Raw genomic sequence first — 115343 nt, forward strand, 5'->3', positions numbered from 1 at the left:
CGTTATCCAGCCATGCATGTTCCAGATCATTGAAAATAAGATCTACGTTGTTACCACTTATATAAGTTCCCTGGAAGCTATATGAAGAAGTACCGACAAGAACCTCAAAGAGGTGATCTTCTGCAAGAGCAAAATTGTAAGTCAGTAAATTATCCCATAATAGTGAATATCCTTTACTCTGATTTTGGTAAACCCTGTCCCGGTTTCTAAAAGAATATACAGAAAGTTCGTAAATAGGCTCATAAGAATGCCCTTCGGAAGCAAAATAATCGAGTCCCAGACTTGTTCTGAATTTAAGGTTGTCCACAAGCTCAAATTCTGCATAAACATTTCCCAGTAACTTCTGGGTGTTATTTTCATTCTGGTTATTATAAACCATAGAAGCGTATGGGTTTGCCCAACCACTTAGCCATGGCTCGGTATCACCGGTGGTATTATAGAAATCACCGTCGTTATCATAAAAGTAAACTGTTGGTGGCGTTCCAAAAGCACCACGCAAGCTATTGCTGTATTGATTACCAACACTAATCCCGTTACTGTTAATATAGGAGAACGTAAGATTTTCACCAAATGTGACGAAACCATCATAAAGTTCGTGTTCTGAATTTAATCTGAAATTGATACGCTCATAATTAGAAAGGTCTTCTCCGCCTACGATGCCTTCATCCTGGGTAAAGGATAACGAAGAGGAAAAGGTAGATGTCTCACTACCGCCGGAAAATCCCAAATTATGATTTTGAGTAATGGCATTTTCAACAAACATCTCTTCTATCCAGTCTGATCCTTCACCAAGCTCAGCAATTTGTTCATTAGAAAAAACAGGAGAACTGCCGGAGTTTAATGCGGCCTCATTAGTAATAATAGCATATTCAGTAGAATTTAGCATATCTATTTTATTGGGCACACTTTGAAAGCCGTAATAAGAATCAAAGGTGATTCGCGAGCTATTTTTTCTTCCACCTCTTGTGGTGACCAAAACTACCCCGTTGGAAGCCTGGGAACCATAAATTGCTGCAGAAGCAGCATCTTTTAAAATGGAAATGGATTCAATATCTGCGTTGTTAAGATAAGAGATATCTCCGGTCAATACCCCGTCAACCACATAAAGAGGAGAGTTGTTTCCGGTAGACCCAATCCCCCTTATCCTAACGTTAAGGCCCGATCCCGGCTGTCCTGAAGTGGATGTAATCTGCACTCCCGGAGTTTGTCCCTGCATTGCCTGCAATGCGTTTGTAGTACTTCGGTTCTGTAGATCTTCCCCATCTACCTGAACGCTGGCGCCGGTAACCAGAGCTTTTCTTTGCGTACCATAACCTACCACCACAATTTCATCTAAAGCATTGGTGTCTTCCTGGAGGGCAATATTAATGGTATTCCTGTTGTTTACACCTACTACATGTGTTTCAAAGCCCACGAAGCTAAACTGCAGTTGGGAATCTGCTGCTGCAGTAATGGTGTAATTACCGTCAAAATCAGTTACAGCTCCGGTTTGCTGTCCCACAATAGAAACACTTGCTCCCGGAAGAGGAAGGTTATCATCTGCAGAAGTAACTGTTCCAGAAATCTCAATCGTTTGCGCAAACGAGAAAGAGAAACAGAAGAAACTAATCAGAAGCAACAGGTACTTGCTGCACCTACTTAAAGAAAAGAGGTAAAATTTTAACATGTTGATGAGTTGTTTTAGTTAATTATAAAAGTGATTAAGAGAGTGTACTTCATTATTATGAAATTTGAAGAGGTAATATTTTCCTGAAGATCACTACAGTTTTTTGCGAACTGTCTAATATTTTCATGAAACATTAAGAAAAACATAATTATACTCAAATATAAAGACAGCTTAGTCCCTGTACTAAGTGTTTTTTTGCAGATAACAATACTTTTTTTGCCCATATCTCATAAACGGGGATTTAATAGCACACTTAATATCACAAGAGGTAGTTAAAGCAGTCCATGAGTGCTTGTAGATCTCCTTTTAAGGGGGTGTTTTACTCCGCGGAAAGGTGGTTGTACTTAAGAAATTTGCAAATGAATAGAAAGCTCATCCTTACAGCTACTGGAAGTCGAAAATTGACGTTTTGGAGCCCACTCTTTGAAAGAGCTATACTACAATTGATTTCCTTGAAGTAACGCATTTCCCTTTCCCCTGTAAAAAACTTTTTCTGTAAATTCTGATGTGTCTTCCGGAAGCCAGGAGCACATAAAAATGGCATCAAATAGTGAGCTGAATCATTTAATCTTCCATTTTAAAGGTTATTCAAGAGATGAAATTTTTCCAACTGAAGTTAAGAAGCTTATGTTCGTTTGTTTTAAATTTAAATAAAGCATACATTGAAACATATTCTCTTATTCTTTTAACTTGAAGTTTAGGTATTCCATAGTAACCCGTTTTGCCCTCTTTTTTACTGCACTCATTATTTTTTCGATCCTTTTATCGGGATACCTGGTTTTTAGGAAAGCATCAGGAGTAATTGTAGAATATTCTCAGGATCGTATAAACCACTCGTCTGAAATGGCAGAGCAGGCTTTTTATGCATTGCTAAACGAAGTGTCGAATGATATAGCGGTAATCGCCAACAGTCCAACTCTTCAGGAATATGTAGATAATCCATCCCATGAAAACACTTCCGACATAGATCAGCTATTTCAAATTTTACTTCAGAAAAAACCTTCCTACTTTCAAATAAGGTGGATAGGGGTCCAGGGTAACGGAAAGGAGATCATTCGCTTTGATAAAAGAAATAATGAAGTTTTTAAATCAGATACCTTACAGGAAAAAGGAGATCGGGAATATTATAGGAAAAGCCTTGAAATAGGACAGGGCGAATTCTATTTTTCTGAAATTAACCTCAACGAGGAATATGGGGTTATAAGCGAACCCTTAACACCTACCTTACGAGCGGCTAGCCAAATCTTTAACTCTGCGGGTGAACCTATGGGGATTCTGGTGATCAACGTTAATATGAATAAATTATATGAAACTCTTGACCGTATTGCAGGCAGCGATTACCAAGTGTATTTAATTGATTCAAAAGGAGAGTATCTATATTCTCCGGTCGAAGAAGATCGGTTTGCAAGTCAGAGAGATAAAAATCATAATTTTTATACGGATTTTAATATTGACCCGGTAGAGAAACTCGGTAGCGAAGAGAATTTTGATTTATTGAAGACTGAAAATCAAATCTATCTTTCCTCTATTAAGGAACTGGAATATTTTAAAGGGAGAAGGAAGGTTTATCTAATTTCATCCATAGAACAGCAGATTTTACTCGAGAGTGCCCGTGCAGTACGCCGATACAGCTTAAAAACACTTTTTATTGTATGCCTGTTGTCTATTTTGGTTTCCTTGATTTTTACCAGTTTTCTTTCCAGTAAAATAAAGCAGATTACCCGGGCGATTAGTAATTATGAAGAAGGATTGAGTAATAATATTAGTTTACCGGTTAATAGGAAAGATGAGATAGGAATTCTTGCAAGTTCCTTTACAAAAATGAAAACTCGTATAGATGAAAATGTAGAGGCATTGAATCAATCTCTGGAAAAAGAAAAACATGCAAAAAAACAGCGGGATGAATTTTTGCAAAATATGAGCCATGAGATGAGAACACCCCTCAATTCGATTCTTGGACTTACTCAAATTCTTTATAAGCATTCACCTTCTGAAGCTCAGCTTCCAATCATTAGTTCCCTCGAAAAAAGTGCGAATAACCTGGCCGGGTTGGTCTATGATGTTTTAGATCATCAAAAACTGGTGGAAGGAAAATTACAAATCAGCCATCAATCAACAAATATTGCTAAACTTTTAAAAGATATTCATTCCAGTTATCAATTTGAAGCAGTTCAAAAAGGACTGATCTTTACTTTAAGCGTGGATAAAAAACTTGAGGAAAACAGATTTAAAACAGATCCTCTCCGTTTGTCACAAATAGTGACTAATCTGGTTGTAAATGCACTAAAGTACACACGGGAAGGTAAAGTAGTTCTGACCGCCAAAATTGTAAGCTTTAAGACTGAAACTCCGGTTTTGGAAATTGAGGTGAAGGACACAGGAATAGGGATAGAATCTGAAAATATTGATCGTATTAACGACAGGTTTTTTAGGGAAAAAGAAGATTTATCGGGTAGATATAGCGGCTACGGGCTGGGGCTTTCTATAGTAAAACAATTAACAGAACTCTTTGGTGGCGAATTACTGGCAAAATCTACAAAGGGGAGTGGTTCCGAATTTTGTGTAAAAATTCCTGTAGCCATTTCCGGGCAGGAAAAAAGAAACAAAGATCAAGGTGCGGGACAAACTATTGCTCCCAGATTAGATAATACATATCATGTTTTATTAATTGAAGACGACATTTCCACAGTAGAACTAATGAAACATATACTGGATGACAATAAGATTACTTTACAACAGGTAGACCATCTAAATGCAGCCTTGGAAATCCTGAATACCGGTTTTCCAGATTTGATTATTAGCGATTTAATGCTGGAAGACAGGAATCTACAATCCGTATTAGTAGATTGGGTAAACTTAAAAAAAATTAAGTGTCCTCTTATTGTTGCTTCCGCTCTTGAACCTGGCGATCTGAAGAAAGTGAGTCCATTTTATTTTCAAAAACCGTATAATCCAAAAGATTTGAAGGATCGTATATACCAACTTTTAGGAAAAAATGAATTTCCAACTCCTGATTTTTCTAATATTTACAGTAACTATGATAACGATCCCGGTAAAGTTTCAAGGGTATTAAAGCTGCTTCACGAAGAGTTTCATACTTATTTGGAGCGTATCTATAAGGCTGCAGAAAAAGGAGATCAAAAGGAGTGGGAAGCGATTTTGCATAAGCTTATTACCCACATAAATAACCTGGCACTTTACAAGCTTGAAGAAATATTACCTGAAAAAGTAGCTTCAGTAAATAGAGCTAAGCTGGAGATCATTCATAATCATTTTGCCTACTACCTATGTTGTATTAGAACCGAGAGATATTTCAATTTAAAAGATCGATCTTCTTAAGCAATTCTTTTTCGTAACTGGTGCTGACTGGTATATGTTCTTTTTCAATCTGAATGGCATTATTATCAATACATTCTATCTTGTTAAGATTGACAATATAAGAACGGTGGACTTTTTGAAAGAAATCCGGTAGTTTAAGTTCAAGTTCTTTTAAGGTCATCAAGGTCAGGATTTTTCTTTTTTCCATGAAAATGGAAATATAATTTCCTTCAGATTTAAAAAATTTAATTTCAGATAAATTAATTTTAATGAGTTTACTCCCTTCCTTAACAAAAATCCGTTCTTCTTGTTCCTTGTGTCGGGTAGGGAATGACTGAGCTTTTTGAAAACCCTTATAAAATCGGGAGTAATTAATAGGTTTTAAAAGGAAATCAACTATTTGATCATAATTATAAGATTCTGAAGCAAAGTCTTTATGCGAAGTAACCATTATCACCGGGATAGTGGAATCAAGAATATTGAGGATATCTTTACCAGTAATATCAGGCAGGTCAAAATCTAAAAATATCAGATCAAAACGAGAACTATTAATAAGATTAATAGTTTCAAAACCTGAGGCTGCCATGCTAACACCTTCTATTCCTTTTGTCTTGCTACAAAAGTGCTGCAGTAAATCGCAAATTAAAGGATCATCATCAACAATTAGACACTTCATAGACTTATCAAATAAATGAATGGTTTCATCAACGAATATACCTAATTCATATAATAATAATTATTTGAAGGCTATGATTTCATATTATTGAGTTGCTAAAAACATCATCAAATGAAGTTTAAACTACTTTTTTCTTCCATTGTATTTTTATTACTATTTGTTTCTGAGGGAAATTCTACTGAATTAAATGGTAAGGTCAACGAAACAGAGCCTAAAGGAGCCGATAATGTCGCCTATCAATGGGCATATCTGGCGCTTATGGCAACCGCTCATGATACTGATGTAAATAAACCACGGCCTACTGTTACATCAAGGTATCTCGGACTAATTTTTACTTCTATTTTCGATGCCTGGACTCGCTACGATGAAAAAGCCAGCCCTCTATATTTACAAGATGTGGAAAGGCGTCCTGAAACAGAAAGAAGACTTAGGAACAAGGAAATTGCTATAAGTTACGCTGCATATAGAGCTTTAGATACATATTATCCTTTTGATGGACAGGTGTTTCGGGACAAAATGCTGGAGTTAGGTTTGGATCCTGATAACACTTCCTTAGATCCAAATACTCCCGCGGGCATAGGAAATCTGGCTGCCAGGACTGTTATGGAAAGAAGGATGAGTGACGGATCAAATCAATTTGGCGAAGTGGAGGGATCAGATGGAACTCCCTATTCAGACTATACAGGCTATATGCCGGTGAATGACATTGATAACAACATTGATCTTAAAAGATGGCAGCCCAAATATTTTATAAATGAAGAAGGTGAGAAATATAACCCCGGTTGTTTAACTCCATACTGGCAAAATGTTGAACCCCTTTTAATGAAAAAAGCAGATCAGTTTCGTCCGGGACCTCCTCCGGCTATAGGTTCTAAGGAACTTGAAATGGAAGTGCAGGAAGTAGTTGATTTGCAGGCAAATTTAACTCCTGAAAATAAAGCACTTGTTGAATTTATGCGTGATGGTCCTCTTTCAGCCCAACAAGCCGGACATTGGCTCGTGTTTTCTCAGGATGTTTCGGTAAGGGATCAGCACACGCTTGATGAAGATGTTAAAATGTATTTTTATGTAGAATCTGTGGCATTGGATGGTTTCATTGCCTGTTGGGATGCAAAAATGTTTTATGATTATGCGCGTCCTTATGCTCTTGTACATGCCTATCTTAAAGATAAAACGATACGTGGTTGGGCAGGACCCGATAAAGGTATGGTTACTATGAAAGGACAGGAGTGGAGACCTTATTCTCCCGACTCTTTTTTATGTCCTTCCTTCCCAAGCTATGTTTCAGGTCATAGCACCATAAGTGGTGGCTGTGCCGAAGCGCTAAGGCTCTTTACGGGCAGTGATGAGTTTGGGGTTGAGGTAGAGCTCATTCCGGGAGAACTTACAGAGCCTGATAATTTAGGTGAGCCGGTAGTTCTTCAGTTTCCGACATTCACTAAAGCCGGGGAAATGGCAGGTATATCAAGAGTAATGGGGGGATATCATATTCAGTCTGATAATATTGAAGGTTTAAAGCTGGGCCGGAATATTGCACAATATAACTACCGGAAATATCTTGAACTTATAGGGGAAGATGTTAGTGGTCAAGCCGGTCAATAGGATAGCCTTTTTGACTGTATATTAAATCTGCTGCCTGAGACGATCCGGATATAACAATTCTTATTGTCTCTGTGTTTACAGTGCCACTTGTACTTCTGCTATAAATTGGTTGAGGACAATAATCTTATACTGCTTGCTAAGCTGAGAATCTAAATGCGCTTCTAAATTACAAGAACAGTTTCAGAAGCATTGTTTACAAAAAAAGGGGTCGTAAAATCACGTACAGTTCGGCTGTGGAGAACTTTTTTGGTGTTACAGACCTCATGCTTATCCACCACTTAGCTTTAAAGGTTCTTCAAAGTAAAGTGATAAGATGAAGCAAACTTTGCTCTGCCTGGTAAAGAATCTCTCTCTTCTTCTTCAAAGTTCCCAGATCATGGATCTGCTTAACATCTATTTTAAAGTTGTTTTGGTTTCAAAATACTCTTCATCCTGAATGGTTCCTGTAACTTTAATGGAAAAGTCCACTTTAAAGTCATCTCGAAGCCTGTGCAATTCTTTTCGGAATAAATTTTTCTGAAGTAAGGAGAAATATGCTCTTTATGTCTTCTGAAGTGAAAAAGAGAGGGATTAAAAAAAGTAAAGCCTTTCGATTTCTCAAAAGGCTTCTTTTGCTCCTCCTCTTGGGCTCGAACCAAGGACCCTCTGATTAACAGTCAGATGCTCTAACCAACTGAGCTAAGGAGGACTTTCAATAAGTCAGAATTTTTGAAAAGCTTTCTGTTGCTTTTTGCTCCCCCTCTTGGGCTCGAACCAAGGACCCTCTGATTAACAGTCAGATGCTCTAACCAACTGAGCTAAGGAGGAATTTCGCAATCATTTTTGCGGATGCAAATATAATGTATTTTTTGTTTCTCGCTAAATATTATTAAAAAAATATCAGTAAAGTTTAAGTTGGAAGGTATGTCTAAAAAGCAATCCTCTCTTCGGTTAAAACAAAAGGAAAGTAAACAAAATCATAATTTGAGATATAGAAAAATTAGAATATGATTTTTTATACCGCGGTAATATGCTAAATTCATAAAAAATATTTTATAGAGCTTATGCATAAAAAAGTTAAATTATTGGCTGTCAAGGGTGGAATTACGCAACAACCAGACGTAATGGCCATAGTAAATGCGGCCAATGCCCACCTGACAACAGGGGGTGGCGTGGCAGGTGCAATTCATCATGCAGCAGGTAATGACCTTTATAGAGAATGCCAGGAATTGGCGCCTATAAGGCCGGGTAATGCTGTGATCACTAAAGCTTACAATTTACCTAATGATTATATTATCCATTGTCTTGGACCCGTTTACGGCAAAAACAAACCGGAAGACGTTATATTAGCCAAATGCTATAAAAATGCGCTGCGGCTTGCAGAAGAATATAAGATCACCTCTATAGCTTTTCCTGCAATTGCCACCGGCGTTTTCGGATATCCAATAGAAGAAGCAACCGAAGTCGCAATAAAGACAATTTTAGCAGAACTTCCCTCTCTTAAGCATTTGGAAAAGATTAAATTTGTCCTATTCTCAGAGGCAGATCTGGTGATTTACCAGAAAAAGCTTGCAGAAGTTCAATAGGTTAATAACGAAGGCAAATTTTGTATGTTCGATTTTACTGCTACTTATACAGATCAGTACCAGCTTGCTATGGCCCAGGTTTATTTTGAAAATGGCCATAAGGATCACCGCTCTGTTTTTGATTATTTCTTTCGAAAATTGCCATTTGAAGGAGGTTATGCAGTTTTTTCGGGACTGGAGGATTTATTGGAGATTATTGAAAACCTAAGCTTTGATAAAAAGGATATCGCTTATCTGGAACAAACGGGATTTAGTGAGAAATTCCTGAATTACCTTAGGGATTTCAAATTTCAGGGCTCTGTATATTCAGTAAAGGAAGGTGATGTGGTATTTCCAACAAGGCCTGTGCTGCAAATAGAAGCAAACATTATAGAAGCCCAGATCGTTGAAACCCTGCTCCTTAATTTGTTAAATTTTCAAACGCTTATTGCTACTAAGGCCAGCAGGATGAGGCTGGTGTCGGGAGACCGTCACTTATTGGATTTCGGACTTAGAAGAGCACAGGGTCCCGGAGGTTATTATGCCACCAGGGCAGCCATTACAGGTGGATTCGACGGTACAAGTAACGTTGTAGCTGCCAGAAATTTTGATATTCCGGTTTCCGGTACTATGGCGCATTCTTTTGTGCAGAGTTATGATAACGAAATTGATGCTTTCCGCAGTTTCGCCAAAGGTCGTCCCGAAAATTGCGTTTTACTGGTCGATACTTATAACACTTTAAACAGCGGAGTTCCGAATGCAATCAAGATTGCTAAAGAAATGGAAGAGCGGGGGCAGAAGCTTCTGGCTATTCGGTTGGATAGCGGCGATTTGGCATACTTTGCTAAAGAAAGCAGAAAACTTCTTGACAAAGCTGGACTGGAATATGTGAAAATTGCCGCTTCTAATCAGCTGGACGAGTATGTGATCAAAAGTCTGCTGGAGCAGCAGGCTCCAATAGACATATTTGGTGTAGGTACAAACCTTGTTACGGGAAATCCCGATTCTGCTTTGGACGGAGTTTATAAACTGGCCGAGTCTAATGGGAAGCCACGAATAAAGCTTTCAGAGAGTCTGGCGAAAGTGACGCTTCCGCATAAAAAGCAGGTTTTCAGAATTAAAAATAGTAGTGGGCAATGTGTTGGAGCAGACGCGATAGGTTTAAGATCTGAATCCAGAATCGAGGAAATGTTTCATCCTTTTGAACCTTATAAATCGATGAAACTCCAGAATTTTGAACAGGAACCACTGCTTCATGAGGTGATGAAGAATGGGAAATCCCTTGTAGAGAAGCAATCACTTAAAGATATAGCAGATTACAGCCTTTCCAGGTTGGCCGAACTGCCTATAGAATATAAGCGTTTTAATAATCCACATATTTATAAGGTTGGGATTAGCAGCGCATTAAGAGAGGATCGTGATAAATTAATTAAAGAATATAAACAACTGTCATGAAAGCGCTTTTAATTATTGATGTTCAGAATGATTTTATGCCGGGAGGTGCTTTAGCGGTTCCTGAAGGGGATAAGATCGTTTCGATTGTGAACAGGCTTCAGGATAAGTTTGAGCTTGTAATTGCCACCCAGGACTGGCATCCTCAAAATCATGCGAGTTTTGCTGAAAACCATTCCGAAAAAACTGAATTTGAAACGATTGATCTGAATGGAATTCAGCAAATTCTATGGCCCGTGCATTGTGTACAAAATTCTGGAGGAGCTGAATTTCATCCTGAGCTGAAAATTGCCAAAATTGAAGCCATCTTCAGAAAAGGAACAAACTCTGAAATTGACAGTTACAGCGGTTTTTATGATAATGCTCATCTAAAATCTACGGGACTTGCAGGTTACCTTCGGGAAAAGGGTGTAAAGGAGATCTATTTCTGTGGTCTTGCTGCAGAATTTTGTGTTTCTTTTTCAGTTAAAGATGCATTACAGGAAGGTTTTTCAGCAACATTAATAGAAGATGCTACGAGGGCTTTGGATAATGCGGAATTTAAAAGGACAAAGGAAGAAATCTTAAAAAAAGGGGGAAAAATTATAACTTCTGAAGAGCTCTTCGACTAAAAATTGATTTGATAAACATATCCAAAACCTACCCAGAAAACCCAATCATCAGCTTTGTTTTGGGGGGCGTCAATATTTAGTCCGTCAATCCAGTCGCTGCCATAATAATGCCATTTTCCCTCTATCATGATATCCCCGCTGCGGTGCACTTTATAACGGACTCCCATACTACCGATTGCGGCAAAGGTATTATTCGCATCGAGATCAATACCGTCCTTAAAAGTCGGAAAGACATTATTGCGATCCTCCAAAGGTCCAAGGTCTGAATATGCATCTGGTCTAAAGTGCACATAATGCACTCCCAGGCTTACGTAAGGAGAAAAGAGGTATCCAAAATTGGCAAAATCTTTAATGTTTAGAGGGTGGTATTCCAAATGCATTCCCACTTCATAAGTTTCTGAGAAACCATGCATCGCTCTTAAAAGCTTACCGCCAGTGGTATTTTCAGAAGCTACGGGCCCATGGTGTTCCAGGTTAGAACGTAAATAATCAAACTCACTTCGTATTCTGAAATGGTTATTGAAAAACCGATTTCTGGTGTAACAATTACATTCTGCATCAAAAGCAAAGTTAATGTAGTGAACAATCCCTATCCCTATTCCTGAATTACTTATGTTGTTTTCAACATTCCATCGCTCTCCATAATCAGTAAAGAAAGAAGATGGACCAACTAAGACTCCAATTTCATGCGAGAATCCAAATTGAGAATAGCTTTTGCCATAGAAAGAAAGGAAAAAGAATAGTAATAAGAATGCAGTGCGGAGCATTATGACTGGTATAGTTAGAAACAAATATATGAAAAGAACCTTAACAAGGTTAGAAAAGGTATATTTCCCCCCGGATTCACATTTTTTCTCATGTTAATATTATATCAAAACATAAAATTGAACAGCTATGGCTTGCAGAAATCTTATATTTGCAGGGCATAAAAGCAATATTTTTTAATAATCCTCATTATATATCTTTAGTATGGAACAAAACGTGAAAGATTTTCTGGATAAAATATCAAAAAGAAACCAAAATGAACCTGAATTTATGCAAGCGGTTCATGAAGTTGCAGAAACAATAATTCCTTTTATAGAAAAAAATAAAAAATATCAGAACGCTAAACTTCTAGAGCGCATGGTTGAACCGGAAAGGGTAATCATGTTTAGAGTGCCATGGCTGGATGACGAAGGTGAAATTCAGGTAAATCGTGGATTTAGAATTCAGATGAATTCTGCCATTGGGCCTTACAAAGGAGGGCTGAGGTTTCACCCATCAGTTAACCTGAGTATTCTAAAGTTTCTTGCTTTTGAGCAGGTATTCAAAAATAGTTTAACCACTCTGCCCATGGGCGGTGGGAAAGGAGGTTCAGATTTTGATCCAAAAGGAAAGTCTGATAATGAAGTAATGCGATTTTGCCAGAGCTTTATGACCGAGCTTTCTAAACATATTGGAGCAAATACAGATGTGCCGGCAGGTGATATTGGAGTTGGCGGCCGTGAAATAGGCTATCTTTTTGGACAATATAAAAGGTTGCAAAATGAATTTACCGGAATCTTAACCGGGAAGGCTATTTCTTACGGTGGTTCGTTAATACGTCCGGAAGCTACAGGTTATGGTAATGTTTACTTTACAGCAAATATGCTCTCCAGAAAAGGAGATAAAATAGAGGGCAAAACCTTAATTATTTCCGGGTCTGGAAATGTGGCGCAATTCGCTGCAGAAAAGGCCCTGCAATTAGGAGGTAAAGTGGTTACCATGTCAGATTCCGGAGGATACATCTACGATGAAGAAGGAATAGACCAGGACAAACTTAAATTTATAATGAACCTCAAAAATGTGGAGCGCGGCAGGATAAGTGAATATGTCGAGGAATATCCAAAAGCAAAATATTACGAAGGACAAACTCCATGGACAGTTAATTGTGATATTGCGATGCCTTGTGCCACTCAAAATGAGTTGCAGAAGGAAGATGCCGAAGCTTTAGTAAATAACAATTGTATTTGCGTGGGAGAAGGTGCGAATATGCCTTGTACCCCGGAAGCCGTGGAAGTTTTTCAGAAAGCTAAAATTTTATTCTCTCCGGGGAAAGCATCAAACGCAGGTGGCGTGGCCACTTCAGGACTCGAGATGTCACAGAATTCTATGCGCTATTCATGGACTTCAGAAGAAGTAGATAAAAAACTTCACGAAATAATGAACGATATACATGCAAAATGTGTTGAATTTGGAACAGATGAAGATGGATATGTAGATTATGTGAAAGGAGCCAATATTGCCGGCTTTGTAAAAGTAGCCGACGCAATGCTTGCCCAGGGAGTCGTTTAAATTCTATTTTCATACAATTTTAAGAGGTCGTCTGAAATTGCCAATTTTCGTCCTTCTGATTATTTTCAGTTGAAGAAAAAAGCATTTTGGACGACCTCTTTTTAATATCTTTGGTTTCAAACTTACCCAATGCACGTAAACACCGAAGCTATAGTTATTAGTGCGCTAAAATATGGAGAGGCAGATCTTATTGTGAAAGCCTACACCCTGGAAAGCGGACTAAAAACATACATGCTACGGGGAATATTGAAGTCGAAAAAGGGCAAATTAAAGGCATCGCTGTTTCAGCTGCTCACCCAGCTTGATCTTGTCGCCAGTCACAAAAATAAAGGTACGTTAGAGTACCTTAAGGAGGCAAAAGTGCTGCATACTTACCAGACTTTGCATACAAACGTGGTAAAAGCATCTATAGTGATGTTTTTGGCTGAAGTTTTAAAGAATGCGATCAGGGAGGAAGAGGCAAATAAGCCGCTTTATGAATACTTAACAGCTGGTTTAAACTGGCTGGACCTTCACGACTCCATAGCAAACTTCCATTTGTTATTTTTGCTGAAATTAACCCGATATTTGGGGTTTCAGCCTGATCACTCTAATAGAGATTTTCCGTATTTCAATATGCTCGACGGTGTTTTTCAGGAATATAAAAGTAATGAGTACTGTATTGAAGGTGAAAATGTGCAAATTTTGCGGCAACTCTTGGGCATAAATTTTGATAGTCTCACAAGTGTGAAACTAACCCAGGTAAGCCGGACGAATTTCTTAAATATGCTCATTTTGTATTATGAATTGCATATCGAAGGATTTAGAAAGCCAAAGTCTCTTGCCGTGCTGAACGAAATTTTTAGCTAATGCGATTTTTGCCAGGCATCATTGCCTTTTTTTTATGTCTTTCAGTTTATGCACAGGAAATCCAGGTTTTCGATAAAGAAACTAATGAGCCTCTTCCCAATGTAGCAATTTACAATCCCGAGAAAACCAAAAGTACCCTTACCAATTTTGATGGTTTTGCAGATATTTCCAAATTTAGTACAAATGAAATTCTCATTTTCAAACATGTTTCCCACGATGAGGTGAGACTTCGGAAATTTGATGTAACCAGGGAGAATCATTCTGTTTATTTAACAGGAAATGAAAATGAACTCGAGCAGGTTATTCTGTCTATTTCAAAATTTGAAATGAGCAAGGAAGATATTCCACAAAAGATTGTGAGCATTACTCCTGAAGATATTAAGTTTTATTCACCGCAAACTGCAGCAGATCTTCTGGAAAACACAGGACAGGTTTATGTGCAAAAGAGTCAGTTGGGAGGAGGAAGCCCCATGATTCGGGGTTTTGCGACAAATCGGCTGTTGATCACGGTGGATGGCGTAAGGATGAATACGGCAATTTTTAGGAGTGGAAACCTTCAGAATATTATTTCCATTGATCCGCTTGCCGTGGAGAGCAGCGAAGTGATTATTGGTCCCGGCTCCGTGGTTTATGGTAGCGACGCTATTGGTGGCGTTATGAATTTTTATACGCTGAGCCCCAATTTTTCTTTCAATGGAAAAACTTCGATTTCCGGAAATGCTTACTCCCGCTATGCTACGGCAAATAATGAAAAAACTGTACATGCAGATGTGAATATTGGGCAGCAAAAATGGGCCTCCCAAACTTCTGTCACCTATTCCGACTTTGGAGATCTAATAATGGGAAAATACGGTCCCGAAGAATATTTAAGAACCGACTATGCTATTCGTCGTGATGGTGAGGATATCCAGGTAGAAAATCCAGATCCGCGGGTACAGAAACCTACAGGATATAATCAGATCAACCTCCTGGAAAAGATAAAATTTATGCCCGACGGAAACTGGGATTTTAACCTGGGGCTTATCTATTCCACAACTTCAGGTTATCCGCGGTATGACAGGTTGTATCGGAAAAGGGAAGGGGTTTTGCGATCTGCAGAATGGTATTACGGTCCGCAAACCTGGTTTCTGGGGAATTTAAAGATAAACAAGACCGGAGTTGGAAAGTTCTACGATAAAGCCCAGTTTACAGCGGCTTATCAATATTTTGCTGAGAGCCGAAACGACCGGAATTTTGGAGAGGAAATACTTTTTACCACGGAAGAAAATGTAGGTGCTTACTCTTTTAACCTGGATTTTGAAAAGCGGTTTCAGGAAAGCAGGATTTTCTACGGACTCGAATATGTGCTTAATAATGTCAATTCTGAAGGTGAAAGTATAAACATAAGTTCTGAAGAAACTAATCCAACTGCTTCCCGTTATCCCGATAATTCTTCCTGGCAATCTCTTGCCGCCTACGGAAGTTATCAATGGAAAATCCGGGAAAACCTGGCTTTTCAATCTGGGTTAAGGTATAACCGGGTAATTTTAAATGCAGATTTTGATGCCGGTTTTTATGATTTTCCTTTTGAAAAAGCAGATATTGAGACCGGTGCGTTAACCGGAAGTGCCGGGGTAAACTGGCAGCAAAACAGCAGTCTTGGCTGGAGGCTGAATTTTTCCACGGCCTTTCGCGCTCCGAATATTGACGATATTGGAAAAATTTTCGACTCCGAGCCCGGTGCAGTCGTAGTTCCCAATCCCGATCTTGAACCCGAATATGCTTATAACGGCGAACTTGGACTGGACTGGACTCCTGCAGAAAATATCCGTTTTGAATTTGCAGGATTTTATACTTATCTGGATAACGCAATGGTAAGGCGGGATTTTGACCTAAACGGGGAAACGATCATAGATTACCAGGGAGAGCCAAGTCGTGTACAGGCGATCCAGAATTCGGCAAGTGCTTATGTCTACGGGTTTGAAGGAGGAATGAAAATTGACTTTTCTGTGGCTTTCCGACTAACCTCACAGCTTACCATTACTGAAGGGAAGGAAAAAGAAGGCAACGAGTATGTGCCTTTACGACATGCCGCGCCCGTTTTTGGAAATACACACCTTCTATGGCATAAAAAAAGACTGAAACTTGATCTTTACGGAGAATACAACGGTGAATTTGAGTTTGAAGACCTGGCACCTTCAGAACAGGGCAAGGAATATTTATACGCTATGGATGAAAACGGAAATCCATATTCCCCCGCCTGGTACACGATCAATTTGGCTGCCCAATACACGTTAAGTGAGCATTGGAAAGCTACAGCTTCACTGGAAAATATCACCAATCAGCTTTACAGAACATATTCTTCAGGAATTTCAGCAGCCGGAAGAAATTTTATTTTGGCGTTGAATTATAGTTTCTAGCTGTCACTGCTAGGTAGCAAAGCAGTCTGCATCTTACAGCTACAAGTATTCTTCTTGTTCCTGAAAATGTCAATTTTCGGCATGTAGGGATTTCTGTGGCTGAAGGTAAAAATGATATCAGATCGATAATTGCCATTTTTGAAGGTCGGTCTTGTAGGACATTACTTTTTCAGTAAATCTTATTCAGCATTAATGTGAGGATCAACTTTCCGGATGTTTTGAAGTCAGATTTTACTCATTTTAGCTTCAGTAATACTATTATTTTTCAGTTTTAATATTTAAATCCGACTTTCTCCGCTTAAAAACCCTTGTGGTCTTTCAGGTATCGATTCACGGGATAGGATTTTCTTTTTATGCCTCGCTCTTTTGTCAAAATTGATTAATTTCGCACATCATTAGAAATTTCGACAAAATGAGCAATAAGTTCCCTGAATATAAAGGACTTGACTTACCAAAAGTTGCAGAAGAAACCTTATCCTGGTGGAAAGAGAACAAGATATTTGAAAAAAGTATTACCTCGCGGGAAGGTGAAGAGCAATTCATTTTCTTTGAAGGCCCGCCGTCTGCCAACGGACTGCCGGGGATCCACCACGTTATGGCCCGGGCTATAAAAGATATTTTTTGTCGGTACAAAACCCAGAAAGGTTATCAGGTTAAACGTAAAGCCGGTTGGGATACCCACGGTCTGCCGGTAGAACTTGGTGTTGAAAAAGAACTTGGGATTACCAAAGAAGACATTGGTACAAAAATAAGTGTTGAAAAATACAATGACGCCTGTAAAAATGCAGTAATGCGTTACACCGATGTGTGGAATGACCTTACTGAAAAAATGGGCTATTGGGTAGATATGGACGAACCGTATATTACCTATAAATCCAAATACATGGAAACAGTGTGGTGGCTGCTTTCCGAAATTTATAAGAAGGGATTAATATATAAAGGTTATACCATTCAGCCCTACTCACCAAAAGCGGGTACCGGTTTGAGTTCCCACGAGCTTAACCAGCCGGGAACTTATCAGGATGTTACCGACACCACGGTGACAGCTCAATTTAAGGTGATTCAAAATGAAATTTTTAAAGCCTCACCTCTTGGGACGGATTTGGAAGGGGCCTGGGGGGATCTTTTCTTCATCGCCTGGACCACAACTCCGTGGACTTTGCCGTCTAACACCGCGCTCACTGTTGGGCCAAAGATCCAGTATGTAACAGTAAAAACTTATAATCAATACACTTTTAAGCCAACCACTATTGTGGTGGCAAAAGATCTTGCTGAAAAGCAATTCGATAAAAAATTTAAAAAGGTTGAAACCGAAGAAGCCCTTCAGGATTATAAAGAAGGAGATAAGATCCCTTATTTTATAGGGAAGAGTTATTCGGGGAAAGATCTTGTAGGGATAAAATATGAGCAGTTATTACCTTATGCCCAGCCATATAACAATCCTGAAAATGCTTTTAGAGTAATTTCAGGAGACTTTGTAACTACCGAAGATGGTACGGGGATCGTACATACCTCGCCAACATTTGGTGCAGATGATGCGCTGGTAGCGAAGCAGGCAACTCCGGAAGTTCCGCCGTTACTGGTTAAGGATGAAAACGATAATCTTGTTCCGCTGGTGGATTTGCAGGGAAAATTCAGAAAAGAACTTGGAGAGTTTGCCGGAAAATATGTAAAGAATGAATATTATGACGACGGAGAAGCTCCGGAGAAATCTGTAGATGTTGAAATCGCGATAAAATTAAAAGAAGAAAACCGCGCTTTTAAAGTTGAAAAATATGTGCATAGTTATCCGAATTGCTGGAGAACAGATCGCCCTATTCTTTATTACCCATTAGATTCCTGGTTTATAAAAGTAACAGATGTTAAGGACCGGATGCATGAATTGAATCTCGGAATTAACTGGAAACCAAAAGCTACGGGAGAAGGACGTTTTGGGAACTGGCTGGCAAATGCGAACGACTGGAATCTGTCCAGGAGCAGGTATTGGGGAATTCCGTTGCCAATCTGGAGGACAGAAGATGGCCGGGAAGAAAAAATTATTGGCTCTATTGCAGAGCTAAAGGAAGAAATGGCTAAGGCTGTAGCGGCCGGAGTGATGGACAACGATATTTTTGCTGGTTTTGAACCCGGCAATATGAGTGATGAGAACTATGAGCAGGTAGACCTTCATAAGAACGTGGTAGATGGGATTACGCTTATTTCTGAAAGTGGTAAGCCTATGAAAAGGGAAGCAGATCTTATAGATGTGTGGTTTGATTCCGGTTCTATGCCATATGCGCAGTGGCATTATCCGTTCGAAATGCCCCCTGTATCCCCCAAAGGGGGACAAAGCACCCCTAAATATCAAACCGCCAGGAAATCTTCTTATCGTCTTTTAAAGGATAAAGCTGAAGAAAGGAAAAACAACCCCACCGATGCTGAGAAAATCTTATGGGAAGGTTTAAAAGGGAAAAAACTGAATGGCTATAAATTTAGAAGGGAACATATAATTGATGAATATATTGCTGATTTTGTTTGTTTAGCTAAAGGTTTAATTATAGAAGTTGATGGCGGGTATCACAATGATCCTGAGATTAGAGAAAATGATGATTTCCGGAGTAAATATTTAAAGGACAATTTTAATTATTCCGTAATTCGTTTTACTAACGAGGAAGTAATCGGAAATCTTGAAGGAGTTCTCGATCAAATTGAAGAAGCACTGGTCAAAACTCCCCTTAGGGGCCAGGGGGCTTTTAAGGCAGATTTTATTGCTGAAGGTGTAGATCAAACAAGGGGCTGGTTCTATACTTTGCATGCCATTGCAACAATGATTTTTGATGATGTTGCTTATAAAAACGTAGTTTCTAACGGACTTGTTTTAGACAAAAACGGACAAAAAATGTCCAAACGTTTAGGCAATGCGGTAGATCCTTTCGAAACTTTGGCGGCTTTTGGTCCCGATGCGACCAGGTGGTACATGATCTCCAATGCCAATCCATGGGATAATTTAAAGTTTGATATTGAAGGAATTGGTGAAGTGCAACGTAAATTCTTCGGAACGCTTTATAACACCTATTCTTTCTTTACGCTATATGCCAACATCGATAATTTCACTTATGCTGAAGATGAACTTGCGCTGGAAGAAAAGCCGGAAATAGATCGCTGGATACTTTCAGAATTGCATACGCTTATTCAAAATGTTGATAAATTCTATGCTGATTATGAGCCGACAAGGGCTACCCGTGCAATTTCAGAATTTGTTCAGGAAAACCTGAGTAACTGGTTTGTACGCCTAAGCAGGAGAAGGTTCTGGAAAGGAGATTATGAGCAGGATAAGATTTCAGCTTATCAAACTCTTTATACCTGTCTTGAAACAGTGGCAAAATTAGGTGCTCCGGTTGCTCCATTCTATATGGATAAACTTTACAAAGATTTAAACCAAGCGACCAATAAGGAAACATTCGAATCTGTACATTTGGCGAAGTTTCCCGAGTTTGAGGAAAAGTTTGTTGATAAGTCTTTAGAACGAAAAATGGAGAAGGCGCAAACTATTTCTTCTCTGGTACTTTCGCTGCGAAAAAAAGAAATGATAAAAGTTAGACAGCCTTTGCAAAGAGTAATGATTCCGGTACTGGACGAGCGACAGAAGGAAGAAATTCTGGCCGTTCAGGATTTGATTAAATCTGAAGTTAATGTAAAGGAACTGGAGCTAATAGATGATGCTTCAGGCATACTGGTGAAGCAGGTAAAACCAAATTTCCGTGTACTTGGGCCCAGATTTGGTAAAGATATTAAACTGATTGTTAGTAAAATAAATCAGTTTACTCCTGAAGATATAGCACAAGTTGAGCGTGAGGGAAGTATTGATATTGAAGTTAATAAAAAAATGATTAATTTGGCAGCAGATGAACTGGAAGTTACTTCCCAGGATATAGAGGGATGGACAGTAGCCAGTAGCGGAAATATTACAGTAGCCCTGGATGTAAGTATCTCTCCCGAGTTGAAAAAGGAAGGAGTTGCCCGGGAGTTAATTAATCGTATTCAGAATATGCGAAAAGATTCTGGTTTTGAAGTAACAGATATTATTAACGTGACCCTACAAAAGGACGGCATGATCGAGGATGCCGTCAATGAAAACCTAACTTATATTAAAAATGAAACATTAACTGCAAATCTCGAATTTGCAGATGTGGTGGAAGAAGGTTCTCTGGTAGAATTTGATGAAATTACCACAAAAATGTTTATTAAAAAACATTAACCTATGTCTACAACAGATGTTAAAGAAAGATACAGCGATGCTGATTTGGCAGAGTTTAAGGCCTTAATCCAGAAAAAGATTGCCAAAGCCCAGGAGCAACTTGAAATCTATCAGAATGCTTATAAGAATGATGGGAACAACGGTACTGATGATACCTCTCCTACATTTAAAGCTTTTGAGGAAGGAAGTGAAACCATGAGTAAAGAAGCTAATTCCCAGCTTGCCATTCGTCAGGAGAAATTTATAAGGGATCTAAAAAATGCTTTAACGCGTATCGAGAACAAAACTTATGGGATATGCCGTGTCACTGGAAAACTTATTGCCAAGGAACGACTTCTGCTTGTACCACATGCAACGCTGAGCATAGAGGCTAAAAATCTTCAGCGGTAAAACACATTTTTAAATAAAGTAAAAAACGCTCCTGTTGAATTCAGCAAGGAGCGTTTTTGATTATTGTAATGAGGACATTTAGTTTCGGAATTTTTCTGCTTTTCGGAATTCTTTTGAGTAATGCTCAGAAAGATACCCGGGAAATTTTTGATGCCAGCGACATTAGTGAAATAGAAATTAATGCTGATGAGGTCTATAAGATCAACCTCTGTACTTCCAAAACAGGGAAAATTAAAATTTCAGCACATTCTGAAGGCGAGTACTTTAATAATATTTCCCTTATTTCAGGAGTAGAAAAAGACAAGATGAAAGTCCATACGAGGTATCCTGAGGTCCTGACGGGAGGCTATGATAAACTCAGTGCACACAAAAATTTTTCTATGGTAATACATATGGAGGTTCCGGAAAATATGAACATTTTCATTCGCTCCAATCTGGCTTCTGTAGTGGCAAAAGGAAATTATAATGGTTTTTATGCTGATCTTCGGGAAGGCTACTGTAATCTTCTGGATTTTAGCGGGAATGCAACTGTAAATACATATAAGGGGAATATTTACGTGGAGGCGATGTCTGGAAACGTAAAAGCAGAATCCCGAAACGGAGTCGTGCATATTCCAAAAGAGATATATGGATCCAATCTTCTTAAACTCACCTCTATTAATGGTGATATTAGTGTCCTCAAAACTAAATAATATTAGTATTTTTGGTTCGTTTTTAACTTAAAGTATTCATGTCTCTAAAGAAAGCCGGCTTTATCATTTTCCTGGTCCTGTTAATAGATCAGATTTCCAAAATATACATTAAAACTAATTTCACTTTAGGAGAAGAGGTTCCTGTCTTTGACTGGTTTCGTATTCTTTTTGTTGAAAATGAAGGTATGGCCTGGGGAACCAAAATTCCTGGCACATACGGGAAGCTTATTTTGACTTTATTCCGGCTTGTGGCTATTGTAGGAATTGGGTATTGGTTGTGGGATTCTGTGCGTAAAAATGCATCTAAAATTCTTATCACCTCCATTGCACTTATTTTCGCAGGCGCAATGGGAAACATAATAGATTCTGTTTTCTACGGAATTATTTTCAGTGATAGTTATGGACAGGTGGCAGAATTTATGCCGGAAGCAGGAGGCTACAGTACACTCTTTCATGGTAAAGTTGTGGACATGCTATACTTTCCCTTATACGAAGGGTATTTACCGGCATGGATCCCTATTTGGGGAGGAGAATATTTCACCTTTTTTGAGCCTGTTTTTAATATCGCCGATAGCGCAATAAGTGTAGGTGTGATTCTTCTGCTTATTTTTAATAAAAGAGCCTTTCCAAAACACGAGGAAGAGAACTAGGCAGCGGGTATTGCTCTTTCAAAGATTTTTTCGAATTTCTTAAGCTCTATGGGCTTAATAAGATAATCTGTTACCATATTTATGGATTTAGCCCTCTCCAAATCTCTTGGATCTATTGAAGAGCTCACTACGTAGAGTGTAATTTTCTTATTGAAGTTGTTTTTTATTTTAACAAATTCGTTTAAAAATTCCCAGCCGTCCATTACCGGCATGTTTAAATCAAGAAATATAATTTCCGGAAGCCTTTCTTCAGACATGTTGCCCAGGATATACTTAAAGTGGTCCATGGCTTCCTTTCCGTTCTTATATATTAAAAGATTTTCCGAAAGTTGCTTAATTTCGATTATTTTCTTTACCAGGTTCACGTATATCTTGTCATCATCGATGATACACGCCAGTTCTATTTTTTGCCCCATAACAGATCTAAAAAGTTATTTTAAAAGTGGTCCCGATTTTAACTGTGCTGGTAATAGAAATTGAACCTCCAAGTGCTTCCACCTGATTTTTGGTGATAAACAGCCCAATTCCTTTTGCATCAGGATTATGATGAAAGGTCTTGTACATTCCAAACATCTTATCTCCATGTTGATCGAGATCTATTCCTAATCCATTGTCGCTAATCTCCAGAAACCTCTTTCCGTTGGAAATATAGGACTGTATATAAATAACCGGTTTTCTGCCAGGTTGCTTATATTTTATTGCATTAGTAATTAAATTTAGTAAAATACTTTCAAGATACTCAGGGATATACGATATTTCTTTCAGAGAGTGAAATTCAGCGACGATTTTTGCATTTTCCCGATTAATGAGAGGAGCAATAGAGGCGAGAACGGTATTAAGAGCATCGTTAAACTTGATTTTCACACTCTTTTTAGCTAGTGTTGTTTCCACGTTAACCAAGTCATTAAGTTGTGCAATAGCGGTATCGAGGTTTTCAGAAATATAACTTATATTGTCAAATAAGTCCAATTTATCCCTATCTGTTTTAGCTTCCTTTAGTAATTCAACCACCAGGCTAAGGTTACTGCTATGGGATCTTAAGTTATGGGATACAATGTGAGCAAAACTAAAAAGGCGGGAGTTTTGGGTGGCAATAATGTCCAATGAGTTCTGGAGATTAATTTCGTTGGTTTTGTTCTCATTTATATCCTGAAAGACTCCTCTTATCCCTATTATTTGTTCCTCCTGATTGTATACAGGCTTTCCAGTCGCCCGTACCCAGAATTCACTGTTATAGAGCGTCAGCATTTTAAGCTCAATTTTAAATGGAATACCGTAAAGCTCACATTTTTTAAATGCGGCATTCATTATATGATGATGTTCCGGGGCATAGAACCTCAATTTTTCTTCGTAATCCAGGTGAAAGTCCTGGGGGCAATCCATTATTTTTTTAGTAACGTTATCCCAGTAGATATTTTTGTCTATAATGTCTACGTACCAACCGCCAGTACAAGTCATTTCTGCTGTTTCCCTGTAGTAGAAAAAATTTTCTTCAATAGTATATTGATCGCGTTTGCTCTGGTGGATATTCACAAATAGGAGCACAGCCGTTTCTCTTAAGCTCTTGTCTTTATTTCTAAGATTTTTGCACTCAAACCATCGATATTTGCCGTTTTCAAGGCGCATCCTTATTTCGAAGCTGAAGGTTTCGTTTTCTGTTAATAGTTTTTCGAAATTCACCCTGAAGTCGTAACGATAATCTGGGTGGAGGATTTCCTGAAGAAAGTATTCGTAAGGATTACTTGCTGTATCAGGATTAAAGACCAAAGTAGTAAAATGATCAGACCAATCAATTTCCTTGCTGAAGAGATTGATTTTCCAATAAGCTATATCAAAATCCTCAAGGATACTATTTAGCTGAAGGTCATTAAGCATTAACCGGGGATATTTAGCTAAAAATAGGTTAATGTAAATAGTCCTACAAATAAATTTAACTTTTTTTAAAGCTGTAGGTATTTTCAGGTGTTACGCAGTAGTCCAGAGGGATATCTGATTGATAAATATCCTCAATTTCTTTTTCAGCTTCAAAAAACGAGAGGCCGACTTTTATAACGTCTTCTTTGCACGCTGCCAGAAATTTATCATAGAAGCCTTTGCCATAGCCAACGCGGTGTCCGGACTTGTCAAAGGCGAGAAGAGGAATAAAAACAGCATCGATTTTATTTGCATTTAATTCTATTCCATCCTGTGGTTCGGGTATATTCCAACGGTTTGTTTTAATTACCGTGGTATCCGTTAAAAGGTAATTTATGAGTTCATTTGTAGGAGCATCAGTTTTAGGAAGTACCACATTTTTATCTTTTCCCTGTAAAATATGGAGTATAGGTTCTGTATCTACTTCTTTCTGTTCTGCGATACTTAAAAATAGATGATAAAACTGGTAATCCCAGATGGGCAGTGTTAATAACTGGTTAGCGATTTGGAGACTGAGATCCTCTATTGTTTCTTTAGACAAGCCCAGTCTTAGCTCCTTATATTTCGCTCTCAGAAATTTCTTCTTCATTGCTCCTTTTTGGTAGTGAAATATGAAAAACAGCATCCCCCTGATAAACTATGGGAGATTCATTTACGTTAATTATATAACCTTCATTGGCAGCTTTGATCTTATGTCGAAATTTGCCGTAAGGGTCAGTAATCGTGGCAATAAATTCTCCTTTTTCCACGTGCTTCCCGCAAGGAATCTTTACGTGTAAAAGTCCACTGTACTTTGCCCGCATCCAAAACGTATTTTCAATTATAACCGTTTCTGTAATAGCATCTGGATAATCAAATCTGGGTTTTAGCATGTCCAGATGGCTTAGGATACGTGTTGCTCCATCTACGCCATGTCTTGCAATTTCTTTGTTGCTGTTGGCAGATTTACCGCCTTCAAAAAGAAGAACCGGAATTCCCAGTTTTGCACAAGTCTCTCTATAAGATTTTGTTATTGTTTTAGAATTGATGGTAAATGGTGCGTTGAAGATATGGGCGTATTTAAGGCTTTCTTCATTACCTTTTTTTATCCTGATCTGCGGTGCGTTAAATCTACTTGCTCCTCCAGTATGAAAGTCCATACAGAAATCGGCTATCGGAAGTATCTTTTTCACAAATTGGAAAGCGAATCTACTGGCAAGAGAACCGTGCTTGGTTCCCGGGAAAACCCGGTTTAGATCCCGGCCATCCGGAAATTCCCGCGTCAACGTGAGAAAACCGAAGATATTCACCACCGGAATGCAGATTATGGTACCTTTTTGAGGTTTGTTAATTCCCTTAGAGATAATCTGTCGTACAATTTCTACACCATTTATTTCGTCCCCGTGTATTCCTGCCGTTAACAATACAACCGGTCCTGGCTTTTTTGCACGTTCAATAATTACCGGCACCTCTACAGATGTGGTGGTGTAGAGTTTGGCCATATTAAAATTAATTGTAGCACTCTTTCCGGCTGGTATTCTTTTTCCTAATATTTCCAGGACATTGTCCTTATCTATTTGTGGCATAAATTAAACATTTCGCTCAATGTACCTAATAATTGTTTTTGCTATGTCTTTTCCGGTGGCAGCTTCTATTCCTTCAAGACCGGGAGAAGAATTCACTTCCAGGATAAGAGGTCCTCTGGCACTTTGCAACATATCTACACCGGCCACCCCAAGGCTCATGGCTTTTGCGGCTTTTATGGCTGCATTTTCTTCTTCGTCTGAAAGTTCAATGATTTCAGCAGATCCACCACGGTGGAGGTTAGAACGGAATTCCCCTTCTTTTCCCTGCCGCTTCATGGCGCCTACCACATGTCCATCTACAACAAAAGCTCTAATGTCGGCACCGCCGGCTTCTTTAATAAATTCCTGTACAATAACCCTTGCCTGCAAGCCGTTAAAGGCTTCAATAACAGATTCGGCTGCATTGTTTGTCTCTGCAAGTACAACCCCAAGGCCCTGTGTACCTTCTAGTAATTTAATAATGAGAGGCGCTCCCCCAACATGATCTATCACTTCCTTAACATCTTTGGAGTAATTAGTGAAAACTGTTTTTGGCAATCCAAGTCTGGCACGGGAAAGGATTTGCAAACTCCTTAGTTTATCCCGGCTTCTCACAAGTGCCTGTGATTCTGTAGTAGTAAAAACACCCATCATTTCAAATTGTCTTACAACGGCGGTTCCAAAGAAAGTAACCGATGCTCCAATTCTGGGAATTACAGCGTCTGCTCCTTCAATAGCTTTTCCTTTGTAAAAAATCGATGGTTTCTTCTTTTCTATAACGAGATCACATTTAACAGGATCTATTACTTCGACTTCATGGTCACGTTTTTTAGCGGCTTCCACGAGTCGTTTGGTTGAATAGAGATTGCTATTTCTGGATAGAATTTTTAGCTTCATTTTCTTGCTGATTATTAGAGACGTTTGTAAGTTCTGTATCGACTATAAATTTTTTGGTGAGAAATTTTCTCCCGATAAGAACCGGAAATCGCATTTCCTGACGCGAAGACAAAGAAAGGGAAATTTTGAAAATCTTATCAAAAAGTTTGATGTTGGATTGTACCTGATATCTCTTTTGAATCATACCGTTACTACTGCGTACAAATACAACATCAAAATCTTCGAAAACAATTTCTCTGCCGTTGTATAAAGGATGTTCTTCATCCAGAAAAGTACAATAAAGCTTGTCCTCTTTCTCTTCGATATTTTCGCAATGTATGGAAGAGGTATATGCTCCAGTATCTATTTTTATTGCGATGTCGTATAATTTAAGGGCCGGAAAATCTGCTTTGTCAAATCTGCCTATCACTCTTTTCTCCATATTGCAAGATAATAAAATAGACATCCTTTCTTCTTAATGTCTTCTGAAAATAGTTTTTTGTAAAAGTTTATAAGGAATCAGCGTCATAACTCCCGGTTATTTTTTTGAAGTTCAAATATTAGTTCGAAATTTTTTATGCAGCTATTTTTACTTCGGAAAAAGTTCTGTTAGAAGAATATCAGTATAGGCTGAAGTTTAATTTCCGGCTGGTACGGTTTGTGTATAAAGTAAATTGAAAATTGCAGAACACTACTTCAGAAATTATAATTGTTAATGTCGTGGCAATTAACTGAAGAAGCCTTTAAAGTTTTATTTTTGCACTTACGGTTTGAACTTTAACTTTATCTTCACAACCTGTTGAAGGCTTAAAGGAGACAGCGTTTAAGCATCAATGAATTATCATACGCTTAATTTTCTAACACCAGAAATTTTACTAAAAAAGTACGACTTATACCTTATAAATAACAAAAATGAAGAGAAGAGATCTCATTAAAACCCTTGGAATATCTGCAGTAGGACTGGCAACAGTGCCTTTTTGGATTGATTCCTGGACAGCGGAGGAACTACCCGAAGCAAACGGCGATGTAAACGACGATCAAAAGCTGATGTTGGCAGGAATGGTAGATACCATTATCCCTGCTACAGATACACCCGGAGCCAAAGAACTTGAAGTAGATCGCTTTGTGCTTGTGATGGTTAATGACTGTTTTGAGAAAGAAGTTCAAAAGGAATTTGCGGCGGGTTTTAATAGTGTAGACGAGGCTAGTAAAGACCAATATGGAAAATCTTTTGTAGAACTTTCGGGTGCAGAAAGACACGAAATTTTAAACAAGATGCTGGCAACAGAGAAATCATCAGATAAAAAAATCAATTTTGTTCCTTTTGTAAAAGATCTAACCATAGCAGGTTATACTACCTCTAAATATGTTTTGGAAAATATCCTGGATTATGAGCAGGTACCTTCAAGGTGGGATGGAAGTTTTCCGGTTAATCAAGAAAAATATCACAACGCATAATTATGGCATACTTTAATATAGACGGAGTAGAAGAAAGAACTTATGATGCAATTGTTATTGGCTCTGGCATTAGTGGGGGATGGGCAGCTAAGGAATTAACTGAAAAAGGGCTGCGCACCTTGGTCCTGGACCGCGGGAAAGACGTAAAACATGTGGTAGATTATCCTACTACCAGCCTGCACCCGTGGCAAATGGATCACAGGGGAACGCTGCCACTCGAAGTAAAAAAAGAAAACCCTATTGTAAGCAAATGCTACGCCTTTAAAGAAGATGCATCCCATTTTTTCTCTAAGGACGATGAACATCCTTATGTACAGGAAAAACCTTTCGACTGGATAAAAGGATACCAGGTTGGTGGAAAATCATTACTGTGGGCAAGACAGGTACAGCGCTGGAGCGATTTCGATTTTGAAGGACCTGCAAGGGACGGCTTTGCTGTAGACTGGCCAATACGTTATAAAGATTTGGCTCCCTGGTACAGCTACGTTGAAAAATTTGCCGGAATATCCGGGAATAAAGATGGCCTAGCCGAATTACCTGATGGTGAATTTTTACCACCGTACGAACTGACCAAAGTAGAAAAGTACTTTAAGGAAAAGGTAGCGGAAAAATATGGTGATCGTCACGTGATTGTTGCACGCTGCGCACATCTTTCAGAACAAAAAGATATACATAAACAACAGGGACGGGTACAATGCCAGAACAGGGTATTGTGCCAGAGGGGTTGTCCTTACGGAGGCTACTTCAGTAGTAATTCATCAACTTTACCATGGGCCGAGAAAACAGGAAACCTCACCTTAAAACCTGATTCTGTTGTAGAATCGCTTATCTACGATGAAGAAAAAGAAAAGGTTACAGGTGTACGCGTAATTGATGCTCACACCAAGGAAGTTACAGAGTATTTTTCAAAAATTGTTTTTGTAAATGCTGCGGCTGCAAACACGAACCTGATTTTGCTAAATTCTAAATCAAAACGTTTTCCCAATGGTCTTGGTAATGACAACGGACTTCTTGGTAAGTATTTTGCTTTTCATAATTACAGGGCCCGGGCAACTGCAGAATACGATGGTTTTACAGATTTTACTACAGATGGAAAAAGGCCTACCAGTGGATACATTCCAAGGTTCAGAAATATTCATAAGCAGGAAACCAACTTCTTAAGGGGGTATGCTGCGGGTGTTAGTACCTACCGTAGTGAATATACCAGCGAGGATGGACTAGGAGTAGCTTTAAAAGAAAAACTTGCTAAACCAAAGCTGGGGCCATGGAGGATTGGAAGCCATATGATGGGCGAGACGATTCCCAAAGAGAGCAACCTTATTAGCCTTAACAATAGTAAGAAGGATGAATGGGGAATCCCGCTGCTCAATTTTGATGTAGCTTATGATGATAATGATGAAAAGATGATCGAGGATTATTTTGAACAGATCACCGAAATGTTTGAAAGCGCCGGATTTACAAATATCAGGACCAGCGATTCTAAACAGGCTCCCGGACTGGACATACATGAAATGGGAGGCGTTCGTATGGGTAAAGACCCAAAAACCTCTTTGTTAAATGAGTGGAACCAGTTGCACACCTCTAAAAATGTTTTTGTGACAGATGGTGCCTGTATGACTTCAACAGGTACTCAAAACCCATCTTTAACTTATATGGCGCTTACCGCCAGGGCAGTGGATTATGCTGTTAAAGAATTGAAGAACGGAAATATTTCGTAGGCTGAAAGGACGATTTATTAAGAGAAAAACCATCGGTAGTAGCTGCAAACCGGTGGTTTTTCTGTTTTAAATTTTAAAATTCACGGCGGCATTAAGCGCAATAAATTTTATCTTTGAAGTAATGGAAAAGCCTGCATTGGAAGTACAACTGCAAACTCTGCCCGACAGTCCCGGGGTGTACCAGTATTACGATAAGAACGGGAAAATCCTGTATGTAGGGAAGGCGAAAAACCTTAAGAAAAGGGTCACTTCCTACTTTACCAAACGTCACGACTCTCACAGGATAGGCGTAATGGTGAAGAAGATTAAGGAAATTAAGCATATTGTGGTTGCTTCGGAAACCGATGCGCTGCTGCTTGAAAATAACCTTATTAAAAAGCATCAGCCGCGGTTTAATGTGATGCTAAAGGATGATAAAACCTATCCCTGGATCTGCATTAAAAACGAACGATTTCCCAGGGTTTTCCCAACCCGCAGGCTAATTAAGGATGGCAGCGAATACTACGGCCCCTTCACCAGTTTTAAAACTGTAAATACACTTTTGGACCTTATTAAAGGCTTGTACAAACTCAGGACTTGTAATTATGATTTAGCTGAAGATAAGATCGAAAATGGCAAATACAAGGTGTGCCTTGAGTATCATTTGGGAAATTGTGAAGGTCCTTGTGAAGCTAAGCAGGCAGAAGAAGATTACAACCGGAATATTGAAGCCATAAGGCAGATCGTAAAAGGAAATTTTAAGGATTCCCTGCAGCAGTTTAGAAATCAGATGAAAGTGCATGCTGAAAATATGGAATTTGAAGATGCGCAGCGAATCAAGGAAAAAATTAATGTACTTGAGAATTATCAGTCAAAATCTACAATCGTAAATCCCAAAATTACTAATGTAGATGTTTTTTCCATTACCAGTGACGAGGGTTATGGCTATGTAAATTTCCTTCAGATTTCTCACGGCGCCATTATCAGGTCGCATACTATTGAAATGAAGAAAAAGCTGGACGAAAGTGATCAGGAACTGCTGGAATTGGCAATTACCGAGATAAGGCAGCGCTTCAATTCAAATTCAAAAGAAATTTATCTTCCGTTTAATATTGAATTTGCTGAAGATGTAAAGGTTACCGTTCCGCAGTTGGGCGATAAGAAGAAAATTGTAGAGCTATCCCTCAGAAATGCCAAATATTACCGCCAGGAGCGGTTTAAACAGATGAAAATTATAGATCCGGACCGCCATGTGAACCGTATTATGGCCCAGATGAAGGAGGATTTACGTTTAAACGAAGAACCGCGGCATATAGAATGCTTTGACAATTCAAATATACAGGGAACCAACCCGGTAGCTGCCTGTGTGGTCTTTAAAAACGGAAAACCGAGTAAAAAAGACTATAGAAAGTTCAATATAAAGACAGTAGAAGGCCCAAATGACTTCGCTTCTATGGAAGAAGTGGTTTTTAGAAGGTATAGGAGATTGCTAAATGAAGGTGAAGACCTGCCGCAGTTAATTATAGTGGATGGTGGAAAAGGGCAATTATCGTCCGGTGTTAAAGCTTTGGAGACTTTGGGTCTACGTGGAAAAATTGCAATTATCGGCATTGCGAAACGGCTGGAAGAAATTTTCTATCCAGATGACAATATTCCGCTTTATCTGGACAAGAAAACAGAGAGTTTAAAAATCATTCAGCAGTTAAGAAACGAGGCGCATAGATTCGGAATTACTTTTCATCGTAACAAAAGGAGTAAAGTTGCGTTAAATACAGAGTTGGAATCTATTGCGGGAATTGGAGAAAAGACAGTTATTGAATTATTAAAACAATTTAGATCTGTTAAAAGAATAAAAGAGGCTTCTCTGGAAAATCTGAGTGAAGTAGTAGGAGCTTCAAAAGCACGTATTCTATATGAGCACTATCATAAGAAATAAATGAAAAACATACTGGTCATTTTTTTGTGTTTAATAAGTGTCAGGGGATTTTCCCAGCAAAAAGATGATCCTAAGGTTGGTCTTGTTTTAAGTGGTGGTGGTGCAAAAGGCCTGGCACATATTGGTGCTTTGAAAATTATTGAAGAAGCCGGGGTACGTATAGATTACATTGGAGGAAGTAGTATGGGCGCTATAATTGGCGGTTTATATGCTTCGGGTTATACTGCCAATGATCTTGATTCTATATTTCATGAAACTAATTTTAATATCCTTATCCAGGACGATCTTCCGCGAAGCGCAAAAACTTTTTACGAAAAAGAGGACACCGAGAAGTACGCCATAAGTCTTCCTTTTGATAATTTTAGATTAGGCCTGCCATCGGGACTTTCCAAAGGCCAGAATATTTATAACCTCATGTCGCGTTTGACGATGCATGTGAGCGAAATTGATGACTTTAATGAGCTTCCCATTCCGTTTTTTTGTACTGCTGCAGATATTGAAACCGGGGAAGAGGTGATTTTGGATAGCGGTTCTCTTGCCAAAGCAGTATCGGCCAGTGGTGCAATCCCTTCAATATTTAGTCCGGTGAAAATCGATGGTCGTTTACTTACAGATGGCGGGGTGGCAAATAATTATCCTATAGAGGAATTAAAAAGGAGAGGTGCAGAAATTATTATTGGGGTAGATGTTCAGGATACGCTTATCGATAAGGATAATCTCCGGAGTGTGCTTGATATTTTAACACAAATTGGCAATTTCAGGACGATTAGCGAGATGAAGGATAAGATCCCGCAGACCGATATTTACATTAATCCTGATATTTCGAAATTTTCTGTGATTTCGTTTAGCGAAGGGGAGGCTATAATTGATTCCGGAAGGGTCGCGGCAAAGGAAAAATACCAGCAGTTGGAACAACTTGCGGCAAGGCAGAAAGATTTTAAGAGAGAGCTAAAGAAGCAAGGACAGGACAGCATTTATGTGACTAATCTTGAAATAAATGGTAATAACACTTATCCGCAGTCCTACATTTTAGGAAAACTGAAACTGGATCCTGAAAAAAAATTGACGTTTAATGATCTTAATGTAGGGGTGAATAACCTTTCGGCTACCGGAAATTTTGATAAAATTAGTTACAACCTGATTCCCGGTAAAGACGGCGAGGAGTACACCCTGAATATGGATATTGAGGAAAGTGAGAATAAATCCTATCTCCGGTTAGCATTGCATTATGATGACCTTTATGAAAGCGGCGTTTTGCTGAACCTTACCCGCAAAAGTTTGCTTTTAACCAATGATGTTGCTTCCGTGGATGTGGTTGTTGGGGATCATTTCAGGTATTACTTCGATTATTATATAGATAAGGGTTATTACTGGAGTATAGGGCTTAAATCAAGATTTAATAATTTTAATAAAGACATTTCTTTTGATTTTGCCAATCAGAATGGGGATTTGCAAAATATTGGCGTGGAGAATATAGGTATAGATTACAAAGACATTACCAACCAGTTTTACGTGGAAACACTTTTCCAGCAAGTATTCTCTTTTGGGATGGGTGCCGAACATAAATATTTGGATATCACTTCTGAAGCTTTTCAGGATGAAAATGGCGAAAGCGGAAATACTGTATTTGAGGATAACAATTATTACAGCGCGTTTGGTTACTTAAAATTTGATTCGTACGACAATAAATATTTTCCTAGCCAGGGAGTTTATTTTGATGGCGACTTCCATGTTTATCTGTTTTCTTCAAATAATGATTTTGCTGAATTTTCTATTGCAAAGGGAAAAGTAGGTTACGCTGCCACACCTTTTGAAAAATTCACCACCCGTATTTCTGCAGAAACGGGATTTAAAATTGGAAACGACAATATAAACACGCTCGATTTCTTCTTGGGCGGTTATGGTAATTACCCAATCAATAACTTTATTTCTTTCTATGGTTATGATTTTATAAGTCTGTCGGGGGACAGCTATATAAAAGCTTTACTTGACCTCGATTATGAATTATTTCGAAAACATCACCTGATCGCCAGTGTAAACATCGCCAACGTGGAGAATAAATTATACTCTAGCGGAAACTGGCTTTCCATGCCAGATTATACCGGCTACGCACTTGGTTATGGACTGGAAACTTTCCTTGGCCCCCTGGAAGTGAAGTATAGTTATTCCCCCGAAATCAAGGAGAGTCATTGGTTTTTTAGTTTAGGCTTTTGGTTCTAAGTTTAGTTCTTTCACCCAAAATATTTTTATTCGCTTCGGAAATTTCTACGGAAGCATTGAGAAGATAGAAGGTCGAAAATTGCAGTTTTCGGGCAATGGCTTTGCCGGTCACAGGTTCTTCCGAAGATCTTGTAAAACAACTTTTTAAAGCAGGATCAGGGCAAAGAAAAATTCCGAAGGAGCTATTATATTTAGCCTTGTTTTAAGAATATTTTAGCATATAATAGCGATATTTGGTTTCATCGGAATTTCAGCTTTAAAAAATGCGTTATTTTACATTTATTTCTGCGGAATCTCCTTTAAATCTTCAGAATTATGCCTTTTTATCATCAACTTGGGAAAATACCTCATAAAAGACATACGGTTTTTAAGAAGCCGGATGGTAGCCTGTATTATGAACAATTATTTGGCACCATAGGTTTTGATGGAATGTATTCTAATTCTTACCATGAGCACAGGCCCACACAGGTAAAGGAAATGAGTGCAGGCAATAGTGTAAAACCTAAAATAGCGGTAGCAAATAATTTAAAGTCCTATAAATTTAAAGGTTTTAAGGTGGTGCCTGCGCCAGATTATCTGGAAAGCAGGAGAATTGTGTTGACCAATAGCGATGTGAACATTGCACTTGCTTCCCCGCAGGCTTCCACAAAAGATTATTTCTATAAAAATTCTGATGCAGATGAGCTGCTCTTCATCCATAAAGGTAGTGGGAAGCTTAGAACGCATTTGGGAAATCTGGATTTTAAGTATGGAGATTATTTGTTAATTCCCAGGGGAACCATCTATAAGCTGGATTTTGATGATGAGAATAACCGCTTATTTATTGTAGAATCCCGCCGTCCTGTTTACACTCCAAAAAAATACAGAAACTGGTTTGGGCAATTACTGGAGCAATCTCCTTTTTGTGAGAGGGATTTGCGCAGACCTTACGAGCTGGAAACCAATGATGAAGAAGGAGAATTTTTGATTAAAATAAAAAAACAAGGGGAGATCTTTGATGCTGTTTACGCGACACACCCTTTTGATGTGGTAGGTTACGACGGCTATAATTATCCATATGCATTTTCAATACACGATTTTGAGCCGATAACCGGAAGAATTCACCAGCCACCCCCGGTACACCAGACTTTTGAAACGGACGCTTTTGTGGTTTGTAGTTTTTGTCCGCGCAAATACGATTATCACCCGGAGAGTATTCCGGCTCCTTACAGCCACAGTAATATAGATAGTGATGAGGTACTCTACTATGTTGATGGTGATTTTATGAGCCGGAATGATATTGAAGCAGGACATATTTCACTTCATCCTGCCGGAATTCCGCACGGGCCACACCCGGGAGCGGTAGAAAGGAGTATAGGGCAAATAGAAACTGAAGAATTAGCGGTTATGGTGGACACTTTTAAACCTCTTATGATTACTGAAGAGGCTCTGGAAATTGCAGATGAAACTTATTACAAATCGTGGTTGGAAGGAAATCATTAAGCTGAAGAATTTCTTCAAATATTATAGTTTTAAAAAGGTAAAGGATCTATAAAAATAAACGGAATGGCTACAGATAAAACATCTTTAAATTTGAAAAAGGAAGTACCGGAAGCAGAAGATTTCCTGCCGATCCTGGGAACAGACTTCGTGGAGTTGTATGTGGGGAATGCAAAGCAGTCCGCTTATTATTATCAGCATGCCTGGGGATTCCAGCCTTTGGCATATTCAGGATTGGAAACCGGAAAAAAGGATAGTGTTTCGTATGTTCTTCAGCAAGGAAAAATAAGGCTCGTATTAACTTCTCCCTTACAACCAAAAGGTGAAATTAATGCGCATATAGATAAACATGGAGACGGTGTAAAGATGGTAGCACTATGGGTGGACGATGCCAGGAAGAGCTATGAAGAAACTACAAAAAGAGGGGCTAAATCCTACAGGGAACCTTACGTGATGCAGGATGAGCATGGATCTGTTGTTATTTCAGGAATTCATACCTATGGAGAAACCATTCATCTTTTTATAGAAAGGAAAAACTATTCCGGCTCTTTCCTGCCGGGATACAAAGCATATTCTCCTCTGGCAAAATCTAAAGAAGTCGGTCTCAAATATATAGATCACATGGTCGGAAATGTTGGCTGGAATGAAATGAACAAATGGTGTGAATTTTATGCTAAAGTCATGGGTTTTGCTCAGATGGTTTCTTTTGATGATAAAGATATTTCTACAGAATATACTGCTTTAATGAGCAAAGTTATGAGTAATGGTAACGGCAGGATCAAGTTTCCCATTAACGAACCGGCTAAAGGAAAGAAGAAATCTCAAATTGAAGAATATATTGACTTTTACAATGGTGCAGGAGTACAGCATATTGCTCTTGCGACAGATAATATTATAGAAACTGTTACGCTTTTACGGGACAACGGAGTGGAATTTCTTCATGTTCCCGCAACTTATTACGAAACGGTTTTGGAAAGGGTGGGAAAAATAGATGAAGATTTAGAGCCTCTTAAAGAATTAGGAGTGCTTATAGATAGAGATGACGAAGGTTATCTGCTTCAGATTTTTACAAAACCTGTTTTGGACCGTCCAACAATGTTTTTTGAAATTATCCAGAGGAAAGGAGCACAATCTTTTGGAAAGGGAAACTTTAAGGCACTATTTGAGGCCATAGAAAGGGAACAGGATTTACGTGGAACGCTAAATTAGATATAAAAAATTGCTTACCCGTAACTGTTTGGCTTTGTTTTTTAAAGAGATATAATCCTTTTGGTTAAAGTCTATTTTATTGTTGTTCTGAAATTTGAATATATAGACTTTTGCGCCCGCATTTTTTTGGATTCATTACAAAAGTGTTTTCATAATTTAAGTTAGTTGGTTTGTTAAGACAAAAAGCCCTGTCATTTAATTTGACGGGGCTTTTGGTTTTAATACATTTGGAATAGTAATTGTAAATATTTTCTTAAACTTACAAATCAGCCCCGTTTTTCGGAAAATAAAAAAATATTATGAAAAGATTTATTGCGGTTGCACTTCTTATCTTTTTTGGCTTTTCTCCCTTCCGGGGAAATTCTCAAGAGGCATTTCAGAAAGGGGAATGGCTCAAATTCCGCATTCATTATGGCATGTTCACTGCAAGTTTTGCTACACTCGAGGTAGATGAAACGGTGGTAAATGGCAAGCCAGTATATCATGTCGAAGGTATTGGAAAATCCACAGCACCTTTAAGTTGGTTTTTCAAGGTAGATGATAATTATCAAACCTTTATAGATAAAAAAGATGGGAAGCCATACAGGTTTATTAGGAAAATCAACGAGGGAGGACATACTAAAGATCTTGAGGTTCATTTTAATCATAAGGATAATCAGGCGCTGGTCTACAATAAAAAATATAATACCAACAAGACTTACACTACAAAAGAAAATGTGCATGATATGTTATCTGCATTTTATTATATTCGCAACGAAATCAGCAGCGACGGTTTAAGACCGGGAGAGGAAATGAATTTGAACCTTTTTATCGATGATGAAAATATGGATTTCAAATTGCAATTTATTGGTCGTGAGGTTATTAAAACGAAATTTGGAAAAGTAGCCACTCTTAAATTTCGTCCCTTTGTAATGGCGGGTAGGGTATTTAAAGAGAAGGAAAGTCTCACTTTTTGGGTAACCGATGATGAAAATAAAATACCGGTGAAGATAGAGGCAGATCTCGCTGTTGGTTCACTGGATGCCGATTTGGATGCTTACAAAGGACTAAGGAATCCGTTTAGGATAATTATGGATTAAGGATGGAAATAAAACCGGAAATAGCTGATCGTATTTCTAAACTTGAAGAAAAGTTTAAAAATTCCGGTCAGGATATGGGCTCCTATTTGGATGGATTGCTCTATGACCGATACCTGTCTTATTGGGATTATGTGAGTCTGGATACCTTGTTAAGCCTGCAAAAGACAAATACTCATTTTCCGGACGAAACAATTTTTATTACCTACCATCAAATTACTGAATTATACTTTAAGCTCATTATCCATGAGCAAAAGCAGATTATTGAAAACGAAAGCCTTACGGCTTCTTTTTTTACTGAAAAACTATTACGACTAAATCGGTACTTCCGGATTCTTATAAATTCTTTTGATGTGATGATCAAGGGAATGGAGAGAGAGCAGTTTTTGAAATTCCGGATGGCCCTATTACCGGCAAGCGGATTCCAATCTGCTCAATTTAGGATGATCGAAATCTATGCTACTCCCCTTGAACATATTGTTCTTCATGATAACAGAAAAAACTTCTCTCAGGAAAATTCTATTGAGGAATTATATGAACAAGTGTACTGGAAAAGAGGAGGAATAGATTTAAAGACGGGAGAAAAGACTTTAACCCTTAAACAGTTCGAAAAGAGATACACGCCCCGTTTCTTGAGAATTGCAAAAGAAGTTAAAGGCTCTACGATGTTCCATAAGTACAAACAACTTCGGCCAGAAGAAAAGCAGGATACTAAACTTATCCTGGCTATGAAGGAATTTGACATAAATGTGAATATCAACTGGCTGCTTATGCATATGGGCGCCGCGCATCGTTACCTTAGTAGAGATAAGGAAACGATTGCTGCTACGGGAGGAACAAACTGGAAAAAGTTTTTGCCGCCGGGATTTCAAAAAATATCCTTTTTCCCCAATCTGTGGAATGAAGAAGAGTTTAACGACTGGGGCAAACAATGGGTTAACCACATGTTTAACAGCGAAAACCGAAATAATTAAATTGAAAAAATTAAGCACCCTCATTCTTATCATTTTTGCATTTATAGCTTGTAATGATGATAATGTTGTAGAAGAAAAGCAGGAAGAGGTAGCAGTTTTAAAAACTCCTCCTCAGGTTAAGAAGTATGGATTTGTTATAAATGATTATGAGGTAGTAGAAGATACCATCCGGCCCGGTGATAGTTTTGGGAATATAATGGGTGAGCAGGGCGTGAGCCTTGCAAAAGTTTATGAAATTTCAGAAAAAGTAAACGATACTTTTAATCCCGCACGAATAGTTGCCGGAAAAAAGTATATGATCCTAAAGGCTAAAGACTCTGCACAAACACCACAATTTTTTATTTACGAAGAAAATAAAATTGATTTTACGGTGGTGGGGCTTGGAGATGAAATTAAGGCTTATAAAAAGCAACGACCTGTTTCTGTAAAGAAAAGGGAAGTTTCCGGCGTAATCACCTCTTCACTTTCTGAAGCAATGCAGGACCAGGGATTAAGTAATCTCCTGGTGTATGAGCTTTCTAACATCTACCAGTGGAGTATCGACTTCTTTAGACTTCAGAAGGGCGACCAGTTTAAAATGGTATATCATGAAAAATACATAGATGATACTATTTTTGCCGGAATAGATAGAGTGGAAGCAGCGGTTTTCAGGCATTCAGATAAGCCATTCTATGCTTTTGAATATGAAACCGACAGCATTACTAACAAATCCAGTTACTATGATGATGAGGCCAAGGCTTTACAAAGCTTTTTCTTGAAGGCGCCCCTTGACTATAGCAGAATTTCTTCCCGTTACAGCAAAAGAAGATATCATCCGGTGCAGAAGCGCTGGAAAGCACATTTAGGAACAGATTATGCTGCAGCTCATGGTACGCCCATTGTTAGTACAGCAGATGGTACCGTTATTGCGGCAAGTTATACCTCAGGGAATGGGAACTATGTAAAAATAAGGCATAACAATAAATATACTACCCAGTACTTGCACATGACCAAAAGAAATGTGAGAAATGGACAGGCTGTTAAGCAGGGTGATGTGATTGGATTTGTAGGCAGCACCGGTCTCGCAACAGGGCCTCATGTGTGTTATCGATTTTGGGTGAATGGAAAGCAGGTGGATCCTTACCGTCAAAACCTCCCAACAGCTAAACATATAGAAGATGCTCATAAAGATGAGTATTATGCTTATATTGAACCTCTTAAGGAACAGTTGGATAAAATTCCTTATAAGAACATTTGAGAATAATTAAATTAAAAACATTGAGATGAAAAATATAAATCCTACACAGACTGATAGCTGGAGAAAACTCGGAGAGCACTTTAAAGAAATTGGAAAACTTCAGATGAAGGATCTTTTCAAAAAAGATGGAAATCGCGGAGCGGACTTCAGCATTCACTGGGAGGATTTCTATTTGGATTATAGTAAAAACAGAATTACCGATGAGACGAGAAGCCTTCTTCTTGAGTTAGCCAGAGAATGTAAATTAGAAGAAGCGATCAGTTCTTATTTTGGAGGTGAAGTGATTAACAAGACAGAAGGTCGGCCTGTACTGCATACAGCTTTAAGGGCTGAGGAAGATCAAAATGTCACTGTAGAGGGAGACAACGTTCTGCCTGAAGTTCAGGAAGTAAAAGCAAAAATTAAAGCTTTTTCAAATGAGGTTATTGAAGGTAGCCGAAAAGGATATACCGGTAAAAAATTCACAGATATTGTGAATATCGGGATTGGAGGATCAGATCTGGGGCCCGTGATGGTAACAGAATCACTTCAATATTATCAGAATCATTTAAAGGTGCATTATGTTTCTAACGTAGATGGAGACCATGTGCATCAGGCAATTCAGGATTTAAACCCTGAGACGACCTTGTTTATAATTGTTTCCAAATCTTTTACCACCCAGGAAACGTTATCCAATTCAATTACTATTAGAAGTTGGTTTAAGAAAACAGCTCCAGAAGAGGCTGTCTCAAAACATTTTGTTGCCGTTTCCAGTAATGTGGAGAAGGTAAAGGAGTTTGGTATTGCTTCAGAAAACATTTTCCCGATGTGGGACTGGGTTGGTGGCAGGTTCTCTCTATGGAGTGCTGTTGGGCTTTCTATCAGCCTTGCTGTGGGTTATTCTAATTTTAACGCAATGCTGCAGGGCGCTCAGAAGATGGACGCGCATTTTAAGGATACAGATTTTAGTGAAAATATTCCCGTGCAGCTTGCGTTAATAAGCATTTGGTATAATAACTTTTTTAAAGCCGAAAGTGAGGCTGTAATTCCATATTCTCAGTACCTCCACAGGCTGCCAGCTTACCTGCAACAAGCAATCATGGAAAGCAATGGTAAGAGTGTAGATAGAAACGGAGATAAAGTAGATTACCAGACTGGAACAATAATCTGGGGGGAACCTGGAACAAACTCCCAGCACGCCTTTTTTCAGCTAATCCACCAGGGCACAAAACTTATTCCTGCAGATTTCATAGGTTTTAAAAATTCTCTTTTCCAGGATAAGGGCCATCACGACAAATTAATGGCCAATTATTTTGCGCAGACAGAAGCCTTGCTTCAGGGAAAACCTGAAGAGGAAGTACGCTCAGAACTGGAAAAGAAATCGATGAGTGCAGACGCTATAGAGACACTGTTGCCTTTTAAAGTTTTTGATGGTAATAAGCCCACGAATTCAATTTTAATTGAAAAACTTACACCAGAAAGCCTTGGGAAATTAGTGGCTATGTATGAGCATAAAATATTTGTTCAGGGTGTAATCTGGAATATTTTTAGTTATGATCAATGGGGTGTGGAATTAGGTAAGCAATTAGCTTCAAAAATTCTTGCGGAAATAGAAAATAATTCTGTTGAAAATCATGATTCTTCTACTAAAAACCTGTTAAAATTCTTTTTAAAATAATTCTTTCGCTTTGTTGAAATCCTGTAAGTAACAATACTTCAGAGAATTAAAAAATAGCAGTAGTTTTGCACCGCGGTTGATGTTAAAGTTAAGAACCTTAACATTTGGATAAAGTATAGTCTTTAGGTTTTAGCTTCTTTTGCCGTGAATTTTTTAACTCAAAACAAACAAAGCGAAAAAATGAGGAAATTACTAGCATTAGCGTTGTTTCTAACATCTGCTACAATTTTTGCTCAAGGAACTATTACTGGTACCGTAATAGATTCTGAAATGGATGGTCCCCTGCCGGGTGCAACTGTGATGGTTGAGGGAACAAACAATGGAACTACAACAGATTTCGACGGTAACTTCTCTCTGAGAGTAAATTCAGATTCGGGACAAATAAAAATTAGTTTCGTAGGCTATACCACAAAAACTTTAGATTATAACCTTGCCAACGGGTCTCAGAATTTTGGTGGGATAGTACTAAATGCTGATGCCGGGGCTTTGGAAGAAATTGTTATTACAAGTTTCTCTTTGGCAATAGACCGTAAAACTCCCGTGGCTGTTTCCACAATTAGATCTGAAGAAATTGAATTAAGATTAAGTAATAAAGAATTTCCGGAAATTCTTCAATCTACTCCCAGTATCTACGTGCATAAACAAGGAGGAGGATATGGAGATGCCGAAGTTCGAATAAGAGGTTTTGATGATGAAAACGTTGCGGTAATGATCAACGGGGTTCCTGTAAACGATATGGAGAATGGAAACGTTTACTGGAGTAACTGGGCGGGACTTTCAGATGTTACCCAAACAATGCAGGTGCAAAGGGGTCTTGGAGCTTCTAAAGTAGCTGTGCCTTCTATAGGAGGAACTATTAACATTGTTACAAAATCTACAGATGCCGAAGAAGGTGGTAGTGTTTTTGCAACCACAGGTAATGACGGATATCAAAAGTATGGCGGGACAGTTTCTACAGGATTGTTAGATAATGGTTTTGCTGCTACAGTTTCTGTATCTAAAACAACAGGTAACGGATTTGTAGACGGAACTGAATTTGAAGGTTATTCTTACTTTGTAAACCTTGCAAAGAAATTTAATGAAGACCATGAGCTTTCTTTTACAGCTTTTGGGGCGCCGCAAAGACACGGTCAAAGAGAAACTTCACATTTAATACAAACTTTTCGTGCAAGCGAAAGGGGTATTAAATTCAATGGGGACTGGGGTTTTTTAAATGGTGAAGTAAAACATGTACAGGATAACTTCTACCACAAACCTCAAATGTCTTTAAACCATTATTGGAATATTTCTGATAAAATGGAATTATCTACAGCACTTTACGCTTCCTTTGGTACAGGTGGAGGTGGTGGTTACGAAGGTGAAGCCAATTTAAGAAGTATAGATTCTCCTTATAGAAACGGGTATTTACAGCCACTAAATTTAGACCTTGTAGTAGCAGATAATATTGAAAACGGAGCACTTGGTTCTGAAACCATTTTATATAATTCAAGAAACGACCATAGTTGGTATGGTGCACTTTCGACTTTAACCACAGAGATTACTGAAGATATTGATTTACTTGCCGGGATTGATCTCAGGTATTACGAAGGAAGACATTTTCAGGAAGTAAGAGATCTTTTAGGTGGTACTTACTGGTTAGACGAGGGTAGTAATGAGAATAACTTGATAAATGTAGCAAGAGTTGGTGATAAGATTAATTATCACAATGATGGTTTGGTACATTGGGAAGGTGGATTCCTTCAGGCAGAATATTCTAGAAATGATCTTTCTGCATTTATATCTCTTGCGGCTTCTAACACTTCTTATAAAAGGATAGATTATTTTAACTATCTTGATTCTGATCCCGAGCAGAAAACAGATTGGATTAGCTTCTTTGCTTCCAGTGTAAAAGGGGGGGCAAACTATAACCTTAATGATAACCATAATATTTTTGCCAATATTGGTTATTTTGAAAGGGCACCTTTCTTTGACCAGGTTTTTCAAAATTTCGAAAATGATATTAATGAAGATGCTGAAAATCAAAAGATTTTTAGTGCAGAAGTTGGCTACGGTATTAGAAGTTCAAAGTTAAGAGCAAATTTGAACGTCTATAGAACGCATTGGCAGGACAAACCTTTTACGCAATCTTTCTTTGATGATGAAACTGGGGAGTCTTACTTCGCCAATATACTTGGGGTGAATGCGCTGCACCAGGGTATTGAATTTGATTTTAGTTACAAGCCTTTAGATAATCTTACTATTAATGGTATGGCTTCTATTGGAGATTGGAAATGGGATAGTAATGTTGAGGATGTAATGATCTTTGATGAAGAACAAAATCCTGTTTTAGACGAGGGTATTGATCTTTTTCTTGAAGACATTCCGGTAGGGGGTAGTGCCCAGAACACCTTCGCACTTGGTGGTGATTATGAACCACTTCCTGGAACAACAATTCGTGCAAACTGGACCTATGTAGACGAGTTGTACAGTCAATTTGATATACTTGGGGTTAGTTCCGGAGCAGATTACAGCCCATGGGAAATTCCATCTTATGGTTTGCTAGATGTTGGTCTTACCCACAAATTTGAGTTTGGAGGATTTGAAGCTATTCTAAACAGTAACGTGAATAATATTCTGGATACAGAATATGTGAGTTTTGGTTTTGACGGTTCAGCTTCTAATGCAGAAACTGCATCTGTATGGTACGGGTTTGGACGTACATATACTGTAGGAATGAAAATAAACTTTTAAAAAAAAATAGAGATGAAAAATACATTTTTTATTTTAATGCTTTTCATAGGTGTCGCCATAACAGGTTGTGAGCCAATGGATGACATTAATGAGGAAATCGATGAGAATATCAGCAATGTTGAGGGATCATTAGATTACACATTAGAAGAGGAAGATTATGGATTTTTAGATCTGCCTGAGGAGCAGTATGAGTTTGATACAGAAGAGGATGCAAGGGCATTAATTCCTGTTTTGTTGTCAAATCGTCTTCCCGCTTTAGGTGGAAACTCTTCGGTAAATGTTAGTTATAACGTCTTTGCTCCTATTGATCCGCAGGTTTATACTGTAAGCGCGGAAGATTATGAGGCTGCTGGATTGTCAGACGGTTACCTTGGGAATATTTCTCAAATTCAGAGCTTTTTACAGTATCAATTTCCGCGAGCAGAGGCAGGTGATCATGTCGAGTTGACTTACGATGCCGTTGCAAATGAAATTTCGTATACCCTAAATGCAGACGATTTTGATTTTATTGAAGATGAATTGGGTGCCGATTATCCTGAACCAACTTCAAGTGCTGCGCAATTTGGCAATTTTGACCGAAGAGAAGGGAATGAAGCCTATTGGAGTAATGAAATGATCCTTGAAGCTATTGATGCCGTATTGCTTGAAAATCTCGAAGGTATTGAGGGGCAGACTTACAATGTTAGCTATGACATATATGATGGATCAGCAGGTACTGAGAGTATGAGCGTAAGGTTTGATGGGAATTCTTATGTGCAGTCTGGAGCTTCTGCTTATGAACTGGTAAATGCAGATTATGCACTGGTTGCTGAAGAATTAGCGGAAGAATATCCCGGTCCTGCCGAAAATACCGGGAACTTTAACAGTTTTACTGTAGATTCTGGTAGTAGTAATTTCTGGACTGAGGAAATGCTACTTGAAGCAATAAATATAGTCTTAATGGATGAATTTCCTTCTGCAGAAGAAGGAGCTCAATTCGCAGTGACTTATGCAGCTTATGACGGTTCTGGTGTTTCTTCGCAAGGGATGGCTGTTGTCCTTCAGGATGGACAATATGTAATTGACCTGGAAGGTTCTGTTTCCACAGTAGAAACCACAGATGTTTTTGCTTATACTAATGGAACCTGGAGTATGCCGTTAACATTAGATAGTGAAGATTACACTACGATGGGGCAAACCTATCCTAATTTTGATGATGAAGGGGAAGCTTATCAAATGATCTCTGTATTTCTTGGCCTTGAATATCCTTATGCAAGAGAAGGGGAGATGAGATCTGTTGCTTATGACTTTTATTCTGGTAGTACTTCAACAAGATATACGTTGTTTGTATTTGAAGATGGTGAGTGGAATGCAATACCTAGAACTTTGGAACAAACCCTTCAGTTTAGTCACAATGGATCTGAGTGGGAACCAGATAACACCATAAGATATACCTTAGTCGCATCAGATTATGAATACATCGCAGCGGAATTTGCAGCTGTTAGTGGTTACGAGGCTGCGGCCAGCAATCTAGCACAGTACGGGAATTTCAACCTAAATAACTGGGATGACGAAATGATCCTGGAAGCATTAAAGGTCTTTTTAAATGACTTCGACCCTTCTGCTGAAGTAGGTCAAAAATATATCCTTTCTTATGAAGTTTATCCTGGTTATATTATGACACAAATGAGACTGATTAAAGATGAGTCTGGCGCCTGGGTTATTAATGAATAAATTTCAAACTAAATAAAAGTACAAGCCTCTTATCGGTCTTTCCCGGTAAGGGGCTTTTGTTTAGTAGACAAAGACGAGTTCCAAATGTTAATTTCTAAAATTTATAAATGAAAAAGTTTTTCTTTCTTGCTTGTATTATTCTAATTTTTGCAGGATGTAGCAGCGATGACGATAATGTAAATTCGGGCGAAAGACCTGAAGCAGGTGATCCTGTTGCCGTAGATGATGCGGTAACAGCCTCAGAAAATGAAGAGTTAAATATTGAAAAAGATTTTCTGCTGGAAAATGATGAGCTGGTGGATAGTTCCAGGATAAGTTCTTTTGATACAGAAACTACCGAAGGTGGGGAAGTAGTCGACAACCGCGATGGAACCTTATCCTATTTTCCTCCTGAAGATTTTCAGGGTGAAGACAATTTTTCTTACCAACTATGTGTGCCGGGTAGTGAAGGTAGCCGTTGCGCTACCGCAACTGTAATCATCACGGTAGGAGATGCCGGTGCCCCTGTAGCTCAGGATGATACCTATGAAACAGAGGAGGGAGACGAACTTAGCATTATAAATCATCTTTCTAACGATACCCTGCTGGACAATGCAGATATAACAGCGATAAACACTGAAGATACAAATGGTACAGCTGTGCTGGAAGAGGATGGTAGCATTATATACACTCCGGCAGAAGGTTTTTCTGGAGAAGATAGTTTTACCTATACTGTTTGTGATAACGATCAAGAACCCGAATGCGCTACTGCAACTATTACGGTAAATGTTATAGACGAAGGGTCTCCTGTTGCAAACGATGATACGGTTGTGGTCGATGCGGGAAATTCCGGTTTTGCCATAAACAACCTTTTAAACAACGATGATCCTATTGATGGAGCTGTACTTTCTTCAATAGATGCTTCCTCTAGCCAGGGAAATGTTACTTTAAATGATGATGGTATCATAACCTACGAGCCGGTGGCAGGTTTTACGGGAGAAGATAGCTTTACTTATACTATCTGTGATGATGATCAGGAACCTACATGTGCAACTGCTACAGTTAATATTACGGTAATAGAGCCAGTAGGTTTTGATATTCCTTCAGAACTTGAAGACTATTATGAGCAAGTTGTTTTTTCTCAGAATGAGGACTTAAACTATCATGTAGCTTCTGAAATAACAGTAGGGCAGCACACAACTATTTTAAGTTATGGAGAGCGTCATAATTATTTATATGATGCAGATGAAGATCCAGACAACCCAGAAAATGTGATTTTAATGTACTCTGGGGAAAGCAGGTACTGGGAAGAATATACTTCAGGAAATAATTCTTATACCCCGCAAACCTTCAATACAGAACATATTTATCCTCAATCCAGGCTAGATGCAGCAAACGCGGTTACAGACCTGCACCACCTTCGTTCTGCAGATGCGAGTATAAATTCACTTAGACTAAATTACCCTTATAGCGAAGGAAGCGGAGAATATGGGCTGGTTGGTGAAAGTGCGTGGTACCCCGGGGATGAATGGATTGGTGACGTAGCAAGAATGGTTATGTACCTTAATATTCGTTACGGAGAAGAATTTGATGAGGTAGGTGGTTTGGACCTTCTACTGAAATGGAACAGGATGGATCCGGTATCAGAACTGGAAATTCAACGTAACAATGTAATAGCTTCGGCACAGGGAAACAGGAATCCGTTTATAGATAACCCATACCTCGCTACTTTAATTTGGGGCGGAGACGCTGCTGAAAACCGATGGGAATAAACGTTGGAAATAACAAGTTTATGAAATGATTAGAATTTGAAATGCAAGTATAGCTTTCAGATTTTAAGTAAATACCTTCAGACATCTAAAAAACGTCCCATATTATGGGGCGTTTTTTTGTGTTTGAGTATCTTTATCAAAATTTTAAACCTCATGTACACTACTGTTCAGTTTATCCATTCTTATTGGGCCTATTTGGTACTTATTGTTTTGCTTATAGCATCTTTTAACGCTATAATAGGCTTTGCCAGTAACAAGGAATACAGTGCAACCAATTTCAGGATTGCCTTATTTACCTTAATTGTTTCCCATATTCAGCTTTTAATTGGAATTGTTCTTTATCTAACTCCTGGAAACCTTGCCAGATTCGATGGCGGTATGGGTGAAGTTATGAGTAACGATAGCCTTAGACTGTATTTGGTGGAGCATCCTTTGATGATGATTATTGCGCTGGCTTTAATTACCATTGGTTATTCCAGGCACAAAAAGAAACTGACTTCCAGGCCAAAGTTCAAGGTTCTGGCTATATTTTATACACTTGGTCTACTGGTGATCCTTACCAGGATTCCCTGGAATGCCTGGTTTTAATGTCTAATCCGGCATTTGCCGAAGAGAAAGGAGTTTTGACACACAACATTTTTATGTGTAGGTTTTAATCGAAAGAATTAAATTATCCTCCCCCTCCGGGGGAGCTAGAGGGGGATTGAGATTTTATGAGGTATATATACACCGGAAAGTGATCACTATAACCACCCGTATATCCACCATAACCATAACTTCTATAGGGATATCCTTTATATTGTCCGCCAGGCGTGACCAGGTAAGCCTTATTAAAAATACCCGCCCGGTAAAATTGATAACCACTAAAATCAGTTCCTGTTAATGCCTGAGTCATATATATTTGATCAAATAAATTCCAGCTATCACGATAGGCCAGTGTTCCGTGTCCTTCTTTCAGCATTTTCTCCATAGGATTATAGAGCTCCTGAAACTTTAGGTTTTCTTTTGAAGCTCTTGTGTTGAGGATTTTTTTAAAAGATTTGTTTGTAGGATCATCATTAAAATCCCCCATACTAATTATTTTGGAGTACGGATTTATCTGGTACAGGGAATCAATAATCTGTTTATTCAGAAATGCAGCTTTTTCTCTCCGATAGCTGCTTTTCGCTTCCCCGCCGCTTCGGGATGGCCAGTGATTAACAATAAAATGCATCTCATCACCATCTAGAACTCCGCTCACCACCAATTGATCCCGGGTGTAAACCCGCTTTGAGGGATCTTCTGTTTCGTAGAAAAGCAGACGACGGGACACCGAATTCACGGGAGTAAAAATCCCTTTTTTGTACAAAAGTCCAACGTCGACGCCTCTGCTGTCCGGTGAGTCAAAATGAATTATTCCGTAGTTATAAGCAGCCAGATTGGGATGGCTTATTAAATCCTCCAGTACTTCCCGGTTTTCCAATTCGCATAAACCAATAACGGTAGGTGCAGTTCCGGCAACTTCAGTTCCAATTTCCGAAAGTACCCTGCTTATTTTGGCAATTTTGTCCCTGTACTTTTCTTGGGTCCAAACATCTTTGCCGGTAGGCGTCCGGTCATCATCAAATGTCAACGGATTGTCTTCAGTATCGAACAAATTTTCGACATTATAGAAGACGACACTTAAAATATTATAGGAATTTTGCTCCTGGCTCCTCAAATTATGTGAACAGAAAAGTGTGAGCCAGATTGCAAGCGCACGTAAATAGTAAAGTTTCGGATTGTTCATGAGATGCTTCAAATATAATTTTCAAGTTATTGAAAGTATGAAAGTTATATGAAATAAATCATTATCTTTTCCGACTTTTTGAGGCAAAAATGGGGAACAAATTTCTTCTGATTTTGCTGTGGATATGGTTTCCCTACACCTCATTTTCACAAGCAACCTCCATAAGGGGAAGTGTCGTAGACGGTTATTCTCTGGAGGAAATCAGTTCAGTTAAAATGATAATAGAAGGCACCTTCATCGAAACAGAGACGGATGCCAACGGTGTCTTTTTATTTTCTTCTGAAGATCTTCCGGAAGGGAATCAGGTTTTAGTATTTACAAAGTCCGGTTACGCACGGCAACGGATTCCGGTAGTTATTATTAGAGGCCAACAAAAGGACCTGGGCCAGATCCTTCTTACTCCGGATATTTCCGAAGAACAAAGGCAAATTGGCACTATAAGTCTTTCCGATAACGAGCTAAATGAAGAAGAAGGTAGTTTCGATAATCTATCCGGACTTTTACAAGCTTCCAGAGATGTTTTCTTAAATGCCGCGGCCTTTGACTTCAGTGCCACGTTTTTCCGTCCCAGGGGTTTTGACAGCGATCAGGGAAAATTGCTCATTAACGGCATAGAGATGAACAAAATTTTCAACGGGAGACCACAGTGGAGTAATTGGGGTGGACTTAATGATGTGCAGCGAACACAAATCTTTTCCATGGGTATTTCTCCTTCCGAAGTAAGTTTTGGCGGTCTGGCAGGGACTACAAATATCATCATGCGTGCGTCAGAATATGGGGAAGGAGGCAGGATTTCCTACGCCGCTTCCAATCGCAGTTATACGGGACGGGTAATGGCTACTTACAATTCGGGGGAGTTGCCCGCCGGTTGGGCTTATTCCCTTTCTATTTCCAGAAGGTTTGCTAAAGAAGGCTATGTAGACGGGACATTATATGACGCAAATTCCGTTTTTCTGGCGGTAGAGAAAGATCTTTCGGAAGATCATTCCCTCAATTTCACCGTATTTTATACGCCAAACATCCGCGGAAAATCCTCAGCAAATACCCAGGAAGTTTTCGAGCTTAAAGGGCGCAGGTATAATTCCTTTTGGGGTTATCAGGATAATCAAATCCGAAATTCCCGACTCAGGGAGATTAAAGAACCCGTCTTTATGCTAAACCATTTTTGGCAAATTTCAGAAAAAATTCAGCTTAATAACAATATATCTTACCAGTTTGGGAGTGTTGGGAACTCAAGAATTGATTTTGGCGGGACAAACCGGGTGACGTTTAATGGTCAGGAAAGTTTTGTTGGTGGCGGTGCAAATCCAGATCCGGCTTATTATCAGAAGTTGCCGGGCTATTTTTTAAGGTTTGAAGATAATGCCAATTATGAAGCTGCTTATCGTGCGCAACAACAGTTTGCCGATAATGGCCAAATTGACTGGTCCTCTTTGTACAGTGCAAATTTAAATGAAGCTGCCACAGGTGGCAATTCCATATATGTTATTGCTGAAGATCGGAATGATGATCAAAATTTTACTACAAATTCCATTCTCACTGCACGACTGAAGGAAAACATTGAGTTGAACGCGAAAATCAGTTATACAAGCTTAAAAAGTGAAAATTTTGCCTCGGTAAAAGATCTTTTAGGGGGAACGGGTTATCTGGATATCGATTTTTTCGCTGAAGGAACCGCTGAAATGACCGAAGCTGATGCCGCGCAGAGTGATCTTCGAAACAGAAACAGAATTGTGACTGAAGGTGACAGATTCAAGTACAATTATGAACTTTTTGCAGATGTAGCTGAAGCATTTGCCCAAATTCAGTACAAATTTAGCGGAATCGATTTCTTTGTTGCCGGAAATATTTCCCAAACTTCCTATCAGCGCAACGGACTCTTTCAAAATGGCACTTATGCTGAAAATTCCTTCGGAAAAAGTGAGGAACTGTATTTTACAAATTTCGGCATAAAGTCCGGTGCTACATATAAACTTTCCGGCAGGCATCTTATTACCACGAATCTTGCCTTTTATACTAAAGCGCCTAATCTGCGGAATTCCTTCTCCAATTCGCGGCAAAACAATGAAACAGTGGCTGGCCTGGAGAGTGAAACATTACGGTTTGGAGATTTGTCTTACCGCTTCCGTTCTCCAAAACTGAATCTTCGCTTAACCGGTTATTATGCTGAAATACTGGATGCAACTGAAATCTCCTTTTATTATGCCGACGGACTTTCGGGATTGGGAAGAACAGGAACAACAGCGTTTGTTCAGGAGGTTCTAACGGGAATAAGCAAGGAGCATCTTGGAATAGAGTTAGGAGCCGAAAGTCAGATAACTTCAACTATAAAACTAAAAGCAGCCGCAGCTTTGGGACAATATATTTATGCGAACAATCCCAATCTATATCTCACTTCCAGTAGTTTTGATGACGCTGTGAATTACGGAACTTCCTACTTGAAGAATTACCATATCCCCGGCGGTCCGCAACGGGCGGCGCAGCTCGGCTTCGAATATCGCGATCCTGATTATTGGTGGTTTGGAACTACAGTAAACTTTTTTTCTCACGGTTTTGCAGATGTGAGCCCGCTTACCAGAACAGCAAATTTCAGAACAGATGCCGATGGTTTGCCAATTTTAAGCTATGATGAAGATATTGCGAGAAGATTGCTGAAACAGGAACAGTTTGACGATTATGTTCTCGTAAATGCCATTGGAGGCAAATCCTGGCGGATTAAAGACTATTATCTGGGATTTTTCTGTAGTCTCAACAATATTTTTGATGTTTTATACAAGACAGGCGGCTATGAACAGTCCAGAAACGCCAATTTTTTAAGTTTAAAGGAAGACCGGGAGCGCGATCAGCCCCTTTTTGCTTCACGGTATTGGTATGGGAATGGTACAACATATTATATTAATTTTTATCTGAGGTTTTAAGGTCGAAAATTGCCATTTTTAAAGATGAACATTATGAAGAGGAATATTTATTTACTGCTGAAAATTGCAATTTTCAGCCTTCTGCTTAATTCCTGTGTAAAGACAGATGATTATGATCTTCCGGAAATTGAAGATATTCTTGTGGATTTCGACGGAAGTCTTACCAGTATTTCTGCAGTGAAAGGGAGTTACGATCCTATTGCAGATGAAATTTATACATTTCAAAATACAAATACTTATTTTGAAGGTTATGTAGTTTCCAGCGATGAAGGCGGCAATTTTTATAAGGAACTTGTGCTTCAGGATAAACCGGAAAATCCCTTAGATGGAATTGTTATTCTGGTGGACGAAAATTCCCTGCACGAAACTTTTAACTTCGGAAGAAAAGTTTATGTAAAACTGGATGGTCTTAGCCTGGGCTACAATAACGGATTGCTTCAGGTGGGCATTCAAAACAGGGGAGACGTGGTGGCAATTCCAAACGCCATGATCGATGAACATTTGATAAGGTCTGAACAAACAGCAGAAATTGTTCCGCTTAAACTGAAGATTACCGACTTTAGGGATGAATATAAAAGTCTCTTTGTACAGGTGGAAAATGTGCAGTTTAACCGGAATTTAGTCAGGGACGAGCATATATATTCCTTCGCTTCAGAAACTATAGATCAATATGACGGGGAGCGGCAATTGGAAAGCTGCGAATCTGGCGCTACGGCCGTTTTAAGTACCAGCTCATTTTCTGATTTTAAGTCACTGTTACTTCCGCAGCAATCAGGAAGTATTAAAGCGGTTTTAAGCCGAAACTTTTATGATGATTTTTACGTATTGGTGCTGAATAATCCGCAAGATCTGAATTTTTCAGGGGAAAGATGTGATCCGGTTTTTATGAATTGTGGAGAAAATCCTACTCCGGGATCCGAAGTGCTTTTTAATGAAGATTTTACTGATGTTAATACACTTACTGCTTTAAATAGCCGTGGATGGAAAAACCTGAATGTTAGTGGCGGTAGCGAAAAATTTAAACCCGGCACAAGAAACGGAAACAGATATTTCAGGATTTCAGCTTACAATACTACCGAGAATCCGTTGGAAGCATGGCTGGTCACTCCCGGCATAAACCTGGACCAAACTTCTCAAGAAGTTTTTTCCGCAGATATCCTTGCTTCTTTCGATAACGCCACAATCCTTGAAATTTATGTTACTACAAGTTTTACCGGAAATCCCAAAACAACAGAATGGCAGTTGCTAGATGGCAAAATTCCGGTAGGGCCATCGAGCCAGAATGGAACCGTTTTTAGGAATACAAAAATTGATATTTCCTGTCTGGATGGAACTGTAAATTTTGGTTTCCGTTATCTTGGAGCAGCTCCCGACAAAACCACTACTTATGATGTGGACAATGTGAGAGTGACAGGGTATTAAAATCGAATTTGTTATTAATAAATTTTAAAATAGTAACTTTTAAGTTACATTTGTAGATGAAGATCAGGAGGGTAATAGCATATAAACATTATTTCAGAGCTTTTTGATTCTTCAGCCGCAAAAAGTTCAGGATAAGATTTTTAGAGTAATAGAGGCAATTGAAACCTTAGAAAGAATCCCCTCCAATTATTTAAAGGCTATAAAAGGAGCAAAAGGATTGTATGAAGCCAGAATAAAACTGGGTTCAAATATATGGCGTGTATTTTGTTTTTTTGACGAGGGAAAACTCGTAATTCTACTAAATGGTTTTACGAAAAAAACACAGAAAACTCCGAAAACAGAAATTGACAAGGCTTTGAAACTAAAGGAAACTTATTACATTGAAAAAACCAAGGAATAATGGATACAAAAGACTGGAAAGACATAAAGGATGAAGTTTATGGCAAAAAAGGGACGGAGCGTAGAGATGGACTTGAAAGAGATTTTGAATCTTTTAAAATAGGACTACTTTTGAAAAAAGCCAGAGAAGAAAAAAATCTGACTCAGGAGGAATTAGCTATTTTGGTGGATAAAAAGAGGACATATATTTCCAGAATTGAAAGTAATGGAAGCAATCTCACCTTAAAAACTCTTTATGATATTGTAGAAAAAGGTTTAGGTGGAAAGGTGAAGATCTCAATTGATATTTAGGAAATCATTCTAATCAGTCACCACATGTATCTGGTAAACCTCGTAAATGTCATCGTAGGAATATTTCATATTTTTCTTTAAATGCTGAATAATTCCATCTTTTAATTCCTCAGAGGAAATAATTGTATCGGTTTTTAGAATTGTCGCTTCAAAATTAGCAATAGATTTATTGTTCCTTTTGACATTGGTGAAGGTTACATCTTTGTTCAGGACCTTAATATTGGGAATTTTATTTAGTTCGCTGCCCAAAACTTCCGCAAGTTCTGTGTTCATACTGGCTTTTCTAAGGAATGGAGGTTGGCGAAACTGCCAGTACATCATTGCACCAATACCTAAAACCACAACCATAGTAGTTATTAAGCCTGTTTTCTTGCCTCCTCTTAAAAATCTGACCCCGTTGGGAGTTACTTTTCCGTAGAAATAGAAAACCAGCGTAGCGGCAAGGTGAATGCCCAGCAATTGAAGTAAAATTCGATACAGGCTGCTAAAAACTACCTGCCAGTCCATCATATAAAGTCCGGCGCCAATTAAACCTACCGGAGGTGCCAAAGAAGCTGCTACTAAAATACCCACAGCTGCGCCCGAAACGAGGCTATCTCGCTCTGACTGGCAAATATTAATTGCACCCGCAAATCCTGAAACCAGTGGCAGAAAAAGGGCAAATTTCGATACCTGGCTTACCTCTTCCATAAGCGGAGTAAGTGTTTTTAAAGGGAAAAGAAGGGTTAGGAGAAAACTTGCTATTATACCGGTCACAATAGCTACCGCATATCGCATCAGGCTACTTTTTAGGAGTGAACCTTTTCCCGCAGCAGTGGCCAAAGCGGCGTTCATGGCCGGGCCCGCAAAAGGAGCTACTAACATGGCTGCCACAAGTAAATAAGATGTAGTCGTGAAAAGCCCGATCCAAACGATTATTCCTGCCACAAAAGAATAGCCAATAAGTCCAAACATTGAACCTACACTCTGGATGCCACCAAGATAAATTTCCAACGAACTTTTAGGTTTTACATCTGCAACCTGATCTGGAGATTCTGAAGCCGGAGGGTACAGGGTAATCACTCCTCTGGGAATAAGAGTGATCTCGGGTTCTTCAAATTCGTCAATCTCTTTAAGAAAATTATTTACTTCCTGATTAGGAAGATAAACCATGAAAACATCTTCGCTTTCAGAAGAAATATCTATTGTGTTTTTTCCTTTAAATTTTTCAATGGCATCCTGAACCTTCTTTTTATTTCCTTTGGGAATCTTTATGGTAAGTTGGCGCATGGTGTAATGTTCTTCCGATAAAAGACTTATGATCTTCTAAAAGATAGACATTCGCCCTGAAAGAAATAAAGACCTTAAGGGAATTTTAGCGTTTTAATGGAGAAGGATGTCTGGAAATACGCTTTGTCAGTTCGAGCACAGTCAGTTGTTTCCTCGAATTAGTTTTTTAAGTCTTTTACCGGCTCTGCCTGGGTGGAGCATGCTCTTTTTACCCTGCTTAGTTAGCTCTTATAAAAGATGTTTTAAGCTTCTATATCTTCCTCTTTTTTCACCCTTGAATCCAAAGGCTCCATCACTTTTAAAGCTTTTTCTACGGAAGTAATTTTTTCGAAAGTGAGTAACAACCGCAGGCCTGCCCGGGTTTTCTTCTCTTTCATCTTACATTTTTGAGGATGCGATTGTACATATTGAAGAACCTTGGTAAATGAGCTGGTTTGATAAAATCTCGATTGTTGGTCTGCAATAAAATAGCCGATCAGCTTATTTTGTTTCAGTATCACTTTCTCCAGGCCAATATTAGCTGCAATCCATTTAAGGCGAACGCTGTTTAATAAATCCAGAGCCTGTACCGGTAGTTCACCAAAACGGTCTACCAGTTCTGCTTCAAATTTCTGCAGTTCTTCTTCTGTGGCAATATCATTTAGCTTTGTGTATAGGCTTAGTCTCTCTGTAATACTATTAACATAATCGTCTGGGAAAAGAATTTCAAAGTCGGTATCAATTTGTACCTCTTTTACAAAGGTCTTTTCTTCAATATCCTCATTTTCATTGTAAAGATCCTTGAATTCGTTTTCCTTCAGTTCCTGTATGGCTTCATTCAGGATTTTCTGATAAGTATCAAAACCGATTTCATTTATAAATCCGCTTTGTTCACCACCAAGTAAATCTCCTGCTCCACGTATTTCTAAATCCTTCATTGCAATATTAAAGCCGCTGCCCAGTTCTGAAAATTGTTCCAGGGCAGTCATCCGCTTTCTTGCTTCATCTGTCATTGCAGAGTACGGCGGAGTAATAAAATAACAGAAAGCTTTTTTGTTACTTCGGCCTACCCTTCCACGCATCTGGTGAAGATCAGAAAGTCCAAAGTTATTCGCATTATTAATAAAAATAGTATTGGCATTTGGAACATCAAGTCCGCTTTCCACAATGGTGGTGGAGACAAGTACATCAAAATCACCATGTATAAAGCTATACATTAACTTCTCCAGTTTCTTTCCTTCCATTTTTCCGTGGCCAATTCCTATACGGGCATCAGGCACGAGGCGCTGGATCATTCCGGCGACTTCTTTAATGTTTTCAACGCGATTATGAATAAAGAAAATCTGTCCGCCTCGTTGGATTTCATAAGAAACTGCATCGCGAATGGTCTCTTCAGAAAAACGTATTACATGGCTCTCTATAGGATAACGGTTTGGCGGAGGTGTAGTTATAGTAGACAGATCCCTTGCAGCCATTAAGCTAAACTGAAGGGTACGCGGTATTGGCGTGGCCGTTAAAGTAAGGGTATCGACATTTTCCTTAATAGTTTTGAGCTTGTCTTTAACTGAAACTCCGAATTTCTGCTCTTCGTCTACAATTAGCAATCCCAAATCTTTAAATTTTACAGCTTTGTTTACGAGCTGATGTGTTCCGATAACAATGTCAATTTTACCATTTTCGAGATCCTGTAGTGTCTCACGTCGTTCCTTTGCTGTTCTGAAACGGTTTAGGTAATCTACAGTTACAGGAAAGTCTTTTAAACGATCTGTAAATGTCTGATGATGCTGAAAGGCAAGAATGGTGGTTGGAACGAGTACTGCTACCTGCTTACCATTGTCTACAGCTTTAAAGGCCGCACGAATGGCGACTTCGGTTTTTCCGAAGCCAACGTCGCCGCAAACCAGGCGATCCATAGGACGCTCATTTTCCATGTCTTCTTTTACTGCCTGGGTGGCTGTGCTTTGATCTGGAGTATCTTCGTAGATAAACGAAGCTTCCAGTTCGTGTTGCATAAAAGAATCTGGTCCATAGGCAAAACCTTTCTGCAGCCTGCGTTTTGCGTACAATTCGATCAAGTTATAAGCAATATGCTTTACGCGGGATTTAGTTTTGCTTTTTAGGTTTTTCCAGGCATTGCTTCCCAGTTTGTAAATTTTAGGAGCTTTGCCGTCTTTCCCGTTATATTTTGAAATTTTGTGCAGCGAGTGGATGCTGAGGTATAAAATATCCCTTTCCCCGTAGAAAAGTTTTATCGCTTCCTGCTTATTACCTTCAACATCTATTTTTTGAAGTCCGCCAAATTTTCCAATTCCGTGGTCGATATGCGTTACATAATCACCAATTTCAAGACCGGTAAGTTCTTTTAGGGTTATCGCCTGCTTTTTAGCGTAGCCGTTCTTCAGGTGAAATTTATGATAACGCTCAAAAATCTGATGATCGGTATAACAAATATTTTTAGCTTCCTCATCTATAAAACCCTGAAACATCGAAAGGACGAGCGTCTGGTATTTCACTTCCCGCTCCTGATCGTCAAAAATGTCATGAAAACGCTTTGCCTGTTGCTGGCTAACACAAAAAATATAGTTTGTATAACCCGCCTCCTGGTTCTGAACTAAATTATCGATTAACAAATCGAATTGTTTATTGAACGAAGGTTGCGGCTTGGTTTGAAACTCAATGATTTGTTGAGGGTTCAAATACGCCTGATTGCTTAATTCTACAACCCGATAATCCAGAATCTGCTTTTTTAGAAGTGCAGCGTCACAAAACAGTTCCTTTGGCTCGCTGTGTTTAATATCTTCGGAAAGGTTTTTAAAAGCTTCTTCGGCTTTGCTGAAAAGTTTGTCCACCTGGGCAGAAAAAACTTCCATGTCTTTTGTGAAAATCACAGTTTTTTCTGCTATGTATTTCAGAAAACTTTCCCGCACTTCATCCAGCTTTTTCTTCTCCACATTGGGCATAACGGAGATTTTCTTGACTTTATCTGTAGAAAGCTGAGTTTCTACATCAAAACTTCTGATGCTGTCCACTTCATCTCCAAAAAATTCGAGTCGATAAGGTTCATCATTGCTGAAGGAAAACACGTCTATAATCCCACCTCTAACCGAAAATTCACCCGGTTCTGTAACAAAATCCACTCTTTTAAACTTATACTCAAAAAGTACTTCATTTACAAAGTCTATTGAAAGGCTATCGCCAAGAGAGATTTTTAATGTGCTTTTGTCAAGCTCTTTCCGGGTAACTACTTTTTCGAAAAGTGCATCGGGATAAGTGACGATAATTGCCGGTTTCTTGCGGGAGTTAATCCGGTTTAAAACTTCGGCACGTAGTAAAACATTGGCATTATCGGTTTCTTCAATCTGGTAAGGCCTTCTGTAACTACCGGGGTAAAAAAGGACATTTTTCTCGCCAACGAGTTGTTCCAGGTCATTAAGGTAGTATGCAGCTTCTTCTTTGTCGTTAAAAATCAGTAAAAAAGGATTTTCAGCTTCTTTAAAAGTGTTGGCAAGCACAAAAGAAAGTGATGAACCAACGAGTCCTTTTAAATGGATTTTTGCAACTTCTTTTTCAGAAATGGCAATAGCTTGCTGCAATTCCTGTTGGTGCAGGGATTGTGCAAAGCTTTGGGCAATAGCAGATTTACTCATTGCGGCAAAGATAATTTCTGAAGTCGTCCCTTCCAACAACTCAACAATTATTTAACGCTTTGCTTCACAGCATTATTCAATTTTTAAAACGCTACGACTCCTTCATTTTTGCCATAGGGCTTGTTTCTTTGTTTTTGTAGCCATGATAACTCGCATTAAGGAAAATTAATATAGCGCCTCCCATGGCGATCCAGGCCAGGATCTCATTTTCTCCGGAATGTTTTACGAAGATTGCCACCAGTGCCCAGACGCCAACGAGTGCAAATTCCCGCATATTGCGGGTGTAAATAATAATGATATTGATAATTGTAGCAACTACGATCATTATTACAGTCCATTGTACTTCTGATAAGAACCAACCGTCCCAGCCAATTTTTGCTAGGTAAGCAGAAATGTTAGCTAAAGTGGCCACTGCAATCCACCCGGAATAAAAACATATGGGCCACCAGCTAAAAGCAATAACTTTTAGCGGTGCATCCCAGCGTTCCATATTTGTATTCAGGATAATTTTGATTAGCGAAAACAAAATAACCAGCATTATGAGAACAGAGAGGCCGGTAAATTCATAAAGCCAGGCCAAGACCCATGCTGTATTGCCGATATTTGCCAAAATAAACCATGCACCTGTTTTCTTGATAAGGTCCAGGTGTTTTTCGGTTTTAAAGGCGCAATACATTTGGTAGCCACCATAAGCCAATAGCGCCAGATAGATGACCGCCCAAATGGAAAAAGCATAGCCGGCAGGGGTAAAGAGGTTTTCATATTGGGCACTAAGGCTGCCAATCGTGTTTCCGTTTAATTTTACGGCCTGGGAGTAATAGTTCACGGCAATAGCTAAAAGAACCGAAAGAAAATTAAGAACAGAGAGGTTTTTAGCCATGGCACGAATATTTTAGTTAACTAAAATTACTTCATTTTTTGTTATTACGAAGATTTGGTCTTCTTCTTTGGGTTTTAAGTAATAATTCCCGGTGAATTCCCCAAAAGCAGGAAGGATTAACTGACTATTGGATTTATAGAAGCAGCGCAACTTTAGCTGCTGCCGGCCTTTTCCATTTAATTTGTAGCCGGGATGAATATGTCCGCAAATATTAAAATCATCTTCGGTTTCTTCCGGATGATGTGTAAGCCGAAAATTGCCAATTTTCAGCATAGGCTGAATCTGGATATTTAGTTCTTCATATTTTATAGGAGAAATAATATCGTGGTTTCCGGCGATTAAAATTATTTCTGAAGTGACTGAAGTTACCCATTCTTCAAATAAATTCCATTCAGCATTAAGGGAACTATGGAAAAGGTCGCCTAAAAAGGCAATTTTCGCCGGATTGAAGTGTTCCACAAGCTTCGAAAGCTCCATAAAATTCTTAATAATAGCTTTTTGCGGCACTGCGCTTCCAAATTTCCTGAAATGACTGATTTTTCCCAGGTGCACATCACTTATCAGCAGCATATTTTGCTCTTTCCAAAAGGCTGCCCCACTGGTATGAAGCTGAAATTGGCAATTTTCGATCTTAATGGTCATATGTAAGGTGCAATTGGGGAAATTCCTGAATGTTTAAATGAAGCGGAGAAAAAATCAGATTCGGTTTAAAATTTCTGCTGCCTTTTCCAGCGTTTCATCTGTCTTGGCGAAACAAAACCGGAGTTGTTGATTGTCTTTTTTATCAATATTAAATTCTGAGACCGGAATAGAAGCAACTTTATGTTCCCGTGTTAAGCGATTGGCAAAATCTGTATCTTTTTCATCTGTAATTTCAGAAAAATCGAAAAGCTGGTAGTACGTTCCAGACGAAGGGATAGCAGTAAATTTCGATCCTTTCATGAGTTTGAGGAATTTGTCCCTTTTCTCCTGATAAAAACTACTTAAACTCAGATAATTTTCCGGATTTTTCAGATGTTCTGCGAACGCGCGTTGCATTGGATGGTTCACGCAGAAAGTAACAAGTTCGTGGACCTTCCAGATTTCTTTCATCAATTCTTCCGGTGCAACACAGTAGCCCATTTTCCATCCCGTATTATGAAATGTCTTTCCAAACGAGGAACAAACGATAGCTCTTTCAGCTAAATGCGGAAAACGGGAAGCGCTCTGGTGCTCGATATTATCAAAAATAATATGCTCATAAACTTCATCACTCAGCAGGATGATATTCGTGTTTTTTAGCAGGCCTTCCAGTTGCTGCATATCTTCTTTGGACATTACCGTGCCGGTGGGATTATGCGGTGTATTAATAATGACCATTTTCGTCCTGTCATTTATTTTCTCCTTTACTTCCTGCCAATCGATACCAAAATTATTTTCCTTTAGCTGAACAAGTATAGGTTTTCCACCATTTAATTTAATGGCGGGTTCGTAACTATCGTAAGCCGGTTTAAAAACAATCACTTCATCTCCCGGATGCACAAAAGCGGTAATTGCAGAGTACAAAGCCTGAGTGGCGCCTGAGGTCATGGTAATTTCAGAATCAACTTTATATTTTACTCCGTAAAGGTTTTCAATTTTAGCTGAAATTTGCTCGCGTAGCTCCGGAATCCCGTTAATGGGAGGATATTGATTGTATCCGTCTTTCATGGCTTTATAAACCAGCTCTTTTAGCCGTGCATCGGTTTCAAAATTTGGAAATCCCTGCGATAAATCAATGGCATTGTTCTCTCGAGCCATACTGCTCATTACAGAAAATATGCTGGTTTTGTTATTTGGCAATTTCGAAGGATGATTACTGAAATTGGACATAGCTTTATTTTTTAAATAAGATGCATAAAAAATCCCGGATTCAGAAAGAATCCGGGATTGAATTATTCAAGTAAATAAGCTACTATCCTTTAGTGGTAGCTCTCATATATTCTCTGTTCATCCTGGCGATGTTTTCTAAAGAAATTCCTTTAGGGCATTCAATTTCACATGCGCCGGTATTGGTACAGTTTCCAAATCCTTCAGCATCCATCTGTCTTACCATCGCTTTTACACGCTCGGTAGCTTCAACTTCTCCCTGCGGAAGCAGAGCATATTTTGAAACCACAGCCGATGTAAAAAGCATTGCACTGGCGTTTTTACAGGCTGCCACACAAGCGCCACATCCAATACACGTCGCCGCGTCAAAAGAAGCATCTGCATTTGTTTTTTCTATTGGAGTAGCATTGGCATCTACGGTATTCCCAGATGTATTCACCGAAATGAATCCCCATGCCTGCTGAATCCTGTCAAAAGCACTACGGTCTACAATTAAATCCTTAATTACAGGAAATGCTTTTGCACGAAATGGTTCAATTACAATAGTATCTCCATCTTTAAAGGAACGCATATGTAACTGGCAGGTGGCAATAAGTTTATCTGGCCCGTGAGGTTCCCCGTTAATCTGGAGTGAACAAGATCCACAAATACCTTCGCGGCAATCATGGTCAAACTCCACCGGTTCTTCTCCTTTGGCTACCAGGCTTTCATTCAGCACATCCAACATCTCGAGAAAAGACATATCTCCTTCAATCCCTTCCATAGGATAATCTACCATTTTCCCTTTTACAGTGGCATTTTCCTGGCGCCATATTTTTAAGTTAAGCTTCATAGTCTTGATTTGAAGATTTGAAGATTAGGAATTTTAGATTTGAATTTAATTTCAAATTTAACAATTCCCAGATTTTCAAATTATTTATAACTTCTTGTTTTTAATTCGATATTATGGAATTCCAGCTCTTCTTTGTGAAGTTTGGCTTCACCAATATTTCCGGTGTATTCCCATGCTGCAACATACCTGAAGTTTTCATCGTCCCTTAAGGCCTCTCCTTCTTCAGTCTGATATTCTTCGCGGAAGTGTCCTCCGGCAGATTCATTTCTGTTTAGGGCATCTTTTGCAAATAATTCTCCTAATTCAAGAAAATCTGCTACTCTGCCTGCTTTTTCCAGTTCAGAATTCTTTCCAGTGGATGTTCCCGGTACTTTTACGTTTTTCCAGAAATCTTCCCGTAGGGCAGCGATCTCTTTAAGAGCTTCTTTTAATCCCTGTTCGTTACGGGCCATACCACATTTATCCCACATGATTCGTCCCAGCTTTTTGTGATAAGAATCTACTGAATTTTTACCTCCGGCATTCATTAACTTTTCAATACGGGCCTTTACATCATTTTCAACAGCATCAAATTCAGAAGAATCGGTAGGAATTTTTCCTGTTCCGATATCTTTTGAGAGATAATCTCCAATGGTATAAGGCAGTACAAAATAACCATCGGCAAGTCCCTGCATAAGGGCAGAGGCTCCAAGCCTGTTTGCACCGTGATCTGAGAAGTTAGCTTCTCCCGCCGCATAACAGCCTGGGATAGTCGTTTGCAGATTATAATCTACCCATAAACCACCCATGGTGTAGTGAACCGCAGGATAAATCATCATTGGGGTTTCATACGGATTTTGATCTACGATCTTTTGATACATGTCAAAAAGGTTTCCGTATTTAGACGCCACAGTATCTTTTCCTAATTTGGTGATTTCTTCTTTTGAAGGATTTTTATGTCCCATAGTGAAGGCTTTTTCCTTTCCGTAGCGCTCAATAGCACTTGCGAAATCAAGATATACAGCTTCACCGGTTTTATTTACACCATATCCTGCATCACAACGTTCTTTAGCTGCTCTTGAAGCCACATCACGGGGCACAAGGTTACCAAAAGCAGGATAACGACGTTCCAGGTAATAATCTCTTTCTTCTTCGGAAAGGTCTGTAGGTCTCTTTTTCCCTTCCCTTATTGCTTTTGCATCTTCTTTTTTCTTCGGAACCCATATTCTTCCGTCATTCCGAAGTGATTCAGACATCAATGTAAGTTTTGACTGATGTTCTCCCGTTACCGGAATACAGGTCGGGTGAATTTGCGTATAACATGGATTGGCAAAAAACGCACCTCTCCTGTGTGCTCTCCACGCAGCCATCACGTTGCTTCCCATCGCATTCGTGGAAAGGAAGAACACGTTTCCATATCCTCCTGAAGCCAGCACTACAGCGTGAGCGGAATGTCTTCCGATCTCACCGGTAAGCATGTTACGTGCAATAATTCCTCTCGCTTTCCCGTCAACAAGCACAAGATCCATCATTTCATGTCTGTTGAAAGACTGGATTTTCCCCCGGTTTATCTGTCGGTTCATAGCAGAATATGCTCCCAGCAATAATTGCTGTCCTGTTTGTCCTTTTGCGTAAAAAGTACGGGAAACCAATACCCCTCCAAAAGAACGGTTATCAAGCAATCCACCATATTCGCGGGCAAAAGGTACTCCCTGTGCCACACATTGGTCTATAATACTTCCTGAAACCTGGGCAAGGCGATAAACGTTCGCTTCGCGGGAACGATAATCCCCTCCTTTTACGGTATCGTAGAAAAGGCGGTAATCTGAATCGCCGTCTCCCTGGTAATTTTTGGATGCGTTAATTCCTCCCTGTGCCGCAATTGAGTGCGCCCGTCTGGGAGAATCCTGATAGCAAAAAGTTTTAACGTTATAACCCAATTCTGCTAAAGTTGCTGCGGCACTACCGCCGGCCAATCCTGTTCCTACTACAATAATATCGATGTTACGCTTGTTCGCAGGGTTAACAAGATTAATGTTATTTTTATGTTTGTCCCACTTTTCCTCTAGAGGTCCTTCCGGGATTTTTGAATCTAAAATTGCCATAAATCTACGTATTAAACGTTATTAAAATAGTGAAAAAGGGCTATGAAAATGAATCCTAGCGGAACGATAATCGAAAAAGCCACCGTAAAACCTCTTAATCCTTTAGAGTACTTGTTATGCCATCCTACAGATTGGAATGAGGATGAAAAACCGTGCAAAAGGTGAAGAGCCAGAAATATGAATGAAATAACATATAAAAGGGTTCTTATCGGACTATGAAATTTTGCAACTAGTTCCAGATAATACCTTCCCGGGTCTTCAGGATGGTTTTCAAAATATTTATGAGCGATTTCCGGAAACCAAAAATCATAAAGGTGCAGCCCTAAAAAAGCCAAAACTACCAGTCCGGATAACAACATATTCCTGGACATCCAGCTGGTGTTGGTGCTTGGTTTAAAACTTACGTACTTGATGTTTCTTGCCTTTCTGTTGTTATATTCAAGAACAAAACCCATAATAAAATGGAAAAGGACTCCTGCAATTAAGACAGGTTGTAGAAGAAATTGTACATAGAAATTAGTTCCCATAAAATGGGAAAACTCATTAAATGCTTCTGCGCTAAATACCGATATGGAATTAATTACTAAATGTTGAGCTAAGAAGAAGACGAGGAACAGTCCGGATAAGGCCATAGCAAATTTTCTTGCTATTGTAGAATTTAGAAAACCACCCATTTTAATTTTTTAAGAAATTTTACGAGCAAAAGTAAGTCTCATTCTTATTTTGGGCAAGTATTAATCATTATATTAATCCTTATTTAGAACCAGTTTAAAAAGCCTGAAGGGTTTTTAAAGTTTATCAAAACAACGCTTTTTAGGGTTATTCTTCTTTTGCGACCAATTAGGTTAAGTTTGCTTGATTTTGCAAAAGCTTAACGCCTAATTATTCCAAAATTCGTAATTTCAGGTGGGGGAAAAGTTTCCGGAAATTTAAATTCGATGTTAAATGGAATTTATAGATTATTACAAGCTATTGGGGTTGGATAAATCTGCCAGTCAGGCAGATATAAAAAAGACTTACCGGAAGCTTGCCAGAAAATATCATCCAGACCTTAATCCAAATGATAAAGAAGCACAGGCGAAATTTCAGCAGATAAACGAGGCGCATGAAGTTTTAAGTGATCCTGAGAAGCGAAAGAAGTACGACGAATATGGAAAGGACTGGCAACATGCAGATCAATTTGAACAGGCGAGGTCGCAACAGCAATCTGGAAGCACAGCCTATGGCGGTTTTGGCGGAGGAAAGGGATATTCTTATTCAGGGGATTTTGAAGATGATACTTTTTCAGATTTTTTCGAGCAGATGTTCGGCGGTGGCGCCAGAACGCGTGGATCGGGAAGAGGAACACAGTTTAAAGGTCAGGACTTTAATGCGGAACTTCAGTTAAATTTATCTGATGTTTACACGAGTCAGAAGCAAACCCTCACCGTAAACGGAAAGAAAATTAGACTCACCATTCCCGCAGGAGTGGAGAACGGACAAACGATCAAAATCAGGAATCATGGAGCACCGGGGATGCAGGGTGGTCCAAAGGGAGATCTTTTTATCACATTTAATATAATTAACAACACGAAATTTAAAAGAGAGAAGGAGCATCTTTATAGCACAGAGGAAATTGATTTATATACGGCGCTTTTGGGAGGAGAGGTTACTGTAGAGACTTTTGATGGTAAAGTAAAGCTAAAAGTGAAACCGGAAACTCTGGCAGATACACGGGTCAAATTAAAAGGAAAGGGCTTTCCAAAATACAAAAAGGAGGAGCAGTTTGGAGATCTTTTTATCACCTATAAGATAAAAATGCCATCGAATTTGAGTGAGCGGGAAAAAGAACTTTTCAGGGAATTGCAAAAACTAAGGTCATGACTTCAGAAGATTTAATACCGGCAGAGGAAATTTGTACACTTTACAAAGTGGAACGTACTTTTATTAGTTCACTTTATGAAAGCGGACTTATTGAGATAGTCACCGTAGAACGGAAGGAATACGTTCCTTGCGATCACCTTCGGAATTTTGAGAAAATGATGAGGTTGCATAAGGATCTAAATATCAATATAGAAGGCCTGCAAGCCATACATCATTTGTTGGATCAGGTTCAGAAGTTGCAGAAACAGAATGTGAGGCTTAAAAACCGTCTTTCCCTATACGAAAGCTAACCCGGCTTAAGAATCTGCAGATATTTAGTTGCAATTTAACAGCATTTAGAAGAGAGCTTTTTACTTTTGGGATCAGAACAGTAAAGAACTGCTTTGTGGCTTCTTTGAGCCGGAACGTTACCGGCAAATTTCTTACCTCAAAGAGAATACACTTTTTAAAACTGAATTTGAATAATTAAATTTAATAAATGAAGTATCACCAAATTGATTCTGAACTTTTTATAAAAAACCGAAAGAACTTTATGGCTAAAATGAAGCCCCAGAGTCTTGCAGTTTTTAATTCCAATGATGTTTATCCCATAGGGGCAGACAGCACAATTCCCTTTGAGCAAAACAGGGATTTATTTTACTTAAGCGGAGTGGATCAGGAAGAAAGCATTCTTGTTTTATTCCCTGATGCACCTAAGAAAGAGCACAGAGAAATTCTCTTTTTAACTGAAACAAACGAGCACATTGCCGTTTGGGAGGGAGAGAAATTAACTAAGGACAGAGCTCTTGAGGTAAGTGGTGTAAAAACAGTGTACTGGATGAAAGACTTTGAAAAGATCTTTTTTGAAGTTATGACACAATGTGAAACTGTATATTTTAATACCAACGAACATTATCGTTCTTCCCATAAAACAGAAACCCGGGATATGCGCTTTATCAAATGGTGCAAAGAAAAATACCCTGCACACCAGGTGGCAAAGAGTAATCCAATACTTCAGCGGTTGCGATCTGTTAAAGATCCAATCGAACTTGCACTTATGCAAAATGCATGTGATATTACCGAAAAGGCTTTCCGTAGAACGCTTGCATTTGTGAAACCGGGAGTTTGGGAATATGAAATCGAAGCTGAATATTATCACGAGATGATCAGGAACCGCTCACGTGGCTTTGCATATACGCCAATTATCGCCAGTGGGAACAATGCCAACGTCCTTCATTATATAGAGAATAATCAGCAATGCCAGGCCGGGGATTTAATCCTGCTCGATACTGGTGCTGAATATGCCAATTATGCCAGTGATCTTACCAGAACAATACCGGTTTCCGGAAAATATTCAGAAAGGCAGAAGCAGGTGTATAATGCGGTGAACCGCGTAAAGAAAGAGGCAACGAAAATGTTGGTTCCAGGGACTATGTGGGCAGAATATCATAAGGAAGTAGGGAAACTAATGACTTCAGAATTGTTAGGTCTGGGTTTACTGGACAAAGCCGATGTGCAAAAAGAAAATCCTGACTGGCCAGCATACAAGAAGTACTTTATGCACGGTACTTCCCATAACATTGGTTTGGATACGCATGACTACGGAATTCTTACCGAACCAATGGAGGCAAATCAGGTTTACACCGTAGAGCCCGGGATCTATCTTCCCGATGAAGGCTTTGGTATTCGGCTTGAAGATGATGTTGTGATTCAGGAAAAAGGGGAGCCTTACAATTTGATGAGAAATATTCCGATTGAACCAGACGAGATAGAAGAAATAATGAATACTTAGTGATTTAAAAAACAGAGTTTACAGCCACGACAACATTAAATTAAAATTAGTGTCTTCGTGGCTTTTTAATTTTATTTTATGAAGATAAGCTATAGGGATACCGAAATATATTTTTCTTCAGAAGGAACGGGGAATCCGCTCATTCTTTTGCACGGATTTATGGAGAGCTCGAAAATATGGAATGATTTTGTTCCTTCTCTGGCTGTAAATCGCCAGGTGGTTTGTATCGACCTTCCCGGCCATGGGGAATCTGGCTGTTTCAATGAAATCCATAGTATGGAAGACATGGCCAAGGCTGTAAAAGAAGTGCTGTGGAACTTAAATATTGAAAAAGCAGCGGTTGCGGGGCATTCTATGGGGGGTTATGTTAGTTTGGAATTGTCGAAAATTTTCCCTACTCTGTTAAGAAGTTTAACATTAATCAATTCTACTCCTGAAGCAGATAGCGAGGAGAGAAAAATAAATCGGGACCGCGCAGTAAGTTTGGTGAATAAAAATAAAAGCGCATTCGTAAAAATGGCAATTTCTAATTTAATGTTACTGTCAAATTCAGTAAAGCACAAGGCAGAGGTTCAAAATTTAATATCTGAAGCTCTGGAAATGAGTACAAAGGGCATGACAGCGGCAACAAAAGGTATGAAAATTCGTACAGACAATATGAGTTTGTTTTCAAACCTGGAAATTGAAAAAAACATAATTGCAGGAAAAGAGGATCCTATTTTAAATTATAAATACCTGAAAAAGGTAGCTATTACAGGGAATGCGAATTTTTTTCTGTTAGATGGAGGGCATTTATCCTTTATTGAAGACAAACCGGCATTAAGAAAACTTTTGCATTTGATCGATTAATTTTAACTTTTTATCTGGTTTATTAACTTTTTTTTCTAATTTTAAATTATAGAAACAAGAAAATCAAATCTTTATGAAGGATAGAAACCCTAAGCTATTTTCATTTTCAAAGGTTTATTGCAACATTTTTGGTCATAGCTTAAAAGTGTCTAAAAATGTTACAGAGCATGTTCATGAGTACAAATGTGCCAAATGTGCAGTGGAAATGACGGACACGGCTAACGGATTTTTAGCTCGTCTTACCCCAAAATTTAAGGAGACAAATAATTATCTGGCAAAGATTCACCAAAGAAGGAGGAACCGCCGGAATGTATTAGCAAAAGTTTCTTGATTTTTAGCGGGTCTCCGCCTTTGAAATTGCGGAGGCAGACTTCTTGTATTTAGAGCATCTTGATTATTTCCTCTTCGGTTTCAAAATTGTAAAATATAGAAATTGCCTCCGGTGACGAGGAGGTGTATTTTACAATAGGATAATAATCTAAAAGATCATAGATCAGAATCTTTACGCTTTCTATGTTTTCTTCCGGAAAAAAATCAATTCCTGCTTTTTTATATTCTTTTACTGCTGCCCGGTGGTAATAAGCGGTAGAGGATGCCGAGCCGCTAAAGGACCAGCTCTCATCCAGGAGTTTATTATAGCCGTTTGTTTCATAAGTTACTGTTGTAAAAGAAAAATCAGCATCGGGATCTTTAAACCTCACCATAATCTCAATAATGTAGTCCCTATGCTGCGAAAGATCCTGAAATTCATATAAATTATCCCCGCTACAGGAGCTTAAAACAAAGCTGGACAGGCAGATAAGGAAGCAGGTAATTTTCTTTTTCATATCGACAGGGAAATCTTGGCAAGATAGTGTTATTTAGATATTTTTGGAAAAATTTGGTACTCTTGTGGGCATTCCTGTGAAATTATCGATAAATGACAAATTTAAACCGATACTTTTTTGTTGTACTTTTTCTTCTGAAAATGTTGCAGCCCACGCCTTGTAAAGCTCAGGAAAATGACTTTCAGGCGGGGTTGTATAATGTGGGGATTGGAAGTATTCTTGGTGGCTTAGGGGCGGTGATTAATAAAAAGCCTGAAGATAAATTTGGAAAGACTTTTTTAAAGGGTCTTGGCCAGGGTGCACTTGGGGGCTACCTTATTTTTGAAGGTAAGCGGCTGGTAAGGGAATTTGCTGAAACCGGCAGCTTTGGATATGTATGGCCATCCAAAATCGTTAATTCTGCCGGCAGTTCTATTATAGAAAATGCTGCAGCGAACAGGGATTTCTGGGAGAGATGGCATTTAAATTTTGGGTTTAACAGGTTTGAAATTGACACGAAGAATAATTTTAAATTCAGCTACAGGATAATGCCTTTTAGTCTTTTTGCTGCTGCCACGGCTGCGCTGGACTCCAGGCTGGATGTAAAGTATAGTTTAAGAACAGGAACTTTTGTTTTCAGGTCTTCAGAAATAGACAGAGATCGCAATATTTATGGACAGGCACGGCTAAATACAATCATTTTATTAAGTGATTACAGAGGTTTGGCAGCTTTGCCTCATGAGGTGGTGCATACTTATCAATATGAAGAATTATCAGGTTTTAATTCTTTCCTGAATAAACCAATGAAGCGGCTTTCGGAAAAAAATAAGATCGTCAGGTTGTACAACCGATTATTTTATACCGATTTTCATGCTGTTCTTACGGGAGGATTGCATGAGGCTGCGGAATCCTTCTATGAAAGGGAAGCGGAATATTACACAAATACTCTTCCAAGGCAAAAAATTATACGTTAAGAGCTAATCTTCCTCCTCTTCTTTTTCCATCGAATTCCAGCCCCGGGCGATCAAAGGAATTTTTGTGTTTGCGCGGGTAATTAAATGCATGCCCTCATTCTCTTCGGTCATATGGCCGATAATTGTCAAATTTGGATTGGCTTTAATTTTATCAAAATTATCCTGTGAAATGGTGAAAAGCAATTCATAATCTTCCCCACCGCTTAAAGCTATAGTAGTACTATCAATATTGAACTCTTCACATACAGAAATTACTGCCGGATCCAGCGGAATTTTCTCTTCAAATAAATTCACACCAGTTTTAGAATTTTTACATAGATGGATTACTTCTGAAGATAATCCGTCACTAATATCGATCATAGAAGTCGGTTTAACGTCGAGCTCTTTCAGCAACGGCGGAATATCTTTTCTTGCTTCCGGTTTTAGCTGCCTTTCAATGAGATAAGTGTACTGGTCAAGATCTGGCTGTGCATTAGGATTGGCTTTAAAAACCTGTTTCTCTCGCTCCAGCACCTGCAACCCCATATATGCAGCTCCAAGATCTCCTGAGACAACAAGTAAATCGTTGGGTTTAGCTCCATTTCTGTAAACAATATCTTCACTTTTAGCAATTCCCAAAGCAGTAATGCTAATCACCAGGCCAGATGTGGAGGATGTGGTATCTCCTCCAACAACATCGATATTATAGATGTTTGCTGCCAATTCTATTCCGGAGTACAATTCCTCTAGTGCTTCTACAGGGAAGCGATTTGAAACTGCAATCGAAACAGTAATTTGAGTGGCCTTGCCGTTCATGGCATAAACGTCTGATGCGTTCACCATAACGGCTTTATACCCCAAATGCTTCAGCGGCATATAAGCCAGGTCAAAATGTACTCCCTCTACCAAAAGATCTGTGGTTACAATACATTGATTGTCTTCAAAATCCAGAACAGCGGCGTCATCACCAATGGCCTTTTTTGTAGACGTTAACTTTGGTGCAAAGTTTTTTGTAAGATGCTCTATTAGGCCAAATTCTCCTAATTCCGAAAGGTTTGTTTTTGTTTCCTGACTATTTTCAAACATAACATGCAAATTTTAGAGTGCAAAATAAACGAATATTATTTCAACTGAAGCCTCTTCTGTAGAGTTTCTGAGGTAAAAAACAGTGGCTTTTATGATAAAAACTGACTTTTATGTTCTTAAAATGAAGGTTAAAAGAAATGAATATTTAATCTACTGTAATCTAATTATTTAGCATTATTTTTAGGTAATTGGGTCTTATCGAAATGCCCTATTAACCTATTCTTAAAACAAATGCTCACACTATGGTAAACCGCTTGTTTTGTAGTATATTTGTACCCAATTTAGAACTAATCTGTTTAGCTATGATAAAAGTAAGCGAAGGCGCTAAAACGAAGATCGCCGCTTTAATGACCGAAGAGGGTTATGACAGCGTTCAGGATTTTGTGCGCGTTGGTGTAAAGAGTGGTGGTTGCTCAGGATTGTCTTATGAATTAAAATTTGACAAATCACAGGCCGAAGATGATAAGCTTTTTGAAGATAACAATGTAAAAATAGTAGTGGATAAGCGCAGTGTTTTGTATCTCGCGGGAACAATCCTGGAATATTCCGGAGGACTTAATGGGAAGGGCTTTGTCTTTAATAATCCCAATGCCCAGCGCACCTGTGGTTGTGGAGAGAGTTTTTCACTGTAGAACACAGTTTAAAGTTTATAAGTAGAAAGTTTAAAAAGTTAATGGCCAGGTTTAATTCTTTTGAGGAGATCATTGCATGGCAAAAGGCACGGGAATTAAATTCTGAAATTTATAGAATTACAAATAATGGTCCTTTCAGTAAGGATTTTGATTTGAGAGGACAGATAAGAAGGTCGAGTATTTCAATTTCCTCAAATATCGCGGAAGGATTTGAAAGAGAAACGAGAAAAGAATTTATTCGATTTCTGTACATAGCTAAAGCTTCAGCCGGGGAATTTCGTTCTCAGTTGTACTTAGCTTCAGATTTGGATTATTTGGAGAGTGGTGAGTTTGAGAGATTGAATGCTAAGGTTAATGAAATATCGAAGTTGGTAAGTGGATTAATAAAATATCTTGCTACAACTTTATAACTTTTTGACCTTTCAACATTAAAACAACATTATGGCATATACTGAAGATGATTTAAAGAAAGAACTCGAGACCAAAGAGTATGAGTATGGATTTTATACAGATATAGAATCTGATACCTTTCCTGTTGGTTTAAACGAGGATATTGTAAGGGCGATTTCCAAAAAGAAAGAGGAGCCGGAATGGATGACAGAGTGGAGGCTTGAAGCTTACCGCGAATGGGAGAAAATGGATGAGCCGGAATGGGCTAATGTGCATTATGAAAAACCGAATTTTCAGAATATTTCCTATTATTCAGCTCCCAACAAGAAGCCGAAATACGATAGTCTTGATGAGGTAGATCCAGAATTGCTGGATACTTTTAAAAAGCTCGGTATTTCTGTTGATGAGCAAAAGAAACTTGCCGGGGTAGCGGTAGATATTGTAATGGACTCGGTGTCTGTGACAACTACTTTTAAGAAAACCCTTGCTGAAAAAGGTATTATTTTCTGCTCAATTTCTGAAGCCATTAGGGAGCATTCAGATTTGGTGAAAAAATACATTGGCAGCGTAGTTCCCAAAAAAGATAATTATTATGCAGCGCTTAATTCTGCTGTATTTAGTGATGGTTCTTTTTGTTATATCCCAAAAGGTGTTCGTTGCCCGATGGAGCTTTCAACATATTTCAGGATAAACCAGGCAGGAACTGGACAGTTTGAACGTACGCTGGTGGTTGCAGAACCGGGTAGCTACGTAAGTTATCTTGAAGGTTGTACGGCGCCGACACGGGACGAAAATCAGTTACATGCTGCAGTTGTAGAACTGGTGGCTCTTGATGATGCCGAAATTAAGTACAGTACAGTGCAAAACTGGTATCCCGGGAACAAAGAAGGAAAAGGAGGGGTCTATAACTTCGTTACAAAACGTGGTTTATGTGAGAAAAATGCCAAAATTTCGTGGACACAGGTAGAAACAGGATCTGCGGTCACATGGAAGTATCCGTCGTGTATTCTTAAAGGTGACAATTCTGTTGGAGAATTTTATTCTATTGCTGTAACAAATAATTATCAGCAGGCCGATACGGGAACCAAAATGGTTCATTTAGGTAAGAACACAAAAAGTACAATCATCTCCAAAGGTATTTCTGCAGGACATTCCCAAAACTCTTATAGAGGGCTGGTTCAGATAAATGGTCGCGCACACAATGCCCGTAATTTTTCACAATGTGATTCATTGTTGATGGGGAATAAATGTGGTGCACATACTTTTCCATACATCGAGGTAAAAAATAAATCTGCCCAGGTGGAGCATGAAGCAACCACGAGTAAAATTGGAGAAGACCAGATATTCTATTGCAATCAGCGGGGAATAGATACAGAAAAGGCCATTGCCTTAATTGTGAATGGATTTAGTAAGGAAGTTCTTAATAAACTTCCTATGGAGTTCGCTGTAGAAGCTCAGAAATTATTGGAAATCTCTCTTGAAGGATCAGTAGGATAGTAACAGCAGTTAGAAAAAGAAGGAAAAGAAGGATAATGAAGAAGTTGCTGAGTCTCTTTGCCATATTGCTAATAATGGTAAGCTGCCAGGATGAAGAAGAGCAGGAAATCGTGACTGAATATGAAGTCGAAAAAGTGGTGGATAGCATCCCCACTCTTACCGGTGAATTTATTTATGTTGCAGATGCCGGAGTCTTTCGGGGACGGGATTTTGTGTACGGAGTGAAAATTGATTCCATGGCACAAGTTTTAGCCGATGAGGTACAGCCTTATAAGAAGGAAGATTTTGATATGGTTAAGGTTAGAATTAAGGGAAAAATTGAAACTGGCCGCCGGCAGGATGGCTGGAAGGAAGTTGTGGAAATTCGGGAGATTTTAGAAATTCTTCAGGAGGGCAAAACTTCAGAAACTAATAATTAGAACAAGAACAGTTTAAATCAATTCCGGGTTATCGGAATGCATACCATAAAATTATGCTTAAAATAAAGAATTTACACGCAAGTATTGACGATAAAGAAATCCTGAAGGGAATTAATCTTGAAATTAATCCCGGGGAGGTTCACGCTATAATGGGACCAAATGGTTCCGGGAAAAGTACATTGTCTTCGGTTATCGCAGGAAAAGAAGAATTTGATGTCACAGAAGGGGAGATCCTTTTTGAAAATAAAGATCTTTCTGAGCTGGATCCTGAAGAAAGAGCGCACAAGGGTATCTTTCTTTCATTTCAATATCCTACAGAAATTCCCGGTGTTTCAGTAACCAATTTTATGCGTACGTCTATAAATGCACATAGAAAAGCGCAGGGGCTGGAAGATATGCCGGGAAATGAAATGCTCAAGCTTATCCGTGAAAAATCAGAAATGCTGGCAATCGACAGGAAGTTTCTGTCAAGATCTTTAAATGAAGGTTTTTCAGGAGGGGAAAAAAAGCGTAATGAAATTTTTCAGATGGCTATGTTGAATCCAAAGTTATCGATCCTGGACGAGACAGATTCCGGTTTGGATATCGATGCTTTAAAGATTGTTGCAGATGGTGTAAATAAACTTAGAAATGAGAATAATGCCGTTCTGGTAATCACGCACTACCAGCGTTTATTGAATTACATCGTGCCAGATGTGGTACATGTTCTTGTAGATGGGAGAATCGTGAAAACCGGTGGTAAAGAACTGGCTTTCGAATTGGAAGAAAAAGGTTACGACTGGGTAACGCCGGAAAAAGCGGTGTAGACGATTTGAAAATTTGAAGATTTTTCAATTTGAAAATTGAGGAGTTTGAAGTTTAGAAGCGCAGGCTTAGAGCTTTAAACTTAATACTTGAAACATAAAAAACATGGAATTAAAAGATAAATTAGTATCATCGTTTTTGGCTTTCGAAGAAGACTTTGGAAGTGATAATGATGTTCACCAAATAAGAAGCCAGGCAATTAAGGACTTCGAAACAATGGGTTTTCCCAGCCGAAAGCAGGAAGACTGGAAATATACTTCCCTTAATTCTGTTTTAAAGCACGACTATAGCGTATTTCCGAAGAAGGAAGAAGCTATAGAGTACAGGGATATAAAGAAGTTTCTTATCCATGATATAGATACGTATGATCTGGTTTTTATAGATGGTATATTTTCCTCACATCTTTCCCAGACTACCCACGATAAGATTGATGTGTGCTTAATGTCTTCAGCTTTAAATAATCCCAAGTACAAAGCAGTTATTGATAATTACTTCAATAAAATTGCACCAAAATCGGGTTTAAATTCGCTGAATACGGCATTTGCAAAAGAAGGGGCATATATTCATATCCACAAGAACAAGATGGCCGATAAGCCAATTCAGATTATAAATTTCTCAACAGGAAATGAATCTGCTTTACTGGTGCAACCCCGTAATTTAGTAGTGGTAGATGAGAATTCGCATGTTCAGATAATCGAGCGCCATCAGAGCCTTACCGATCATCCTGTTCTGACTAATTCCGTTACCGAAATTTTTGCGGATAAAAGGGCTATTGTAGATTATTACAAGATTCAGAATGATAAATCTTCGGCATCTTTAATAGATAACACTTTTGTTGAGCAGAAATCTGAGAGCCATGTCTCTGTACATACTTTTTCTTTTGGAGGGAAGTTAACCCGTAATAATCTCAATTTTTATCAGAGAGGGGAACATATAGATTCTACTATGAAAGGGGTAACGATTATTGAAGGGAAACAGCATGTGGACCACAATACCCTGGTACACCATATCGAGCCGAATTGCGAAAGTCACCAGGATTATAAAGGGATTTTTGCAGATCAATCTGTTGGCGTTTTTAACGGAAAGGTTGTTGTGGAAAAGGAAGCGCAGAGAACAAATGCGTACCAGTCTAACAATAATATCCTTATTGACGACAAAGCGACAATAAATTCCAAGCCACAACTTGAAATTTTTGCAGATGATGTTAAGTGCAGTCACGGTTGTACAATAGGACAACTGGACGAAGATGCACTGTTCTATCTACGTTCAAGGGGAATACCAAAGAAAGAAGCACGCGGGTTATTAATGTATGCTTTTGCAAATAATGTGTTGGAAAGCGTAAAAATCCCGGAAATAAAGAAAAGGATCAATAAGCTTATCGCCTTAAAATTGGGTGTGGAACTAGGTTTTAACCTGTAGAACTACTGCTTTCTGGCAGTATCCTTAAAGCAGATCCTGAATTTTTAAAAATGACAGAATGAGTATTGCTGCTGAAAAAAATGTTTTTGATGTAGAAAAGATCAGAAAGGACTTTCCTATCCTTCAGAGGAAAGTCAATAATTATCCCCTGGTCTACTTCGACAATGCGGCCACTTCCCAAACGCCGCAGCAGGTTATAGACGCGATAGTTGATTATTATTCAAATTATAACGCCAATATTCACCGTGGCGTACATACGCTTTCCCAGGAGGCTACAGATAAATATGAGGCTGCCAGAAAGAAGATTCAGAAGCATTTTAATGCGGAAAAGTCCCACCAAATAATTTTTACTTCCGGGGCAACCCACGGGATCAACCTGGTGGCAAGCGGTTTCGGAGCGATTTTAAAAGAAGGAGATGAAATTCTGGTTTCAGCACTGGAGCATCACTCTAACATTGTGCCCTGGCAAATGATTTGCGAGAAAACAGGTGCAAAACTGAAGGTGATCCCCATGAATGAAGACGGGGAATTGGTTTATACTGCTTTTGAAGAATTACTATCAGAAAGGACGAAAATTGTCTTTTTAAACCATGTATCCAATGCCCTGGGAACGGTTAATCCTATAAAAAAAGTTATCGATAAAGCCCATTCGGCAGGAGCGGCGGTTTTAATTGATGGGGCACAGGCAGCACCACATATTAAAGCAGATGTTCAGGCGCTGGATGTCGATTTTTATGTGGTTTCTGCGCACAAAATGTGCGGGCCAACCGGGGTTGGGGTTCTTTATGGAAAAGAAGAATGGCTAAAGAAATTACCCCCATACCAGGGAGGTGGCGAAATGATTGCCACAGTAACTTTTGAGAAAACCACTTATGCAGATCTTCCTCATAAATTTGAAGCGGGAACGCCAAATATTTGCGGCGGAATCGCTTTTGGAGCAGCCCTGGATTATCTTAATGCCATAGGTTTTGATGCTATCGCCGCCTACGAACAGGATTTGCTGGAATATGCAACAAAAAAATTATTGGAGATTGAAGGGATGAGGATTTATGGAGTTGCCAAAGAGAAAACATCTGTGGTTTCTTTTAATATAGAAGGCCTTCATCCTTACGACATAGGAACAATCGTGGATAAATTGGGAATTGCAGTACGTACCGGCCATCATTGCGCTCAGCCTATTATGGATTTTTATAAAATTCCGGGTACGGTCAGAGCTTCGTTTTCATTTTATAATACAAGAGCCGAAATAGATAAGTTTATAGAAGCTGTAGAAAAGGCGAAGGCAATGCTTTCTTAGAGGAAGAGCTATGAAAAAAGTGGTAATTATAATCAGCGCATTTTTAATGATTTCCTGCGGAAATTCAGAAAAAGAAATTTCAGAAGATCCCTCAGCTCTCAATGCCATTGACAGCAAATATAAATTGCTGGAAATTGAAGGGCAGGATGTTTCTTCCGAAGGATTTAACCTTCAATTTAATGGTAAAGAACAACGGCTTTCAGGAAAATTGGGCTGTAATAATTTTGTAGCGACCTATAAAATTCAGGATTCCGTGATTAAATTTAATCCGGCGCTGGGAACTAAAATGTATTGTGAAGGACTGATGGAATATGAAGATAAATTTGGCGAAGTGCTTCCGGAAATCAGGAATGTAAAGATTGAGGATAATGATCTAACATTGTTATCAGGAGATAATGAGGAGCTTTTAAGCCTTAAAAAAAAGATGAAAAGTGAGTAAAGATATAAAGGAAATACAAGAGGAGATCGTAGATGAGTTTGCCATGTTCGACGACTGGATGCAGCGTTATGAATATATGATAGAACTTGGAAAATCGCTGCCGCTAATCGATGAGAAATATAAGATTGAAGAAAACCTTATTAAAGGCTGCCAGAGCAAAGTGTGGGTCCATGCAGAACTTAAAGGTGATAAACTTACCTTTACGGCAGATAGTGATGCGATTATTACAAAAGGGATCGTTGCGATCCTTATCAGGGCATTCTCTAATCAACATCCTTCAGATATTATTGAAGCCGATACGCAGTTTATAGATGAAATTGGATTAAAGGAGCATCTTTCGCCTACCCGCGCAAACGGATTGGTGAGCATGATCAAACAGTTAAAAATGTATGCCGTGGCATACCAAACGCAATTAAATTAAGATGGAACAGGAAATAGATACTGAAGCATTGGGAGAAAAAATCGTAAAGGTCCTCAAGACCATTTATGATCCCGAAATTCCCGTAGATATATACGAACTTGGATTGATCTACGATGTGATGGTGAGTACAGATTATGAGGTGAAAATCCTTATGACGCTTACCACTCCTAACTGTCCCGTAGCCGAAAGTCTGCCGCAGGAAGTGGAAGAAAGGGTAAAGTCATTGGATATGGTAAAAGATGCCGAGGTGGAAATTACTTTCGATCCACCATGGACACAGGACCTGATGAGTGAAGAGGCAAAGCTGGAACTGGGACTTCTATAAGCAAACTTTTAGCGCTGAAAATATAAAAAGATATGTCTACAGAAATAGTAAACAGAGTAGCCAACAGTAAACTGGTAACCTTTGATCTTGAAGACTATTATCCACCGGGAGAACGGGTACTTTTCGATATAAAAGACTGGTTGCTGGAAGGCCTTGTTCTTCGCGAAGGTGTCTTTAGAGAAAAAGCTGCGGAGCATGACTGGAGCCGGTACAAAGATGCTTATGTAGCGCTAACCTGCACCACAGATGCTATAATTCCCGCCTGGGCTTATATGTTGCTGGCTACTTATCTTCAGCCTTACGCAAAAAAAACAGTTTCCGGAAACCTGGATGATCTGGAAACAATTTTGTACACAGAAATTATTCGGGATATGGATGTTTCAGCTTTAGTGGATAAACCTGTTATTGTTAAGGGATGTTCTCATAAACCGGTCCCTAAAAACGCTTACTTGTTGCTTATAGAAAAGTTGCAGCCTGTAGTAAAAAGCCTGTTGTATGGGGAAGCTTGTTCCTCTGTACCTCTTTACAAAAAATCAAAAAAATAAGAATGCTGAAATTTTTACTTGTAGCTTTAAGTTTTACAATTACAGTAACGGTACAGGCACAACAAGAAATGCAAAAAGATTCTGTCCCGCCCAATGGGTGGGATACAGAAGGTAATGTCCAGCTGCTTTTCAATCAGTCTGCTTTTAATGCAGAATGGACCGGCGGGGGAACTTCCAGCATCGCCGGAAATCTTACCGTAGATTATAATATCAACTACCGGCAGGACAGTTTTACATGGAGGAACAAAATTCTTGGAAATTACGGTCTTACCAAAGTGAGAACAGACGAATTTCCCAGAAAATCCAGTGACAGGCTGGATATAAACTCTCTTGCAGGATTGGAAATTGAAGAATCGGGCTTCTATTATTCCTTTTTCCTTAATTTCAGAACGCAGTTCGACAAAGGTTACAGGTTTAGTGAAGACGCTGATGGGGAAACTATAAGAACAGAAACCACGCACTTCCTTTCTCCCGCTTATCTCCAGGCCGGGCCCGGTATTATGTATAAGAAAAATGAAAATTTCGTCATAAATCTTGCACCTGCAACTTCACGTTTTATTTTTGTAGACGACCGTTTCACCACAGGCCCCGATTATCAGGACGGGGAATATTTTGGAGTGGACAGAGGCAAATCTATGAGGTTTGAGTTTGGTTCTTCTCTAAATATACTTGCGAATTTCGAGTTGCTGGAAAATGTTATTATGAGCAATTCTGTCAATTTCTATCAAAACTACCTGGACAAGCCTGGTAACATAGATATAGATTATTTGATGGACCTGCAAATGGATATTAATGATTACCTATCTGCAAATCTTTTGTTCCAGGCAATATATGATGACAATGCCGTCGCGGCTTTTCAGATACGGGAAGTTTTTGGAGTCGGCATCAATTACGGATTCTAAGAAAATCAACGAATACTATAAATCAAAAGCCTGTCGCAAGAGTGACAGGCTTTTCTGCGTTAAATTTTTGTTGAATAAACATCGCTAAAAATCACAATAACATTCAATTATGTAACTTTGTCTTTATGATTGAAAAAACCGATTTACAATACGAAAAAACGGTTCTTATAGGAATCGTTACTAAAAATCAGGGAGAAGATAAGCTGGAAGAATATCTCGACGAGCTGGAATTTCTCACCTACACCGCCGGTGGTGAAGTTTTAAAGCGCTTTACGCAAAAGGTAGATATGCCCAACCCTAAGACTTTTATTGGTTCGGGTAAAATGAACGATGTAAAGGAATTTGTGGATGAGCACGAGATTGGGACCGCAATTTTTGATGATGAGTTATCTCCTGCGCAACAAAAAAACATAGAGAAAATTTTAAAATGCAAGGTGTTGGACAGGACGAACCTGATTCTCGATATTTTTGCACAAAGGGCACAAACCAGTTATGCCAGGACGCAGGTAGAATTGGCCCAGTACGAATATTTGTTGCCGCGGCTTGCGGGAATGTGGACTCACCTTGAGCGCCAGCGTGGTGGTATTGGGATGCGTGGTCCCGGTGAAACCGAAATTGAAACAGATAGACGTATTGTTCGTGATAAAATTGCCCTTCTTAAAAAGAAAATTGAGGCAATAGATAAACAAATGGAAGTGCAGCGTGGCAACCGTGGTCAATTGGTCCGTGTTGCGCTCGTAGGATACACCAACGTGGGAAAATCCACGCTTATGAATGTAATTAGCAAAAGCGAAGTTTTTGCTGAAAATAAATTGTTTGCGACGCTGGATACCACCGTTCGCAAAGTAGTAATTCGAAATTTGCCATTTTTGCTTACAGACACTGTAGGTTTTATACGGAAGCTGCCAACTCAGTTAGTCGAATCCTTTAAAGGAACCCTGGATGAAGTGCGCGAAGCAGATTTACTTCTGCATGTGGTCGATATTTCCCATCCTAATTTTGAAGAACATATCGATTCGGTGAACCAGATTCTGGATGAAATAAAGAGTTCTAATAAGCCAACATTGATGGTCTTTAACAAGATCGATCAGTACAAACCTGAAGTTATTGATGAAGATGACCTGGTAACCGAAAAAACCACGGCTCACAATACGCTTACAGATTGGAAAAGGACGTGGATGAATCGTATGGGTGAGGATGTGCTGTTTATTTCTGCTTTGGAAAAGGAAAACATTGAAGATTTCCGGAAGAAAGTTTATGAAGCTGTAAGGAAAATTCACATTACAAGATTCCCTTACAACAACTTCCTGTATCCCGAATATGATACTTACGGGGAAGAGCAGGAATAGTTTTTAACCTTTTAAAACCATCAATTATGAAAAAATTACTCGTTTTGTCGTTGCTTATAGTGAGCTTCTTTTCCATAAGCGCACAAAGTCTTGAAGGTTCATGGGAATTGGTGGAAGAAAATGGAAGAGAGATTACTGACAAAGAAGTGGTGAGGGTATATCAGGACGGATATTATGCGGAAGGTGCCAAAAATACTGAAACAAATGAATTTTTATGGGCACTTGGCGGCGAATATTCAGAAGCTGACTACCAGGAAATGCCAGATTTTAACACAAAAAATTCTGAGGTTGTTGGCCACACATTCAATCCTAAACTTACTTTTCTCGATGGAAGTAACAAAATTGAAATTGACAATGTAACTGAAGTCCAGGTCTGGGAAAAGATCTCTTCAGAAGAAAATGATCTTAACGGAAACTGGGTAATTACCGGAAGAAAGAGAGACGGCGAAATTAACAAAATGACTCCCGGAGATCGCCGAACAGTAAAGATCCTGGGCGGTGGACGTTTCCAGTGGATTGCTTTTAATTCGGCGACAAAAGAATTAAGTGGTACGGGCGGCGGTACTTATTCTGCTGAAGATGGAAAATACATAGAAAATATTGAGTTTTTCTCCCGCGACAGCGGCAGGGTAGGCGCCAGTCTGGATTTTCAGTACGAAGTTAAAGATGGTGAATGGCATCATCAGGGCAAAAGCTCAAAAGGAGATCCCATTTACGAAATCTGGTCTCCTTATTCAGAAGCTTATACAAAGTAGTAATATTTGTTCTGGATGGCAGTAAGGCTGAGCCTCGAAACCCGGAAATACTTAGGCAAGCTTAGTGTGACACGAAGAGTTTCGTTCTGTTGACTCAGACCTGACGAAGTCTTTCTTAATTTTTTCAAGATTACTGAAGTTCGAAATTTGCCATTTTTCAGACACCGCTATTTCTTCAAAAGAACTCAAATATTTGTCAGGCTGAGCCTGTCGAAGCCCCTTTACACTTCATAAAGCTCAGTGTGACGCGAAGCTAATTTCGTTCTTTCATTCCGGTTTAGCCTTTCGACACCATGTATTTAATCAAGCTAGCGTTCCTCTTTCTACTACAGGTCGAAATTTGCCATTTTAGGAGCCTCTCCTTTTTAGTCTATTCTCATTAGCACATCAACAAATCTTCAAATTCTCGAATTAATCTATATTTTGTGCTGAAAATCAAAATCTAACAATTCTTTTAACCTCTCAGAACTTACAATTTTTCCTTTTGAAGGTGAATTATGATCATATTCTGGAGGAGCTAGCGTGTTCTGAGCAGCTTTTTCAGCATAATAGCTCTCTTTTCCGGGATGTTCGGGAAAAGCGGCATTAAAAGTTGTGCCCCAGGTTTCTTTTTCAATTATTTTCCGAATAATTTCAATGCAATCTTCCTGCTGAATCAAATTCACCGGTGCTTTTGGGTTTTTAATGCCTGTCCTCCCCGACAGGAAATTCACCGGATGCCGGTCCGCGCCAAGCAATCCTCCAAATCTTACAATTGTAGTGCTGAATTTGTCATTTTCGGTTAGCAGTTTTTCTGCAGCAATAATTTCTACTGCCGCACGGGAATTGCCATTTGGAGTAGAAGTTTCAGTATAAACAAAAAATTCTTCCATGTCTTTATAAACCGAAGTGGAGCTCACAAAAAGCACATTTTTGATGCTGCTTCTGGTTAAATGATCCAAAAGTTCCTTAATTTTTCCGGTGAAGTCTGCTTTGGGATCGCTGCGAAGCCCGGGCGGAATATCAAGAACAAGTATTTCTGAATCGGAAAGAAATGCATCAATATCGCCATGAATCCCTTCAGCAAAAAGCTGTATCTGGTAGGGCAGGATTTGTTCTTCCTGCAGTTTGATTATTTTCTCCCTTCGGGTCGTAGAGCCTTTAATCGTGTGGCCTTTTTCAATAAGGATTTTTGCAAGTGGTAATCCCAACCAGCCGCAACCTAATATGGAAATATTCATATTTTTAATTTTTAGTGACTTCTTCAGAAGGAGTTTCAGAATTGCCTTTCCAGGTGATCTTCTTTTTTACAATCACGGCATCGTTAACTACAAATGGTCGCGGAATCATCCAATCCTGTCTTTCGGGAACATTTAAGGCTGAATTTTCCAATAGATCATAACTTGATTCGAAAAGTAAAAATTCAGGCTTCTTATCTTTCTTCAGACTAAAGTTGATCCGCAAAGTATCCTTCCCAACTGCGTGATAGAGCAAAAGCTGCTCTTTCCATCTTTTTTTGAATACATGAAAATTGTTCTCACCAAGGAGTATTTCATCAGCCGTTTGTCCGTTGACTTCAAACTCTTCAAAATCGAGGTTCGTCTCTGCAAAGAGTTCCATCCGGTTTACATCCCGGTTTGGTGCGATCTTCAGCGAAAATTTATTTACATTCTCAGTGCTATCGATTAGCTGAAGAAGTACTGCCGGTTCCGGAAGTTCAACTTCTGGTGCATTTGCACTGTAGGTGAACGTACTGCCATACTTACTATCGAAATTTGCCATTTTTGAGGGTTGGATCGCCGGCTCTTCCCCAAAATAATTAGCCGTCCATTCATCAGGCATATTATCATAGGAAAACCACTTAGCTTCATCACTATCTGCATCCAGAAGGTAAACAAGACTATTAGGTTTCGGCCTTTCAGCAGTAAAGTCTGATTGAAAATGAGCGATTAAAAATAGTACATTGAAAACAACAAAAGATAAAACCGCCAGCGCTTTATTTCTCCGGAAATAGCCAAAAACTGGAAGTAACAATGAAAACAGAAGCACGGTCAAAATTGCTGAAATAAATAAAATATTAAGTCCAAGTGCAACCGGAAAAGCATCTAAAAACGGCATTAATATAAAGATAGCGGGTAAGGATAAAATTGCCATCAATAGTAAATTTGGCCGCTTTTGCCTGATCATCACGAACAGTTGTAATATCCCGAAGTATGCTGGGATAATAAAATATGCGGCACCTTTAAGCGCAAAAGCCAACAGACAACATAAGAGCAGCCAGAAGAAAAGTGGAGCTACAAATTTGGAAGCTATATCTTTTGACTTAGGAACTTTTCGGTAGGAGAAAAAACTCACCGTTAGGCTAAGAAAAATAGCGGCGTAGATATAGTAATAGCCGTTATAGGTAAAACCCTGTTCCATTTCGGAATATTCAGGATAAATCATCAGGCAGAACTGCCACAGCAAATACACCAGCACACCGGAAATAATGAGGCTTAGCAGAAAAGGAACAAATCCTCTTAAAGCCGGCTTCAGCTTTAATCGTTTTATAGAAAATCCATATATGAGGACGGCGAGGAAAAGAATACCGGCGCCTATGAGCAGTGGAAAAATCCAGGAGAAGGGATAAGAAACAATTTTTCCGAAGGGCAGGTCGAAAAAAAGTAAATCTTCAGAAGAGTCCAGAGAAAGATCTGCGTCTTTAAAATAATAGAGCAGCGGCATAAGATAAGTTCCCTGCTGCGCCAGGGTTTCCTTATCTAGGTTTTCAGGAACGTCTGTGGCGGTGTGGTAATCAAAATGATCGTCGATAAAGGCAAAATTGAATCCGTTAATGTTGCCCTGCTCGCGCAGTACGGTTAAATCGGTGTCATTTGGCAGCATTTTATACACGCTGTATGCAAGGGAATTGGTAGCGGGAAACTGTGGATTTGCTTCTTTAAATGCTCTAATTAAGGCAGAATTAGACGTATTGGTTTCCAGGAACATGAAGGAATTTCCGCCACTTCCGCGAGATTCGAAATTGAGAGCCAGCTTTACATCATTAGCCCACGGATGCTCTTCAATAAAAAGTCCGGCGCCATTTAATCCCAATTCTTCGGCATCTGTAAACAGAAGAATAATATCGTTTTTCTGATTGACACTATCAGCAAGAAAAGCTCTGACTCCTTCAAGAATTGTAGCGACACCACTACCGGCATCACTGGCGCCAAAGGAAGAATGCGGGTCGCTGTCGTAATGTGTCATAAGCACCAGCGCCTCTCCGTCTCCCGAACCTTCAATACGGCTGAGGATATTTTGAGGTCGGGCCATTTCTCCGGAGTTGTTGAGGTGATAACCTTCCTGAATTTGCACCTGCAAATCTATTTCCTGGAGTTCATCGATAATATAATTTCTGACGCGGCTATGCGCTGCACTTCCGACAAAATGCGGCTGTTGAGCGATTTGTTCTACATGGGAAAAGGCACGTGTGGTAGAAAATTCGGTTTCCGGAATGGCTTCAGATGGGTCGTATTCTGGCTGACTACTGTAGTAATTTAGCCAGATGGCAAATAGGATGAGGAGAAATCCGAAAACCGCAGAAAATTTATTCAGCATAAAATTTAAAGGTTGCTGTTACAATAAGATCTAAAGTTACTTAAGATTTTGATCAAAAAAGAAAATTTTATCCAGCCATTCAGACTGTTTAAATTTTCGCTATATTTAATTACTTAATAATCAAAAACTTAAATTATGGCTATAAAAAGTTTTCAGGGAAAGCGCGCTGAGCCGGAAAAACCGGTAGAAGAGCCAATATTGGTAGAGGATTATATGTCTACATCACTCATTACGTTCAGAAAAGATGAAAAAATTGCAGATGTCATAGCAAAATTGGTTGCAAACCGAATTTCAGGAGGACCTGTTGTGAATGGACAAAATGAGTTGCTGGGTATTATTTCTGAAGGAGACTGTCTAAAGCAGATTTCTGATAGTCGTTATTATAACATGCCCATGGAAGATTTGACAGTTGAGAAGCATATGACCTGTAATGTGGAAACAATAGATGGAAAAATGAATGTCCTGGATGCCGCCAAAAAATTTGTGGAATTAAAGCACCGGCGTTTCCCGATTCTCGAAGATGGGAAGCTTGTGGGGCAAATTAGCCAGAGTGATGTTTTAAAAGCGGCAATGGAATTAAAAGGAGACACCTGGAGAACTTAATTCCGCTTTACGAGGGCATAAAAGTCATTTTCCAGTGGCAGATATCCCTGGTCGTAAACAAAATAATATACCGTCCCGGTTTTGGTGGTGTAAATTCCCGTGATATACTCAAAGCTAAAACCTTTAGCCAGCAATTTTGATTTGCTGGTTTTTGTTTTATTCTCCGGATTCAGTTCCTGGAGTATGCGGTAATTTCTCCGTAGCTGGTTGTTGGTGTTCCTTACAAGATTACTACTTTCCTTATTTACCTTATTATGATGGGCATTGCGGCAATAGTCGCTACAAAATTTTTTATCCTCCCGGCCTACCAGTTTTTCGCCGCATTCTAAACAACTTTTTTGCATAGTAATAAAGGTACTAAAAAATTTTCTCAGCAATTTTTCTCTAAATATGGAAACGGTTGCATGAATATTAAGAAAGATTTCCCTGAAGAGCGGCATTTTTTAAATTCTCATGATCCAGAGTTTGCTGAAAGGGACTGTGAGATCTGGCGCTTTTGAAACCAGACTAATAATTTTATAAATTTCTCTTCAGAAAATAAGAATTTCTTAAATTACACCCGTTAATTTAATGTTAAAGACATTTTGCTAAATAGCAGTACGTAATGAGGATTTTTTTAAAAATGTTGGTAATTGCTACTTTTGTTTCATTGAGCAGTTGTAAGAACGAGGATGAAATTGGATCATCTGAATCATCAGAAACTGAAATCTTCCGAAAGGTTTCTTCCCAAAGTTCCGCAATCGAGTTCAGTAATAACTTAACAGAGAACGACTCTCTTAACTATTTTAGTTATTCCTATATCTACATGGGGGGCGGTGTTGCCGCCGGAGATATAAATAATGATGGCTTGGAAGATCTTTATTTTACTGGAAATCAAGTGCCTAACAAGTTGTATCTTAATAAAGGAAATCTTTTTTTTGAAGACATATCCCATACCGCAGGAGTTGCCGGAGACGATCGTTGGTATACCGGTGTTACCATGGCAGATGTGAATGGCGATGGTTTTCTGGATATATACCTCTCTGTGGGCGGAAAATTCGGCCCAAAAAACAATCAGCTTTTTATAAATAACGGAGACGGAACATTTGTTGAAAAAGCAGAAGAATATGGTCTTGATGATCCCGGTAACAGTGTACAGGCGACCTTTTTTGATTATGACAAAGATGGAGATCTGGACGTCTATATAGCCAATTATCCCCCAACCAGATTCGATTCTCCTAATTTTATCTATGAATATAAGATGAAGAATGTAAGCGATCTTGAATCTGATCACTTACTGCGCAATGACGGTGGTAAATTTACAGATGTGACTGATGAAGCGGGGGTAAGAAGCTTTGGGCTTTCATTATCTGCTACTGTGGGGGATTTGAACAATGACAGTTGGCCGGATATTTATATTTCGAATGACTTCAGTTCCCCCGATTATCTTTATATAAACAATGGAGACGGATCTTTCAGGGAAGTTGTGAAAAATGCCACCTCACATACTGCTTTTTACGGTATGGGTGTGGATATAGCAGACTATAATAATGATGGGAATCTGGATATATATCAGGTAGACATGTCTGCCAAGAAAAACAGGAGGAAAAAAGCCAACATGGCAAGTATGAACCCAGATCTGTTTTGGAGTACTGTAGATGCCGGTTTTCACTATCAGTACATGCAAAACACCCTTCAGACAAATACCGGTGTTTTTGAAGATGATAATCCCTTTTTTGCTGATTTATCCAGAATAACAGGTGCTTCTTCTACAGATTGGAGTTGGGGTCCTTTGTTTGCTGATTTTAATAACGATGGACATAAAGACTTATTTGTAACAAACGGTACAAGAAGAGAAATTAATAATAATGATTATTTTAATAGTCTGAAGGATACGAGGTTGGTGAAAGAAAATCAACTTGAAAAGAGCATGAACATTCCTTCTGAAAAGATCGACAATTTCATGTTTCAGAATAATGGTGATCTCTCTTTTGAAATAGCTAATGAAAAATGGGGTATTGAATATAAAGGGTGGTCTAATGGTGTTATTTATGCAGATTTAGATAATGACGGGGATTTAGAGATCGTCATTAATAATATAGATGACCATGCTTCTTTCTTTGAAAACACTAGTTCGGAAAAAAACAATTTTGTTCAGATACAGTTTGAAGGTAATGAGAAGAACTCATTTGGATTAGGTGCACGGGCTTATGTAAAGGCTAATGAAACAGAGCAAATGCAGGAGCTTACCCTTACAAGAGGCTTCCAGTCTTCTGTTGCGCCTATGTTGCATTTCGGTCTGTCAAAAGCTGAAGTTATTGATGAAATAAGAATTGTCTGGCCAGATGGTAAAGTTGAGACGATGAAAGATGTTGAATCAAATCAGTCACTTACTTTTAATTATAAAAATGCAAACCAAACTACAGAAGAGGAAAGCGATGTAAGCAATCAGCTTTTTGCAACAATCAAGGATACAATTTCTTTTCCGCAACATCGCCATGTTGAAAATGAGTACAATGATTTTGTTAAAGAGGTTCTTCTTCCGCATCGTACTTCTACTTTTGGTCCGGGTGCCGCAGTTGGTGATTTAAACGGAGATGGTAAAGAGGATTTCTTTATAGGGGCTGCTTCCAATTATGAAGCAGGTTTGTATTTTCAGAATGAATCGGGATTCGAAAAACAAAGGAGTGCGGCCTTTGAGCAGGACAAAAAGTATGAAGATTTAGGTGCCCTGATTTTTGATGCGAATGAAGATGGTTATAATGATATTTACGTTGTGAGTGGCGGAAACGAATTTGAACCTGATTCGGAATATCTGCAGGACAGACTGTACATAAACGACGGTGCGGGGAATTTTAGTAAGGACGAGTCAGCTTTGCCTGAAATGCGTACCAGTGGATCCAGGGTTTATCAGGCCGATTTTGATAAAGATGGCAAAAAAGACCTCTTAGTATTAGGACGCCTGGTCCCTGGGCATTATCCTTTGCCTGCAAAAACATACATCCTGAAGAATGTTGGAGGAAATGGAAAAGCTAAATATCGTGATATAACAAAGAATATAGCTCCGGAATTCCAGTCTTTAGGCATGGCAACGAGTGCTGAAATTACTGACATTAATAAAGATGGATGGGAAGATATAGTTATTGTAGGGGAATGGATGCCTATTAGGGTTTTTCAAAATTCGGAAACAGGATTTACTGAAGTTTCAGAAGATCTTGGTTTAACTTCAGATACTGCAGGATGGTGGTGGAGCATTAAATCCGGTGATTTCGATAACGACGGCGATCAGGATTTTTTGGTTGGTAATCTTGGGCGCAATTACAAATATACGGCCAATGAAGATGAGACGTTTGATATTTACTTTAATGATTTTGACCAAAATGACAAGCAGGATATCGTGTTGAGCTATTATAACGAAGGAGAGAAATTTCCATTACGTGGACGGGAGTGCTCCTCGCAGCAGATACCGGGAATAAAAAATAAATTTCCCGATTATCAATCTTTTTCAACCGCCACTCTTGAAGATGTATACACCGAGGAAGAATTAGAAAACTCTCTTCACTACCAGGTAAAATCCTTTGCAAGTGTTTATCTGGAAAACCGAAATGGTAAGTTTGTTAGGCATGAACTGCCTTCGGGTGCACAAATTTCTTCTATTAACCAGATTCTTGTAGATGATTATGACGATGACGGGAATCTGGATGCTTTAATTGCTGGAAATTTATTCTGGTCAGAAGTGGAGACAACCAGGAATGATGCCGGTTATGGAATGTTCTTAAAAGGAGATGGAGCTGGTAAATTTAAGGAAACCAATCCCGCAGACACAGGTTTCTTTTTGCCGGGGGATGTTAAGGATATATTAACATTGCGAGTCCGAAACAAAGATGTGGTTATTGCGGTCAAGAATAATGATCTGTTGCAATTTGTGGAGGTAAATACTGGGAGTTTATCAGAAATTCAATAGGAGGTAGGCTCTATTATTAATGTGAGAGTAAACAACTCCTAATCTTATGGATTTGTTAAAAATTTTGCTGAAAACGATTGCGTATTAGAATTATTTTTCTACATTTAACGCCAACTAACATACAATTAATCAATATGAGAGAAAATTACTTTAAAAGTGGTTTGTTTTTTCTATGCTTTCTTTGCTTTGGATTTGTTTCGGCGCAGGAAATCATAACAGGAACAGTGACTGATGCAAATGGTCCGCTTCCCGGAGTTAATGTGATACTGGAAGGGACAACAACTGGTACTACAACAGATTTTGATGGAAATTACACTCTGGAAGTGGAAGAAGATTTAGGGCCTGATGCCCGACTTGTGTTTAGCTACATTAGTTTTCAGACACAGGAAATTGCAATTAACGGTAGATCCGTTATTAATGTCAACATGGCTGCCGATGCACAGTCTTTAGACGATGTAATAGTGGTAGGTTACGGAACACAGTCAAGGGCTGAGGTTACCGGAGCCATTTCTTCTATAGATACAGAAGAGATCAATAGTCTTCCTGTGGCTACTGCAGAGCAGGCACTTCAGGGAAGAGCTTCGGGTGTGACCGTAATTAATTCCGGTGCGCCGGGAAACTCTCCGGCTGTAAGGATTAGAGGGTTAGCTACGCCTAATAATAACGATCCTCTATATGTTATAGATGGAGTGATAGCAGGAGGATTGGGAAGTTTAAACCCAAATGATATTAAGAATATCCAGGTTTTAAAGGATGCCTCTACCACTGCAGTTTATGGTTCAAGGGGTGCGAATGGTGTTGTGCTGGTTACTACTAAATCTGGAAAAGCTTCTCAAAAAGCTGAACTTAATTTTGATTCCTATTCCGGAGTGCAGTTTAACAGTAATCGTTATGATCTGTTAAGCACTGAGGAGTATATACAGTATGCCAGAGAAATATCAGATCCTGTGCCGGGACGTCTTACAGATCCGCAGTACGCAGATTTTATACAAAATGAAACAGACTGGCAGGATGAAATTTTTAGAACAGGTGTTTTAAGAAGTTTTAATCTTGGTCTTTCCGGAGGTAATGAGAGTAGCAATTTCAGGTTTTCCGGGGGCTACCTTAACCAGGAGGGGGCGATAATTGAAACAGAGTTTGAACGATTCAATTTTAGATCCAATAGTAACTTTAATTACGGAAAGCTTCGTTTTGGGCAAACATTAAATGTAGCTTTTACGGTACAAAATCCTGAAAGGGGAGGTGGCGGTAGATCATTGTTAGAGCACGCTATAAAATCAGCACCTTATTTACCTGTATATAATCCTAATAACAGAGGCGGTTTTCAGGGACCGAATTCTTCGTTGGACGGGCAGGATGCAGAAAATCCGGTTCGGGTGCAAACACTGGGAAGTGCTGAAAATAAAGGTTTGACTATTTTAGGTAGTCTATTTGCTGAATATGAAATACTCGACGGTCTTGTTTTTAAGAGCCAGGCAGGTTTAGATTATTATAAGTATAATAATGATACTTTTATTCCTTCTTATAATGATGATAGCGCGGGAGCAACTCATCAGTTTACTTTTGCTCAAATTGGTAAAGATAGTGGTACTAATCAATCTCTTACCCTTACGAATAGCTTAAATTATAAGTTTGACGTGGCAGATTTGCATAATTTTGAGATTTTAGCTTTAGCGGAGGATCAAAGAATTGACAACGAAAATCTGAGTGCGAGCAGCCAGAATCCTATTACTGATGAAGTGGAAGAATTATCTTTAAATCAGGCTGGCCTGTCTTCAGGTTCTTCAGAATATAGAAGAGTAGGAGTCTTAGGTCGTATTAACTATAATTTTGATCAAAAATATATATTAGCCGGTTCTTTACGTAGGGATGCCTCTACCCGATTTGGAGATAACAACCGTTGGGGTAATTTCTGGTCTGTGGCTGCGGGATGGAATGTTGCCAAAGAAAGCTTTATGGAAGATTCAGACATCAATAACCTCAAAATAAGGGGTAGCTGGGGTACAACCGGTAACGACCTTATTGGTAATTATAGTTATTCATCAATCTTAATAACGAGATTTATTTATCCAATTGGAGGTGCGGCCCAGCAGGGGACTACTGCTGAAGGACTCGCTAATCCAAACCTTAAATGGGAAGAGGTGACTATGAAGAATATCGGACTGGATCTGGGTATTTTTAATAATGCATTTACAGTATCCCTTGAATATTATAGTAACCGAAGTGATGATCTTCTCTTTGATTTGCCGTTGACACCAAGCTTAGGTTATGATGATCCTACAGTAGCATCTAATGTTGGATCTGTGGAAACAAACGGTTTTGAGGCTGATCTTGGTTATAATGATTATGAAGGTGATTTCACCTGGTCTGCCAATTTGAATTTGGGAACCAGTAGAAATGAAGTACTTTCTGTAGGAAATCTTACTGAGATTCAGGGAGGATTTTTTGAAAACGAATTTCTTACCAGGATTGCACCGGGAGAGCCTTTATTTCATTTCTATGGCTTAAGGACGGATGGTATCTATCAAAATCAGGCTCAAGTGGAGGAGGTATTTACAGCAAATCCGGACCAAACGGTTGTGCAACCGGGAGACATTCGCTTTGAAGATATTAATGGAGATGGTAATATTACCGCTGCAGATAGAACAGTTATAGGTAATCCATACCCAGATCTAACTCTAGGTCTTAATTTAAGTGCTCAGTATAAGGCATTTGATATCTCAGTTTTTATTCAGGGGGCTTATGGGCAGGAGATTTATAACACTAATATTTACGATCTTCAAGGTATGCCAAGGTTATTTAATAGTGGGGTTGCTGTATTGGACCGATGGACTGGAGAAGGTACTTCAAACACCATACCACGTGCATTGGGAGCACCTCAAAACCTAAGTGCCTCAGACCGCTTTATAGAAGATGGTTCGTATACGAGATTGAAGAACCTGAACATTGGATATACTTTTGATGAAGGTATATTTGGTGATTCACTTTCTAATCTAAGAATATATTTAAGTGGCCAAAATTTAGTTACCTTAACCGATTATTCTGGTTTAGATCCCGAGATTGGAGTTGATAATGTTTTGGGCCAGGGGGTCGGATCTGTAGGTATTGATCGAGGTTTATACCCTCAGCCTACTACCATAACTTTTGGTCTTCAGTTAGGATTTTAAAAAAAACAATTATGAAAAAAACAAAAATTTTATTAATGACCTTTATTACACTGTTTGTTATAAACGGATGTGATGAAGAAGATTTTGAACTAAGCAACCCGAGTGGTCTTTCACCTGAAACCTTTTTTAGGACTGAAGCTCAGGTTCAGTCTTCAGTAAATGCTATATATGCTAATTTGCAGACCATAGGCTTATATACAAGGCTTTACTTTTTTGAAATGGATAATATGTCTCACGAAAATGCGGGGAATCCTCAATTAGAAGCCGATAAAAGAGCCTTTCTCGAATTTTCCTTTGATGCCAGCCATCCGCCGATTAGCTGGTATTGGGAATCCTGTTACAGAGGAATTAACAAGGCAAACTTCGTAATTAATAATGAAGAAAGGATTAATGCTATTCCATCTTCACTTTTGAGCGATGAAAAAAAGGATAAATTTATTGGGGAGGCGAAGTATATGAGGGCTTTTTACTATTTCTTATTGGTAACGCGTTTTGGTGATGTTCCTTTAATTACAACTATTCCTGAAGGCGCATCAGGCTTTCCCCGAAGTCCTGAAGAGGAGGTGTGGAATCAAATTACTGCAGATTTAAATGATGCGAGCCAATCATTACTTCCTAAAGAAGCCACCGAAAATGGTAGGGCTACCCAAGGGGCTGCTTATGCTCTTCTAGGTAAGGCTCATCTGTACAGAGAACAGTACCAGGAGGCTCTGAACGCTTTTGATAATATTTACGGTGAATATTCTTTGGAAGATGATTATTTTGCCAATTTCAGGGAAGAGGATGAGTTTGGACCGGAATCAATCTTTGAAGTTCAGTTTGATGATGATTTAGGCAATTCTGCAGTTTGGAATTCCAATGTGTCAGGCGCAGATGCAAATGAAGTTACCTTCCGTGGCCAGGAGTATGGTTTCAATGACTGGTTTAACGTTTATCCTTCAGACATGCTTCTTGATGAATACGAAGAGGGTGATATCAGGTATGACGAAACCTTTTATTTCGTTGGAGATACCTTTGCAGGAGGTCTTATAGAATCTCTTCCTAATGACAGAAGAGCAGCCTGGAGGAAGTATCAGAATTATTATAAAGATGTTAACGAAGATCAGGCTTCCGGTATAAACATGAAGGTTATTCGCTATGCTGATGTTCTTTTAATGATGGCTGAAGCTGAAAATGCTTTAGGTAATCAAGCAGAAGCTATTGGTTATATTAACGAGGTAAGAGAAAGAGCAGAGTTAGATCCTCTTCCTACGGGTCTTTCTCAGCAGGAAGTATTTGATGCTATTGTTCACGAAAGGTATGTAGAATTAGCTGGTGAACAGACACGTTTTCCTGACCTTGTAAGGTGGGGGCTAGCAGGTGATGTGCTTAGTCAATTCGGATTTCAGGAAGGAAAGAACGAACTGTGGCCTATACCCAATAATGAGATTGCCGCAAATGAGAGTATTAGTCAGGAAGATCAGAATCCTGGATATTAATTCTTTTTCGATTTTAAACTTAAAAGCCCTTTCATTAAATTGGAGGGGCTTTTTTAATACTAGCCAAATGATAAATAAATCCTCAAAATAATTATGAATCAAATGAAATCTATAAAATTTTTTGTTTTATTTCTTATTGCTGCAATTTACTCCTTTCCGGTTTTTTCTCAAACGCTTATTCAAAATGTGGAAAACAGGGAGAAAATGAGCCTTAATGGAAGGTGGAACTACATTATAGATCCTTATCAAATGGGTTACCTGGATTACAGGCAGGAGCCTTTTGATGAAAGTCCGTCGGGTAAGGGTGGTTTCTTTGAAAATTTGAATGACGACAACGCCAAGGGACGTATAGAATATAATTTTGACCTTTCACCCACTCTGACGGTACCGGGCGATTGGAATTCTCAGGAGGAGAATCTGGAATTATACGAAGGCACCTTGTGGTACAAAAGAGACTTTACAATTTCTCCGGAAATGAATAACAGGTATTTTGTTCATTTTGGTGCAGTGAATTATGAAGCACATGTTTACCTGAATGGTGAAAAACTGGGAGTTCATAAAGGAGGTTTTACGCCCTTTCAGTTTGAAGTTACAGAGAACCTGAAAGACGGGGAAAATTTTCTGGTTGTTATGGTGAATAATACCAGGAAACAAGATGAAGTCCCCACCGTGAATACCGACTGGTGGAACTATGGCGGAATTACAAGGGATGTGAATCTAATAATTACTCCTAAAACTTTTATTTCTGATTATAAGGTGCAGTTGGCCGATAATAACATGGATCTTATTAATGGTTATGTGCAGCTAGACGGTGTCTCGGGAAAGAGCACTGTTCTGGTTAAAATTCCTGAACTTGGAATAAATGAATCGTTTAATACAGATGCGTCCGGAAAAGTTAATTTTAAAATTCCCGTTAGCAATGTTAAGTATTGGACTCCAACCGATCCGGTCCTCTACAGAGTTGATATTTCTTCAGAAAATGAAAGTGTTAGAGACGATATTGGTTTCAGGACCATTAAAACTCAGGGTAGAAATATCTTGCTAAATGAGAAGTCAGTATTTCTTAAAGGAATTTCGATTCATGATGAGAATCCGTTAGTTGAAGGTAGGTTAAGGACAGAAGGAGATATGAGAATGATGCTGGAGTGGGCTAAGGAACTTGGTTGCAACTTTGTTCGTTTAGCACATTATACCCATAACGAGAAGATGATACGCCTTGCAGATGAGATGGGATTAATGGTCTGGGCAGAAATTCCTGTTTACTGGACAATTTCCTGGGAGAATGAAGCAACTTATCAAAACGCCGAAAATCAATTATTAGCGGCAATTGAACGTGACAAGAACAGGGCGAGTGTCATCATTTGGTCTGTTGGAAATGAAACGCCTGTTACAGAGGCGAGAAACAAATTTATGGGTAATCTGGTATCCAAAGTCAGGAGTTTGGATGATACGCGGCTTGTGGCGGCAGCGCTGGAAGTAGAACGGGAAGGTTACACGGTAACAGTTGATGATCCTCTGGGCGCGAAGCTGGACCTGGCAAGTTTTAACGAGTATGGAGGCTGGTACTGGGACGAGCCTGGAGAATTGTCCAAATATACCTTCGATATTCATTTTGACAAACCTGTAGTTATAACCGAATTTGGAGGAGGAGCTTTGGCAGGTTTTCACGGTGATAAAAACACCATGTGGAGCGAGGAGCACCAGGAATTTATTTATGAAGAACAGTTGAAAATGTTGAATAAAATTGATGGTTTAAGAGGTATGACTCCGTGGATATTGGTTGATTTTAAATCCCCGAGAAGGCAGCACCCTGTCTATCAGAATTTCTGGAATAGGAAAGGATTAATTTCTGAAACCGGGGAAAAGAAGAAGGCTTATTTTGTGCTTCAGGATTATTACGAAAGTCTGGAATAAATTATAAGAATATGAAAAAACCGGGATGTGTTAAACTCCCGGTTTTTAATATCTTAATATATCTGCGCTAGCAAATATCAGAATTTGTTTATCTATTTGTTTAAAGGCTGTTTTGTAATTAGTAGACTCTTCCCATCATAGGATGCTCTACAATGGTCTTCTTTAACTCGAGAAAATCTACTTCTCCCTGATAACTCCATACCACATTTCCTCCCGGTTCTATAAGCATAGTGTAGGGTAAGGCCCCGTTCCATTCCGGATCAATCGCTTCTATTATGGCATATTTATCATCATTAACAGCAATGTGATTTCCTACAGCCGAATTGGTGCTTTCCAGAAAATCAAGTGCACTCTCCTTCTTTGAAAGTTTATCTGCAGAAATTGATACGAATTCAAAATCTTTGGCACCAAACATCCGCTGAATAGTAACAAATTCAGGATATTCTATTCTACATGGAGCACACCACGTTGCCCAGACATTAATTAACCGGAGTTTATCGCTATCATTCTTAATTAGTTCTTTCAGCTCATTTGTAGAGCTTTCTTGCAATGTCACCTCTTTCTCTGCCCATTCAGCATCTATTTTTTCACGATTCTTTGTTTTCCATCCCCACTTTGTGGAACAGCCAAAGGTTTTTGTAACAGGTTCTTCCAATTCTTCATTAGCCAGGATTTTATCGAGTGCATTTCGCAAGTCTTCTCCATTCTTGGTACCGGGTTTTTCTGTGTCGTCTATACGGCCCACATACTGTAAAGTACGCTGCTCATCAAAAACAAAAGTATGAGGAGTCGCCGCTGGGCCATAGGCCAGGGACACCTCTTGGTTGTCACCGTCATACAGGTAAGGAAAATTGAAATTTTTATCTTTATCCCTTATAATCATATCTTCGTACGTGTCTCCCAGGTCTGAATATCCCAATTCTTCTGGTAATAGCCCCAACGGGCTGTTAGGAGAGATTGCCACAACCTGAACACTTTTATCTTTATAATCACTTGTAATAGATTTTATCCTTTCTTCATAAGCCTGGGCTGTAGGGCAATGGTTGCAGGTAAAAATAACCGCTAAGACTTTAGCGGAATCGTATTCGGAAAGGGAATGATACTTTCCGTCCGTTCCCGGTAATCTGAAATTGGGTGCTTTACTGCCTATTTCCAGCGTTTTCACCTCCTGCTCCGGTACTTTTACAGGATTAGAAGAAAATGCAAACGTATCTACTACTTGCGCCTGTTCATTTTCGTCTGTACTTTCATTGGAATTTTTAGTGTCAGATTTGCATTGGGCAAATACAGCCACCACCAGTACGATTAGCGAGCACTTCAACAGTAGGTAGGATAAATAATTTCTTTTCATGGTAAAAATTAGATTAATTTCTTTATTTCTGAATTTGATCAGCAACTATTTTTTAATTCCGTTTCCTGTGGCAGCCCAGTAGATACCGCCGTACAGGTGATGTAAAAACCACGGATCTTTATAAATTTCTGCGATATGGCCTAATCCTGTATAAAAAGACCTCCCGTTGTCAAAGTACTGATACCAGGATATTGGATGGTCACCCATTCCTTTGCCGATTTTCTCACCCCATTGAACCTCAGGATCGTAAGATTCTTCATCTACGCTAAGCAGGATGTTTAGATTTTTAGAGTACTCTTCCGGAAGAAATTCATACCACTCATCAGTCCATAGAAACCTTTTCGGAAAAATTTCCATTCCGGGAAAGTTGGTATCCACAACATCTACCATAGCAGATTGCTCCAGGGGGTGTATATGGAACATTTTCCCTACAAGCTGGTTGTACCACGGCCAGTCGTACTCTGTATCTGAGGCACTGTGAACGCCCACAAAACCTTTACCCGACTGGATAAACCTTTTAAATGCTGCCTGTTGCTCTTCATTAAGAATATCTTCTGTAGTGTTCAGGAAAATTATAACATCAAATTGTTCAAGAAAATCATCGTTAAACCTGGTGGCATCTTCATGCCATTGCATATCAAAACTATGCCGTTCAGCCATAGCTCGCATTGCTGTTACTCCTTCGTTAATGGATTTATGATGCCATCCGGCAGTTTTGGTGAAAAGCAGGACATTAAACTGGTTTTGAGCAGATGTCTGCATGGCAAAAAGTAGTACAAAAAGGATAAATAAGTTTTTCACGTTTTTATTTTTAGTGGTTTAATATAGTTAATCTTCTTCAGTTGCAAGATATTTACTTGCAAATTCAATAAAGTACGGCCAGTTTGGAACCACAGTATGGCCACCTCTGTGTTCACGAAAGGCAATTTGGCCATCCAGCAAAGCTTCATGTTCCAAAGGATATTCGGTAGTTCCCATTCCATCTTTTTCCAGCAGTTCGTAAACAGGGGCAGCGTGTACGCCGCCAAGAAACATTCCTTTTGCATCTATCCATTTTCCTTCTACTTCCGGATCTCCGGAACTGATAAAAACCGGTCTCGGCGCAGCCATTGCTATTAGTTGGTGTGCGTCTACCGGCAGGTCATTTGGCGTTAGAGGTCCTGCATATTTAATAAAGTTAGGGACAAACCAATGATATTCAGCTGAAGAGGCGAGATTTTCTACCTGCTCACCATATTCCCGTCTCAAAATCTTTGTTCCGCCTGCTCCGGAAGAGCCTATAAATCCAATGGCGAAACGAGGGTCATAGGCAAAAGTAACAATGGCAGCTTTCCCATATCGTGAAAGACCTTCTATTCCCACACGATTTTCATCCACAGCGGGATCTGTTTCAAAATAATCCAGAGCTCTGCTGGCTCCCCATGCCCAGGCTCGCAGCGCTCCCCAGTCGTCCACTTCTCTTGGTTGCCCTTTATTTACAAGACCGATAATTCCCTCACGTAAACCGGCACCATTGTCTGCCTGGAAACTGGTGGGGATTAGGACGGCATAGCCCCATCCCTTCTCCAGTAATTGTTCCTGCCAGGGCTCACCTTTCTGCTCAGGTCTGGGTATATGTGAAGGCCAGTTCCAGCCGAGTTCCATTATCACAGGAACAGGCTGCTTTGCTTTTGCAGGAGTGGTAAGGCTTAATTCGATTTCTACTGTGATTTCCGGATATGCAGAGTTATCTACATGTCCAAGCAGGTTTTTTTGAATTGCCGGATATTCTCCAATTATAGTATCCTTTGTACTAATTACTTCCCAGGTAACTTCTGGAACGTTTTCAGGAACCCGACCATAAATTTCACGATCAAAATGTTCCTTAATTTCTGCTTTTCGTTTTTCCCAATCCTCAGCAGATTCTACTGTGGAACCATTATCAAATACGAGGGGATCTGGTAAGCTTGTATAGGGCGAGGCTTTAGATTCATCAGAATTTGCAGCATTGGGAGCCTCAGGGTTCCCTGAGGGGCCTGGTCGTAATTCTTCAATTCCCAGTTTTTCCATCATTAACTGGTGGTCTTCATTACTTAACCTGTTAATACTGTCTCTGTCTTTTTGGGAGAATTGTCCAATTGCCTGGAAAGAAATGACCAGTGTAATCACTAAGGTGTAAAAGTTTTTATTCATTTAGTAAAAAATTTACAGCGTTTACAAGATAGATATAAGATGAACCTACGTTTACTACATATTCATTCTCTCCCCACAGGAAAGGCCAGTCTTCCCTGTTTTCAGGAAAATCAGGTTTCAAAATAAGAACTCCGGGAACCACACCTCCTGCAATAAATGAAAAATCTGCCCGGTTCATTCCATATGCTACTTTTTTGGACCTGGTTCCGACTCCCGAAACGAAGGATATAGAAGAATCGGGATGTGTACCATAAATATAATTTAAGCCTTTAAATACATATTCCCTGTCAATAAGATCTGGGAATGCTTTGTGAAGCAGATAATTATTCATTGCGAACTCTACTACCTGGCCATTTCCTGCCCAGCCGCCACGTCCAATAGGTACTCCAAACGGATTTTCCTCGTAGTATGCATCCAGCTCGGTCTGATAAGCTCTGGTTCTTTCCCGTAGTTTTTGTCTGAAAGAATTGTTCATATAAGGAAGCACCCTGGTAACACGTCCGGCATGAGAAGCGAAATCAGCATCTATTACCGGCCACATTGCTGCAATGCGGCCCGCATATTTTTGATCTTTTGTTGCAATTAAAAGTTCTACGGCGGCTTTTAACTCTTCATCTTCCAGTGTGCCGCCTGTGGTATTCCCATGATGAAAAAGATCCGGTTCATTGGCCTGTTCTTCCTCCCATACCTTTTGCGCCGTATTGAGTGATTCCTGGGCGAGAGAGTCATTATAGCCTTTTAATACCCTGCTGGCAGCGGCGAGAGCCGCTATAGATCCATAATTTAACGGAGTAGATTTACTGGTAAATGCCCATCGGTCATCAAATTTCCCGCTTCTATAACCATCAGATTCAAGAGAATCCATGCTTTGGTCATATATAAGATTATCTGTCATTGTCAATCCGTCGCCCAGGTGTGTGTATTGAGAAATGTCCGGAACTATAATTCCGGGAATAGCGTGTCCCACTGCCCTGTGTTGGGCGATAAGTGCTAAAGTTCCATGTTCAACTTGCTGAAGTATATCCGGTTTTCCGTCAGGATTATGAATATCAACGTATTTCGCATCATAATCAACCAATGTCTGATCACGCTGAAGGTTAAAATCTTCAAAAGCATGTGCCAGATTCAAAACTACATGGTATTGTGTTTGTGTCCTGATATCATAATCTCCGGCATCGTACCAGCCTCCAATATTCAGTCCGGGTATATGTTCACCCGGTTCATATTGTGTATCTGTCGTTGGTCCCTGTGCATAAAGATCAAAGTGCTCGTGATCTACAGGTGCCTGTAAGGCATCATCCAGATGGGAAGCGCCATGCCAAACGCGGTAAGCCTCATTAATTAGCATGTGGTCCATTTGTACGGGAAAATAAATATCATTGGTAGGATGCCAAGCATCTTCATAAATATTCTCACCTATTCTAAAGGGAGCAGTGGTTTCTTCGCCATAACTAATTACATAGGTGCCCGGCTCTCTTACTTCAGAAAAATCATAGTGAAAATAATTATATCGGGTATATTGTCCCCATTTAGAAAGTTCTCCTGTTTGCACATCAATCTTTTCACCTTCTTCGGAAATTTTCTGAAGAGTGGCACTTTGTTCAGGAATAGCATTTTTATCCAGTTCAATTACAGCCACTTTTTGCTGATTTGGATGGTAACCAACCTGCGAATGTGCAATGACAGGCCTGCGGGTCCAGCCGGGAATAGCGTTTGCTGAAATAAACCACTCCAGGACTTTTCCTGTTTCACCTTCCGGAATAAGACTTCTCACCACAAACCAACCGTTCTGGGCCTTATCCCTTCCGTCGTGTAACATTAATTCTGCATCTTCTGAAGTTATGGTCACCCTACGCTCGGGATCTTCCGGTGCCAGTACAAGTTTTTGGCCTGTAGCCATAGGTTTTGGTGAAGTATAACCGGTATTGTCCTGTTGCATATCACTGCTTGGATACAACGGAAAAATGTCGGCATTCCCGTCCATATAATAGGTTTTTTCCCAGTAAGCTGAAGGAATAAACTCTAAATTTAAACCGGCTTTGCCGACCAGTGCTTCAGGTACGGCTTCCTCCAGGTGCACACTAAGAAGAACACCATCACCTTTCGCCTCTGCGCGAACCATATACTTAAAATTGTAGTCGGGGTACTCCTGGTAAGTATCTATTCGGGCGTTTGCCTGATCTACTTTCCTTTCAGAAAAAGTAGGGATAGCATCCCATTGTTCGGGGGTGGCATGCAGGCGTACATCCCCATTGGTGGCTGTACGATCCCCGTGATGTATAATTTCTATACCGCTAATTTTGGAATCACTGAATAAACCATTGTACCAGTTGCTAAAGGCCAGGATATTAACACCTGGCACCTCAAAATATTCCTCTTCATTTAATTCCATATCAGCATCTTGTGCCAAAAGTGGAGAGATTAATAGTAGGAAGAAAATGAACATTATCTTTTTGCCTGGCTCATGCTCGCTGTTGTGGGTTCTGCAGTGCTTTTCCCGGTAAGCAGGGTAATCATTTTTCATTGTAAGATTTTATTATTTGAGTGCTTTTAAATGGGGTAAATTATATGGGATTCACAAGTTAATAAATGTATTTTAATAATTTAACAATTTTCTGAATCTGCTGCACCTGTAGCATCTTATAGGTTGTTCTTTTAATTGCGAACAAGAACAATTGAGAAAATTCTACAAAGAAGAAGAGAAAAAAATCTGATTATCTAAAAATTGCTATTATAGTTTATAGTTAATGCGTACCCTTTTGGTATAAATAATAGAGTCCGATGCCAATTAGAAATGCTGTAATATGTGCAATTGTAGTTATTAGAGGTAAGAAAATGAAATAGTATAAAATGCCAAAAAATATTATTATGAAATGGATAATAGGAAAGGTCTTGACAGTGGTATGTAGATAAGAAATATTTCTTCCAAAAAACAGCAAATTATATCCTGCAAGCGAACACCAAACTATAGATACTCCAACAACATTAAGAGCAAACCATAGAAGCATCTGAACCAAAAATGAAGTTATCATTACCAAATACCAGGTATGTCGATTTCTCTTTATTTTACTTCTTAACATAAAATGAGGAAGCACAGTAATAAGTATAAGCAGGTAATTAATAACACAATCCTTTAATGAACCTTCATAAGTAAAACCATCTGTGAGAGTCTGCAAGATATTATCCATACAACATAAATTTTAATCTATAGTAAAACTGGTTTAAACCTTATATTTTGATGTGAAAACAAATGGCTTTGAAAAAACGAAATTTAAGCCAATTTAATAGATTTTCAGTTTTGTATCATCGGTTATAGCAAATAGCGGGTTTTACCGAAAAAGTGTAATTTAGAAAACCGGGAAAACAAAAGGTTAAGCCGACAAAGTTGCCTCTCTATTCCCGCTACTTGTCTATCGTACCCGATATGGTACTATTACGTATAAATTTTCCTTAGGGAAGCAGGGAAGTACAATAATTGCCATTTTGGAAGGATGATCCATTTCATTATTCTCCAGATAATTTTAATCCTTGTCTGCACATTTTTGGGCAGTTCTCACTTTTAGAGCTTAATAATTTAAAGCTGGTTTCTGAGATAGTTGGGACATTATTCAGAATCGAAAGCTATTACACATAGGCATTTTTTATTACATTTATTTTTTCAGGCCAACAATAGCCGCAAAAGCTTTTTATTTAATATATGTATAAAATTCCCACCCTCCTCGTTCTTATCCTCGTGTACAGCAGTAATTTATATTCGCAACAGGTTTGGAAAGACGACTGCAATTATAATACAGAAGATATTCCCTGGACTACGCAGCATGGAGACGGAGAAGTAAAGACAAGACTAATTGTTAAAGACGGCTTTATCCGGTTTGTCGTAGATGCTTCAGCAGAACCTCATAATGTATGGTGGGCAACGGTTTCGAGGCCTGTTTCTTTTCCTCCTAAGGATACGGAAGATTATTCTGAAGAAAAGCTTTGGATCGAGGCCAAAGTAAAGCCCAGCCATGCTACTAGAAGGATTAATATGCGGTTGTACAACCAGCGCACCCGGGATCACCATGCATTTCTTAAAGAATTTGATTTAGAAGATACGCTAAACTGGCATACCATCCGGTTTTCTCCCCAAGGGCTCCGTTATCTGCCGGGCGATGAGTTGCGGTGCCATTTTGCACTTATAGATTGGGGCAATCGGGAATTTCATCTTGATATAAAGGAGGTGAAAGTCTTTTTTGAGGATGCGGAAAATAAACCTGAAGAAAGTGAAAATGCACTGGAGTACCATCCCCAACCTCAAAAATTGGCAAATTTGAGCCATCAGCTAAAAGTTAAAGAAGATGCTACCGTAGATGTGCTGTTTCCTGAAGAATCCCTGGCAGGATGGGGGCAGCAGGAAAATGGTGAAATAAAGCAGTTAATTAGTGTGTCGCATCACCTAATCCCTGTCTTGAGGTGGGACTTTTCAAATTTTAAAGATCATAAGGTTAAAGAGTGGGGGCTTTTAAGGCTTAAAGTGCATTCCAGCAACCAGGTCCCTTCTCCTACACATGAATATGGAAGAATAAGAATAATGGAAATAAAAGGAGGCAGGGAAGACTGGAATTATGAAACGGTTACTTTTAACGATCTCACCGGAAATTTGCCGCTTTGGGAGGTTTTCAATGAGCAGATGGTTATAGATATGGATATGCCGAAAACAGGGGAAGAATTTTTAGAAATACCAATATCACCTGTAGTCCTGCAAAGGCTAATAGATGGAACAACAAAGGGTTTGGCTGTTTTTCCATTAGGGAGCATACAGACTTCTTTTTATGCTAAGGCCTATAACGGCGGAGAAAATGCAGCTACGTTAAACTTTAACTAGATAAAACTCAGAAGGTAGATTTCTCTATCAACTGTTACTTTTCCAATTGAGTTGCTTTTCGATAATCTTTGCTCAAACCTGCTCCTGTTGCTGCTGGCGAAAAAAGAGTTGCGATACAGGAATTAGCATTAATCCCGTAATTATAAAAAGGATAAAAGATAACTTCAGGCTAAAGGCATTTGCCAGATAGCCAATTAGGGGAGGGCCCAGCAACATCCCTACAATTCCATAGGTCGCGATTATAGAAACTGCCATGCCCGCGGAATACTTTGAAGAGGTGCCTGCCAAAGTAAAAACCATTGGAATAATAGCTGCCACGCCAAGACCAACCATACTAAATCCGATTAAAGCCGGCCAGAAATATGGAAAAATTACTACCATTAAAATCCCGCATGCAATAAGGGTGGCACTAAAAATAAAGGTTTTCTCCATGCCAATTTTATCAATAATAATATCTGAAAAGAACCTGGAAAGTGCCATAAAAACCATAAAAATAAAGTAGCCAAGTGTAAAAATATCTTCTCCAATTACTTCTTTAAAATAAACACCACTCCAGTCAAACATACCACCTTCACAAAGCGCCGCGAAGAAGACCAACAGTCCCAGGTATAAAATAAATTTATCTGGTTTTCCAAGTTTTAGTTTGTTGCCCTGCGGTGCACGGTCGTTTGTGAGTAAAAATCTGTAGGCGGCAATTGCAGCAATAAAAGTTACAACAGCTACCATTGCCAGGTGCTCCGGCATTGGGACGTTGAACTTAAGCATTAGGGTAGAAAAACCAACACCGGTAAGTCCGCCGGTACTCCAGAGTCCGTGGAAAGATCCGTTAATTTTCTTTCCGTAGTTTTTCTGAAGGGTGATCGCCTGGGTGTTCATGGAAATATTCAGGATTCTCATACAAAACGAAAACAAAAAAACGGAAACGATCAATAACAGGAGACTGTCCGAATATCCAATCCCTATAAGCGCAACCGAAAAAAACAAAATAGAAGCCAGCAAAGGAGGGCGGCTGTTAAAGCGGGAAACCAGCCAGCCCGAAATTGGCAATCCAATAAGGGAGCTTACCGGCATGGTTAGCAACAGGTTACCAAGTTCGGCTTCGTTGAGGTTAAAAGAGGATTTAATTGTGGGAATACGGGAAGCCCAGGTTGAAAAACAAACGCCCGCGAAAAAAAAATAAATACTCAGTGCTATGCGCTGCTTCCTTTTGGTTTCCATGCTCAACTTAAAAAGATGCAAATATCCGTGGTAATTTTGAAATTGGAAAGGTAAAGGAACGTTATTTTTCTTAAGGAAAATCTAATTCTCCGGAAGAAAAAGAAGCCTGCAAAATCAGAGGACTGAAAGTGAGCATAAATAGCGTTTTCCAGAATTAATTTTACTTTGCACCTTAAGAATGCCATTTTTCACCTTCTGCTTTTAATTCATATTTCAAATCGGTACCCAATAAAGAAGATGTTTAAGGAATAACTGATGCTTATTTTAATAGAAGGTCGAAAATATGCTTTTTTGAGGGTCGGATTTAGAAGGATATTTTCCTTAAATGACCATGAAGGGAAGTTTTCAGGGACAAAACGTTGTTTTGAACTTATTTAAAGACTCAAAAGTCTCATAAAGTATAGAGTTTATCATTTTTTAGTCTTGTTTACCACTTTTAAATCATCAAAAATGCAGAATTTAGCGTAAAGTGAAATCTAAAAGTCTCTTTCAGCCAACATTTGCTTACAAATAATCTCTTTTGCTTGAAAATTGCCTTTTTTTAATCACCATAGATAAGTAAATTTTAAACCGGACAATAATGGCATAACCAGAAGTGAGAAATGCTTATTCTTACCTGTTAATCCTAAATTATTTAAAGTAATCCGGACAATATCCTGATAACGCTCGTGCGTCTTAAACGTCTATTTTGTCGGAATTTAACTATTCATAATATTTTTTTTCATACTTTAATGAACTTCAACTAAAATAAAAAATTGAACCATGGCGCAATTTGATGTAAATATAAATGGGAAAAACCTCTCGGTAGATGTAGATCCCGATACTCCGCTACTTTGGGTTTTAAGAGATCATTTAAAATTAGTGGGAACAAAGTACGGTTGTGGAATTGCGCAATGTGGTGCGTGTACTGTACACTTAAATGGTAATGCGGTTAGATCCTGCCAGCTTCCTGTTTCATCGATCAAGGAGAATAAGATAACCACGATTGAAGGACTTTCTGAAGAAGGAGATCATCCTGTACAAAAGGCATGGCTGGAACACGATGTGCCCCAATGTGGCTATTGCCAGGCAGGCCAGATCATGTCTGCCGCTTCCCTGCTCAACAGTAACCCCAGTCCCAGTGATGCTGAAATAGAAAATGCCATGAACGGCAATATTTGCCGCTGCGGCACCTACACCAGAATAAAAGCTGCCATTAAAACAGCTTCAAATTCTCAGATCGCATAATGTCATTTAATCAAATCCGAAAGAAATGAGTAAAGTAAAAACAGGAATGGGCAGAAGATCATTCATTAAGAATGTTTCTCTTGCCGGTGGAGGATTACTAATCGGTTTTAACTGGCTGGCATGTAAACGTGCGGCAGAGGAAAGCGGAAAGGAAATGGCTCTGGAAATGCCAGAGGAGTGGTTCGAAATAAATGGTTATCTAAAAATCGGTGATAATGGAGTGGTGACAATATATTCTCCTAATCCGGAAATAGGCCAGAATGTAAAAACTGCTATGCCAATGCTTGTTGCAGAGGAACTGGATGTAGATTGGAGCAACGTGATTGTAGAACAGGCACCATTAAACACAGATATTTTCTCCAGGCAAATTGCAGGAGGAAGCCAGTCTATTCGGCAAAGTTGGGAGCCGTTAAGAATGGCAGGAGCTACAGCGAGACAAATGTTGCTCATCGCTGCGGCAAAGGAATGGGATGTTCCGCTTTCTGAACTTACTGTGGAAAACGGAATTATAACACATTCAGGCAGCGACAGATCTATAGGCTATGGAGAAATTGCCAAATTTGCCGCAAAGGTAGAAGTGCCTGAAGAAGTAGTGCTTAAAGAAAATAATAATTTTAAAATCATAGGCACCTCACGAAAAAATGTGGATGCTAAAAAGATAGTAACAGGTCAGCCCTTATTTGGTCTTGATGTCAACCGGGATGATATGCTTATTGCCATGATCGTTCAACCGCCTGCTTTCGGATTACGATTTAAATCCATGGATGCAGATGACGCCAGGAAAATGCCGGGGATAAAGGATGTTTTTACCATAGACACTTATCCCGACGATATGGAAAAGGAATGGAGCGACGTTGCTGCTTTTTCAAAACTCGTAGTGGTAGTAGGTGAATCTACATGGCAGGTGATGAAAGCTAAAAAAGCCTTAAAGGTAGAATGGGACCTGAAACCGGAGCTGACAGAAGAGATTGTAATTCTTGAAAAATCTCCTGCCTTGAGGGATACTCTCGGACTCGAAAATTCTGAAACTCATGAGTCCTTAATGGCAAATATCGGTCCTGAAGAATCTCAAATGGTAAGGAAGGATGGCGATCCCGAGGCAGCTTTTAAGAATGCAGCACGTGTAATCGAGCGCTCCTACAGCTGCCCTTTTCTTGCACACAATTGTATGGAGCCAATGAATTTCTTTGCCAACGTCACCAATGGGAAAGCAGAATTGCTGGGGCCTATCCAAACCCCGGAGTTTGCAGAAAAGAGTGTTAGTAAACGATTAGGACTGGACCTTGAAAATATAGATATACAAATGACCCGCATGGGTGGCGGTTTTGGCCGCCGGCTTTATGGAAATTTTCTTGTAGAAGCCGCTGTTATTTCTGATAAAATCGGGGCACCTGTGAAACTCGTGTATACACGGGAGGACGATATGACCAATGGTGTTTATCGACCGGCTTACCAGGTGACCTACAGGGCTGCCCTGGATGGCAACAATAATCTTACTGCCTTCCATGTAAATGCAGGGGGTGTAGGTGAAAGTCCGCTTTTTGCTAATCGTTTTCCGGCGGGGGCTGTAGATAATTACCTGGCGGAAAGCTGGACCATAGACTCCCATATTTCCATAGGAGCCTTTAGAGCACCCAGGTCCAATTTTATTGCCGGAGCAGAACAATCCTTTCTGGATGAATTAGCTGAAGAAATGGGTAAGGATCCTATTCAGTTTCGTCTCGATATGCTTGAACGTGCAGGTACAGACCCTGTGGGAGAAAATAATGATTATGATCCGGCCCGTTATGCAGGGGTGCTGGAAGTGGTAAGAGACAAATCGGGTTGGAACACTGCAAGTACGGCCTCAGGCAGAGGTGTTGCTGCATATTACTGCCATAATTCTTATGTAGCCCAGGTTCTGGAAATGGATCTGGAAGATAATCAACCCGTCATAGATAAAGTTACCTGTGTGGTAGATTGCGGAATTGTGGTCAATCCCGATGCAGCAATAAATATGGTTGAAGGGGGGACGATAGACGGGATTGGACATGCACTTTATAGCGAGTTGACGTTTAAAGACGGGGTAAGCCAACAGAGTAATTTTGATTCTTACAGGCTCATTCGCCATCGTGAAGCTCCAAAGAAAATTGATGTACATTTTATAGAGAATGGCATGGATCCTACAGGCCTTGGAGAACCTCCGTTTCCTCCAGTGCAGGGAGCTCTGGCAAATGCATTGTACAGGGCAACCGGGAAAAGAATTTATAAACAACCATTCCTGCCTGAGATAAAAGCTGAAAGCCGGGAAATTAAAACTTGAGAGATTGCTTTCCAAAATGAAAAAGATCAGATTCAAATGTTGGGTGGAGGATGAAGGTGAAAAATTCTATGGTCCCGGCCCAAATGAATTAATACGACAAATTCAGAAAGAAGGTTCTCTCTCAAAAGCTGCCGGGCAAATGAAGATGTCTTATAAAAAAGCCTGGGATCTGGTGCAAAGATTAAACACCAATTCTGATGAGCCGTGGGTGATTATGAAAAAAGGTGGGCAACACGGGGGCGGAGCTCAGGTTACTCCGCATGCCATCAAAGCAATGCAGGAATATGAAAAACTGCAAGAGAAGATGCGCAACCTGCTGGAGCAGCAGGAAGATTTAATAAAGGTTTTTTAAAACAGAAGACTACTTTCGGGAAAATTCCCATCAATTGAAAATCGATATATACAACAAAACATAACGCATGGCGGTAAAAAGGAAAATATACCTCGATTATAATGCAACCACTCCCGTAGATGCCAGGGTGATTGATGCCATGATCCCCTATTTTACTGAGAAATTCGGGAATGCAAGTAGTGATCATGTATTTGGTTGGGATGCCGGGGAAGCGGTTGAAACCGCGAGGGAGCAAATTGGCAGATTGATAACCTGTAAACCCACTGAAATCATTTTCACCTCTGGAGCTACTGAAGCTGCTAATCTTGCCCTTTTTGGATTTTGCGAAAGAAACAAATCTAAAGGCAATCACATAATTACCTGTAGAACTGAGCACAAAGCTGTTTTGGATATTATGTCTGCCCTCGAAAGGAAAGGTTTTAAAATTACTTATCTGGATGTAGATCAAACAGGAAATTTAGACCTTCAGGAATTAAAGAATTCAATTAATTCCAAAACAATACTGGTTTGTCTCATGCTCTCGAATAATGAAACCGGGCTCGTGCATCCTTTAAAGAAAATTGAGAAGATAGTGCATGAGAAGGGTGTGAAACTAATGAGTGACATCACTCAGGCTGTGGGTAAGATTCCGGTAGACCTAAGTGAGCTGAATCTGGACCTGGCAATCTTCTCTTCTCACAAGATCTACGGACCCAAAGGGGTGGGCGCTTTATATATCAATAAAAAAAATCAGGTGGAAATTGAGCCGCAATACTTTGGTGGCGGACAGGAAAAAGGAATGCGTCCTGGTACTTTAAATGTTCCTGGAATCGTTGGATTTGGGAAAGCAGCAGAAATTATTTCGTCCGGGATAGAAAATGAATCAGTGAGAATTATGAAAATGAGGCAGAAAATGGAAAGCGAACTAAGAAAAATCACAGGTGCAGTAGTTAATTCTGAATATTCTGATCGACTTCCGAATACCACGAATATCTCCTTTAAGGATATTGGGGGCGAATTATTGCTTCGGAAACTAAATAGTCTTGCAATTTCACGTGGTTCAGCCTGTAACTCTAATACAGTTAAGCCTTCCCATGTCTTAAAAGCAATGGGATTAAGTGACGACCTGGCACTATCCTCAATTCGTATTAGTCTGGGAAGAAAAACTAGTATGGAAGATATCGAGTTTACGGTAATGGAGATAAAAAGAGTTGTAGGGGAACTTAAAAAAGAGATGGTATGAGAGAACTGGATGCTATTTTAGCTGAATATGAGCACTTAAAAAAGGCAGAAACAGGAGGTGTGTTAGTCACCGTAGTGCACGTCCAGGGCTCCTCATATCGAAAAGCGGGAGCGAGGATGCTGGTGGATGAATTTGGCAGTATTACAGGGGCTATAAGTGGCGGCTGCCTGGAAGGAGATGCTTTGCGAAAGGCACTTCACGCAATGCATCAGCAAAAGAATAAACTCGTTTCCTATGACACCAGTGATGAAGATGATGCCGTAATTGGCGCACAACTCGGCTGCAATGGAATCATTCAGGTGTTATTCGAACCTTTGGATTATGAAGATGAATGCAATCCCTGTGAGTTACTTAAGAATGTAATTAGTCAAAAGAATTCCGTGGCAATTGTGGTTCAGTTTAATCTGAATAAATTAAAAAGTCAGAAGGGAACAAAATTTGTAATTTCTGAGAATTCGGAGGTTACAGGGGAAATTCCGAAAAAGGCTTTGTTCGATCATATTCTGGGTAAAGCTCAGCTAAGCTTAAAAAAAGAACAAAATGACTTTGCTGAATATTTAATTGGCGGGGAAACCCAGCACATTTTTATTCAGAATTATCAGCCACCGGTAAAACTTATTATTGTGGGGGCCGGAAATGACGCCCGGATACTGGTGCAGCAAGCCGATTTGCTGGGGTGGGACACGATAGTAACAGATGGCCGCCCTACTCATGCAAATAAAAGCCGCTTTACCACCTCCTGCCAGGTGATTGTCTCAAAACCGGAAAGTACTCTGGAAAATATTGAAATAGATCATCGTAGCTGTTTCGTATTGATGAGCCACAATTACCATTACGATCTTGCAGTCTTAAAACTCTTGGTTGCTCGCGAAGAGATTCCCTATATCGGAATTCTTGGGCCAAAGAAAAAGTACGGGAGAATGTTGGATGATCTGGCAATAGAAGGATTTAAGCTGAATCCGAAAGTCCTGAATAAAATCTATGCGCCGGTAGGCCTGGAAATTGGTGCAGAAACACCGGCGGAAATTAGTCTTTCCATTCTGGCTGAAATTCAGTCGGTTTTAACCGGGACCAGTGCCAGGAGCTTAAGGGAAAAGTCTTCTCCAATCCACGATAAAAAACATGGTCATCTTGAGCAAGTTCAGATTTGAATAACATGGTAAAAATAGGAGTTGTAGTTCTTGCAGCAGGATCTTCCAGCCGGCTTGGTTATCCAAAGCAGTTGGTAGAATTTAGAAGAAAAAACCTCCTTCAGCATGTGGTTGAGGTAACGGAATCGCTGGAATTTAGCATCCGGATTTTAGTTTTAGGGGCCAGGGCAGAAGAAATTTCGGAGAGGATCAATCTTAGCAAATTCAAGACAGTGATTCATAAAAGCTGGGAAGAAGGAATGGGTACAAGTATTAGTAAAGGAATTTCTGAAGCACTGGAAAGCGAGAATGACCTGGAGCATATTCTAATTTTGGTTTCCGACCAGCCTTTTGTAACTAAAGGAATACTTAAGGAATTAATCAGAGTGCATTTGCAGAGCAATAAGTCGGCAACATTTTCAGAATATGCAGGAGATGTTGGGGTTCCTGCAATCTTTTCACGACAACTTTTTTCAGATTTGAGAGAGCTGAAGGGCAACCACGGAGCAAAAAAGCTCCTCTTCAATAAAAATTTGGAGTTTGAAACCTTCAAGTTTGAAAGAGGGAATTTTGATGTGGATACTTTAGCAGATATTGAACTGTTAAAGCAGATGGAGAAGAAGTAAAAGAAACTGTATTTTAAATTCAGAGCGACTACCAGTTTCCTCCCTTCAGCAAATGGGTTTCAAAATAAAAAATCTTCTATTGAATCCTTTTTCTTAAGAAGAAGGTCTTATAATAAAACAATCACAAAAGTATATTGTCGTATAAAAATCCTTGTGCTTTTACCTGAAATTACATTAGATTTGTTTACTAACCCTTCTTAACCCTACTACTGAAGGATAAATCATTACTCAGTTATGCAGTGGTATGTTTTGTATACAAAACCTAAATGGGAAATAAAAGTTAGTGAGAATCTTCAGAAGAACAATATCAGGGTCTATTGTCCCACAACCACAGAAGTAAAGCAATGGAGTGACCGGAAGAAAAAGGTGACAGAGCCGCTTTTCAGGTCTTATCTTTTTGTTCATATTGCCGAAAAGGACCGCAATAAAGTTTTTGAGGTTCCGGGAGTGGTACGCTATCTATTTTGGC

Annotated in this window: 91 protein-coding genes and 2 tRNA genes (2 of these 93 cut by a window edge); 63 read left to right on the forward strand and 30 right to left on the reverse strand. The window is 39.2% G+C overall.

What is annotated here, in order from left to right; all coding sequences use genetic code 11:
* Positions 1-1666, reverse strand: partial view of a SusC/RagA family TonB-linked outer membrane protein gene (locus tag RM545_RS02685; protein WP_311493777.1) — the 5' portion only. The gene continues 1457 nt to the left of window position 1, outside the view; only the first 1666 of its 3123 coding nucleotides appear in the window; the start codon lies at positions 1664-1666; the stop codon falls past the left edge of the window.
* A gap of 690 nt (positions 1667-2356) precedes the next feature.
* Between RM545_RS02685 and RM545_RS02690 the strand changes: the two genes are divergently transcribed.
* On the forward strand, positions 2357-5005 hold the full coding sequence (locus RM545_RS02690; protein WP_311493778.1) for an ATP-binding protein: 2649 nt from the start codon (positions 2357-2359) through the stop codon (positions 5003-5005).
* On the opposite strand, the gene RM545_RS02695 is transcribed toward RM545_RS02690, so the two are convergent.
* Positions 4980-5660, reverse strand: a complete 681-nt coding sequence (locus RM545_RS02695) for a LytR/AlgR family response regulator transcription factor (protein WP_311493779.1) — start codon at positions 5658-5660, stop codon at positions 4980-4982. The genes RM545_RS02690 and RM545_RS02695 overlap by 26 nt on opposite strands.
* A 111-nt stretch (positions 5661-5771) precedes the next feature.
* Here RM545_RS02695 and RM545_RS02700 point away from each other — a divergent pair, with 111 nt between their 5' ends.
* A complete protein-coding gene (locus RM545_RS02700) occupies positions 5772-7262 on the forward strand; it encodes a vanadium-dependent haloperoxidase (protein ID WP_311493780.1) in 1491 nt (496 codons plus the stop codon).
* Positions 7263-7876: 614 nt separating this feature from the next.
* On the opposite strand, the gene RM545_RS02705 is transcribed toward RM545_RS02700, so the two are convergent.
* Positions 7877-7950 (reverse strand) — tRNA-Asn (locus RM545_RS02705).
* A gap of 45 nt (positions 7951-7995) precedes the next feature.
* A tRNA-Asn gene (locus RM545_RS02710) sits at positions 7996-8069 on the reverse strand.
* A 236-nt stretch (positions 8070-8305) separates the two neighbouring features.
* Between RM545_RS02710 and RM545_RS02715 the strand changes: the two genes are divergently transcribed.
* From RM545_RS02715 to pncA, 3 genes are read left to right on the forward strand one after another with little or no spacing between them, the layout of a single operon-like run.
* A complete protein-coding gene (locus tag RM545_RS02715) occupies positions 8306-8827 on the forward strand; it encodes a macro domain-containing protein (protein WP_311493781.1) in 522 nt (173 codons plus the stop codon).
* A 24-nt stretch (positions 8828-8851) separates the two neighbouring features.
* Positions 8852-10261: a nicotinate phosphoribosyltransferase gene (locus RM545_RS02720; protein WP_311493782.1), complete on the forward strand. Its 1410-nt coding sequence runs from the start codon at positions 8852-8854 to the stop codon at positions 10259-10261.
* Positions 10258-10869, forward strand: coding sequence for a bifunctional nicotinamidase/pyrazinamidase (gene pncA / locus RM545_RS02725; RefSeq protein WP_311493783.1), 612 nt, complete (start codon positions 10258-10260; stop codon positions 10867-10869). The genes RM545_RS02720 and pncA overlap by 4 nt, the downstream gene beginning before the upstream one ends.
* On the opposite strand, the gene RM545_RS02730 is transcribed toward pncA, so the two are convergent.
* A complete protein-coding gene (locus RM545_RS02730) occupies positions 10866-11636 on the reverse strand; it encodes a THC0290_0291 family protein (RefSeq protein WP_311493784.1) in 771 nt (256 codons plus the stop codon). The two genes, pncA and RM545_RS02730, sit on opposite strands and share 4 nt — an antisense overlap.
* 202 nt (positions 11637-11838) lie before the next feature.
* Between RM545_RS02730 and gdhA the strand changes: the two genes are divergently transcribed.
* The 7 genes from gdhA (at position 11839) to RM545_RS02765 (ending at position 22399) form a co-directional block, all read left to right on the forward strand.
* Positions 11839-13182, forward strand: a complete 1344-nt coding sequence (gene gdhA, locus RM545_RS02735; protein ID WP_311493785.1) for an NADP-specific glutamate dehydrogenase — start codon at positions 11839-11841, stop codon at positions 13180-13182.
* A gap of 129 nt (positions 13183-13311) precedes the next feature.
* Positions 13312-14031: a DNA repair protein RecO gene (gene recO / locus RM545_RS02740; RefSeq protein WP_311493786.1), complete on the forward strand. Its 720-nt coding sequence runs from the start codon at positions 13312-13314 to the stop codon at positions 14029-14031.
* On the forward strand, positions 14031-16430 hold the full coding sequence (locus tag RM545_RS02745) for a TonB-dependent receptor (RefSeq protein WP_311493787.1): 2400 nt from the start codon (positions 14031-14033) through the stop codon (positions 16428-16430). Before recO ends, RM545_RS02745 begins: the two co-directional genes overlap by 1 nt.
* 412 nt (positions 16431-16842) lie before the next feature.
* A complete protein-coding gene (ileS, locus tag RM545_RS02750) occupies positions 16843-20667 on the forward strand; it encodes an isoleucine--tRNA ligase (protein WP_311493788.1) in 3825 nt (1274 codons plus the stop codon).
* A 3-nt stretch (positions 20668-20670) separates the two neighbouring features.
* Complete coding sequence (locus tag RM545_RS02755) at positions 20671-21057, forward strand: TraR/DksA family transcriptional regulator (RefSeq protein WP_311493789.1); 387 nt, start codon at positions 20671-20673, stop codon at positions 21055-21057.
* Positions 21058-21125: 68 nt separating this feature from the next.
* Positions 21126-21749, forward strand: coding sequence for a DUF4097 family beta strand repeat-containing protein (locus tag RM545_RS02760; protein ID WP_311493790.1), 624 nt, complete (start codon positions 21126-21128; stop codon positions 21747-21749).
* Positions 21750-21787: 38 nt separating this feature from the next.
* Complete coding sequence (locus tag RM545_RS02765) at positions 21788-22399, forward strand: lipoprotein signal peptidase (RefSeq protein ID WP_311493791.1); 612 nt, start codon at positions 21788-21790, stop codon at positions 22397-22399.
* On the opposite strand, the gene RM545_RS02770 is transcribed toward RM545_RS02765, so the two are convergent.
* The 6 genes from RM545_RS02770 to RM545_RS02795 are packed head-to-tail and all read right to left on the reverse strand — an operon-like array spanning position 22396 to position 27175.
* Positions 22396-22815: a response regulator gene (locus RM545_RS02770; protein ID WP_311493792.1), complete on the reverse strand. Its 420-nt coding sequence runs from the start codon at positions 22813-22815 to the stop codon at positions 22396-22398. The two genes, RM545_RS02765 and RM545_RS02770, sit on opposite strands and share 4 nt — an antisense overlap.
* A gap of 7 nt (positions 22816-22822) precedes the next feature.
* Positions 22823-24274: a sensor histidine kinase gene (locus RM545_RS02775; protein WP_311493793.1), complete on the reverse strand. Its 1452-nt coding sequence runs from the start codon at positions 24272-24274 to the stop codon at positions 22823-22825.
* Positions 24275-24329: 55 nt separating this feature from the next.
* A complete protein-coding gene (locus RM545_RS02780) occupies positions 24330-24902 on the reverse strand; it encodes a 5-formyltetrahydrofolate cyclo-ligase (protein ID WP_311493794.1) in 573 nt (190 codons plus the stop codon).
* Positions 24871-25878 carry a succinylglutamate desuccinylase/aspartoacylase family protein gene (locus RM545_RS02785; protein ID WP_311493795.1) on the reverse strand — a complete coding sequence of 336 codons (1008 nt, stop codon included), beginning with the start codon at positions 25876-25878 and terminating at the stop codon, positions 24871-24873. The genes RM545_RS02780 and RM545_RS02785 overlap by 32 nt, the downstream gene beginning before the upstream one ends.
* 3 nt (positions 25879-25881) lie before the next feature.
* Positions 25882-26754 carry a 30S ribosomal protein S6--L-glutamate ligase gene (rimK, locus tag RM545_RS02790; protein ID WP_311493796.1) on the reverse strand — a complete coding sequence of 291 codons (873 nt, stop codon included), beginning with the start codon at positions 26752-26754 and terminating at the stop codon, positions 25882-25884.
* The gene (locus tag RM545_RS02795) at positions 26726-27175 is read right to left on the reverse strand and encodes an ATP-dependent zinc protease family protein (RefSeq protein WP_311493797.1); all 450 of its coding nucleotides are present in this window, start codon (positions 27173-27175) and stop codon (positions 26726-26728) included. Before RM545_RS02795 ends, rimK begins: the two co-directional genes overlap by 29 nt.
* A 470-nt stretch (positions 27176-27645) precedes the next feature.
* Here RM545_RS02795 and RM545_RS02800 point away from each other — a divergent pair, with 470 nt between their 5' ends.
* From RM545_RS02800 to RM545_RS02865, 14 genes are all read left to right on the forward strand, one after another.
* A complete protein-coding gene (locus RM545_RS02800; RefSeq protein WP_311493798.1) occupies positions 27646-28191 on the forward strand; it encodes a gluconate 2-dehydrogenase subunit 3 family protein in 546 nt (181 codons plus the stop codon).
* Positions 28192-28193: 2 nt separating this feature from the next.
* Positions 28194-29909 (forward strand): GMC family oxidoreductase, encoded by a 1716-nt coding sequence (locus tag RM545_RS02805; protein WP_311493799.1) that lies wholly within the window; start codon positions 28194-28196, stop codon positions 29907-29909.
* Positions 29910-30030: 121 nt separating this feature from the next.
* Complete coding sequence (uvrC, locus tag RM545_RS02810; RefSeq protein ID WP_311493800.1) at positions 30031-31824, forward strand: excinuclease ABC subunit UvrC; 1794 nt, start codon at positions 30031-30033, stop codon at positions 31822-31824.
* On the forward strand, positions 31825-34044 hold the full coding sequence (locus RM545_RS02815) for a patatin-like phospholipase family protein (RefSeq protein WP_311493801.1): 2220 nt from the start codon (positions 31825-31827) through the stop codon (positions 34042-34044).
* Positions 34045-34359: 315 nt separating this feature from the next.
* Complete coding sequence (locus RM545_RS02820) at positions 34360-35526, forward strand: homogentisate 1,2-dioxygenase (RefSeq protein WP_311493802.1); 1167 nt, start codon at positions 34360-34362, stop codon at positions 35524-35526.
* A 63-nt stretch (positions 35527-35589) separates the two neighbouring features.
* Positions 35590-36732, forward strand: coding sequence for a 4-hydroxyphenylpyruvate dioxygenase (hppD, locus tag RM545_RS02825; RefSeq protein WP_311493803.1), 1143 nt, complete (start codon positions 35590-35592; stop codon positions 36730-36732).
* 299 nt (positions 36733-37031) lie between these two features.
* Positions 37032-37811, forward strand: a complete 780-nt coding sequence (locus RM545_RS02830) for a DUF3108 domain-containing protein (RefSeq protein WP_311493804.1) — start codon at positions 37032-37034, stop codon at positions 37809-37811.
* Positions 37812-37813: 2 nt separating this feature from the next.
* Positions 37814-38782 (forward strand): tryptophan 2,3-dioxygenase family protein, encoded by a 969-nt coding sequence (locus tag RM545_RS02835; RefSeq protein WP_311493805.1) that lies wholly within the window; start codon positions 37814-37816, stop codon positions 38780-38782.
* Position 38783: 1 nt separating this feature from the next.
* Positions 38784-40019 carry a peptidoglycan DD-metalloendopeptidase family protein gene (locus tag RM545_RS02840; RefSeq protein ID WP_311493806.1) on the forward strand — a complete coding sequence of 412 codons (1236 nt, stop codon included), beginning with the start codon at positions 38784-38786 and terminating at the stop codon, positions 40017-40019.
* Positions 40020-40044: 25 nt separating this feature from the next.
* Positions 40045-41676, forward strand: a complete 1632-nt coding sequence (pgi, locus tag RM545_RS02845) for a glucose-6-phosphate isomerase (protein ID WP_311493807.1) — start codon at positions 40045-40047, stop codon at positions 41674-41676.
* A gap of 180 nt (positions 41677-41856) precedes the next feature.
* Positions 41857-44406 (forward strand): TonB-dependent receptor, encoded by a 2550-nt coding sequence (locus RM545_RS02850; RefSeq protein ID WP_311493808.1) that lies wholly within the window; start codon positions 41857-41859, stop codon positions 44404-44406.
* A gap of 12 nt (positions 44407-44418) precedes the next feature.
* The gene (locus tag RM545_RS02855) at positions 44419-46119 is read left to right on the forward strand and encodes a hypothetical protein (RefSeq protein ID WP_311493809.1); all 1701 of its coding nucleotides are present in this window, start codon (positions 44419-44421) and stop codon (positions 46117-46119) included.
* Between the two features lie 107 nt (positions 46120-46226).
* The gene (locus RM545_RS02860; RefSeq protein WP_311493810.1) at positions 46227-47870 is read left to right on the forward strand and encodes an Ig-like domain-containing protein; all 1644 of its coding nucleotides are present in this window, start codon (positions 46227-46229) and stop codon (positions 47868-47870) included.
* 153 nt (positions 47871-48023) lie between these two features.
* Entirely contained in the window at positions 48024-48458 is a 435-nt protein-coding gene (locus RM545_RS02865; protein WP_311493811.1) for a hypothetical protein, read from the forward strand.
* Between the two features lie 82 nt (positions 48459-48540).
* On the opposite strand, the gene RM545_RS02870 is transcribed toward RM545_RS02865, so the two are convergent.
* On the reverse strand, positions 48541-49638 hold the full coding sequence (locus RM545_RS02870) for an endonuclease/exonuclease/phosphatase family protein (RefSeq protein ID WP_489752646.1): 1098 nt from the start codon (positions 49636-49638) through the stop codon (positions 48541-48543).
* 89 nt (positions 49639-49727) lie between these two features.
* Between RM545_RS02870 and RM545_RS02875 the strand changes: the two genes are divergently transcribed.
* From RM545_RS02875 to RM545_RS02890, 4 genes are all read left to right on the forward strand, one after another.
* The gene (locus RM545_RS02875; RefSeq protein ID WP_311493813.1) at positions 49728-52556 is read left to right on the forward strand and encodes a carboxypeptidase-like regulatory domain-containing protein; all 2829 of its coding nucleotides are present in this window, start codon (positions 49728-49730) and stop codon (positions 52554-52556) included.
* A gap of 33 nt (positions 52557-52589) precedes the next feature.
* Positions 52590-53978, forward strand: coding sequence for a DUF5689 domain-containing protein (locus RM545_RS02880; RefSeq protein WP_311493814.1), 1389 nt, complete (start codon positions 52590-52592; stop codon positions 53976-53978).
* Between the two features lie 103 nt (positions 53979-54081).
* Positions 54082-54378, forward strand: a complete 297-nt coding sequence (locus RM545_RS02885; RefSeq protein ID WP_311493815.1) for a type II toxin-antitoxin system RelE/ParE family toxin — start codon at positions 54082-54084, stop codon at positions 54376-54378.
* Positions 54378-54668: a helix-turn-helix domain-containing protein gene (locus RM545_RS02890; protein ID WP_311493816.1), complete on the forward strand. Its 291-nt coding sequence runs from the start codon at positions 54378-54380 to the stop codon at positions 54666-54668. Before RM545_RS02885 ends, RM545_RS02890 begins: the two co-directional genes overlap by 1 nt.
* A gap of 9 nt (positions 54669-54677) precedes the next feature.
* On the opposite strand, the gene RM545_RS02895 is transcribed toward RM545_RS02890, so the two are convergent.
* The 8 genes from RM545_RS02895 to RM545_RS02930 form a co-directional block, all read right to left on the reverse strand.
* The gene (locus tag RM545_RS02895) at positions 54678-55937 is read right to left on the reverse strand and encodes a DUF389 domain-containing protein (protein WP_311493817.1); all 1260 of its coding nucleotides are present in this window, start codon (positions 55935-55937) and stop codon (positions 54678-54680) included.
* Between the two features lie 242 nt (positions 55938-56179).
* Entirely contained in the window at positions 56180-59563 is a 3384-nt protein-coding gene (gene mfd, locus RM545_RS02900; protein ID WP_311493909.1) for a transcription-repair coupling factor, read from the reverse strand.
* Between the two features lie 91 nt (positions 59564-59654).
* The gene (locus RM545_RS02905) at positions 59655-60443 is read right to left on the reverse strand and encodes a TspO-related membrane protein (RefSeq protein WP_311493818.1); all 789 of its coding nucleotides are present in this window, start codon (positions 60441-60443) and stop codon (positions 59655-59657) included.
* A 12-nt stretch (positions 60444-60455) separates the two neighbouring features.
* On the reverse strand, positions 60456-61085 hold the full coding sequence (pdeM, locus tag RM545_RS02910) for a ligase-associated DNA damage response endonuclease PdeM (protein WP_311493819.1): 630 nt from the start codon (positions 61083-61085) through the stop codon (positions 60456-60458).
* 54 nt (positions 61086-61139) lie between these two features.
* On the reverse strand, positions 61140-62294 hold the full coding sequence (locus tag RM545_RS02915) for a methionine aminotransferase (RefSeq protein WP_311493820.1): 1155 nt from the start codon (positions 62292-62294) through the stop codon (positions 61140-61142).
* Positions 62295-62376: 82 nt separating this feature from the next.
* On the reverse strand, positions 62377-63123 hold the full coding sequence (locus RM545_RS02920) for a succinate dehydrogenase/fumarate reductase iron-sulfur subunit (protein WP_311493821.1): 747 nt from the start codon (positions 63121-63123) through the stop codon (positions 62377-62379).
* Between the two features lie 80 nt (positions 63124-63203).
* Entirely contained in the window at positions 63204-65207 is a 2004-nt protein-coding gene (locus RM545_RS02925) for a fumarate reductase/succinate dehydrogenase flavoprotein subunit (RefSeq protein ID WP_311493822.1), read from the reverse strand.
* Between the two features lie 11 nt (positions 65208-65218).
* Positions 65219-65881, reverse strand: a complete 663-nt coding sequence (locus RM545_RS02930; protein ID WP_311493823.1) for a succinate dehydrogenase cytochrome b subunit — start codon at positions 65879-65881, stop codon at positions 65219-65221.
* 271 nt (positions 65882-66152) lie between these two features.
* Between RM545_RS02930 and RM545_RS02935 the strand changes: the two genes are divergently transcribed.
* From RM545_RS02935 to RM545_RS17690, 5 genes are all read left to right on the forward strand, one after another.
* A complete protein-coding gene (locus tag RM545_RS02935) occupies positions 66153-67070 on the forward strand; it encodes a DnaJ C-terminal domain-containing protein (protein WP_311493824.1) in 918 nt (305 codons plus the stop codon).
* Positions 67067-67360 (forward strand): chaperone modulator CbpM, encoded by a 294-nt coding sequence (locus RM545_RS02940; protein WP_311493825.1) that lies wholly within the window; start codon positions 67067-67069, stop codon positions 67358-67360. The genes RM545_RS02935 and RM545_RS02940 overlap by 4 nt, the downstream gene beginning before the upstream one ends.
* A 188-nt stretch (positions 67361-67548) precedes the next feature.
* On the forward strand, positions 67549-68841 hold the full coding sequence (locus RM545_RS02945) for an aminopeptidase P N-terminal domain-containing protein (protein ID WP_311493826.1): 1293 nt from the start codon (positions 67549-67551) through the stop codon (positions 68839-68841).
* A gap of 78 nt (positions 68842-68919) precedes the next feature.
* Positions 68920-69690: an alpha/beta fold hydrolase gene (locus tag RM545_RS02950; RefSeq protein WP_311493827.1), complete on the forward strand. Its 771-nt coding sequence runs from the start codon at positions 68920-68922 to the stop codon at positions 69688-69690.
* Between the two features lie 73 nt (positions 69691-69763).
* A complete protein-coding gene (locus RM545_RS17690; protein WP_489752645.1) occupies positions 69764-70021 on the forward strand; it encodes a DUF1660 family phage protein in 258 nt (85 codons plus the stop codon).
* A 49-nt stretch (positions 70022-70070) separates the two neighbouring features.
* Here RM545_RS17690 and RM545_RS02955 read toward each other — a convergent pair whose 3' ends face one another.
* Positions 70071-70517: a hypothetical protein gene (locus tag RM545_RS02955; RefSeq protein WP_311493828.1), complete on the reverse strand. Its 447-nt coding sequence runs from the start codon at positions 70515-70517 to the stop codon at positions 70071-70073.
* 92 nt (positions 70518-70609) lie between these two features.
* Between RM545_RS02955 and RM545_RS02960 the strand changes: the two genes are divergently transcribed.
* Positions 70610-71470, forward strand: coding sequence for a hypothetical protein (locus RM545_RS02960; protein ID WP_311493829.1), 861 nt, complete (start codon positions 70610-70612; stop codon positions 71468-71470).
* Between the two features lie 3 nt (positions 71471-71473).
* On the opposite strand, the gene thiL is transcribed toward RM545_RS02960, so the two are convergent.
* Entirely contained in the window at positions 71474-72535 is a 1062-nt protein-coding gene (gene thiL / locus RM545_RS02965; protein ID WP_311493830.1) for a thiamine-phosphate kinase, read from the reverse strand.
* A gap of 302 nt (positions 72536-72837) precedes the next feature.
* On the opposite strand from thiL, the gene RM545_RS02970 reads away from it, so the two are divergent.
* The 14 genes from RM545_RS02970 (at position 72838) to RM545_RS03035 (ending at position 83729) form a co-directional block, all read left to right on the forward strand.
* The gene (locus RM545_RS02970) at positions 72838-73167 is read left to right on the forward strand and encodes a HesB/IscA family protein (protein ID WP_311483542.1); all 330 of its coding nucleotides are present in this window, start codon (positions 72838-72840) and stop codon (positions 73165-73167) included.
* Between the two features lie 41 nt (positions 73168-73208).
* A complete protein-coding gene (locus tag RM545_RS02975) occupies positions 73209-73577 on the forward strand; it encodes a four helix bundle protein (protein WP_311493831.1) in 369 nt (122 codons plus the stop codon).
* Between the two features lie 31 nt (positions 73578-73608).
* Positions 73609-75054 carry a Fe-S cluster assembly protein SufB gene (gene sufB / locus RM545_RS02980; RefSeq protein WP_311493832.1) on the forward strand — a complete coding sequence of 482 codons (1446 nt, stop codon included), beginning with the start codon at positions 73609-73611 and terminating at the stop codon, positions 75052-75054.
* 35 nt (positions 75055-75089) lie between these two features.
* Complete coding sequence (locus RM545_RS02985) at positions 75090-75473, forward strand: hypothetical protein (protein ID WP_311493833.1); 384 nt, start codon at positions 75090-75092, stop codon at positions 75471-75473.
* 53 nt (positions 75474-75526) lie between these two features.
* The gene (gene sufC / locus RM545_RS02990; protein WP_311493834.1) at positions 75527-76279 is read left to right on the forward strand and encodes a Fe-S cluster assembly ATPase SufC; all 753 of its coding nucleotides are present in this window, start codon (positions 75527-75529) and stop codon (positions 76277-76279) included.
* 103 nt (positions 76280-76382) lie between these two features.
* Entirely contained in the window at positions 76383-77696 is a 1314-nt protein-coding gene (gene sufD / locus RM545_RS02995; protein ID WP_311493835.1) for a Fe-S cluster assembly protein SufD, read from the forward strand.
* 58 nt (positions 77697-77754) lie between these two features.
* Positions 77755-78993 carry an aminotransferase class V-fold PLP-dependent enzyme gene (locus RM545_RS03000; protein WP_311493836.1) on the forward strand — a complete coding sequence of 413 codons (1239 nt, stop codon included), beginning with the start codon at positions 77755-77757 and terminating at the stop codon, positions 78991-78993.
* A gap of 10 nt (positions 78994-79003) precedes the next feature.
* The gene (locus tag RM545_RS03005) at positions 79004-79432 is read left to right on the forward strand and encodes an META domain-containing protein (RefSeq protein ID WP_311493837.1); all 429 of its coding nucleotides are present in this window, start codon (positions 79004-79006) and stop codon (positions 79430-79432) included.
* Entirely contained in the window at positions 79425-79853 is a 429-nt protein-coding gene (locus RM545_RS03010) for a SufE family protein (protein WP_349254702.1), read from the forward strand. The genes RM545_RS03005 and RM545_RS03010 overlap by 8 nt, the downstream gene beginning before the upstream one ends.
* 1 nt (position 79854) lies before the next feature.
* The gene (locus RM545_RS03015) at positions 79855-80178 is read left to right on the forward strand and encodes an iron-sulfur cluster assembly protein (RefSeq protein WP_311483550.1); all 324 of its coding nucleotides are present in this window, start codon (positions 79855-79857) and stop codon (positions 80176-80178) included.
* Positions 80179-80210: 32 nt separating this feature from the next.
* Positions 80211-80723, forward strand: a complete 513-nt coding sequence (locus RM545_RS03020; RefSeq protein ID WP_311493838.1) for a DUF2480 family protein — start codon at positions 80211-80213, stop codon at positions 80721-80723.
* Positions 80724-80725: 2 nt separating this feature from the next.
* The gene (locus RM545_RS03025) at positions 80726-81625 is read left to right on the forward strand and encodes a DUF3078 domain-containing protein (RefSeq protein ID WP_311493839.1); all 900 of its coding nucleotides are present in this window, start codon (positions 80726-80728) and stop codon (positions 81623-81625) included.
* A gap of 125 nt (positions 81626-81750) precedes the next feature.
* Positions 81751-82974: a GTPase HflX gene (hflX, locus tag RM545_RS03030; protein ID WP_311493840.1), complete on the forward strand. Its 1224-nt coding sequence runs from the start codon at positions 81751-81753 to the stop codon at positions 82972-82974.
* A gap of 26 nt (positions 82975-83000) precedes the next feature.
* Entirely contained in the window at positions 83001-83729 is a 729-nt protein-coding gene (locus RM545_RS03035; protein WP_311493841.1) for a DUF4488 domain-containing protein, read from the forward strand.
* Positions 83730-84145: 416 nt separating this feature from the next.
* Here RM545_RS03035 and RM545_RS03040 read toward each other — a convergent pair whose 3' ends face one another.
* Positions 84146-84949: a Rossmann-fold NAD(P)-binding domain-containing protein gene (locus RM545_RS03040; RefSeq protein ID WP_311493842.1), complete on the reverse strand. Its 804-nt coding sequence runs from the start codon at positions 84947-84949 to the stop codon at positions 84146-84148.
* 4 nt (positions 84950-84953) lie between these two features.
* The gene (locus RM545_RS03045) at positions 84954-87305 is read right to left on the reverse strand and encodes a M20/M25/M40 family metallo-hydrolase (protein ID WP_311493843.1); all 2352 of its coding nucleotides are present in this window, start codon (positions 87303-87305) and stop codon (positions 84954-84956) included.
* A 135-nt stretch (positions 87306-87440) separates the two neighbouring features.
* On the opposite strand from RM545_RS03045, the gene RM545_RS03050 reads away from it, so the two are divergent.
* The gene (locus RM545_RS03050; RefSeq protein WP_311493844.1) at positions 87441-87908 is read left to right on the forward strand and encodes a CBS domain-containing protein; all 468 of its coding nucleotides are present in this window, start codon (positions 87441-87443) and stop codon (positions 87906-87908) included.
* Here RM545_RS03050 and RM545_RS03055 read toward each other — a convergent pair.
* Positions 87905-88252: a hypothetical protein gene (locus RM545_RS03055; protein WP_311493911.1), complete on the reverse strand. Its 348-nt coding sequence runs from the start codon at positions 88250-88252 to the stop codon at positions 87905-87907. The two genes, RM545_RS03050 and RM545_RS03055, sit on opposite strands and share 4 nt — an antisense overlap.
* Positions 88253-88512: 260 nt before the next feature.
* Between RM545_RS03055 and RM545_RS03060 the strand changes: the two genes are divergently transcribed.
* The 4 genes from RM545_RS03060 to RM545_RS03075 all read left to right on the forward strand — a co-directional run bounded on the left by RM545_RS03060 (position 88513) and on the right by RM545_RS03075 (position 98410).
* Positions 88513-91851, forward strand: a complete 3339-nt coding sequence (locus tag RM545_RS03060) for a CRTAC1 family protein (protein WP_311493845.1) — start codon at positions 88513-88515, stop codon at positions 91849-91851.
* 134 nt (positions 91852-91985) lie between these two features.
* Positions 91986-95018, forward strand: a complete 3033-nt coding sequence (locus RM545_RS03065) for a SusC/RagA family TonB-linked outer membrane protein (protein WP_311493846.1) — start codon at positions 91986-91988, stop codon at positions 95016-95018.
* Positions 95019-95029: 11 nt separating this feature from the next.
* On the forward strand, positions 95030-96496 hold the full coding sequence (locus tag RM545_RS03070; RefSeq protein WP_311493847.1) for a RagB/SusD family nutrient uptake outer membrane protein: 1467 nt from the start codon (positions 95030-95032) through the stop codon (positions 96494-96496).
* 102 nt (positions 96497-96598) lie between these two features.
* Positions 96599-98410, forward strand: a complete 1812-nt coding sequence (locus RM545_RS03075) for a glycoside hydrolase family 2 protein (RefSeq protein ID WP_311493848.1) — start codon at positions 96599-96601, stop codon at positions 98408-98410.
* Between the two features lie 118 nt (positions 98411-98528).
* Here the strand turns inward: RM545_RS03075 and RM545_RS03080 are convergent, their stop codons facing one another.
* Genes RM545_RS03080 through RM545_RS03095 form a run of 4 tightly spaced genes read right to left on the reverse strand, consistent with a single transcriptional unit; the run spans position 98529 to position 104457 of the window.
* Complete coding sequence (locus RM545_RS03080) at positions 98529-99761, reverse strand: redoxin family protein (protein ID WP_311493849.1); 1233 nt, start codon at positions 99759-99761, stop codon at positions 98529-98531.
* A gap of 45 nt (positions 99762-99806) precedes the next feature.
* Positions 99807-100562: a ThuA domain-containing protein gene (locus RM545_RS03085; protein WP_311493850.1), complete on the reverse strand. Its 756-nt coding sequence runs from the start codon at positions 100560-100562 to the stop codon at positions 99807-99809.
* A 27-nt stretch (positions 100563-100589) separates the two neighbouring features.
* Positions 100590-101933, reverse strand: a complete 1344-nt coding sequence (locus tag RM545_RS03090) for a glucuronyl esterase domain-containing protein (RefSeq protein ID WP_311493851.1) — start codon at positions 101931-101933, stop codon at positions 100590-100592.
* Positions 101926-104457, reverse strand: coding sequence for a glycoside hydrolase family 9 protein (locus RM545_RS03095; protein ID WP_311493852.1), 2532 nt, complete (start codon positions 104455-104457; stop codon positions 101926-101928). The genes RM545_RS03090 and RM545_RS03095 overlap by 8 nt, the downstream gene beginning before the upstream one ends.
* A 1173-nt stretch (positions 104458-105630) precedes the next feature.
* Between RM545_RS03095 and RM545_RS03100 the strand changes: the two genes are divergently transcribed.
* Positions 105631-106797 carry a hypothetical protein gene (locus tag RM545_RS03100; RefSeq protein ID WP_311493853.1) on the forward strand — a complete coding sequence of 389 codons (1167 nt, stop codon included), beginning with the start codon at positions 105631-105633 and terminating at the stop codon, positions 106795-106797.
* 72 nt (positions 106798-106869) lie between these two features.
* Here the strand turns inward: RM545_RS03100 and RM545_RS03105 are convergent, their stop codons facing one another.
* On the reverse strand, positions 106870-108015 hold the full coding sequence (locus RM545_RS03105; protein WP_311493854.1) for an MFS transporter: 1146 nt from the start codon (positions 108013-108015) through the stop codon (positions 106870-106872).
* A 762-nt stretch (positions 108016-108777) separates the two neighbouring features.
* Here RM545_RS03105 and RM545_RS03110 point away from each other — a divergent pair.
* From RM545_RS03110 to RM545_RS03140, 7 genes are all read left to right on the forward strand, one after another.
* Positions 108778-109242, forward strand: coding sequence for a (2Fe-2S)-binding protein (locus tag RM545_RS03110; RefSeq protein ID WP_311493855.1), 465 nt, complete (start codon positions 108778-108780; stop codon positions 109240-109242).
* 25 nt (positions 109243-109267) lie between these two features.
* Positions 109268-111544 carry a xanthine dehydrogenase family protein molybdopterin-binding subunit gene (locus RM545_RS03115; RefSeq protein WP_311493856.1) on the forward strand — a complete coding sequence of 759 codons (2277 nt, stop codon included), beginning with the start codon at positions 109268-109270 and terminating at the stop codon, positions 111542-111544.
* A gap of 16 nt (positions 111545-111560) precedes the next feature.
* Positions 111561-111896 (forward strand): winged helix-turn-helix domain-containing protein, encoded by a 336-nt coding sequence (locus RM545_RS03120; RefSeq protein WP_311493857.1) that lies wholly within the window; start codon positions 111561-111563, stop codon positions 111894-111896.
* A 67-nt stretch (positions 111897-111963) separates the two neighbouring features.
* Positions 111964-113118 carry a cysteine desulfurase family protein gene (locus tag RM545_RS03125; RefSeq protein WP_311493858.1) on the forward strand — a complete coding sequence of 385 codons (1155 nt, stop codon included), beginning with the start codon at positions 111964-111966 and terminating at the stop codon, positions 113116-113118.
* A complete protein-coding gene (locus tag RM545_RS03130) occupies positions 113115-114269 on the forward strand; it encodes an XdhC family protein (protein ID WP_311493859.1) in 1155 nt (384 codons plus the stop codon). The genes RM545_RS03125 and RM545_RS03130 overlap by 4 nt, the downstream gene beginning before the upstream one ends.
* Before the next feature lie 5 nt (positions 114270-114274).
* Positions 114275-114874 (forward strand): nucleotidyltransferase family protein, encoded by a 600-nt coding sequence (locus RM545_RS03135; protein WP_311493860.1) that lies wholly within the window; start codon positions 114275-114277, stop codon positions 114872-114874.
* Between the two features lie 234 nt (positions 114875-115108).
* On the forward strand, positions 115109-115343 hold the 5' portion of the coding sequence (locus RM545_RS03140; RefSeq protein ID WP_311493861.1) for a UpxY family transcription antiterminator. The gene runs 239 nt beyond the window's last position; only the first 235 of its 474 coding nucleotides appear in the window; its start codon is at positions 115109-115111; the stop codon falls past the right edge of the window.

This window comes from Autumnicola lenta (assembly GCF_031846515.1).
Classification (GTDB): domain Bacteria; phylum Bacteroidota; class Bacteroidia; order Flavobacteriales; family Flavobacteriaceae; genus Autumnicola; species Autumnicola lenta.

Bases quoted from the DNA above. Each gene is read 5' to 3' on its own strand.
- RM545_RS02985 (WP_311493833.1), top strand. From the start codon at position 75,090: ATGAAGAAGTTGCTGAGTCTCTTTGCCATATTGCTAATAATGGTAAGC.
- RM545_RS02765 (WP_311493791.1), top strand. From the start codon at position 21,788: ATGTCTCTAAAGAAAGCCGGCTTTATCATTTTCCTGGTCCTGTTAATA.
- RM545_RS03080 (WP_311493849.1), bottom strand. From the start codon at position 99,761: ATGAAAAGAAATTATTTATCCTACCTACTGTTGAAGTGCTCGCTAATC.
- pgi (WP_311493807.1), top strand. From the start codon at position 40,045: ATGAAAAATATAAATCCTACACAGACTGATAGCTGGAGAAAACTCGGA.
- RM545_RS02925 (WP_311493822.1), bottom strand. From the start codon at position 65,207: ATGGCAATTTTAGATTCAAAAATCCCGGAAGGACCTCTAGAGGAAAAG.
- RM545_RS03100 (WP_311493853.1), top strand. From the start codon at position 105,631: ATGTATAAAATTCCCACCCTCCTCGTTCTTATCCTCGTGTACAGCAGT.
- RM545_RS02770 (WP_311493792.1), bottom strand. From the start codon at position 22,815: ATGGGGCAAAAAATAGAACTGGCGTGTATCATCGATGATGACAAGATA.
- RM545_RS02945 (WP_311493826.1), top strand. From the start codon at position 67,549: ATGAAGTATCACCAAATTGATTCTGAACTTTTTATAAAAAACCGAAAG.
- RM545_RS03045 (WP_311493843.1), bottom strand. From the start codon at position 87,305: ATGCTGAATAAATTTTCTGCGGTTTTCGGATTTCTCCTCATCCTATTT.
- RM545_RS03075 (WP_311493848.1), top strand. From the start codon at position 96,599: ATGAAATCTATAAAATTTTTTGTTTTATTTCTTATTGCTGCAATTTAC.
- RM545_RS03005 (WP_311493837.1), top strand. From the start codon at position 79,004: ATGAAAAAAGTGGTAATTATAATCAGCGCATTTTTAATGATTTCCTGC.
- RM545_RS02745 (WP_311493787.1), top strand. From the start codon at position 14,031: ATGCGATTTTTGCCAGGCATCATTGCCTTTTTTTTATGTCTTTCAGTT.
- RM545_RS03120 (WP_311493857.1), top strand. From the start codon at position 111,561: ATGAAAAAGATCAGATTCAAATGTTGGGTGGAGGATGAAGGTGAAAAA.
- RM545_RS03065 (WP_311493846.1), top strand. From the start codon at position 91,986: ATGAGAGAAAATTACTTTAAAAGTGGTTTGTTTTTTCTATGCTTTCTT.
- RM545_RS02860 (WP_311493810.1), top strand. From the start codon at position 46,227: ATGAAAAAGTTTTTCTTTCTTGCTTGTATTATTCTAATTTTTGCAGGA.
- RM545_RS02880 (WP_311493814.1), top strand. From the start codon at position 52,590: ATGAAGAGGAATATTTATTTACTGCTGAAAATTGCAATTTTCAGCCTT.
- RM545_RS03105 (WP_311493854.1), bottom strand. From the start codon at position 108,015: ATGGAAACCAAAAGGAAGCAGCGCATAGCACTGAGTATTTATTTTTTT.
- RM545_RS02855 (WP_311493809.1), top strand. From the start codon at position 44,419: ATGAAAAATACATTTTTTATTTTAATGCTTTTCATAGGTGTCGCCATA.
- RM545_RS03035 (WP_311493841.1), top strand. From the start codon at position 83,001: ATGAAAAAATTACTCGTTTTGTCGTTGCTTATAGTGAGCTTCTTTTCC.
- RM545_RS02780 (WP_311493794.1), bottom strand. From the start codon at position 24,902: ATGAAGAAGAAATTTCTGAGAGCGAAATATAAGGAGCTAAGACTGGGC.
- RM545_RS02835 (WP_311493805.1), top strand. From the start codon at position 37,814: ATGGAAATAAAACCGGAAATAGCTGATCGTATTTCTAAACTTGAAGAA.
- sufD (WP_311493835.1), top strand. From the start codon at position 76,383: ATGGAATTAAAAGATAAATTAGTATCATCGTTTTTGGCTTTCGAAGAA.
- hppD (WP_311493803.1), top strand. From the start codon at position 35,590: ATGGCTACAGATAAAACATCTTTAAATTTGAAAAAGGAAGTACCGGAA.
- RM545_RS02805 (WP_311493799.1), top strand. From the start codon at position 28,194: ATGGCATACTTTAATATAGACGGAGTAGAAGAAAGAACTTATGATGCA.
- RM545_RS02755 (WP_311493789.1), top strand. From the start codon at position 20,671: ATGTCTACAACAGATGTTAAAGAAAGATACAGCGATGCTGATTTGGCA.
- RM545_RS02800 (WP_311493798.1), top strand. From the start codon at position 27,646: ATGAAGAGAAGAGATCTCATTAAAACCCTTGGAATATCTGCAGTAGGA.
- RM545_RS02895 (WP_311493817.1), bottom strand. From the start codon at position 55,937: ATGCGCCAACTTACCATAAAGATTCCCAAAGGAAATAAAAAGAAGGTT.
- RM545_RS03040 (WP_311493842.1), bottom strand. From the start codon at position 84,949: ATGAATATTTCCATATTAGGTTGCGGCTGGTTGGGATTACCACTTGCA.
- RM545_RS02905 (WP_311493818.1), bottom strand. From the start codon at position 60,443: ATGGCTAAAAACCTCTCTGTTCTTAATTTTCTTTCGGTTCTTTTAGCT.
- RM545_RS02695 (WP_311493779.1), bottom strand. From the start codon at position 5,660: ATGAAGTGTCTAATTGTTGATGATGATCCTTTAATTTGCGATTTACTG.
- pncA (WP_311493783.1), top strand. From the start codon at position 10,258: ATGAAAGCGCTTTTAATTATTGATGTTCAGAATGATTTTATGCCGGGA.
- RM545_RS02970 (WP_311483542.1), top strand. From the start codon at position 72,838: ATGATAAAAGTAAGCGAAGGCGCTAAAACGAAGATCGCCGCTTTAATG.
- mfd (WP_311493909.1), bottom strand. From the start codon at position 59,563: ATGAGTAAATCTGCTATTGCCCAAAGCTTTGCACAATCCCTGCACCAA.
- RM545_RS02950 (WP_311493827.1), top strand. From the start codon at position 68,920: ATGAAGATAAGCTATAGGGATACCGAAATATATTTTTCTTCAGAAGGA.
- RM545_RS02760 (WP_311493790.1), top strand. From the start codon at position 21,126: ATGAGGACATTTAGTTTCGGAATTTTTCTGCTTTTCGGAATTCTTTTG.
- RM545_RS02730 (WP_311493784.1), bottom strand. From the start codon at position 11,636: ATGCTCCGCACTGCATTCTTATTACTATTCTTTTTCCTTTCTTTCTAT.
- RM545_RS02865 (WP_311493811.1), top strand. From the start codon at position 48,024: ATGTACACTACTGTTCAGTTTATCCATTCTTATTGGGCCTATTTGGTA.
- gdhA (WP_311493785.1), top strand. From the start codon at position 11,839: ATGGAACAAAACGTGAAAGATTTTCTGGATAAAATATCAAAAAGAAAC.
- RM545_RS02820 (WP_311493802.1), top strand. From the start codon at position 34,360: ATGCCTTTTTATCATCAACTTGGGAAAATACCTCATAAAAGACATACG.
- RM545_RS03055 (WP_311493911.1), bottom strand. From the start codon at position 88,252: ATGCAAAAAAGTTGTTTAGAATGCGGCGAAAAACTGGTAGGCCGGGAG.
- RM545_RS03110 (WP_311493855.1), top strand. From the start codon at position 108,778: ATGGCGCAATTTGATGTAAATATAAATGGGAAAAACCTCTCGGTAGAT.
- RM545_RS02870 (WP_489752646.1), bottom strand. From the start codon at position 49,638: ATGAACAATCCGAAACTTTACTATTTACGTGCGCTTGCAATCTGGCTC.
- RM545_RS02975 (WP_311493831.1), top strand. From the start codon at position 73,209: ATGGCCAGGTTTAATTCTTTTGAGGAGATCATTGCATGGCAAAAGGCA.
- RM545_RS03090 (WP_311493851.1), bottom strand. From the start codon at position 101,933: ATGAATAAAAACTTTTACACCTTAGTGATTACACTGGTCATTTCTTTC.
- hflX (WP_311493840.1), top strand. From the start codon at position 81,751: ATGATTGAAAAAACCGATTTACAATACGAAAAAACGGTTCTTATAGGA.
- RM545_RS02720 (WP_311493782.1), top strand. From the start codon at position 8,852: ATGTTCGATTTTACTGCTACTTATACAGATCAGTACCAGCTTGCTATG.
- sufC (WP_311493834.1), top strand. From the start codon at position 75,527: ATGCTTAAAATAAAGAATTTACACGCAAGTATTGACGATAAAGAAATC.
- RM545_RS03060 (WP_311493845.1), top strand. From the start codon at position 88,513: ATGAGGATTTTTTTAAAAATGTTGGTAATTGCTACTTTTGTTTCATTG.
- sufB (WP_311493832.1), top strand. From the start codon at position 73,609: ATGGCATATACTGAAGATGATTTAAAGAAAGAACTCGAGACCAAAGAG.
- RM545_RS02875 (WP_311493813.1), top strand. From the start codon at position 49,728: ATGGGGAACAAATTTCTTCTGATTTTGCTGTGGATATGGTTTCCCTAC.
- pdeM (WP_311493819.1), bottom strand. From the start codon at position 61,085: ATGACCATTAAGATCGAAAATTGCCAATTTCAGCTTCATACCAGTGGG.
- RM545_RS02920 (WP_311493821.1), bottom strand. From the start codon at position 63,123: ATGAAGCTTAACTTAAAAATATGGCGCCAGGAAAATGCCACTGTAAAA.
- RM545_RS02915 (WP_311493820.1), bottom strand. From the start codon at position 62,294: ATGTCCAATTTCAGTAATCATCCTTCGAAATTGCCAAATAACAAAACC.
- RM545_RS03135 (WP_311493860.1), top strand. From the start codon at position 114,275: ATGGTAAAAATAGGAGTTGTAGTTCTTGCAGCAGGATCTTCCAGCCGG.
- RM545_RS02940 (WP_311493825.1), top strand. From the start codon at position 67,067: ATGACTTCAGAAGATTTAATACCGGCAGAGGAAATTTGTACACTTTAC.
- RM545_RS02830 (WP_311493804.1), top strand. From the start codon at position 37,032: ATGAAAAGATTTATTGCGGTTGCACTTCTTATCTTTTTTGGCTTTTCT.
- RM545_RS03130 (WP_311493859.1), top strand. From the start codon at position 113,115: ATGAGAGAACTGGATGCTATTTTAGCTGAATATGAGCACTTAAAAAAG.
- ileS (WP_311493788.1), top strand. From the start codon at position 16,843: ATGAGCAATAAGTTCCCTGAATATAAAGGACTTGACTTACCAAAAGTT.
- RM545_RS02700 (WP_311493780.1), top strand. From the start codon at position 5,772: ATGAAGTTTAAACTACTTTTTTCTTCCATTGTATTTTTATTACTATTT.
- uvrC (WP_311493800.1), top strand. From the start codon at position 30,031: ATGGAAAAGCCTGCATTGGAAGTACAACTGCAAACTCTGCCCGACAGT.
- RM545_RS02955 (WP_311493828.1), bottom strand. From the start codon at position 70,517: ATGAAAAAGAAAATTACCTGCTTCCTTATCTGCCTGTCCAGCTTTGTT.
- RM545_RS02785 (WP_311493795.1), bottom strand. From the start codon at position 25,878: ATGCCACAAATAGATAAGGACAATGTCCTGGAAATATTAGGAAAAAGA.
- RM545_RS02795 (WP_311493797.1), bottom strand. From the start codon at position 27,175: ATGGAGAAAAGAGTGATAGGCAGATTTGACAAAGCAGATTTTCCGGCC.
- RM545_RS03095 (WP_311493852.1), bottom strand. From the start codon at position 104,457: ATGAAAAATGATTACCCTGCTTACCGGGAAAAGCACTGCAGAACCCAC.
- RM545_RS02890 (WP_311493816.1), top strand. From the start codon at position 54,378: ATGGATACAAAAGACTGGAAAGACATAAAGGATGAAGTTTATGGCAAA.
- RM545_RS02815 (WP_311493801.1), top strand. From the start codon at position 31,825: ATGAAAAACATACTGGTCATTTTTTTGTGTTTAATAAGTGTCAGGGGA.
- RM545_RS03015 (WP_311483550.1), top strand. From the start codon at position 79,855: ATGGAACAGGAAATAGATACTGAAGCATTGGGAGAAAAAATCGTAAAG.
- RM545_RS02960 (WP_311493829.1), top strand. From the start codon at position 70,610: ATGACAAATTTAAACCGATACTTTTTTGTTGTACTTTTTCTTCTGAAA.
- RM545_RS03125 (WP_311493858.1), top strand. From the start codon at position 111,964: ATGGCGGTAAAAAGGAAAATATACCTCGATTATAATGCAACCACTCCC.
- RM545_RS03025 (WP_311493839.1), top strand. From the start codon at position 80,726: ATGCTGAAATTTTTACTTGTAGCTTTAAGTTTTACAATTACAGTAACG.
- RM545_RS03070 (WP_311493847.1), top strand. From the start codon at position 95,030: ATGAAAAAAACAAAAATTTTATTAATGACCTTTATTACACTGTTTGTT.
- RM545_RS03020 (WP_311493838.1), top strand. From the start codon at position 80,211: ATGTCTACAGAAATAGTAAACAGAGTAGCCAACAGTAAACTGGTAACC.
- thiL (WP_311493830.1), bottom strand. From the start codon at position 72,535: ATGTTTGAAAATAGTCAGGAAACAAAAACAAACCTTTCGGAATTAGGA.
- RM545_RS02715 (WP_311493781.1), top strand. From the start codon at position 8,306: ATGCATAAAAAAGTTAAATTATTGGCTGTCAAGGGTGGAATTACGCAA.
- RM545_RS03050 (WP_311493844.1), top strand. From the start codon at position 87,441: ATGGCTATAAAAAGTTTTCAGGGAAAGCGCGCTGAGCCGGAAAAACCG.
- RM545_RS02935 (WP_311493824.1), top strand. From the start codon at position 66,153: ATGGAATTTATAGATTATTACAAGCTATTGGGGTTGGATAAATCTGCC.
- rimK (WP_311493796.1), bottom strand. From the start codon at position 26,754: ATGAAGCTAAAAATTCTATCCAGAAATAGCAATCTCTATTCAACCAAA.
- RM545_RS17690 (WP_489752645.1), top strand. From the start codon at position 69,764: ATGAAGGATAGAAACCCTAAGCTATTTTCATTTTCAAAGGTTTATTGC.
- RM545_RS02930 (WP_311493823.1), bottom strand. From the start codon at position 65,881: ATGGGTGGTTTTCTAAATTCTACAATAGCAAGAAAATTTGCTATGGCC.
- RM545_RS03115 (WP_311493856.1), top strand. From the start codon at position 109,268: ATGAGTAAAGTAAAAACAGGAATGGGCAGAAGATCATTCATTAAGAAT.
- RM545_RS02850 (WP_311493808.1), top strand. From the start codon at position 41,857: ATGAGGAAATTACTAGCATTAGCGTTGTTTCTAACATCTGCTACAATT.
- RM545_RS03000 (WP_311493836.1), top strand. From the start codon at position 77,755: ATGAGTATTGCTGCTGAAAAAAATGTTTTTGATGTAGAAAAGATCAGA.
- RM545_RS02775 (WP_311493793.1), bottom strand. From the start codon at position 24,274: ATGCTTAATGACCTTCAGCTAAATAGTATCCTTGAGGATTTTGATATA.
- recO (WP_311493786.1), top strand. From the start codon at position 13,312: ATGCACGTAAACACCGAAGCTATAGTTATTAGTGCGCTAAAATATGGA.